The sequence below is a fragment of the Rhizobium tropici CIAT 899 genome, assembly GCF_000330885.1.
GTDB lineage: Bacteria > Pseudomonadota > Alphaproteobacteria > Rhizobiales > Rhizobiaceae > Rhizobium > Rhizobium tropici.
On sequence record NC_020059.1, the window covers coordinates 175001 to 287041 of the forward strand.

The window sequence follows — 112041 nt, forward strand, 5'->3', positions numbered from 1 at the left end:
CATGAGCAGGTTGAAGGTTGGGTAACACCAACTGGAGGACCGAACCCGCATCTGTTGCAATAGATTGGGATGACTTGTGGCTAGGGGTGAAAGGCCAATCAAACTCGGAAATAGCTGGTTCTCCGCGAAATCTATTTAGGTAGAGCGTCTGACGAATACCCCCGGGGGTAGAGCACTGGATGGGCTATGGGGACTCACCGTCTTACTGATCCTAACCAAACTCCGAATACCGGGGAGTACTATCAGGCAGACACACGGCGGGTGCTAACGTCCGTCGTGAAAAGGGCAACAACCCTAACCTCCAGCTAAGGTCCCCAAGTCATGGCTAAGTGGGAAAGGATGTGAGGATCCCAAAACAACCAGGATGTTGGCTTAGAAGCAGCCATCATTTAAAGAAAGCGTAACAGCTCACTGGTCTAGTCAAGGGTCTTTGCGCCGAAAATGTAACGGGGCTGAAGCCATGCACCGAAGCTGAGGATTCCTCTTTGAGGAGTGGTAGCGGAGCGTTCCGTAAGCTGATGAAGGGGTACCCGTGAGGGGCCCTGGAGGTATCGGAAGTGCGAATGTTGACATGAGTAACGATAAAGAGGGTGAGAGACCCTCTCGCCGAAAGACCAAGGGTTCCTGCTTAAAGTTAATCTGAGCAGGGTTAGCCGGCCCCTAAGACGAGGCGGACACGCGTAGTCGATGGGAACCACGTTAATATTCGTGGGCCTGGTGGTAGTGACGGATTGCTTAACTTGTTCACACTTATTGGATTGTGTGGGCGGGGACGCGGTTCCAGGAAATAGCTCCACCGTATAGACCGTACCCGAAACCGACACAGGTGGTCAGGTAGAGTATACCAAGGCGCTTGAGAGAACTATGTTGAAGGAACTCGGCAAATTGCACGCGTAACTTCGGAAGAAGCGTGACCCTTATATGCGCAAGCATGTGAGGGTGGCACAGACCAGGGGGTAGCGACTGTTTACCAAAAACACAGGGCTCTGCGAAGTCGCAAGACGACGTATAGGGTCTGACGCCTGCCCGGTGCTGGAAGGTTAAGAGGAGGGGTGCAAGCTCTGAATCGAAGCCCCAGTAAACGGCGGCCGTAACTATAACGGTCCTAAGGTAGCGAAATTCCTTGTCGGGTAAGTTCCGACCTGCACGAATGGCGTAACGACTTCCCCGCTGTCTCCAACATAGACTCAGTGAAATTGAATTCCCCGTGAAGATGCGGGGTTCCTGCGGTCAGACGGAAAGACCCCGTGCACCTTTACTATAGCTTTACACTGGCATTCGTGTCGGCATGTGTAGGATAGGTGGTAGGCTTTGAAGCAGGGACGCCAGTTCTTGTGGAGCCATCCTTGAAATACCACCCTTATCGTCATGGATGTCTAACCGCGGTCCGTTATCCGGATCCGGGACAGTGTATGGTGGGTAGTTTGACTGGGGCGGTCGCCTCCGAAAGAGTAACGGAGGCGCGCGATGGTGGGCTCAGACCGGTCGGAAATCGGTCGTCGAGTGCAATGGCATAAGCCCGCCTGACTGCGAGACTGACAAGTCGAGCAGAGACGAAAGTCGGTCATAGTGATCCGGTGGTCCCGTGTGGAAGGGCCATCGCTCAACGGATAAAAGGTACGCCGGGGATAACAGGCTGATGACCCCCAAGAGTCCATATCGACGGGGTTGTTTGGCACCTCGATGTCGGCTCATCGCATCCTGGGGCTGGAGCAGGTCCCAAGGGTTTGGCTGTTCGCCAATTAAAGCGGTACGTGAGCTGGGTTCAGAACGTCGTGAGACAGTTCGGTCCCTATCTGCCGTGGGTGTAGGAATATTGACAGGATCTGTCCCTAGTACGAGAGGACCGGGATGGACATATCTCTGGTGGACCTGTTGTCCTGCCAAGGGCATAGCAGGGTAGCTATATATGGAATGGATAACCGCTGAAGGCATCTAAGCGGGAAACCAACCTGGAAACGAGTGTTCCCTATCAGAGCCGTGGAAGACGACCACGTTGATAGGCCGGGTGTGGAAGTGCGGCAACGCATGAAGCTTACCGGTACTAATAGCTCGATTGGCTTGATCGTTCCCATTGCCAGTGCTCATCAAACAAGTTTGATGAGGCAATAGGATGTAGGCAGTAGGCAATAGTCGCCTCTGCGTAGCATCCAAGACGTGTTCAAATAAAAAAATCCAGCTTCTCAAAATGTCCATGCATAAGCATGAACAACAGGCCTCCGTATGGGCGGCTGATGTCCCCTTCGAGCGACGAGCGAGAAGGAAAGGCATATCAGCCCAGAAAGAGCAACTTGTTAGTCCATGCGTTCCGCATGGACTAACAAGTTGCGCTTTGCCGACCTGGTGGTTATGGCGGGGTGGCTGCACCCGTTCCCTTTCCGAACACGGCCGTGAAACGCCCCTGCGCCCATGGTACTTCGTCTTAAGACGCGGGAGAGTAGGTCGCTGCCAGGTCTGCCAAACGCAACTCAGGCTAAATCGATGAAATCGATTTATGCCTCCGGGCTAAATTGCCAAGCAATTTATGCCTCCACGCTAAACCGCTTCAGCGGTTTATGCGTCACAAAATCTTCTCGTCACACTCTGAAATACGGCCAAGCCGTGTTACAATAGGCCGCTAACGCGGCCTTTGTCGCTTCTGAAAACAGATGTTCAAGGTGGGTTAACCCCGAAAAGGTACCCGCCTAACACGAGACAAATCCTGCGGATTTGCTCGGATGACGCAAGTTGGTAAACCAACTTGCTGTGGTGAGACAAACTCTGCGAGTTTGCTCACGCGCGATAAACCGCTCTGCGGTTTACGCTGGTGACGCGGGGTGGAGCAGCCCGGTAGCTCGTCAGGCTCATAACCTGAAGGCCGCAGGTTCAAATCCTGCCCCCGCAACCAAACTTTCCAATCACAAAGATCAGATATCCAGCGCGCGAAGCCTCAGCTTCAATCGCGATGCTAGACCAGCGGGTGCCTCTTATCCTTCGGGCTCCAGAATACAGCATTGCTCCGGCACCGGCGCGAGCACCGCGCTGCTTCCAGCAGCCATCGGCTCCGACAAGGCGCCATTGGCGACGATAGTGCCGGCCGCCGTCTCACATTGATATTGATAGGCGCGGCCGAGATAAGTGCGTGTTCCCAGAACCGCAGGCAAGCCGTTGCCTTCGCGCCGAACCGAAAGCCCATCCGCGCGGCAGCCGAGAACAAAACTGTCCGGAATCGGCCCGAAATCATCCTGCGATAGAATGATCCTTGCGCCGCCTGTGACCTCGGCTGTGATGGAGGCGTCTTGGCGCTCGACGACCTTCAACGGCAGCAGGTTTTCGAAGCCGACAAAACGGGCGACGAAGCTGTTGGCGGGCTTGCGGTAGAGGGTCTCGGGCGTGTCGAGCTGCATGATGCGGCCGGCATTCATGATGGCGACGCGATCGGAGATCGAGAAGGCTTCCTCCTGATCGTGCGTCACGTAGAGCGAGGTCGTGCCGTTGGCGCGCTGCAGCTGGCGGATCCCGACGCGCATGTCGATCCGGAGCTTCGCATCGAGATTGGAAAGCGGCTCGTCGAACATCAGGAGCGGCGGCTCGATGACGAGGGCGCGCGCCAGCGCGACACGCTGCTTCTGGCCGCCGGAAAGTGCTAGAGGCAAGCGGTCGCCGAGGCCGGAAAGACCGACACGCTCCAGCATGGCGGTGGCCTTTTGCCTGCGCTCTTGCGTCGGCATGCGGCGCTGCTTGAGGCCGAAGGCGACATTCTCGAGCACCGTCAGATGCGGAAAGAGCGCATAGTTCTGGAATACCAGGCCGATATCTCTGGCGTGCGCCGGCAGCGTCGTTAGATCGCGATCGCCGAGCTTGATCGTGCCGCTCGTCGGCTGCAGGAAGCCGGCAACGAGCCGCAGCGTCGTCGTCTTGCCGCAGCCGCTCGAGCCGAGCAGCGAGACGAGCTCGCCGGCCGCGACGGAAAGCGAAAGATCCTGCAGGACGGCGGTCTTGCCGTAATGAGCACTGATGGAGTTGATGGAGAGCGATACGGTCACGAGCGGCTACTTTGTCAGGAAGGTGAGGCCCAGGGTGACTTCGACGATCGCCATCACGGCGACGGTCACGAGCATCAAGAGCACGGAAACCGAGGCGATGGTCGGGTCGAAGAACTGCTCCATATGGGCAAGAATCTGGATCGGAAGGGTGGAGATGCCTGGGCCTGTCAGGAAGACAGAGACCGAGACATCGTTGATCGAGGTGATGAAAGCAAGAATGAAGGCGGCAATGACACCGGCTCGGATATTCGGCAGCACCACGGTCAGAAACGTCTTCAGGGGCGGGCAGCCGAGGCTGATCGCGGCTTCCTCGATCGAGAAATCGAAACTTGCGAGGCTGGCGCTGACGACGCGCACCGAATAGGGCAGCACCAGCAGTGCATGGCCGATCAGGAGGCTCGGGAAGATCGGCAGCCCGAGCCCGATGGTGATCGATTTCATCAGCGAGAAGCCGAAGACGATTTCCGGAACGAGGATCGGCAGCACGAAGAGCGTCGAAAGCCAGCGCGGCAGCTCGACCCTGTAGCGGCTGATGGCGTAGGCCGCTGGAATGCCGATCAGCAGCGAAAGTGCCGTTCCGAGGAAAGCGAGCTCCAGGCTGGTGATTGCCGTCGTGCGGAAGGCTTGGACCTGAAAGATGTTTGAGAACCAGTGTAGCGTCAGGCCCTGCGGCGGGAAGGTGAGATAGGTCGTGTCGCTGAAGGCGGCGCCGATGATGATGACGAGCGGCGCCAGTAGGAACAGGAAGACAAGGGCCGTGAAAGCGATGAGCGCGGGATGGACCGTTCTTGCCATGGTCATACCGCCATCGGGTTCAGCCGTCGTGCGAGACGACTCATGATTGCGACAATACCGATCGTGACCACCACCATGATGGCCGCGATCGTCGAGGCGCCGACCCAGTCGAAGGTGACCATGGCGCGCTGATAGAGAAACGTGCCCATCATCATCTGCTTTTCGCCGCCGAGCAGCTGCGGCGTGGCATAGGAGGTGAAGCTGCCGGTGAAAACCAGCACCGCGCCGACGATGAGGCCGGGTGTTGCGAGCGGCAGGATGACCTGGCGAAAGGTCGCGGCCGGCGTCGCGCCGAGCGAAGTGGCCGCCTGAATAAGATCCTGCGGTATGCCCTCGAGCACGCCGACGAGCGTCAGGATCATCAAAGGCACGAAGAGATAGACCATCGCGACGATGACCGAGCCTTCGGTATAGAGCATCGAGAGCGGCTCGCTGATGATACCAATCGACAGGAGAATAGTGTTGAGAATGCCGTTCTTGCCAAGAATGATCAGCCAGGCAAAGGAGCGCACGACAACGCCGGTCAACAGCGGAAAGACGGCGGCGATGATCATCACGCTCTTGGCGCGGCCCGGCATCTGCGCGATCACATAGGCGGCGATGAAGCCGATAAGCAGCGAGATTGCCGTCGTAACGAGAGCAACCTCAATTGTCCTGAAGAGTACAGTTCGGCGAAAACCGCTGGAGAAGAAAGCGACATAGGGGGAAAACACCCCCTTGGGTTCGCCGAAGGTCGCCGCGATTGTAATGACAACGGGAACGAGCAGGAAGAGCGTTACGGCGAGGATCGCCGGCGTCGCCAAACCCCATTTCATCAAATGCTTCATCAACTAAATTCCGTGAGAACGCCGCGGGAGTGTGCGGCATGCCCTGTTACATGCTGAAGATTTCGTTCCAGCGATCGACCCAGTCCGATTGCGCTTCGATCAGCTTCTGATAGTCGATCCGGCTGAGCTTGGCGATCATCTCGGCGCCGTAGGTCCAGAGCTTGGCCTTTTCCGGTGGCAGCGCCACCTTGGTCGAGACCGGGGCATCGACGCCCTGTTCGGCTTCCGCCTGCTGAACATCCTTCGACAGGACGAAGTTGATGAACTGGTGCGCAAGCTCGACATTTTCCGAGCCCTTCGGAATATTGACCGTGTTGAGGACGGCGATATCGCCCTCTTTCAGGTTAGCCCAGGCCATCGTCGGGACGGCCGCGCGCAGGGATGACAGAACGAAGTCCTGCGTTATCGCCACCTTGGCCTCGCCTGTCGAGATCAGGTTCACCAGCTCGGAGCCGGTATTGTAATTCTTGACGACATTCGGCTTCAGCGCCTCGATGGCCTCAAACGCCTTGCCGGCATCGGCATAGGGATCGGCGCCTGCATGCTTGCCGGCTTGGAGCACCGTCAGCGGCCCACCCGTCGTGGTGATGCCGGGAAGCGAAACTGCACCCTTCAGGTCGTCGCGCCACAGATCGTTCCAGGAGGTGATCGGCGGGTTCACCTTCGCCGTATCGTAGACGATGCCAATGCGGCCGATCGTGTAGGCGGGGCCGTAATTGCCTTGCGGCGCCTTGGCGATATCGTAGAGATCGGCAAGGTTCGGGATCTTGCTGCGGTCGACTTCCTGGAAGAGACCCTGCTGGATGCCGAGCTGCGAATAGCTGTCCGTGAGATAGATGACGTCGACGCCCTTGCCGCCGCGCAGCTTCAGCTTGTTCAAGCGATCGGCATTGTTGCCGGTTTCGAAAACCACATCGCAGTCGCAGATCTTCTTGAAAGGCTCGATGATGTTGGCCTGCATCTTCTCGCCATTATAACCCCACCAGGAAACGGTCAGCGTTTTTGCCTGGGCGAAGGCCGGCATGGCTGTTGCCGCGGCAAGGAAAGCAAATCCCGCGACGCGGGCAAGGGAGAGGCCTTTCATTCTCGAAATCCTTTTGGTGAGTGAAATCGGGCATATGTTTCAAGCTTCTAGGATACTATTTTTCGAGCACTGGCTTTACAAGCCCAACAAATGGGCAGGGTAGTGGTTTTTGCCTTTCATAAGATGAATATCCTTTGTCGTCGTGCACAATGCTGGCTTATTGAAGTGCCTGAGATCATTAGGCTCCCCTGACTCGATTCGATCGGCTTTACAGGCTCGTGCGTCGTCTTTACCCTCGGCTGACCGATTTCACTGGCAGGCATGCGTCTCATGACATCCCCGAAAACAAAGCTTCCCGACGATCTGCTGATCAATGCGGCGGACGACGTGTTGATCCGTCAGGATCTGACGTTGACCGCGCTCGGCCGCCGGCCGGCAGATCGCCTGCTGCGCGTCGGCAGGCTTTTGGATGTGCATAGCCGCAGCTGGCTGGAGGATCAGGAAATCGTCATCAAGGGCCGGCGGATCGCCTATGTCGGTCCGGCCGGCAGTTATCAGGGCGAGGTGAGCGTGCGCATGCACGAGCCGCATCTCGCAGCGGTTCCCGGTTTCGGCGAGGCGCACAAGCATATCGAGAGCTCGCATCTGACGCCGGAATGGGAAGCGGCCTTGGTCATGCCGCATGGCGTCACCTGGACTTGTGAAGCGAGCCACGAATTCTCCAACGTCAATGGCGCCCGCAATCTGGAATTCTGGCTCGAGGCCCGCCGCCGCGGCTCGCCGATGAAGATATTCCCCCTGCCGGGATCGGCCGTTCCGCCGACCGCTTACGAATGGGGCGGCGGTCATTTCGGCTATGACGAGCAGAAGTCGTTTCTGAGTGAAAGCCTGATGGTCGCGGGTCTCGACGAGGTCATGGACTGGCCTTCGGTCAGCAATCCGGAGAATCCGGCTTACGATCGTCTCTGGGGCATGATCAGGGCCACCTTCGAGCAGCGCGGAGTGGTCGAAGGTCATGGCGCCGGCCTGCGTGATCTGCCGTCGATCAATGCCTTTGCCGGCGCCGGCCTCGCTTCCGATCACGAAGGCTGGTTCCTCGACGAGATCTGGGAAAAGCTGACGCATGGCCTGTTCATCGAGCTCCGGCCGCATTCCCTACCCGAGGTCATCAAGGGCCTGATCGAGAAAAGCCTGTCCGACTGGTCGCAGATCGCCTTCGTCACCGACGATCGCAGCGCCAGCGATACGCTGAAGATGGGTGCGACGGATTATAATGTCCGCCTGGCAATCGAGAACGGGCTGGCGCCGGAAATCGCCATTCAATGCGTGACGATCAATCCCGCTCGCCACATGCGCCTGACTCCTTGGGTCGGCTCGATAGCGCCCGGCCGCTTTGCCGATATCGTGTTGCTGGACGATGTGAAGACACTGTCGATCGCCAAGGTCTGGGCGGATGGCAGGCCGGCATCCGAAGGCAAAGCCTTCGTCGGTGTTCGCCCCGAGATCGACTGGCCGGATTGGGCAACGCGGACGGTCCGCATTGATCGGACCGTCACGGCAGAGGATTTTCGCATTGCCGCCCCGTCGGATGCGGCGACGGCCAAGGCTGCGCTGCTGCGGCCGTTCCACTGGGCCGATGATTTCATCACCATGGATCTGCCGGTCCGCGAGGGCGCCGTTGAGCGCGATCATGAACGCAACGTCACGAAATTCGCCATCGTCGATCGTTTTTCCGGCGAGGCCAAGGTCGCGCGCATGTTCTGGCTGGGCACGGGGCCGCGCACGCCGGATACCGCGCTCGGCGCCACGCTCGGTCACGATAAGCACAATATCTGGGTGGTCGGCTCCTCCGATGAAGCCATGGCGCTGGTCGCCAATGCCCTTAACGAGCAGCAGGGCGGCTGGGTGCTGGTCTCGGGCGGCAGGATTCTCGCCCGTGTCCGCTACGAAGTCGGCGGCCTGATGACCGCACGCTCGGCCGAGGAGCTGGATGCGGAGATGCAGGCGCTCTATAAGGCCGGCGCCGGGATCGACTGGATGTATGAGCCGACCTTTTCGCCGCGCTGGTGGCCGGGCTTTCCCGAACGGCTTTCCTTTGCAACGCTCACCTGCGCGCCCTGGCGCTGGGTGCTGGTCGCTCCCTCCGAAAGGGCGCCGGAAGGTTTCGTCAATGTCGCGACCGGCGAAACTCACCCGATCGTCTGGTAGGGATATCCGTGCAGCTTACATCGAATATCCGCCCTTGCTCCATGGTAGGTCGATGAGACCGCCTCGCAAGATAGAGCTGCAATCTGCGCTTGACGGCGGAAGTCAGCTTCTTAATTATCCATCCGGTTACTTATGTCGCGCGGTAAGCTGTGAAGGCTGGACGTGCTCATTGGCACGTTGAGCGCGGTAGCTGGCAAACAGGGCGGAGGAGGTTCTGGTGATAGCACTTGATAGCGAGAGGCCGCGAATAATATCGGCATTTTCTACTCTGGGGTGTGCGGAATTGGAGCTGGTCGACGCCCTCGAACTGGCGGGAAACCACGGCATCGATGCGATAGAAATCCGAGCCCTTGGGAGCACCATCGATCTCGTCGCCTATTTCACGGAGAGATACGGCTCTCCCGCAAGCCTGGCCAAAGTGCTCGAAGGCTCTGCCGTAGGCGTCTGCGCCTTCAATACTTCGCTGCGGCTGGTCGATGCGACAGCCCACGCAAAGGAAGAGTTCCTGCGCTACCTTCCTTGGGCGGAGGCCGCCGGCGTTCGTTCGCTCAGGGTCTTCGACGGCGGGGAAACTGCCGATGAGGGCGAACTGACCGAGGCGCTCGCCACGTTGCAATGGTGGCGTGAGGTCGCGGTGCGCGAAGGCTTTCGTGCCGATATGGTCATCGAAACCCATGACTTCCTTGCATTGCCGGACGCCATCCCGCGCTTCCTTGAAATAGCCCCAGATTGCGCGCTCATATGGGATACACATCACACTTGGCGCAAGGGCGGGCAGGATCCCGTCGAAACCTGGAAACAGGTTCGTCGCAATACGCACCATCTCCATGTCAAGGACAGCGTTTCCCGGCCGGGGCCCAAGCTACCCTATAGTTATGTACAGCCCGGCACCGGCGAGTTCCCGATGGCGGCGCTGCGTTCGGCGCTCGAAGCCGATGGCTATGACGGCATCATGAGCCTGGAATGGGAAAGATTGTGGCACAAGGATTTGCCACCTTTAGGTTTGGCTTTGCAGTCTGCGCTGCGAAGTGGCTGGTGGTCCCGCCCCAAATCTGGTGGTCCCGCCCCAAATGGTGAATAATTGTTGAAGAGCATTCATATTTTAATTTAGTTGAAAGGAAGAGTGCTGCGCGGAGATTGACTTTTGCAGTGATCGATAATTAGTCTATTAGCAATTATTAAATAACTATCTCGTACGCATATCCTCGCCGGTTGACTACGGTCTTCGGCGCAATATTTCCAGCTCGATGAAGGGAAGCCTCAATGATTGAGGTCGAGGGTGTCTGGAAGATGGAAGAGGCAGATTATAGCTATCTGAAGTCCCATGTTTGGGCGCGATATGCGCCGCGCTCGGCTGCTGCTTCCGGCTTCCCGATGCTTTGCCGCTTCGCCCCCGAAAGGCAGATCCGATGAACGGTAATGCAAGCCGCGAGGAAGAGGGGCATGGAGCCCGGATCTTGAAGGCGATCGCCGCGGGAGGGCTGGGGTTTGCCGCACAGTGGATTCACGATGCTGCACATACCGGCAAGACGTTCTATGCCGAAAGCCTGGCGCGCGTAACGGACTCGGACGGAACCGTGCATACGGCCGGCACCTTCGTTTCGCTCCTTGAACGCCAGGATCGCTGGTTCGACCTAGATCTGCGTATTCTGGATATGGTGCTGTCCGACCTGGCTGCGGATGAGACGCTGGTTCTCGGTTTCAATCTCTCCGCCACCAGCCTCTCGCGTTCGGATCGGTTTGCCGATGTGTTCGGCCGGATCAGCCACCGCCCGGAGCTTGCCTCGCGGCTCATCATTGAGGTCACCGAGAGCTATCCCGTCGTCGGCGCATCCATCGAACGCATGAAGATGATCCGTGCTCTCGGTTGTCGCATCGCGATCGATGATTTCGGGTCTGGGTTTGCCACGCCGGCATCGTTGCTGCAGGTGCCGGCAGATATCGTCAAGATCGATGCAGCCTTTGTCTGGGATAACAGGCCCGGGCGCGACGGAAGCGATAGTCTCTCCCACATCGTCGGTTTTGCATCCTGTTTCGCTCCTTTTGTCGTCGTCGAGGGGATTGAAACCGGCTCTCAACTCAATGTCGCGCAGGAGGCGGGTGCAACGCATGTCCAGGGTTTCCTGCTTTCGAGGCCGGTTTCCCTGGCGCGGCTTCGACGTCATAAGCGCAAAGCTGTCTTGCGGGGGGTGGCATGAACAGTTGCGCACCGGAGCCTGTCGTTCTCGCTCTGCAGGTGATGCCATGATGCAGCGACTGGCTTTCACATCGGCCTATCACATATCGGCAGCGCGCGCGGCGAGCGAGCTCAGGACGAAGACATTGCTGCGCGCCCTGGTCAGCCGGCTTCGCATCGTCTTCTCCGGAAGCGGCGGTGAGCTGTCCGCCACTTTCGTCGGCGGAGCGGGCCCGCATGTCCTCATTTGCGATCAGGCCGCCGAGGCGGTGGGCCGCGTGACCATCGATGCCGAGACGGGTCTCCATGTCTTGTGTGAACTTAGCGGTCGTGCCGATGATGTCATCATCGTGACCGCAAGTGAAAATCGATTGCTCGAGGAGATTGCTCTCCATCTTGACGATGGCCAATCATTGCACGAGCCCGTGGATGCCGCCGTCAAAACACTGGTCGGCCAGACGATGGAGGATGTCGAGCGCAAGCTCATTCTCCAGACTCTGCAGCATTGCGGCGGAGATCCCACTCACACGGCGTTCATGCTTGGCATGCCGCTCGTCACCCTTTGTAACAAGCTGGCGGTCTACTTCGCGGACCCTGCCGACGAACTGCCGCAGTCTGCTGCGGATACGAGATAGGAGGCGAAAGCCACCGGCTGAAATTGCGTACGCATTTGATGCGGACGCATTGAGCCCCGGTTATCGAACCGGGACAGCGCCCCGAAACAGGGCGCAAATCGAAACGGTGCGATGTCCGTCCGCGGGTATGGCACATGATGCAATTCGAGCGGGGCGGCGCACGAGGAACCAATGAGATCCGGGAAAAGATCATGGATTCTTTCGAGACAAAAACCCCCGCTCCGCCGAAGCCTTCCTTGTTCGATGGCTGCGTGAAGATCGTTTCGGCCTATGTCAGTCACAATGCCGTCCCCATCCACAGCCTTCCGAGACTGATCAAGGACATCCATGAGGTGTTGCAAACATTGGACGGGTCGGCTGCCATCGTCGATCGCGCCAATCTGGTCCCGGCTGTGGATTTGAAGAAATCGGTGACGAACGATTACATCGTCTGCCTCGAAGACGGCAAACGCTTCAAGACGCTGAAGCGTCATTTGCGCGTGCATTATGGCATGACGCCCGAGGAGTACAGGCAGAAGTGGGGGCTTGCCCCCAACTACCCGATGGTGGCGCAGAATTATGCCAATCGTCGTTCGGAGCTTGCCAAGATTTCCGGCCTCGGTGCGAACGGCAACAAGAGGGAAACCGTCGACTGAGCAATTTCGGAACAGGCGTTTCGCACGCGCTTGACTGGCGCCGCTTGTGCGCATTGTGAGAATTCGTCCGCGCAATGCTGCAAACAAAATGGCGCCCTCGTCAGGGCGCCATCGTCTTTGGGAATAGTCTCCGCCATCGGTCAGAAGACCTGGCGCAGCACGATGAACAGCACGAAGGCCAGTGTGATCGAAGCTGGCAGCGTCAGGATCCAGGCCATCAGCATGTTGCGCACCGTCGACCACTGCAGGCCGGAACCGTTTGCCGCCATGGTGCCGGCGACGCCGGAGGACAGGACGTGCGTAGTCGACACCGGCAGGCCGAGATGGTCGGCAGCACCGATGGTCAGCATGGCGACGACTTCGGCGGCAGCACCCTGGCCGTAGGTCAGGTGCGTCTTGCCGATCTTTTCGCCGACGGTGACGACGATGCGTTTCCAGCCGACCATGGTGCCAAGGCCGAGCGCCAGCGCCACGGCAACCTTCACCCAGAGCGGGATGAACTTGGTCGCGTGATCGACGGCGGCGTGATAGTTGGTCACGGCCTTCAGGTCCTCGGCGCTCATCGGTAGCAGCTTCTGCTTGTCGATCAATTTCAGCGATTCACCGATCAGATAGATATCGTTACGGACGTTGCCGACGAGCCCGTTCGGCAGCTTCTCGACGCTTGGATAGGCCGCGATCTCGGCGCTCGTGGCATGAATATATGCTTGGAGAGCCGGCGTCGTCGCGTCCGTCCAGGTCTTGGTCTTGACGGCGCTGCTGACGGTGGCCTTCGGATCGGCCGGTGCGGCAACGCCCGGCTTCACATATTTGCCGAGTACCGTCTCGACTTGCGTCGAGGCGGCTTTATAGGCTTCGAGATAGTTCACGTCGGGCGTCTTATTCAGCGCGAAGGCAGTCGGTACGAGGCCGATGAGGATGAGCATGATCAGACCCATGCCCTTCTGGCCGTCATTCGAGCCATGGGCGAAGCTGACGCCGGTGCAGGTGAAGATCAGCAGGCCGCGGATCCAGAGCGGAGGCGGCGTGTTGCCCTTCGGCGCCTCATAAAGCTCCTTATTGCGGATCAGCACCTTGGCGACCAGCAGCAATATTGCAGCTGCGGCAAAGCCGATGATCGGCGAGAGCAACAGTGACATGCCGACGCTGCTTGCCTGCGACCAGTCGACACCGCTGGTGGCGGAACCGGCGGGTGCCAGGAACTGGTTGGCGAGGCCGACGCCGATGATCGAGCCGACAAGTGTATGTGAGCTCGAGGCCGGCAGGCCGAGATACCAGGTGCCGAGATTCCAGATGATGGCGGCGGTCAACAGGGCGAAGACCATCGCGAGACCGGAGCCGGAGCCGACCTGCAGGATGAGCTCGACCGGAAGCAGCGCCAGGATGCCGAAGGCGACGGCGCCGGAAGACGTCAAAACACCGAGGAAGTTGAAGAAGCCCGACCAGATGACGGCGAACTCCGCTGGCAGCGAGCGCGTGTAGATGACGGTGGCAACGGCGTTGGCCGTGTCATGGAAGCCGTTGACGAATTCGAAGCCGAGCGCGATCAGCAGCGCCAGCCCGAGCAATATCCACGGAACTGCGGCGGCCTCTGCAAGATCGCTGCCGAGAGCGTAGGCGACGTAGACGAGGCCGGCCAGGACGACGATGCCGAAGAGTGGCAGAAACCATTTTGCCGAGCTGCCTGCGCCATGAATCGGATGGTCGGCATTGCCGCCTTCCGCATTGTTTGAAACGAGGTCGACCATCCCGAACTCCCTTATTGCAATGGATATTGCCGGTGTAAGCCTCGTTCATGAAACTCTCGTGACGCGGGAACAGGCTGCGGCGAACTGCAAATGCGGCAGTGCCTGGCCCGTTCGACTGCCGGCAGGTTCTCGGGCTGATCTTGATTTTGCCGCCAAAAGGCCATTTTCGGTTCAGCCGGCGTTCATACCTTCGGGGGTTAAATCCCCCATGTAAGGGACTTGGATAGAGGGCCATTAATATGAGATCGTCCGTGATTGCCATTGCTGCCTTGTTCGGCAGCCTGGTTGTATCTTCGGCAGAGGCAATGCCTATCCCGGCCGTTGGGTCAACGGCCTCAGTGCCGATTGTGAAAGTTGACTATGCCTGCGGCCGTGGCTGGCACCTGACGCGCTGGGGCGAATGCCGCCCCAATCGCTGGGGTCCGCCGCCCCGGCGCTGGGGTTACTACAGGCCGCCACCGCCGCCGCCATGGGGCTGGCACGGCCATCGCCATCATCGCGATGGCTGGGGCGACGGCCGCTGGCGCGATCGTCCGCACTACTGGTAAGATCAGAAGCACCGCCGCATCTTGCGGCGGTGTCTTGTTGAGGGCAGTTCCGATAAATGCGCAGCGGTTCTGCGTCCGGAATCGCGAAAAAACAAAAAGATAGAACGGTTCTTAAGGCTGAGCTTGCGGCCGAAACGCGCGCGCTCCGAACCAGAGTCCCGCAAGAACGAGTAGGCCGGCCGACAAGATCACAGCAAGGCTTTTCCTATGAATCACGATATCGGCAAGCCTTGGCCGGATGAGATCGGCCGTATTGAAGCTCTCGCCGCTGAATTTGCACAGGATGAGCGAGAGGCTGTTGCGCACAAGTTCCGTGTCGATGTCGGAGACGAGATCGTCGACCGATGCCTTCTCCACTTTCATGACGCGCATCTGCAGCAGCACCGCCTTCGCTGCGGCGAGGTAGGCGTGGGAGCATTCGTTGAACGGGCTTTCCTCGTCGCTGACGCTGCCCGGCATCAGGCCCCATAGGCAATAAGCGCGCTGGATCTGCGCGAAGTTCAAGAGACGGCGGAAGGTTTCGTCGGTATCCGATACGCTCTCGGCAATCGAGATGATCCGCCCGTAATAGGGAGCGATCACTGCCATCTCGCCATGGGTAAGACTGGGAATCGGGATGCCAGCCTGGCTGCCGGAGGAACCGCCATGCGCCGCAACCGAAACCGGCCAGCCCGACAGCATGAGAAAGATTGCAAGCAGGATGGCACCTGGATGTTGGCGTGCCCCGCGCATGTTGCCATGCGCGGGATGCGATCTACTTATCACGCTAGGCCCGGCGCAGGCCGGCATTGCGGTAGCTTGTCTGGGGGAGCTGGCGTTCTGCCCAGGCTCCAAAGGCAAGGCCGAGCGTCGTCCAGAGAATGGCATGCATGCCGAGCGAAGTGATGCGGAAGCGCCAGAGGACGACGGCCGAGAATTGCTCGGGCACTTCATTGATTGAGGGAAGCAGATATTGGATCAGCGCGATGAAGACGATGTAGCCGATGCCGGCAATGATCGCACCGTTCCAGGAACCATAACGCACCGCCAGCCTGCGTGCGAAGCCCACCGCGACAATCATGCCGACGATGGAGGCAACGATCATGATGAAGAACAGTTCTGTTCTCGCTCCGATCGTCTCAGGATTGCCGACGGCCGGCGGGTTCGCCGGATATTTGATGTCGGGCACGAGAGAAATCGTCACGAAAGCGGCGAGCGCGAGCAACGCCGCCGTGCCGCGCGCACCCAAGGGGCTGATGCGGCCGTAGACGAACGAGAAGACCAGCGCGAACAATCCGCCTATTGCGGTCGAAAAGATCACGCTGCCCGTGAAAAGGCCGATGCCAGCCTGCGTGGCGCGGCTGACGATTTCCGGTTCCGGCGCTTCGCCGGCTGCCTGCGCGGCCTTTTCCTCAAAGCCGATGGCCCAGTCGACCAGCGGTTCGCCGAAGATGTGGGCGAAGGCAAAAACGAAAATACCGGCAAAGGCCCCGACGATCATGCCGCGGAGCAAAAGACGTCCAACCATGTGCTTGACCCCTTAGTGGCAGGGGAAGCCGAGCAGGTGACGGGCGTCATGCACGAACTCGTGCACATACATGCCCGAGATGAGCGAGGTCGCGCCTTCTTCTGCGCCGATGAAATAGATCGCGAGCAGCATCAGAAGGCCGGCGAAAATGGCCCAGGGCAGGATTTGGCCGAGCGGGATCGGCTGCGGAACTGCGGATGGGGCAAAAGTGGTGTCGGACATTGTATTTCCCTCGTTAAGAAAAGCGCGTTCCATTTGCGGAAGGGTTCTTGCGGGAAGGGTCTGGCTCTCGAGGGCGAAGTTTCCGTCATCGATTACAGTGGCGCGACCGCGCCGGGATTCCACCGGCTTCCACACCCGCAAGTGCAAGTTTATAGCTATCTGCAAATATGATTGTCAATCAAGCGCCACAGCGATGTGAAATCGCGACAAGAGCGCGCCAGGGGATGGAAATAGAGGAGTTTCATGAAAACGCGTTTGAGCTGGATTTGTCATGGGGCGACGCGAGCCCATCGGAACGGCTGCTTTCCGGATGACGAACCCTTGGAGGCGAAGGCGGCTCAGCAGGCTCAATCCTTGTCCTTCGGGCTCGGGGCAATCGACCGGGTCTGGGCCAGCCCGGCTTTGCGCGCCCGCCAGACCGCCGCCGTCCTCGGTCTCGATGCTATCCCGGACGTTGCCTTGCGCGAATGCGATTATGGCGACTGGCGCGGGCAATCCCTTGCCGAACTGCATGAAAGGGACGCGGATTCCCTAACGCTCTGGATGACGGATACCTCGGTCGCCCCGCATGGCGGCGAAGCCCTGTCCTCGGTCATGAAGCGTGTCGGCGAATGGATGGGCAATCACATCGACGATACCGGCCATATCGTTGTCATCACCCATGCGAGCGTCATTCGTGCTGCCGTTCTGCAAGCCTTGCAGTCGCCGCCCGCAGCATTCTGGGCTGTTGATGTCGAGCCGTTCGGGATTGTCGAGATGACGAGCGACGGTCGGCGCTGGCAGCTTCGTTTCCCGAAGATGACAATATAGAGCGGCGCCGGGAAGTGTATGGAGGAGTATGGTGTCCGGAACTGCGCGAAAACGCAGGGCAGAGCGCTCACTCTTCTGCAGCGGAAATGCTCCGGTGCTCAGCGGGTGGCTTTTGCCCGCTGCCGCTCGAAATAGACGAGATAGACGGCCAGGCTCAATGTCATGGCAGCCAGTCCATACCAGGTGATGGCATAGACGAGATGGCTGTTGTGGAAGGTAATTTGCGTCAGCCCGCCCACGGGCAATCCACCTGGATTTTTCGCATCGTCAGCATCGATGAAATAGGGCGCCACGTTCTGCAACCCGCGGGCTTCCGCAATGGCTGCCACGTCGCGTGAATACCAGCGCTCCTCCGCCGGCACGTTCGAACGGAGCAGCGTGCCTTTAGGCTCGCTGATCCGCAGCAGGCCGGTCACCGTCGTCTCTCCGGAAAGCTCGCCTTCGGCGCGCGTCGCCGGATTGCGCTTCTCTGTGGGAACGAAGCCGCGGTTGACGATGATGATCGTGCCGTCTGCAAGCTTCAGCGGTGTCAGCACCCAATAGCCCGCGCCGAGTGCCGTCGAGGCATAGACCTGCGCTTGCCTGTCGTTGAGGAAGGTGCCGCTTGCCTGGACATGCTTGTATTCGGAGTTTTCGGCCGTGATATCGGCCGATTGCACCGAGCCGGGTGCCTGAACCGCCGGCGCATGCACGCGCGCATCGACCCTGGCGATCAGATCCAGCTTCCAGTGCAGCCGCTTCACCTGCCAGGTGCCGAGCCCGATGAGGAGGGCGGTCAAAAGCAGAAGCAGCGTTACCCATATGACGAGAGTAACTGTCGAGCGCGGCTTGCCCTGAGATGTGTTCGAGGTGAGGTCGGTCATGGCGCTGGTCTCCGGAGACGAGGGAATCGCATATGAAGCAGGGCGCTGCCGCACACCCCTTCTCCCCAGCGGGGAGAAGGTGCCGTCAGGCGGATGAGGGGATGCCTGCCGCGAGTACGAAAATCATGAATTCAAGCCGGAAAGCCCCCTCATCCGACCCTGCGGGCCACCTTCTCTCCGCTGGGGAGAAGGAGTTTCCGGTGCCGATCCGCACCATATGCAATAGCCTTGGCCTCTTGGGAGCGCACCGCGCGGCGTCCGGCGGAATTTTCGCGCCGGGAAGAGGGCGGGCCTTCGCCTGAAGGCCCGCCGCTCGATCTTATGGCATGTTGCGCATCATCTCGGGCGACATGGGCATCATGTTCGCATTGAGGTGATGCATGACCCAGAGCGAGCCGGACAGCGCGATGATGACGATCACGATCGTAAAGATCAGCGCCATCATGTTCCAGCCGCCTTCCGAGCGGGTGTTCATGTGCAGGAAGTAGATCATGTGCACGACGATCTGGATAGCACCGAGGATCATGACGATCGCTCCGGTGATGGCCGGATCGGAGATGACCTTGCCCATGACCAGCCAGAAGGGGATCGCGGTCAGGATGACGGAGAGGATGAACCCCGTCATATAGCTCTTGAAGGTGCCGTGCGCCGCCTCATGGCTGCCATGGTGATCGTGGCCGTGGGCGTCGCCGGAATGATGCGAATGGTTTGCGTTCGAGCTCATCCGAGAACTCCCATGAGGTAGACGAGGGAAAACACGCCGATCCAGACGACGTCGAGGAAGTGCCAGAACATCGAAAGGCACATCAGGCGGCGCTTGTTTTCCGGGATCAGGCCGTAGCGGCCGACCTGCACCATCAGCGTGATCAGCCAGACGATACCGGTGGTGACGTGCAGACCGTGCGTGCCGACCAGCGTGAAGAAGGCCGACAGGAAGGCGCTGCGCTGCGGGCCGGCGCCGTCGAGGATCAGGTGATAGAACTCATAGAGTTCGAAGAAGATGAAGAGGGCGCCGAAGATGCCGGTGATCGTCAGCCACATCAGGGTGCCCGACTTGTTGTCCTTCTCCATCGCCAGCATGGCGAAGCCATAGGTGATGGAGGAGAAGAGCAGCATCGCCGTATTGAGGGCGACGAGCGGCAGCTCGAAGAGGTCGGCCGGAGAGGGGCCGGCCGCATAGTTGTGGCCGAGTACGGCGAAGGTGGCGAAGAGGACTGCGAAGATCAGGCAGTCGCTCATGATGTAGATCCAGAAGCCCAGCATGGTGCTGCCTTCCGGATGATGCTCCTCCTTCAGATAGAAGGCGGGTGTTTCGCCGTCCATGGGAGCTTGTGCAGAGTGGGTCGTCATAGTCTTACACCTGTCCTGCGAGCTGCTTCGTACGCTCGTTCTCGGTCTTGACGACCTCGTCGGCGGGAATGTGGTAGTCGCGCTTGTAGTTGAAGGTATGGCCGATCGTAATGACGATCATCGCGACGAAGGTGATGGCGGCGAGCCACCACATGTACCAGATCATCCCGAATGCAAAGCCGATGGAGAGAACGCCGAGGATGATGCCGGTGCCGGTGTTCTTCGGCATGTGGATCGGAATGAAGCCTTCGGTCGGCCTGACGTAGCCACGGTTCTTCATGTCCCACCACGCGTCGTGATCGTAGACGATCGGCGTGAACGCGAAGTTGTAGGCCGGTGGCGGCGACGAGGTGGACCATTCCAGCGTGCGGCCGCCCCAGGGGTCGCCCGTATGATCGCGAAGCTCTTCGCGCTTCATGAAGCTGACGGCGAGCTGGATGAGGAAGCAGGCGATGCCGATGGCGATGAGGCCGGCGCCGAAGGCCGCAATGATGAACCAGATCTGCAGCGATGGATCGTCGAACTGGCTGACACGGCGGGTGACGCCCATCAGGCCGAGGATATAGAGCGGCATGAAGGCGAACCAGAAGCCAATCTGCCAGAACCAGAAGCTCATCTTGCCCCAGAAGGGGTCGAGCTTGAAGCCGAAGGCCTTCGGGAACCAGTAGTTGACGCCCGCGAACATGCCGAACAGAACGCCGCCGATGATCACGTTATGGAAATGGGCGATCAGGAACAGCGAGTTGTGCAGCACGAAGTCGGCCGGCGGAACCGCGAGCATGACGCCGGTCATGCCGCCGATGGTGAAGGTCACCATGAAACCGACGGTCCATAGCATCGGCGGCTCGTAGCGGATGCGGCCGTGGTACATCGTGAACAGCCAGTTGAACAGCTTCGCACCCGTCGGGATCGAAATGATCATCGTCGTGATGCCGAAGAAGGAGTTGACGCTGGCGCCCGAGCCCATGGTGAAGAAGTGGTGCAGCCAGACGAGGTAGGAGAGGATCATGATCACGCAGGTGGCGTAAACCATCGAGGCGTAGCCGAAGAGGCGCTTGCCGCAGAAGGTGGCGACGACTTCCGAGAAGACGCCGAAGGCCGGCAGGATCAGGATGTAGACTTCCGGGTGGCCCCAGATCCAGATGAGGTTGACATACATCATCGGATTGCCGCCGAGGTCGTTCGTGAAGAAGTTCGTGCCGGCATAGCGGTCGAGGGTCAGCAAAACGAGCGTGGCGGTCAGAATCGGGAAGGACGCAACGATCAGGATGTTGGTGCAGAGCGACGTCCAAGTGAAGACGGGCATCTTCATGAAGGTCATGCCCGGCGCGCGCATCTTGACGATGGTGGCGATCAGGTTGATGCCCGAAAGCGTCGTTCCGATACCCGCGACCTGCAGGCCCCAGATGTAATAGTCGACCCCGACGTCGGGACTATAGGCGATGCCGGAAAGCGGCGGATAGGCCAGCCAGCCGGTCTTGGCGAATTCGCCAATGAAGAGCGAGATCATGATCACGATCGCGCCTGCCGTCGTCATCCAGAACGAAAAATTGTTCAGGAACGGGAAGGAAACGTCGCGGGCGCCGATCTGCAGCGGCACGACGAGGTTCATCAGGCCGGTGACGAAGGGCATCGCCACGAAGAAGATCATGATGACGCCATGCGCCGTGAAGATCTGGTCGTAGTGATGCGGCGGCAGGTAGCCTTCGGATCCGTTGAAGGCGATCGCCTGCTGTAGGCGCATCAGCAGCGCGTCGGAAAAACCGCGCAGCAGCATGATCAGCGCCAGCACGACATACATGATGCCGATCTTCTTGTGATCGATGCTGGTGAACCATTCCTTCCAGAGATAGCCCCAGAGCCGGAAATAGGTGAGCAGGCCGAGGAGCGCGATACCACCGATGGCGACGCCGAGGAAGGTCACGACGAGGATCGGCTCGTGATACGGGATCGAATCGAGCGTCAGCCGACCGAAGATGAATTTGTAGAGGTCCGGGTTGGAAAACATGGATTGCCTCTGTCCCTTATGAATGTCTTGTTATTGAGCGCACCGGATCAATGACCCTGATGCTGCGCCGAACCGGTCGACGAATCGGAAGAAGAGCCGTTGCCCATATCCATGCCCGGCATGGAGTTGTCGCCATGCTGCATGGTGTGGCCGGCGCCGCCGTCTGCCTTGACCGGCGTGACCTCGGCCGAGGCGCCATCGCGGTTGTCATAGATCAGGCGCTCGCGGTTTTCGTGGCTTTCCTTGCCGCCGCCGCCCTTGGCGTCGATATGCATCATCTCGCTCATGCACATCTTGCTCGGATCGGCGCACATGTTGAGGATGGCATTGTAGAGCCCGTCGTCGACGGCATTGAAGTAGCGCACCGGCTCGCGTTCGCTGGGCTTGGCAAGCGCCAGATATTCCGGGCGGCCGAGCGCCGTGCCCTGGCTCTTGGCCCTCTGGACCCATTGATCGAAACCGGCCTGATCCAAACCGTGGAACTTGAAGCGCATGTTCGAGAAGCCGGCGCCGCTGTAGTTGGCCGACAGGCCCTGGAATTCGCCGGGATGGTTGATGACGGCGTGAAGCTTCGTCTCCATGCCTGGCATCGCATAGATCTGGCCAGCCAGCGCCGGAATGAAGAAGGAGTTCATGACGGCCGAGGCCGTGATCTTGAAATTGATCGGACGGTCGACCGGAGCTGCCATCTCGTTGACGGTGGCGATGCCGTATTCCGGATAGAAGAAGAGCCATTTCCAGTCGAGCGCCACCACTTCGACCGTCAGCGGCTTCACGTCGGCGCTGAGCGGCTTGTCGGCGGCGATGCGGTCGAGAGGCCGATAGGGGTCGAGCTGATGGGTGCTGATCCAGGTCACCGCGCCGAGCGCGATGATGATCGCAAGCGGAGCGGACCAGATGACCAGCTCCAGACGCGTCGAATGATGCCAATCCGGCTCGTAGGTCGCTTGCGTGTTCGACTGGCGGTATCTCCAGGCGAAGAACAGCGTCAGGAAGATCACCGGAATGATGATGATCAGCATCAGCACGACCGAAATAATGATGAGGTCTCGCTGCTGCATGGCGATATCGCCGGAAGGATCCATCACCACCAGATTGCAGCCCGACAGCAGCAAAAACAGTGGGATGACAGACAAACGGCTGAAAATCTTCGATAGTCTTAGCACGTCTTAAAGCTCTTTTTGTTTCGACCCTACCGCGACTAAAGGACGGCGGTCATGAACGATATGAGGTGTTTCGTCGCACCGCAGCAAGATAGAGTGCATTGCGGTATGGAATGCTGTCCCACGTATCGGGAAAACCCTCAGAAATCCAGAAGGTTTTCTATTAAGCAATTCGCTTTTGCCGGCGCTAATATACCCGGATCGGAACAAATGGCTATCACCGGCGGTTGTTCTTCGTCCGGAACGCGGCGCCAAAGGCAGATAATGGCTCGACTGATTGCTAATTTGCGAATTATTTCATGCTGGATACTTGATATGTTCGCACGTTTGATCGACATTTTCATTACGCGCGAGTTCGTGGAGGAATTCGTGCTCGGAGAGGGAGGCTCCCGCGCATGGTCAGCGTAACGCATGAATCACTGAACCCCACATCTTCAACTCTGGAGAGCGATGCCCGCAGCATGCATGCGGGCGGCTCGGTCGCCCCCGGCAACATCGCCATCGGCGTGATCATTGGTCGCACGTCGGAATTCTTCGATTTCTTCGTCTATGCCATTGCATCGGTACTGGTCTTCCCGAAGCTGATCTTCCCCTTCGCCGACCCGCTGCATGGCACGATGCTTTCCTTCCTGGTCTTCGCGCTTGCTTTCATCGCCCGTCCGATCGGTTCGTTCATCTTCATGGCGATCGATCGCACCTATGGCCGTGGCGTCAAGCTGACGATCGCCCTGTTTCTGCTCGGCGGATCCACGGCATCCATGAGCTTCCTGCCCGGCTATAACGAAGTCGGCGTCTACGCGATCATCCTGCTTGCCATCTTCCGCATCGGGCAGGGGCTTGCGCTGGGCGGTGCCTGGGATGGTCTTGCTTCGCTCCTCGCGCTCAATGCCCCGACGAACCATCGTGGCTGGTATGCGATGATCCCGCAGCTCGGCGCCCCGATTGGCTTTATGCTGGCAAGCGCTCTGTTTGCCTATTTCGTCACGAGCCTCACGACGGCAGATTTCCTCGAGTGGGGCTGGCGCTATCCCTTCTTCTGCGCCTTCGCCGTCAACGTCGTTGCGCTGTTCGCCCGCCTGCGTCTGGTGGCGACAGAGGAATTCGGCACGCTCTTGGAGCGCCATGAGCTCGAGCCCGTGAAGATGACGGAGCTGCTGCGCGTGCATGGCCGCGACGTCCTGATCGGCGCCTTCGTGCCGCTGGCAAGCTTTGCGACCTTTCATCTGGTCACGGTTTTCCCGCTGGGCTGGGTTACGCTCTACAGCGAGCAGAGTTCGGGTTCGTTCTTGCTGGTGGAATTCCTCGGCGCGATCTGCGGCATTCTCGGCATCATCTGTTCCGGTATGCTCGCCGATCGGATCGGCCGTCGCAATCAGCTCGCCATCGGCGCGGTGTTGATCGCCTGCTTCGCTTTCGTGGCACCCTGGCTGCTCGATGGCGGCGCGACCGGCCGCCACATCTACGTGATTCTCGGCTTCACGCTGCTCGGCCTCTCCTTCGGTCAGGCCGCCGGCGCTAGTGCTTCGCGCTTCAGCCAGAACTACCGCTACAGCGGCTCGGCCCTTGTGTCGGATCTGTCCTGGCTGATCGGCGCCGGCTTCGCGCCATTCGTGGCGCTTGCCCTCTCCAGCCAGTTCGGCCTTGTCTATACCAGCCTCTATCTGCTGTCGGGCGTCGTCTGCACGCTGGTCGCAATCTTCTTCAGCAAGACGCTGGAGACGCGAGACAACTGAGACGATCTTCGAATTCAGCGAAAGGCCGCGGCATGCAGATGTCGCGGCCTTTTTCGTTCAGGCCGGCGCCATGCGATCGGCGGTGCAGTGCCTATTGCCCCACAAAGGCTGCGCCGGCCGGAAGCCGTCGCAAGCTATCCGTCAAAACTTGACTCTCTTCTCAAACTTTTGTGATAACGAGACCCAAGTGTAAACTTGAAAAAAACGGTCAGGAAAAATATAGGCTACCGCATCGCTGCCCGATGATGGTGGCTTCCAAGCGAGAGGACTTAATGACTTTTTCCTTTTCTCATCTCACCAGCGCGCTGGCGCTTGCCGCAGGTCTTGCCGTCGCTCCGATGATGGCGCATGCCGCCGAATCCGATGGCATCGTCGTCTACAATGCCCAGCATGAGACGCTGACGCAGGCATGGGCGGATGGCTTCACCAAGGAAACCGGCATCAAGGTCACGATCCGCAACGGCAGCGACATGCAGTTCGCCAACCAGATCGTCCAGGAAGGCGCTGCCTCTCCCGCCGACGTTTATCTGACGGAAAATTCGCCGGGCATGGCACTGGTCGATGCCAACAAGCTCTTCGCTCCGGTCGATGCCGCGACACTCGCCCAGGTGCCGGAAACCTTCAAGGCAGCCGATGGCAACTGGGTCGGCGTCGCCGCCCGGTCCACCGTTTTCGCCTATGACAAGACCAAGCTGAAGGAAGCCGATCTGCCGAAATCGCTCCTCGATCTCGCCGATCCCAAGTGGAAGGGCCGTTGGGGCGCTTCGCCGGCCGGCGCCGATTTCCAGGCGATCGTCAGCGCGCTGCTTGAGCTGAAGGGCGAGGACGCAACCCGCGCCTGGCTGAAGGCGATGAAGGAAAATGCGAGCTTCTACAAGGGCAACAGCGTCGCGATGAAGGCCGTCAATGCCGGCGAGACCGAAGGCGCTGTCATCTATCACTATTACTGGTTCGGCGATCAGGCCAAGACCGGCGAAAACAGCAAGAATGTCTCGCTGCACTATTTCAAGAACCAGGATCCGGGTGCCTTCGTCAGCATTTCCGGCGGCGGCGTTCTGGCGTCCAGCCAGCACCAGAAGGAAGCACAGGCTTTCCTGAAGTGGATCACCGGCAAGGGCGGCCAGGCCGTTCTGCGTGATGGCAACTCGTTTGAATATGCCGTCGGCAATGGCGAGGCTTCCAATCCGAAGCTCGTGCCGCTCTCCGACCTCCAGGCTCCGAAAGTCGAGCCATCGAAGCTGAACAGCAAGAAGGTCACCGACCTGATGACGGAGGCAGGTCTTATCTAACGCAAAAGCCCGCGCGCGAGCACGTTTCGCGGGCTTTCGCGTGGGCTCGGCTCTTGCATCCCGTCCGCATGCCCTGCTAGGGCATACGAATGGCCGCAGGGTCGATCGATCGGGCAACCGCCGTCAGCGGCGGTTGCCTTCCTATTTCAGGGCGTGAAAGGCAGCTCGGATTTGCTGCAGAAGAACACATATGCCGGCGAGGCCGCCGCCATGCGAATGCCCCCGTTGACGGCTGCTCCCCGTAGCCGCGTTCGGCACGCATCCGTCGTCGCCCTTGCTTCGATCGTCGCGCTTCTGAGCCTTGTGCCGCTCGGCTTCATCGTCTGGATCACGATCGACACTGGCTGGACGGAAGTCGCCGCCCTGGTTTTCCGCAGCCGCGTCGGCGATCTGCTCGTCAATACCGTCCTGCTCGAAGTCTGCACCATTCCGCTTTCCATCCTGCTGGCAGTGACGCTCGCCTGGCTGACCGAACGCACCGATATCCCCGGCGCGCGTCTCTGGTCCTGGCTGGCGGCCGCACCGCTTGCCGTGCCCGCCTTCGTGCACAGCTACGCCTGGGTCAGCCTCGTGCCGAGCATGCGCGGGCTCTGGAGCGGCGTGCTGGTATCGGTGCTTGCCTATTTTCCGTTCCTCTATCTGCCGGTCGCGGCAGCGCTGCGCCGGCTCGATCCGGCGATCGAGGATGCCGCCGCCTCGCTCGGCCTCGGCCCCTGGCGCGTCTTCTTCCGGGCGATCCTGCCGCAGCTTCGCCTCGCCATCTGCGGCGGCTCGCTGCTGATCGGCCTGCATCTCCTGGCGGAATACGGTCTCTACGTGATGATCCGTTTTGATACCTTCTCGACCGCAATCGTCGACCAGTTCCAGTCGGCCTATAACAGCCCGGCAGCCAATATGCTTGGCGGCGTCCTCGTCTTCTGCTGCCTGCTGATGCTCGGCATCGAGGTGCTGGCGCGCGGCAACGAACGCTATGCCCGCATCGGCTCGGGTGCCGCCCGCCCGGCCGATCGGCGCCGTCTCGGCTGGTTTGTCGTTCCTGCGGTCGCGCTGCCCATCGTCACCGCCGCCTTGACGCTCGGTGTTCCCTTCGTCACCCTGGCGCGCTGGCTTTATCTCGGCGGTGCCGACGTCTGGCGGATCGATACGGTCGGCTCGGCCTTGCTGCAGACCATTCTTCTCGCGATCGCCGGTGGCCTCCTCGCCACCATTGCAGCGACCCCGATGGCATGGCTGTCGGTACGCGCCCCCGGCCGGCTGCAGCGCATTCTCGAAGCCTGCCACTATTATGTCGGCTCGCTGCCGGGCGTCGTCGTCGCTCTGGCGCTGGTGTCGATCACCGTCCGGCTGATCCTGCCGCTCTATCAGACTTTTGCGACGCTACTGCTCGCCTATGTGCTGCTGTTCCTGCCGCGCGCCATGGTTGGTCTGCGTGCCAGCATCGCCCAGGCACCCGTGGAGCTTGAGCGCGCCGCCATGGCGCTTGGCCGTACGCCGGCGCAGGCCGTGCGGCAGATCACCATGAGGCTTGCCGCTCCCGGCTTTGCCGCCAGCGTCGCGCTCGTCGCGCTCGGCATCACCAACGAGCTGACGGCGACGCTGATGCTTTCTCCCAACGGTACGGAAACGCTGGCGACGAAATTCTGGTCGCTGACCAGCGAGATCGATTATGTTTCCGCAGCGCCCTACGCCTTCATGATGGTCGTCCTGTCGCTGCCGCTCACCCTTCTTCTCTACGTGCAATCAAAGCGAACGGCCGGACAATGACCTTTCTGGCGATCAAGAATATCAGCAAGCGCTATGGTCCCGTGCAGGCGCTCGACAATATCGACCTCACGATAGCCGCCGGCAGCCGCACGGCCATCGTCGGCCCGTCCGGCTCCGGCAAGACGACGCTGCTGCGGATCATCGCCGGCTTCGAAACTCCCGATGCCGGTCAGGTGGTGCTTCAGGGCGAAACACTGGCGGATGGAGAGGCCATCGTACCCGCGCATCGGCGCGGCATCGGCATTGTCTCTCAGGATGGCGCCCTGTTTCCGCATCTGAGCGTATCGGAGAATATCGGTTTCGGCATGGAGCGCGGTGCGCGCGATCGCGATAAGCGTATCAACGCCCTCATCGATATGGTCGAGCTCGACCGCGGCATGCTCGACCGCCGGCCGCATCAGCTCTCCGGCGGCCAGCAGCAGCGCGTGGCGCTTGCCCGCGCGCTCGGCCGCAAGCCGCGGCTGATGCTGCTCGACGAGCCTTTCTCCGCTCTCGATACCGGCTTGCGCGAAAACATGCGCAAGGCCGTCGCCCGCGTGCTGCAGATCGCCGGCATCACGGCGGTCCTGGTGACGCATGATCAGGCGGAGGCCCTGTCCTTCGCCAATCAGGTTGCTGTCCTGCGCGAGGGCAGGCTCATACAGGCCGGCACGCCGCAGGCGCTCTATCTCAACCCGAGGGATCGCGAGACGGCACTCTTCCTCGGCGATGCCATCATATTGGCGGCCGATCTCGATCAAGGTCTGGCCAAATGTGTCCTGGGGCAGATCCTGGTCGATGCCGGCAACCGGCAGGGTCGCGCCGATATCATGTTGCGGCCGGAGCAATTGCGCCTCCGGGCGATCGATGAAGCCGGCGCGGGTGCTGCCTGCATCGGCAAGGTGACCGAAATCGAGTTTGGCGGCGCCGTCTGTGCTGTTACGGTCGTGCTCTCCAACGGCTCTGAGACGCTGAATATCAAGAGTTCCGGTGTCGGCCTGCCCGAGGTCGGCAGCATGGTCTCTGTGAGCGTCATCGGAAAGGCACATGTGTTCGACAGGCTCGATAGCTGAGCGTTAATTCGAGTTGAAGCAGGCGATGCTTTGGGCAAGATAAAGCATGTCGCGCAAAAGTGTGCGGCGGTTTTGCGACAACGACATGCGTCAAATCAAGGTCCTAAAGCGCAAGAAGCGAATCTGAAGGATCGCGGTGCGCTTTAGGCACGCCATCATCGTGCCCCTATGCCGAAGGAATCTCTCCATGTCTTTTCCTTATGAGATCGAGCCGGATCTTCCCTTCCTCACCTCGCTTCGCCGCAATCTTCATGCGCATCCGGAACTCGGCTTCGAGGAGGAGCGCACCAGCGGCATTGTCGCCACCTTGCTGGAGGAAGCGGGGCTGACCGTGCATCGCGGCCTCGGCAAAACCGGTATCGTCGGCACGCTGCAGGTCGGCAACGGCACGCGCCGTATCGGCCTTCGCGCCGACATGGATGCGCTCGCCATGCCTGAAAAGGCCAATCGGCCCTACAAATCCACCATCCCCGGCAAGATGCATGCCTGCGGACATGATGGCCATACGACGATGCTGCTCGGTGCCGCCCGTCATCTGGCGGCCACGCGCGGCTTTTCCGGCACGGTGCATTTCATCTTCCAGCCGGCGGAAGAAGGTCGTGGTGGCGCCAGGCGCATGGTGGAAGATGGCCTTTTCGATCTGTTTCCCTGCGATGCCGTCTACGGGCTTCACAACATGCCCGGCCTTGCGGTCGACGAGATGGCGGTTGTCGAAGGGCCGCAGCTTGCTTCATCGGATAGCTGGCGCATCACCTTCCGAGGCACAGGCACCCACGGCGCCAAGCCGCATCTCGGCAAGGACCCGATCACGGCAGCGGCGACCTTCCTTTCTGCGCTTCAGACCATTGTCGGCCGCGTCGTCGATCCGCTGCAGCCGGCCGTCGTCAGTGCCTGCTCGCTGCAGGCGGGCGATCCCAAGGCGCTGAACGTGATACCGGATACGGTCGAGATCGGCGGCACGGCGCGCGCCTACACGCCGGAGGTCCGCGATCAGCTGGAAGAGGAGATCGGGCGCCTGGCGCATGGGACTGCAGCCATGTTCAACATTGCCGTCGATCATCAGTTCGAGCGCCGCATCCCGCCCGTCGTCAACGATGCCGATGCCACGGCGCGGGCGCTGAAGGCTGCGACGACTGTTTTTGGCGAGAATATAAGGACCCGCTTCCCGCCATCGACCGCCGGCGACGACTTCGCCTTCTTCGGTCAGAACGCTCCCGGCTGCTATGTCTGGCTCGGCAATGGCCCGGCCGTTGACGGCGCCCTGCATCACAATACGGCCTATGATTTCAACGATGAGGCAATCGCCTCGGGTGTGGCTTTCTGGACGACATTGGTCGAGCAGGAGTTGGGAGAGGGTTGAGACAGGGCTGAACGTGCCTTACCGCGGTACACCGCCTCTTTTCAGCGTTCAGCCTCTCGCAGCAACGCGTCGAATATGATCCGTCGCGTCCTTTCGACATCGATCTCCACGGCGAAATGGGCATTGAATTGCCCATGCGAGGCGCGCGTTTCGACGACGGTGCGCCCACGCGTGTGCTGTCCATGCAATTCCGCATCGATCCGGGCATGCCGAAAGGTTGCGATGTCAGGTTCGACGAAAACGGCGGCAGCCGTCGGGTCGTAGATCGCCATGGCCGGTCTGCCGCGGCTGATGGCGATGTTGACATAGCCCTCGAGCAGGTCTGCAAGCAGCTGCGCCTTTTCTCCGGCTATCTTCCGGATATGGGCGACATCTTCCGGCCAGGCCAGCACCTTGCGGCAGATATCGAGATCGACCATGCGCAACGGCAGGGCATGCGCCAACGCAATGGCGAGCGCCTCGGGATCGGCAAAGGCGTTGAACTCAGCCGATGCCGTGTGATTGCCCGCAGTGACCCCGCCGCCCATCCAGATCAGCTCGTCGATGCGGGCGGCGAGATCCGGCCGTGCCAATGCCAAAGCGGCAATATTCGTGAGCGGCCCGAGCGCCAGGATGCGCTTCGGTCCGTCGCTGTCGGAAAGCCAGTCGCATAGCGCGGTAAATGCGTCGCTTAATGAAAGTGGATCGGCCGGCGGCAGGCTTCTGCCTGTGGTCGGAATGCCGGTCTGGCCGAGAATGTTCTGCGCCGTTTCCAGCTTGCAGAGAACGGGCAGCTCGCGGCCGGTATGGATCGGAAAGGTCCAGTTGAAGACGGCGGCAGCGCTCGCCGCATTGGCCTTAACGTGAGACAGGGGTGCATTGCCGCTGACGAGCGAAACGCCATCGATGACGAGATCCGAATGCGCCACCACCAGGATGGCGGCGATATCATCGAACCCCATATCGGTATCGATCCAGATTCCCATACTCTATCTCATCGGTCGCAGCGAAATGGCACGGCGGCGTTTCCCGCCGCCCTGGCGGGATGGTCGCGGGACGCGCGCAAGCGGTGTTCGTCCCGCAGATCGCTTAGCTGGCGAGCGCGTCGAGGATGCGGATCCAGGAGCGGATGCCCTTGTGATAGGAGCGCAGCTCGTATTTCTCGTTGGGCGAATGGATGCGGTCGTCGGAGAGGCCGAAACCGACGAGTAGCGATTCCATGCCCAGCATCTTCTGGAAGTCGCCGACGATCGGGATCGAGCCGCCCATGCCGATGATGAGGGCTGGTTTCGGCCACTCGTTGGAAAGCGCCGTCTTCGCCTTGGTCAGTACCGGCGAATCGTAGGAAAGCTGGATGGCCGGCGAGCCGCCATGCTCATGGAATTCCACCGAGCAATCCCCAGGGATCTTGGAGCGCACATAGGCGCGGAAGCTCTCGCGGATCGCCGAGGGATTCTGCTGGCCGACGAGGCGGAAGGAGACCTTCGCTGATGCCTTGGCGGCAATCACCGTCTTGAAGCCGGCGCCGGTATAGCCACCCCAAATGCCGTTTACTTCCGCCGTCGGCCGCGCCCAGGTGAGCTCCATCACAGACCGGCCCTTCTCGCCCGAGGGAATCGACAGGCCGACTTCGCCGAGGAATTTTTCGGCCGTCATGCCGAGCTTCTCCCAGGAGGCCTTGATATTAGCAGGCGTTTCCTCGACGCCTTCATAGAAGCCGGGAAGCGTAATGCGCCCCGTCTGGTCATGCAGGCCGGCAAGGATGTCGGTCAGAATGTGGATCGGATTGGCGGCAGCGCCGCCGAAAAGGCCCGAATGCAGGTCGCGGTCAGCAGCGGTGATGACGATTTCCTCGCCCACCAGGCCGCGCAGGCCTGCCGAAATCGCCGGCGTATCGCCGTCCCACATGCCGGTATCGCAGACAAGGGCAAAGTCCGCCTTCAGCTCGGCAGCATTGGCTTCAAGGAAGGGCTTGAGCGAGGGCGAGCCGGATTCCTCTTCGCCTTCGAAGAGGATGGTGATGCGCACCGGCAGTGCGCCCCTCGTTTCCTTGTAGGCGCGCACCGCCTCGACGAAGGTCATCAGCTGCCCCTTGTCGTCGGACGTGCCGCGGCCGGTCAGGACCTTGCGGCCATTGCCCAGGTCCTTGATCGCGGGAGCGAAGGGATCGCTTTCCCAAAGCTCGAGCGGATCGACGGGCTGCACGTCGTAGTGGCCGTAGAACAGCACATGCGGCGCATCGGCAGTGCCGGCATCGTGATGAGCGACCACCATCGGATGACCGGGCGTATCGCGTACGGAGGCCTTGAAGCCAAGCGAGTTCAGATAGGTGACCAGCCATTCCGCCGCCTTGCGGCATTCCGCCTTATAGTCCGGGTCCGTCGAGATGGATTTGATACGCAGCAGCTCGAAGAGGTTGTCGAGGCTGGAGGGAAGATTCTGATCGGCGCGGTCGAGAACGGGCGATAGATCGGTCATATCCGACTCCTTACATGAAATTTGGAGCGACGATAGACCAAAGGGCAGTCGGTTTCGAGGCGTTAAAACCGAAAATTTACCGTAGCTTGCCTCTTTCGATGGAGGCCTGCTCTTATGTGATTAGTTGCGCATGTAGTTTACAAGTTTTTTAGATTATTAGAAATAACGTCAATCCAGAAAAGTATTCTGGAGACGCGTAATGTTTTCAGTGATTGCATGTATTCGCGACGCTCATGACTTCAGGCTTATTCTCGTGGCGGCTGCCATCTGCCTCGTCGGCAGCCTTGCCACCATGCTTCTTTTTTCGCGTGCGCAGGAATGCGGGTCGCATCAGCGGCGCTACTGGATTGCGGCCGCGGCTTTTGCCAGCGGTGTCGGTATCTGGGCGACGCATTTCATCGCCATGCTCGCCTATGAGAGCAACCTTCCCATCTCCTACGGCGTTTCGCTGACCGCGCTTTCGGTGGTCTTTGCCATCGTCGGTTCATGGCTCGCGATTGCCGTTGCCTTCGAATGGGATAATCGCGCTTCCTTTACAGTCGGCGGCATGCTGATGGCGTTTGGAATAGCCGCCATGCACTTCACGGGCATGCAGGCCATCGAGGCCTCGGCAAGGCTCTCCTTCGATATACCGCGCGTCGTCGCTTCAATCGCCATCGGTGGCGTCTTCTCTTCACTGGCTTTCCTGGTGTTTCGCAGCCTTCGTGGCTTCAGTCGCATCATGGTCGGCGCTCTTCTGCTGTTGCTTGCGATTTGCTCCCTGCATTTCACCGCGATGAGCGGCGTGACGCTGACGCCCGAAATTGGGATGCCGGGGGCCGCCCTCGCCATGGATCGAAGCATCCTCGCAGGCATCGTCATGGCTGCCGCGATGGGTCTGATTCTCATCGCTCTCGGCGCCATCTTCATCGACCGTCATCTGACCGACCTTCGCGGCTTCGCCAATGCTTCGCTCGAAGGCCTGCTCATCATCCGTGAGGGCCGGGTCATCGATGCCAACGAGCGATTTTTCGCCATTTCCGGATGGTCGCAGCAGCAGGTGGTCGGTGCCCCGCCAGAAACCTTCCTGGCGATCGACATAGATGCCCAAAGTGATGCCGCCATTCCACTGGAGACAACGCTGTCCGGCTATGATGGCAACGCGATCCCAGTCGAAACCGTGCGTCGCTCCATCACCTATCGCGGCCACGAATGCAGCGTATTGGTCGTGCGCGACCTGACCGAGCGGCGTCAGGCGCAGCAGATGATCGAGCATCTGGCGCACCATGACATATTGACGGATCTGCCCAATCGCTCGCTCTTCGACCAGCGCATGCGCCAAGCGCTGCAGGTGGCCAACCGCAGGGGCGGGGAAGTCGCCATCTTCTGTCTGGATCTCGACCGCTTCAAGGCCATCAACGACGTCTTCGGCCATGCGGAAGGCGATCGCATCCTCTGCAAGGTTGCCGGCATCCTGCAGCGTGCGATCGAGGAGGGCGATACGGTGGCAAGGCTCGGCGGCGACGAGTTCGCCATTATCCAGCCCAGGCGTCAGCAGCCTGAGGGGGCCACGCGCCTTGCCGAACGCGTTCTTTCGGAATTTGGCATGGAGATGGATACCGCCCGGGATCCGACGGCCGTCGGCGTCAGCATCGGTATCGCCATCTATCCGCGTGATGGCACGAGCGCCGAGCAGCTTTACGCCAATGCGGATATGGCGCTTTATCGTGCCAAGCATGCGGGCCGAGGTCATGCCTGCTTCTTCGATGCCGAAATGGATAAGGCCGTGCGCACTCGTCGCCAGCTTGAGAACGATCTGCGTCAAGCCATTCTGCGCCGTCAGCTCTTCCTGGAATATCAGCCGATCTACGATGTGGGGAGCGACGGTGTCAGCGGTTATGAGGCGCTGTTACGCTGGGCGCATCCGGATCGAGGCGTGATTGATCCAGAGACGTTTATTCCCATTGCCGAGGAAAGCGGATCGATCGTTGCGATCGGTGAATGGGTGCTGCAGCAGGCATGCCAGGAGGCGACGCGCTGGAGCGAGCCCGCGAATGTCGCGGTCAACCTCTCGCCGCTGCAATTCATGATCCCGACCCTCTACGACCAGATCGAACGTATCCTGCGCAAAACCGGCCTCGATCCGCAGCGCCTCGAACTGGAAATAACGGAGGCGGCGCTGATGCGCGAACGAACGACTGTGATAGCGACATTGCAGCGGCTGCATCGCCTCGGCGTTCGCGTGGTCATGGATGATTTCGGCACCGGCTTTTCCTCGCTCAGCAATCTGCGCGCCTTCCCATTCGACAAGATCAAGGTCGACCGCAGCTTCACCGGCGCCCTCGAACACGATCCCGCAGCTCGCTCGATCGTCCGCGCCATCATCGGCCTCGGTCACAGCTTGAATATGCCTGTGGTCACGGAAGGGGTCGAAACGGAAACCCAGCGCCGCATCGTCATCGAGGAAGGCTGCGCCCAGCTTCAGGGGATATTCTTCGGCAAGCCCGATGTCGGGCCGAGCCAGTTCCAGTCGGCTTTGAATAAGGTGGTCGGCCAGGGCTGAGGCGCGTTGCGCAAAAGCATGAAGCGGCTTTGCGGAAAACCGCCGCGCCCTTTTCTTGGGGTTGCTCTAAAGCTGTCTGGCATTCTCCAGCACGCGCCGGATATATTCCAGTAGCAGCTCGCGTTCGAATTGCCGGAAATCCTTGAGAAGATCCGTATCGGCGGCCATGGCGGCCTCGATCGCTTCCACCTGCATGGCTGCGGCCTTGTTCGTCAGGAAGACCAGTTGCGCCCGCTTGTCCGAAGGATGCGGGCGGCGTTCCACCAGGCCGTCCCGTTCCATGCGCGACAGCGTATTGGCCATCGTCGCCTGTTCGATGTCGATTCTCTCGAGCAGCTGCTTCTGCGTCAGCCCGTCCTCAGACCACAATTCCAGCAGGATCGGAAACTGACCGGGGGAAAAGCCGAGCGTCGCCGCGCGTTGTTGTAGCGAGCGAGCGAATCCCTTCGCCATCTGACTGGCAAGGTAGGCGGCGGAGTCCATCCGATTAAATCCCATGATTGCAAATATGCCCATAATTCAGGAGCAAGACAATCAGCAATTCTTTGGCTAGATCTCCTCTGAAATAAGCAACTCAGGTGAATTTTTAACCTTCATAGGTTGCATTTTTTATATGAAAAAGCCGCCATGGCCTGGAGGGGACGCCATGGCGGCTCATGAAAGAGGGACAAAGGCCCGGAGAGGGGATAGGCCTTTGTCCTAGTCTGACATGGCGGGGGACAGGCCGGTTGTCAGACCCGCGGCGTATCAATCGCCGGTGAATAGGATTTGAGGTTTCGAATGTGGTTTTTCAAGGGAATGCGCAGATTAGATTGATTAAAAGTTAGTAACGTTTCGGTGAGAGATCTGGCCCTGTTACAACACTGCAAAACTGAAGTTTATATGGACGTTGGAAGTGCGCCACGCTATCCATGCTTCCATGAAAAAAGGTGATCATCTCTTCCTCGTCGACGGTTCCGGTTTCATTTTCCGGGCCTTTCATGCTTTGCCGCCGCTGACGCGCAAGTCCGACGGATTGCCGGTCGGCGCCGTCTCCGGTTTCTGCAACATGCTGTGGAAGCTGCTGACTTCGGCGCGCGATACCTCGGTGGGTGTGACGCCGACGCATTTTGCCGTGATCTTCGACTATTCCTCGAAGACCTTCCGCAAGGACATCTTCCCGGAATACAAGGCTAATCGCTCGGCGCCGCCGGAAGAGCTGATCCCGCAGTTCGGCCTCATCCGCGAGGCGACCCGCGCCTTCAACCTGCCCTGTATCGAGACTGACGGCTTCGAGGCCGACGACATCATTGCGACCTATGCCCGTCAGGCGGAGGCGGCTGGCGCCGATGTGACGATCATCTCGTCCGACAAGGATCTGATGCAGCTCGTCACCCCCATGGTCCACATGTATGACAGCATGAAGGACAAGCAGATCGGCATTCCCGACGTGCTCGAGAAGTGGGGTGTACCGCCGGACAAGATGATCGATCTGCAGGCCATGACCGGCGACTCGGTCGATAACGTCCCCGGCATTCCCGGCATCGGCCCGAAGACGGCGGCGCAGCTTCTGGAGGAGTTCGGCGATCTTGACACGCTGCTCGCCCGCGCCGACGAGATCAAGCAGCAGAAGCGCCGCGAAAACATCATCGCCAATGCCGAACTTGCTCGCATTTCGCGGCAGCTCGTGACGCTGAGGACGGATGTACCGCTGGAACTTGCGCTTGACGCGCTGGTGCTGGAGCCGCAGGACGGCCCGAAGCTGATCGGCTTCCTGAAGACCATGGAATTCACGACCCTGACGCGGCGCGTGGCGGAGGCCTGCGACTGCGACGCGGCGGCAATCGAGCCTTCCGTCGTCAAGATCGAATGGGGCGAAACCGCCCACGGTCCCGATCTCGATATCGGCGAGAATGTCGATCTTGTTGCCGGCAGCGTTGTCGAGGCCGGAGGGGCATCGGTTCCGGCGCCGTCGGCCAAGGCGCGTCTGGCTTTGGATGGCACCACCGAGCCCGAGGATCTCGCCAAGGCGCGCGCCGCAAGTTTTGCGAGCGCGCCGATCGACCATTCGAAATATGTGACCATCCGCGATATCGCCACGCTCGACCGTTGGATCGCGGATGCGCGCGAAACCGGCATCGTCGCTTTCGATACGGAAACGACCTCGCTCGATGTCATGCAGGCTGAGATCGTCGGCTTCTCCCTGGCGATCGCCGACAACCGCAACGATCCCTCCGGTTCTTCCATCCGTGCCGCCTATGTGCCGCTCGCTCACAAGACCGGTATCGGCGATCTGCTGGGCGGTGGCCTCGCCGACAATCAGATCCCGCTGCGTGATGCGCTGGCTAGATTGAAGGATCTGCTGGAGGATGCCTCCATCCTCAAGATCGCGCAGAACCTCAAATACGATTACCTGCTGATGAAGCGCTACGGCATCGAGACGCGGTCCTTCGACGACACGATGCTGCTCTCCTATGTGCTCGATGGCGGCGCCAATGCCACGCATGGCATGGACAGCCTCTCCGAGCGCTGGCTCGGGCATAAGCCGATCGCCTACAAGGACGTCGCCGGCAGCGGAAAGTCCAACGTCACGTTCGATCTCGTCGATATCGACCGCGCCACCGCCTATGCCGCCGAGGATGCCGACGTGACGCTGCGCCTCTGGCTGGTGCTGAAACCACGACTTGCGGCAGAAAAACTTTCAGTCGTCTACGAACGGTTGGAAAGGCCGCTCGTGCCGGTGCTTGCCCATATGGAAGAGCGCGGCATCACCATCGACCGGCAGATCCTTTCCCGCCTTTCCGGCGAGCTTGCGCAGGGTGCCGCTGCTCTCGAGGACGAGATCTACCATCTGGCTGGCGAGCGCTTCAATATCGGCTCGCCGAAGCAGCTCGGCGATATCCTGTTCGGCAAGATGGGGTTGGCCGGTGGCAGCAAGACCAAAACCGGGCAATGGTCCACCTCGGCGCAGGTGCTGGAGGATCTGGCGGCGGCCGGCTTCGAACTGCCGCGCAAGATCGTCGACTGGCGCCAGCTCACCAAGCTGAAATCCACCTATACGGATGCGCTGCCGAGCTACGTTCATCCCGAGACGAAGCGCGTCCACACCTCCTATTCGCTGGCCTCGACCACGACAGGGCGCCTCTCCTCCTCCGAGCCGAACCTGCAGAATATTCCGGTGCGCACGGCGGAGGGCCGCAAGATCCGCACGGCCTTCATTTCGACGCCGGGCCACAAGCTCGTCTCCGCCGACTACAGCCAGATCGAACTGCGCGTGCTGGCGCATGTCGCCGATATCCCGCAGCTCAAGCAGGCCTTCGAAGACGGCATCGACATTCACGCGATGACAGCATCCGAAATGTTCGGCGTGCCGGTGGATGGAATGCCGAGCGAGGTGCGCCGCCGCGCCAAGGCGATCAACTTCGGCATCATCTACGGCATCTCCGCCTTCGGCCTCGCCAACCAGCTCTCGATCGAGCGTTCGGAAGCCGGCGACTATATCAAGAAGTATTTCGAGCGCTTCCCCGGCATCCGCGATTACATGGAAGGCGCCAAGCAGGCCGCGCGCGACAAGGGCTACGTCGAGACGATCTTCGGTCGCCGCATCCACTTCCCGGAGATCCGCTCCTCCAACCCTTCCGTCCGCGCCTTCAACGAGCGTGCCTCGATCAATGCGCCGATCCAGGGTTCTGCCGCCGACGTCATCCGCCGCGCCATGATCAAGATGGAGCCGGCGCTGACCGCAGCCGGCCTTGGCGATCGCGTGCGCATGCTTCTGCAGGTGCATGACGAACTGATCTTCGAAGTCGAGGATGCCGATGTCGAGCGCACGACGCCGATCATCGTCTCGGTCATGGAAAACGCCGCCATGCCGGCGGTCGATATGGCCGTGCCGCTGAGGGTCGATGCGCGCGCTGCTCATAACTGGGATGAGGCGCACTGAGGGGTGGGTCGGTCTATCCCGCCCCTGGCGGGCGGGAAAGCAAAATCAGGACTTAGCCGCCAGGCTAAGTGCTAGATTTTGCAAGGGCGGGGGTAGGCAGGGACGCATCGGCTTGCCAGACGTAGGATGAGCGAGAAAGAACCCCCCTCTCTTGCAATTTCAATGGCTTAGAAATTGCGCTTGGCTTTCAACTCGTGGAAGGTTTCGTACCGCAATTCCTAAACCAGTGAAATTGCTTTCTCGCCCGCCAGGGGCGAGATGGAGCGGCGTCCAGCCTCCTTCATTTCCCGACCAGCGTTTCCAGCACCGAAACGATCGCGCGTTCGGCTTCTTCGAGCGTCCCGCTATTGTCGATATCGACGACGTCGTAGCCGCCCGCGACGGTGAGCGAGCTTCTTTCCAGCCGCTTCAGTACGTCCTCACGGCTCTCGCGTCCACGCGCCATCAGGCGCTCGGCAAGCACTTCGCGCGTAGCCGTGATGTTGATGACCTTCAGCCGGGGAAATGCGGCCTGGAAGCGGTGCAGCGCCGAGCGCGAGCCGTTGGCGATGACCAGATTGCCGCGAGCGAGTTCATCGGTGACGTCGGCCGGAATGCCGTATTTCAGGCCATGCGCTTCCCAGGAGACGGCAAAGGCGCCGGCCTGTTCCATCGCATCGAAATCCGCTTCCGAAACGCTTTTGTGGTCCTCGTTGCCGGCATCGCCGTCGCGTGTGATGACGCGGCGAACGAAGTGGACATCCGGCCGGCCGGCAAAATGCTGGGCGGCCAGATTCATCAGCGTATCCTTGCCGGCACCGCTCGGGCCGACGACGACGGCGAGCGTGCCCGCTGTCGCATCCGTCAGGCCGAGATTAGCCGGCTCGAGATTGGCGCTTGCGCTCATGCCACCCGGCGTCCTTCCCGCCAGACGGAGCGCGTAACCGGAACGCCATGATCGCGGCGGACGCGCACGAGATCGGCGCGCAGGCCCTCTGCAATGCGGCCGCGGTCGTTGAGGCTGACCGTCCGTGCCGGGGTCGCCGTCACCATGGCGATCGCCTGCGGCAGCGAAATGCCCTCGACCTCGTCCGCGAGGATGAAGGGCGCATGCAGCAGGCTGAGCGGCACGTAGTCGGAGGAAAGCACGTCGAGCACACCAAGCTCGGCCAGATCGCGGGCGGCGATATTGCCCGAATGCGACTTGCCGCGCACGATGTTCGGCGCGCCCATCAGCACGCTCATGCCGGCGCCGTGCGAAGCCTTGGCGGCATCGATGCTGGTCGGGAATTCCGCGAGGCGAACGCCGTAATTGATGGCTTCATCGACATGGGCGAGCGTCGCATCATCATGACTGGCAACCGTGATGCCGCGTTCGGCGCAGACCTTGGAGATCGCGTCACGATGCGGCGTGGCATATTTGGCCGATTCTTCCTGGCGCTTGGCAACGAACTTGGCAAAGGCTTCGTCGCTGAGCCCGCGCTTCTTCTGATAGTAGAAGATGTACTGATCCATGGTCTGGAACTGGCGCTGGCCCGGCGCATGGTCCATCAGCGAAACCAGACGCACGTAAGGGTCCTTCTCGAAGTCCTGGAAGTGGTCGAGCACGTTGTCGGAGGAAACTTCGCAGCGCAGGTGGATCAGGTGATCGGCGCGCAGGCGGTCTTCGCGCTGGGCCGCCTGGATCGCGTCGGCCATGTCGCGCATCTCGCCCTTTTCGAAACCGCCATCCTCGTCCGAGCCCATGCGCAGGCAGTCGAACACGGTCGTGATGCCCGAGGTGACGATCTGGGCATCATGGGCCTGGATCGCGGCCGTCTTGTTCCAACGAACGCCCGGACGCGGGGAATAATGCGCTTCCAGATGGTCGGTATGCAGCTCGACCAGACCGGGGATCAGATAATCGCCCTCGAAATCCTCGCCGATATCGGACTTACCCTCGGAAATCGCGGCAATGCGACCGTCGCGGATCAGCACCGAACCCTCGACGATCCTGTCTTCAAGGACGATGCGGGCGTTGGAAAGGACGGTTTCTTTGCTCATGTCGGATCTTTCATGTTAGGCGTCGGCAAGCGGCAGCCAGGAACGGACGGTAAAAGGAGCGCCGCGCTCTTCTTCGACGAAGATGGCGAGGCCGGAAATATCGAGCGGCTTGCCGGTATGTTCGGCGAAACGTTCGCGCAGGACCTCATGCATCTCGGCCTGTCGTTCGGCCGGAACGCGCCCTGTCAGCGTCATATGAAAACGGAACTCGTCATTGACGTAAGGATAGCCCCAGCGCAGCAGATTCGCGCGCTCTGGTTCTGTGAGACCCTCCGGCTTGCGCCGGGCGATATCATGATCCGAAAGCGGTGCGCGGAACGGCTCGAAGGTTTTCACCACGCGTGAGGCGAAATCCTGCAGCGGCTGGTAAAGCGAGCCCGGCACGAGCGCGAAGAAATGGCCGAGCTGGCCGAGCACGAGTTCGGGAATGGTGAAAGCCTTGGTCCGCGAGGCGAATTCGGCGGCGACCTCGAGGAGATCGCGCTCGGTCACCGAAGCGGCCAGCTCGAACGGCGCCTTCAGCGTGGCATGAAAGCCATAGCGGCGCGGATCGGCCGTCAGCTCGGCATGGCCTTCCGGCAGCGGACCCATGGCCTTGTCGGAAAAAATCTCACCGGAAAACGCATCGCGGCCAAGCCAGCGAGCGGCAAGCGATGTCAATGGATCGTCTTTGGGCGGCGTGAAATAGAGAGCATAGCGCAAGGCTGCATTCCTTGGAAAAATCGGCTGCGCGGGACACTGTTGGGTGATTTGCTTCAAACCGCAAGAGCAGCAAGGCAGCAACGGTTCGAATCCGGCTAAAGCCGGCCTGACCGCTACGGTCCTGCCGGCCTGCGCTACCGGATTCCCGTGACAGAATGATGATGGAAAATGATTTTTTCCCGATCTTTTTATTTCGCTCGCGTGCCCATCAGCCGCGAGCGCAAGGCGTTGGATGCAGCGTCGAAAAGGAAGACGACAATTAGGATCAGCAGCACCATGTAGGCGACGTTTTCCCAGTTGGAATTGGTGCGCATCGCTTCCCAAAGCTTGAGGCCGATGCCGCCCGCACCGACGGCGCCGATGATGGTCGCGCCGCGCACGTTGGATTCCCATTGGTAGAGCGTCTGGCTGACGATGACCGGAACGATCTGCGGCACGATGCCGTAGCGATGTACGAGAATGGTCGGCGAACCGGTGGACTTGACGCCTTCGCGCGGCTTGTTGTCGATATTCTCGAGGCCTTCGGAATAAAGCTTGCCGAGCGTACCCGTCTCCGTGAGGAAGATCGCGCCGCTGCCGGCAAGCGGGCCGGGACCGAAGGCGCGGGTCAGGAACAGTGCCCAGATCAGCATGTCGACCGAACGCAGGAAGTCGAAGAGGCGTTTGAGGATCTGGTTGAGCAACCGGTTCGGCGTGATGTTTCGGGCGGCCAGAAAGGCGAGCGGAAAGGCCGCGAGCGAACCGAGCAGTGTGCCGAGGAAGGCCATGACGATGGTCTGGAACAGCTTGGTCCAGACATCGCCATGCTGCCACGCGCCATTGTTCCAGACATTGTCGAATGCCAGTGAGAGATTGGATTGCGTGGGGTCCAGCCGCGGCCCGGAAACGATCAGGCCGATGACTTCACTCGCCGGCTTGTCGAAGAAGGGCGAATGCGTATCGAAGACGAAGTTGGCCCAGCCGAGAAAGCGCTTGCGGATCTTCACGCGGTCGGTGGAAATGCTGGCATCGCCCGCGAAGCCGAGATTGACGAGAATATTGTCGTCATAGACGGTCATCCAGCTGGGAACGGGCGCGGAGCCGACGATTTTCGGCACATCGCCGGCAATATCGATTGGAATCGTAATGCCGTGCGCGGTCACGATGGCCTGCGTCTTGGTGACGGTTACCGTGCGGCTCGTGCCGCTGACGGAAACGGTCATGCTGCCATCAGGATTGGTCTTCACCCAGTCGGGATGCGGATTGTCGCCCAAAGGCGAAAAACGCGGATATTTGATGGTGATCTTGTCACCGGAGATGCGGAACTCCGGCTGCACGTCATAGCTCACCCATTCGCTGAGATAGATGCCGACGCGTTCCCAGCGTGCTTCGGAAATGACTTTCGGCAGATCGAAGAACCAGACTGCATAGATGCCGTAGAGGACAATGCCGATGAACATCGTCAGCGCACCGAAGCGCTGGCGGAAGGACCGGTGAAGAACCTCCGGGTAACGTGCTTCGATTTCCTGCATGCGGCTGGCGTCGATGATGGACATGGTCAACCTCAATGCTGCAAAAGGAAGGCATGTTCGCCGACCAGACGGCGGCGGAGCCATGCGGAAAACTGATCGACGGCGATGATCGTCAGGAAGAGAAGCAGCACCAGCGCCAATGTCTTGGCGCCAAAGCCGCGCGAGATGGCAAGCTTCAGCTCCTCGCCGATACCGCCGCCGCCGACGGCACCGATGATGGTGGAGGCGCGAACGTTGATCTCGAGGCGCAGCAGCGCGTAGGACATGAAGTTCGGCAGCACCTGCGGCAGGGCGGCAAAGCGGACGCGCTCGCTCCAACTCGCGCCAACGGCGCGCATGCCCTCGTCGGGTTTCATGTCGATATTCTCGACGACTTCGTAGAAGAGCTTGCCGAGCGCGCCGATCGTATGCAGGCCGACGGCGATGATGGCGGCAATCGGGCCGATCGACAGGATCGCCGAAAACAGCCCGGCGATGACAATCTCGGGGAAAGCCCGCAAGAATTCCATGATGCGCTTGGTCACCAGGCGGATCGGATTGGATGGCGACATGTTGCGGGCGGCAAAGAAGCTCAAAGGCACGGCAAAGACCACGCCGATGATGGTCGATACCAGCGCCACGTTGATCGTGATGATCATCAGCTCGAAATATTCGGGGATGTAGAAATCGCCCCAGACATAGACGCGGCCGAGCGGGAAATTGAATTCCTCGCCGCCGGCGCCATTGGCGCCGTTCGGGCTCGGCAGGTCAAAGAGCGCGCGATAGACGTCGTTCCAATCCTTGGGAATGAGCCAGCTCAGGAAATCGAAGAGATGCGGCAGGCGGTCGAAGAAATGCCCGGCGTTGTTTTCGTCGGCGAAACGCACGGAGCCGACGAAGGCGACGAGCAGGATCACGAGGCCGATACCGGTGTAGAGGCGGCGCTTGGCCACCATCTTGCTCCAGGCGTCGCCGATCTCCTTGGCGCTCTGCGGCGCGCTTTGCATGTTCGGGTGCGTATCGGCGATCGTCATGAAATCCTGCCCTTGTGAATCGCAAAGGGGTGTGAATAGCAAAAGGGCGGCCGTTGCCGGCCGCCCCATTATCGGGATGTGGATCAGCCGCCGATGGCAGCCTTACGAACTTCGATAACGGCGTTGTAGAAATCCGGGGTAACCTTGACGTAGCCCTTGAAGTCGCCGCCTTCGATGGCGTTGAAGCACTTGGCGTCGGTGGTCGGCAGCTTCAGGAAGAAGTCGGCCAGCTTGGTCTGCCATTCGGTGCCGAGAGCGTTGCGAACGACGAGCGGGCCGTTCGGGATCAGCGGCGAACGCCAGACTTCGACGAGCTTGTTCGGGTCGACGGTGCCCTTGTCGACAGCCTTACGGAAGGTGCCGGAGGTGAAGCCGTCCTTGAAATTGCCGATGCCCGAGGAATCGTCGACAGCAACGTCGACCTTGCCGTCGTAGGCGGCGAGCAGGTTGTTCTCATGGCCGCCGTTGAACTGGGTCGAGGCGAAGAACTTGTCGTTCGGGGCGCCGGTGGTCTTCGGAATCTGCGTCAGCGGAACGAGGTAGCCCGACGTGGAGTCCGGATCGGCATAGCCGAGCTTCTTGCCCTTGGCGTCGGCGATCGTCTTGATGCCGGAGGACTTGAGAGCGAGGCCGATCGAATAGTAGCCGGTCGCACCGTCGGTCTGCTGTGTGGTCAGAATCGGGGTAACGGCCTTCGGGTCCTTGATGGCGACGGCTGCGTAGCCGGAAGCGCCGAGTTCTGCGAAATCGAGCGTGCCGCCGAGCAGGCCCTGGATAACGCCGTTATAGTCGGCAGCCGGGAACAGCGAAACCTTTTCGAAGCCGAATTCCTTCTTCAGGTGGTCGGAAAGGCAGGCGTAGTTGCGCAGGCGGTCGGCTTCGTTTTCGCCGCCGAGAATGCCGACGCGGAATTCCTTGAGATCTGCGGCGTTGGCGGCAGCGCCGACTGCGAGCGCAACAAGCGCCGTAGCGGCAAAGAGTGCTTTCTTCAACATGGGTTCGTCTCCTGATTAACCGGTGTCCCCGGATGTCTTCGGTCTGATAGAAGAAATGCGCCCTTGACGCGGGCCTTCGATCCCGGCTGTCCCTCTCAGAGACCGGCCAGTGCCAGCGGTTGCGGGCCGGCAGATTCAGTCGCCAAGGCTTGGGCGGCCGGATCGGCGATGTTGATGGATGTCGACGTCATGGTCTCGTCGATCCCGGCGCCGTCCTTGTCGGTGCCGTAGATTTCCTTGACGGCGGCTGCCGTCAGATCGGTCGGCTTGCCGTCGAAGACGACCTTGCCGGCTGCCATGCCGACGATGCGTTCGCAATAATTGCGCGCCGTATCCAGCGTATGCAGGTTGGTGATGACGGTGATGCCTTCGCGCTCGTTGATATCCCGCAGCGCATCCATGACGATCTTGGCATTCAGGGGGTCGAGCGAGGCGATCGGCTCGTCGGCCAGCATCATCTTCGGCTGCTGCATCAGGGCGCGGCAAATGGCGACGCGCTGCTGCTGGCCACCGGAAAGCGTGCCGGCCATCTGCAGGGCCGTCTGCTCGATACCGAGGCGCTCGAGTGCCGCGATGGCTTCGATGCGCTCCTCGCGGGAAAAGACGGACAGGAGGCTCAGCACGGTCGAGCGCTGGTTCAAGCGGCCGAGCATGACGTTGGTGAGCACGTCGAGGCGAGGAACCAGGTTGAACTGCTGGAAGATCATGGCGCAATCGCGCTGCCAGCTGCGCAGCGCACGGCCGCTGAGCTTGGAGACTTCGACGCCGGAGAAATGGATGGAGCCGGAACTCGGATCGGCGAGACGATTGATCATGCGCAGCAAAGTCGACTTGCCGGCACCGGATCGGCCGATGACGCCGACCATCTGTCCCTGCGGTATGTCCAAAGTCACGGAATCGACAGCGAGCTTGTTTCCAAACCGTCGCGAGACATTCCTGAGTTCGAACATAGTGCTTCCCTTTCGCGGCTGCCGGGCTGCAGAAATTTCAGCGGTACCGGTGCTAAGAATGGGCGCATGCCCCTGCCTCGAAGGGAGTTTCGACGGGGTCGGCGCCAATCACAAGGCAACCGATTAGTCCCGCTTCATGAAGCTCCGATGTCAGTTTTATGTAACTGCTGTTACAATTCCCGTCGTTTTCGCAAGATTAGCCGGCTGAGAGCTTTCCGTTATGTTTAGCCGTCAAACATGCCGGTCGGCAGGCCGTCCATGCTGAAGCTATTCTTCTCGCGCCGATATTCTTCAATGCCTTCAGGACCCTTGGCTTTTGCCCATTGGTCGAGGCTCGGCCTCTCGCCTTCATAGGAGAAGAGCGGCACGCCGAAACCGCAGGACGTCTGTACGAGATCGAAGTCCAGCCATACGATCTGCCGTGCGCCGAGAGGCTCTTCGCCCGCATAGTGTTCGTGCAGCAATTCCCGATATTCGGGTGCCGAGCGATGGATGATCCGGCCGCGGCCATAGAGGCGCAGGATCATCGGCGGCCCTTCGACGGCGCAGAACATAATCGTCAGCCGCCCGTCGGCCTTCATGTGGGCCGATGTTTCGTTACCGCTGCCGGTCCGGTCGAGATAGATGGCCGTGTTTGGAGAGATGATGCGCAGGCACAGCGTTTCGCGCGGCGAAACATTGACCCGGGACTCCGATGTCGCCGATGCCGTGAAGAAGATGTGCTGCCGCGCGATGAAATCGCGCAGCCTGTCGTCGATGCTGGAAAATTGCTTTGCCATGGAAACTCCTCTAGATCCCGTCCTCGCACGGATCATCTGAAAGCTGAATCACTCGTCAACGCCTTGCAAGCTTGGTTTGGGTGGGAACAGTTCTCAGGCGTCGTAGCGATCCAAAAACTCTTCCGCAGACAGGGCGCGGAAATCGGCAAGTGCCGTGCGCAGGCGGTCGTGATCCCAATCCCACCAGGCAAGCCTATCCATGCGCGCACCGACTTTGGCGGTGAAGCGTTCGCGGATCAGCTTGGCCGGCACGCCGCCGACGATCGTGTAGGGCGCGACATCTTTGGAAACGACCGCGCCTGCCCCGATGACGGCACCATTGCCGACCGCCACACCCGGCAGGATGGTGGCGCCATGGCCGATCCAGACGTCATGGCCGATGACGACGCGATGGTCGCGCCGCCAGGTGAAGAAGTCGCTCTCCATATCGGCGTCAGGCCAGTAGTCGGCGGCGCGGTAGGTGAAATGGTGCAGCGTGGCGCGCCATGTCGGATGATTGGTGGCGTTGATGCGCACGGCGGCGGCGATGTTGACGAACTTGCCGATCGTCGCGCACCAGACCGCACCATCCTGCATGATGTAGGAATAATCGCCGATCTCGACCTCGTCGATGCGGCAGCGGTCGGAGACCTCGGTGTAGCGGCCGAGCGTCGAATTGTTGACGCTCGCGGATGGGCTGATGTAGGGCGTCTCGCCCAATTTTCGGCTCATGCGGCGGCCTTCCGCGGCGAGAATTGCGAGACGTCGAGAATGCGGCTGCCGACGGCCTCGCGCACCTCTTCGTCATGGAAGATGCCGAGAAGAGCGACGCCGGCTTCCTTCTTCTGTTCGATCATGTCGACGACGACGGCCCGGTTGCGGGCATCGAGCGACGCCGTTGGTTCGTCGAGCAGCAGGATGGCGTGGTCGGTGATGAAGCCGCGGGCGATGTTGACACGCTGCTGCTCGCCGCCGGAGAAGGTGGCAGGCGGCAGCTCCCAGAGTTCCTTCGGCAAGTTCAGTTGTGCGAGCAGTTCTGCGGCCCTGTCGCGGGCCTCGCTCACGGTCACGCCACGGCTGAGCAGCGGCTCGGCAACCACATCGATGGCGGCAACGCGCGGCACGGTGCGCAGGAACTGGCTGACATAGCCCATGGTCTGGCGGCGGACGTCGAGCACGGTGCGCGGATCGGCGGTGGCGAGATCGACGATCCTGTCCCGGTGAGTGACAAGGATCTGGCCGCTGTCGACGGCATAATTGCCATAGATCATCTTCAGCAGCGAACTCTTGCCGATGCCGGACGGACCGCCAAGCACGACGCATTCGCCAGCGGCGACGGAGAAGGAGACATCGGTGACGACAGGCAGGCGAATGCCGTCGCGCAGATGCATGGTGAAGCTTTTGAAGACTTCGGAAACGACGAGTGGGGTTGCCATGTTTGTTCCTCAGACCTGCAGGATCGAAGAGACCAGCAGTTGGGTATAGGGTTCGCGCGGGTCGTCGAGCACGCGGTCGGTCAAACCGTGTTCGATCACCTGTCCGTCCTTCATCACCATCATGCGATGCGACAGGAGGCGGGCGACCGCGAGATCGTGCGTGACGATGATGGCCGACAGGCCGAGATCGTTGACGAGGCCACGCACGAGGTCGAGCAGACGGGCCTGCACGGACACGTCGAGGCCGCCGGTCGGTTCGTCCATGAAGACGAGGCGGGGACCGGTTACAAGGTTGCGGGCGATCTGCAGGCGCTGGCGCATGCCGCCGGAAAACGCGCGCGGCTGGTCGTCGATGCGGTCGGCATCGATCTCGACCCGCTCTAGCCAGTCGATAGCCGTGTTGCGGATGTTGCCGTAATGGCGGTTGCCGATCGCCATCAGCCGCTCGCCGACATTGGCGCCGGCCGAAACCGTCATGCGCAGGCCATCGGCCGGGTTCTGATGCACGAAGCCCCAGTCGGTACGCATCAGGAAGCGGCGCTCGGCCTCGTTCATGCGGAACAGGTCGCGATAGGTCTCGTCGCGCATATGGTATTCGACGCTGCCCGTCGTCGGCAGCAACCGCGTTGAGATGCAGTTGAGCAGCGTCGTCTTGCCGGAACCGGATTCGCCGACGATGGCGAGAACCTCGCCGGGCCAGAGCTCGAAGGACACATCGCGGCAACCGATGCGGCTGCCGTAGAATTTCGAGACGTCCTTGACCTTCAGAAGGGGTGAGTCACTCATTCGGCAGCCTCCTGGTTGGGTGCCAGCATCGAGCCGATATGGCCGTGGGCGCGACGGTCTTCGCAGAAATCGGTATCGGAGCAGACGAACATGCGTCCGCCCTTGTCGTCGAGGATCACCTCGTCGAGATAGACCTGCTCGGCCCCGCAAAGCGCGCAGGGCTTGTCGAAACGCTGCACTTCGAAGGGATGATCTTCGAAATCCAGGCTGACGACTTCAGTGTAGGGCGGCACGGCATAGATACGCTTCTCACGGCCGGCGCCGAACAGCTGCAGCGCGTCGGACAGATGCATTTTCGGATTGTCGAACTTCGGCGTCGGTGAGGGATCCATGACGTAGCGGCCGGCGACCTTGACCGGATAGGCATAGGTCGTGGCGATGCGGCCGTTGCGGGCAATGTCCTCATAGAGCTTCACATGCATGAGGCCGTATTCCTCTAGCGCATGCATCTTGCGTGTCTCGGTCTCGCGCGGCTCCAGGAAACGTAAGGGTTCCGGGATCGGTACCTGGTAGACGAGCACCTGGTTCGGGCCAAGCTTCGCCTCGGGGATGCGGTGTCGCGTCTGGATGATGGTCGCTTCGTCGGTGCGGGTGGTCACGGCGACATTCGCCACCTTCTGAAAGAAGGCGCGGATGGAGACTGCGTTCGTCGTGTCGTCGGCGCCCTGGTCGATGACCTTCAGTACGTCCTGCGGGCCGATGATCGCTGCGGTCAGCTGAACGCCGCCGGTGCCCCAGCCGTACGGCATCGGCATTTCGCGGGAGGCGAAGGGAACCTGATAGCCGGGAATGGCGATCGCCTTCAGGATGGCGCGGCGAATCATCCGCTTGGTCTGCTCGTCGAGATAGGCGAAGTTGTAGGTGGCGAGTTCGGTCATTCGGCTGCCTCCGTCATGGGTTCCATGCCGCGATCGCGCGCGGCCTCGAAGTCGCGGCGCATGCGCCGCACCAGGTCGAGTTCGGCCTGGAAGTCGACATAGTGCGGCAGCTTCAGATGTTCGACGAAGCCAGTCGCCTGCACGTTATCGGAGTGGGAAATGACGAATTCCTCGTCCTGAGCCGGCGCAACGATGTCTTCGCCGAGTTCCTCGGCGCGTAGCGCGCGGTCGACCAGCGACATGGCCATCGCCTTGCGCTCGCTCTGGCCGAAGACCAGGCCATAGCCGCGGGTAAACTGCGGCGGTGCCTTGGCCGAACCCTTGAACTGGTTGACCATCTGGCATTCGGTCACCTGGATGCGGCCGAGCGAGACGGCAAAACCGAGTTCCGGTATGTCGAATTCCACTTCCACTTCGCCGATGCGGATTTCGCCGGTGAAGGGGTGGGTGCGGCCGTAGCCGCGCTGCGTCGAATAGCCGAGCGCCAGCAGAAAGCCTTCATCGCCGCGGGCAAGCGCCTGCAGGCGAAGGTCGCGGGTCATTGGGAATTCCAATGGCTCGCGCGTGAGGTCGCCGATCTCATGATCGACCGGCATGGTGCCGTCGCCTTCGATCAGCCCTTCCTGATCGAGGATTTCGGAAACGCGCATGACGCGACCGTCTTCGGCCGGCCGCTGCATCGGCTCGTCGACAGGCTCGTCGGTCAGGAGGCTCGGGTCGAGTAGCCGGTGCGTATAGTCGAAGGTCGGGCCGAGAAGCTGGCCGCCGGGCAAGTCCTTGTAGGTCGCGGAGATGCGGCGCTCGATCTTCATGGCTGATGTGTCAAGCGGCTGGGAGTAGCCAAAGCGCGGCAGCGTCGTGCGGTAGGCTCTGAGCAGGAAGATCGCTTCGATCATGTCGCCGCGGGCCTGGCGAACGGCGAGTGCGGCCAGCGTACGGTCATAGAGCGAGGCTTCGGCCATGACGCGGTCAACGGCGAGTGCTAGCTGCGCCACGATCTGGTCGATGCCGACGGCCGGCAGCGAACGGTCGCCGCGGCGGCGGTCGGCCAGCAGCCGGTGCGCATTGGCAATGGCGGCTTCACCGCCCTTTACAGCAACATACATACGTCAAATCTCCGTCGCGATGATCTTGGCGGTGCGCGGCAGGCAAAGGAATTGCCGGCCCGCCGTCAGGATGAGATCGACGCCGCGCGGGAAAAGGGCGCGATTGTCGTTCCAGATGCGCAAAAGCGCATCCGGCAGGCCGACCGGGGCGATCATGTTGATGTCCTTGATACCCGGGCCGGCAAGCGCCAGGTCCTTGCCGCCCTCCAGGCTTTCGATTTCGAGCACAATGGTCGTGGAACGGTCCGGATATTCCTGGGTGCCGATACCGAACTGGCTGAAGGACGAAAGCGCCATGCCGGCTTCGACAAAGGCAAAATGTGCCTCCAGCCGCTCGGATATGATCGGTGCGCCGGTGTGGAATGCCAGCCATTCCGGCAGGCTCGATCTTGCCAGGCTGTTGGAAAGCCAGACTGGGGTGTCGTGATCGCAAAGGGTGAGCCCGATGGCGCCGGCAGCGATGCCGAGCGGCGCCGGCGGTGTGATGTCGGCGGTAATGGTCTGCAGGGTGCCTGGGCGCGCCATGGCGTCCATCGCCATCTTGAAGACACTCTGGGCGTCGAAAACCGGATCGGTGAAGCCGCCGGTCAGGGCCTCATTGCCGAAGGTTGGGGTACTGGATAGGCTCATCAATCTTCTCCGCGAACCATGGTGAAGAAATCGACGCGGGTCGCCGCCGTCTCTTCCGCGCGCTTGCGATCATAGTTTTCGATACGTTCGGTCACGGGCTGCAGGATCGCCTTTTCGACGAATTCCTTTGTGGCCGATTGCTGCCAGAGCGCATCGAAGATGGCCGAAAGCCGGACCTTTTCCCGATCCGTGCCAAGAGCATGTGCGTGCCCAATGGTGTTGGATGCCAGCCGGATGGTGGCGCGTGTTACCGTGACTTCGCCGAGGTTGAAGGGGGAGCCGCCACCACCGATGCGGCCGCGCACCATGACGAGCCCGGTCTCGGGGCCGCGCACCGGCTGCACCGCCGGCTTGCTCGGCAATGCTTCCCAGGCCGCCTCTAGCTCGTCGCGTTCTGCCTGCGCCAAGAGATCGGCGACGCGCTTGCGTTCCCGACGCTCCTGTGCGGCCGCTTCCTGCCTTTGTGCTGAATTCATCGAGCCTTCCTCTAAATGTCTATTGATATAGACAACCATACAAGATATGTTTATATCTATTAGTGAGTCGTGACAAGCGTGTGACAGGGCGAGATGGCTGGGCAGAAGATACAGAGGCAGACGGGCGTGGCGCTCTGGCGGCAGATTGCCGACCGCATTCGCACGTCAATTAATCACGGCGATTTCGACGAGACCGGCATGGTGCCGCCGGAAACCGTGCTGGCGCTGCAGTTCGGCGTCAACAGGCACACGATCAGAAGTGCGTTGGCGGCGCTCGCCCAGGAAGGCATCGTCAGGGCCGTGCAGGGACGCGGGACGCTGATCGAGCGCAAGGAGCGGCTGAGTTTTCCGATTTCAAGGCGCACGCGATTTTCGCAGGGGATCGGCGATCAGGTGCGCGAGACCCGCAGCGTACTGCTTGCATCAGGTGAAGAGGCCGCCAGCGCCGAATTGGCCAGGCAGCTGAAAATCAGGTCCGGAACGCCGCTGATAAGGCTCGAAACGCTGGGTCAGGCGGATCATCGGCCTGTATCGCGCGCCACCAGTTGGTTTCCGGCGGATCGTTTTGGCGATATTGCGGAGGTCTATCGGACAACCGGTTCGATCACCAAGGCATTCAAGGAGCTTGGCGTTCCTGACTACGTCCGCGTCGTCACCGAGATCACCGCGACGCATGCTGACGAAGGCGATCTCACCGATCTGCAGCTATCCCCGGGCGCCATTGTTCTCGTCGCCCAGGCGCTGAACGCGGATCTCGATAATGTCCCCGTGCAATACTCGATTTCCCGCTTCGCCGCGGACAGGGTGCGTTTCACCGTCGAGAATTGAGGCTGGTACAGCCCCTCATCCGGCCTGTCGGCCACCTTCTCCCCGCAGGCGGGTAGAAGGGGAAAGACGCATCGCCTGTTGCCTCTCAATCTCGCATGTATCGAGAGTTTACCACAGAAGAGGTCGTTCCCTCTCTCCGTCAAACGGGGAGAGGGCTAGGGTGAGGGGCTTTTCAGAGGCAGCTAGTTAGATGGCACTCAGTGAGCGCCGGACATGTCGCCGAGGACTTCCTTCGAGGCGACGGTGGAGTCGGCCTTGAGCTTGTAGACCATCGGTACGCCGGTCGCGAGGTTGAGCTCCAGGATCTGCGCCTTGCTCAGGCGATCGAGAACCATGACGAGCGAGCGCAGCGAATTGCCATGGGCGGCAACAAGCACATTCTGACCGGCGAGAACGCGCGGCAGGATTTCCGTCAGGTAATAGGGCCAGACGCGGGCGCCGGTGTCGCGCAAGCTTTCGCCGCCCGGCGGCGGAACGTCATAGGAGCGGCGCCAGATGTGAACCTGCTCTTCGCCCCACTTGGCGCGGGCGTCATCCTTGTTGAGGCCGGAGAGGTCGCCATAGTCACGCTCATTCAGCGCCTGATCCCTAATGGTTTCAAGGCCCTGCTGGCCGATTTCGTCGAGAATGATTTTCAACGTGTGCTGGGCGCGCGTCAGCGCCGAGGTGAAGGCGATATCGTACTTGATGCCGTAATCGGCCAGTGCCTTGCCGCCGGTCTTGGCCTCTTGGATGCCAAGCTCGGTCAGATCGGGGTCTTTCCAGCCGGTAAAGAGATTCTTCAAATTCCAGTCGCTCTGCCCGTGGCGAACGAGAACGAGAGTGCCGCTCATAATATTTCTCCCTGATAGGGCAATTCCAGGAAAAGTGCGTAGCGGTTTTCCGTCCGGAATTGCGAGACAATAAAAGGCTGGAGCGGATCGGCAGTTCGGTGCAGACCCGCTCCGGGATCGGATCAACGTGTGGAGAGCCCGAGAACATCGAGCATGGAATAGAAGCCGGGTTTCTTGTCGCGCGCCCAGAGCGCCGCCTGCAGCGCGCCGCGCGCAAACAGCGACCGGTCGCCGGCATTGTGCGACAGCGTCAGCCGTTCGCTCTCGCTGGCGAAGATCACCGAGTGATCGCCGACCACGCCGCCGCCGCGCAGGGTCGCAAAGCCGATCGTGCCCACCGGGCGCGGGCCGGTATGGCCATCGCGCACGCGCACGGAATTGTCGTTGAGGTCGATGCCACGGCCTTTCGCCGCAGCCTGGCCGAGCAGGAGTGCCGTGCCCGAGGGCGCATCCACCTTGTGGCGATGATGCATTTCCAGCACCTCGATGTCCCAGTCGTTCGAGGGGAGCGCCCGTGCCGCCTGCTCCACGAGCACGCTCAAAAGGTTGATGCCAAGGCCCATATTGCCCGATTTGACGATGCGGGCATGGCGCGCAGCTGCCTTGAACTTCGCTTCGTCCTCGTCCGAGCAGCCGGTCGTGCCGATGATATGGACGATGCGTGCCTGTGCGGCGAGGCCGGCAAAGGTGACGCTGGTTGCCGGCGTCGTGAAATCGATGACGCCTTCGGCATGCAGGAAAGCGGAAAGCGGATCGTCGGTGACGGGAATGCCGATCGGCCCAAGCCCGGCGATCTCGCCGGCGTCCTTGCCGATGAAAGCGGAGCCGGGACGGGCGACGGCGGCGTGCAGGGTTACACCCTCGGTCGCGTGAACGAGGCGGATGAGAGCCTGTCCCATGCGGCCCGCCGCGCCAACCACCACCAGCTTCATCGCATCGTCGCTCATGTTGTCTCTGTCGTCTATTTGCGGGAGTTGCTTGATATGGCCGGTAGCTGCAGGTTGTTGAGCCGAGCGTAGAGGCCATTGTCTGATGTCGCAAGTGTCTCGTGGTTGCCCTCTTCGACAACCCGGCCGTTCTGCATGACGACGATCTTCTCGGCGCGGACAACCGTCGACAGGCGGTGGGCGATGACGACGACGGTGCGGCCGCTCATCGCCTCTTCCAGAGCCTTCTGCACGGCTGCTTCGGATTCCGTGTCGAGCGCCGAGGTCGCCTCGTCGAGAAGCAGGATCGGCGCATTGCGCACCAGCGCGCGGGCGATCGACAGCCGCTGCCGCTGGCCGCCGGAAAGCGTCACGCCGTTTTCGCCGACCGGGGTATCGTACCCCATCGGCTGCGCCTCGATGAAATCATGGGCATAGGCGAGGCGGGCTGCCTCCTTGATCTCGGCATCGGTCGCTTCCGGGCGCCCGTAGCGGATGTTGTCGCGGATCGTACCTTCGAAGAGATAAGGTTGCTGCGAAACATAGGCGAGTTGCTCTCGCAACGATTGTTTCGTCACATGCGCGATATCCTGTCCATCGATGAAGATGCTGCCGGCTTTCGGATCGTAGAAGCGTGGAATCAGATTGATGACGGTGGACTTGCCGGCGCCGGAAGGGCCAACAAGCGCCGTCGTCTGCCCGCCCTCGGCGGTGAAATTGACGCCGGAGAGCACGGCGTCGTCGCCATAGGCGAAATGAACGTCGCGGAATTCGATGCGGGCCTCGGTTACGACCAGCGGCTTGGCATCGGGCAGGTCGCGCTGGCGCGGCTCCATGTCGAGCAGCTCGTAGATCATCCGTGCGTTAACGACCGCCCGCTCCAGCTGCACCTGCAGCTTGGCGAGGCGGCGGGCTGGGTCATAGGCGAGCAGTAGCGAAGTGGCGAAGGAGAAGAACACGCCCGGCGAGACATTATCGTAGATCGACCGGTAGGCGGCGTAGGCGAAAAGGCTGGCAATCGCGAAGCCGGCGACGGTCTCGATCAGCGGTCCGTTGCGCTCCGAAAGACGGGCGATGCGGTTCTGCCGGTGCTCGGCTGCGGTGATCAGCTTATTGATCTTGCGTTCGAGTTCCTCTTCCATCGTGAAGGCCTTGACGATGGAGACGCCTTGGATGGTTTCCTGCATCGCGCCGAGTACATGGCTGTTCAGGACGATCGCATCGCGCGTGGCGGCGCGCAGGCGCTTGGAAATATAGCGCAGCGCGAAGAAGAGCGGCGGCGCGATGACGACGAATGCGATGCTGAGCACCGGATCCTGGAACACCATGACGCAAAGCAGGGCGATGAAGGTCAGAAGGTCGCGTGCCGTCGACGTGATCGTCAGGTTCATGACATCGCGGATGCCCGAGACGTTCTGGCTGACGCGGGCGGCGAGCTGCGCGGAGCGCGCTTCGCTGAAGAAGCCGACCGATAGCGTCATCAGGTGCGAATAGAGCCGGCGCTGGTAGCGGGCGATGATGTTGTTGCCGATCTTTGACAGGATGACCGACTGGAAATATCCGGCAAAGCCGCGCACCACGAAGACGAGGAAGATGCTGAAGCAGATTTTCCATGCATCGACGATATCGCGCGCGATGAAGGCGCTGTCGATGACCGACTTGACGATGTAGCCGATGTAAGCGGTCGAAAGCGCAACGAAGATCAGGCAGGTAATCGCGATGGAGTAGCCGCGGATATGATCGCGGCCGTTCTCGGCGATAATACGCTTCAGCATGCCTGTAATGGCTTCGCTGTCGACGTTTTTGCTTTTCGGGTCAGGCAATTTCAATAATCGGCTTCCTGTCTTGAACCAAGCGAGCCGCATCTGGCACGTGCTTTCGCGGCTCTATTAAAGAGTTAGCACGGCTTTGGCTAGACATGGCTTGCCGCGCTGGTTAAGGCCGATCACGGAGCCGGGCCCATTATAGAGGAAGGCGGCCTCTTCAAAAAGGTAGGCGCGCCGGCTGTTTTGGCGCGCCATGGGCTGTTTGGCAAGCGTTAACGCCGCCAGCGACGGCCTTCTGTCGCAAGGCCGAAGTTTGTGGGCTTGCGGGCATAGGTCGCAAGGCCGGAAAGCGCTGCCAGCGGATTGACGACCACATGCGTCGGGATCGTTTTCATCAATTCCGTGTGCGGTGCCTTGTCTTCGAAGGCGGCACGGAATTCGGGCTTCTGCAACGCGGGCAGGATCTTCTGCGGGATACCGCCCGAGAGATAGACGCCACCGCGCGCCATGAAGACCATGGCGAAATCGCCGGCGACGCGGCCGAGATAGGTGACGAACAGTGTCAGCGTCTCCTCGGCCTGCTTATTGGTGCCGGCGAGTGCATGATTGGTGATATCGGCCGGCTCCTTCAGGCTCGGTTCGATGCCATCAGCCGCGCAGATCGCATGATAAAGGTTCTGCAGACCGCGGCCGCAGATCACCTGCTCGGCCGAGATGCGGCCTTCGATAGGTTCCAGATGCGGCCAGATCTGCAGGTCGCGTTCCGTACGCGGCCCAAGATCGATATGGCCGCCTTCGCCCGGCACGGGCACCCATTGATGCTGGGTATGAACCAGGGCGCCGACGCCAAGCCCGGTGCCCGGCCCGAGCACGACGCGCGATGCGGTCATGTTCCCGGATGCGTGGCCGATGGTTTGGCGGTGCTCGTCGGAAATCTCGGCGATCGCGAGCGCCTGCGCCTCGAAGTCGTTGATGACGAGCACGTCTTCGATGCCGAGATTGGCGATCATCGTCTTCGGACGGATCACCCAGGGGCAATTGGTCAGAGGAATCTCATCACCCTGTACCGGCCCGGCCATGGCGAGAATTGCCGAGCGCGGCTGAACCTTGCTGTTTTCGAGGGCGAGTTTGATCGCATCGTCGATCGTGGCGAAATTCGCCGTCTGCACGACCGGGAAGTGCTCCTGCTCGGAGTCCGCATCGGCAAGGATCGAGAAGCGTGCATTGGTGCCGCCGATATCGCCGATCAGGATTGGGAAAGGCAAGGGGGCATCACTGTGATTGAGCTCGGGCATGGCCAGGTCCGTGGTCTGCCGCCGGCAAGGCGGATTAATGGTTCAGTGTTTTGATCAGCCGCTCGGCGGTGGATTCGTTGAGCGCCATCGGAATGTCGTAGAGAACGGCAAGCCGCGTCAATGCCTTCACGTCGACGTCGTGCGGGTGCGGAGTGAGAGGATCGATGAAGAAGACGAGCATGTCGATCTCGCCGGTGGCGATGAGCGCACCGATCTGCTGATCGCCGCCGAGCGGCCCGCTTTTCAGGCGGGTGACCTTGAGGTCGGGGCAGGCATCCAGCACGCGGCCGCCCGTCGTACCCGTGGCGACGATGTTCCAATTGGCAAGGGCGGCCTCGTTGCGCCGTGCAAACTCTGCCATCGCATCTTTTTTCTGATCATGCGCGATCAGTGCGATGCATTTGCTGCCGGCCATGAAATCCTTGCTCCGCCTGATGCTTTCAATCGATTTACCCGCCTTCTATACCAAGGGGGCGCGTTTTGAAAGACGCCTCCGGCAAGGACGATCCAGGATCTATTGCTGCGGAATCTGACCCGGCGGGGTATCGCCCGAAACCGGCAGCGCATCCGTCTCCGCCGAAACGCCGGCTGTTTTGGCGCCGGAGGCGATAGGACGCGTGGAGGCTATCGAAGGTGCTGCCAATACAGCCTGGCAGGCTTTGGGCAGATCCGCAACCATGACCTCGCGCGGCTTTTGGGGCGGCTTGTCGCTGGGCTTCGGCTTGGCCCAGGGCTGCGGTCCGAACCACCAGGCAAGCGACTTGTCGCAGCCATCACCGGCGGCGACCGGCGCCTGCCCCGTGCAGCCGGCGGAACCAGCTGGGCAGCGAAGGCGGATATGGAAATGCGAGTCGTGCCCGTATTCCGGCCGCAGCTTGCCGAGATTGCTGCGATCGCCCGTCCAGCTCTCGCACATCTTCTTCTTGATCGCCGGGTTGACGAAGATGCGCTCGACCTCGGGGTAACTCGCCGCGCGCATCAGCAGGCGCGCATGCGCCGGTGTCCAGACCTTGTCATTGATCGTCAGGAACTTGTCCTTGGCGAGCATCGTGGTGAAGGGCAGGGCTTCGCGCTCCTCCGCCGTCATCTTGCGCCGTGGCATAGGCGTCAGCCAGACGTCCGCATCGAGGCCGATCTGATGCGAGGCGTGACCGTTGATCATCGGGCCGCCGCGCGGCTGCGAGATATCGCCGACAAGCAGGCCCGGCCAGCCGTCATTCTTGGCTGCATCGCGCGACAGCCGCTCAAGCAGGCCGATCAACTCCGGCCGGCCCCAGCGGCGATTGCGCGACAGGCGCATCGCCTGCCACGTCGGGCCGTCGGCCGGCAGAGCGACTGCGCCCGCAAGGCAACCCTTTGCATAGAAGCCGATTGATTGCGGCGCCCCCTGCGTCGGCAGCGTCACGGCGCCGAAGACCGCTTTTGCGCTGCCGGGCGAAGGTGTGGCCTGCTGCGCCAGCGCATCGCCGGCGATAAGGCCCATCCCGATCGAGGTTGCGAGAGAGAATTTGCCGATCGTTCGAAAGGCGCGAGCCAGAAGTGAAGCCATGCATATCCTTGAAGGCGGTCGGCATCAGCCGAAGTGATTTGCCGCGAGACTATCCTGAAAAAGGATGGAAGTGAATCCGCGGTAATCGCCGGTGGCTACCGGCCGACCGCCTTTGCCGGCATGGCCGTCGTTACGACAGATCAGTTTGCCAGGATTTCCGCCGTCTTGCGGATACGCGATAGCCGCGGCAGCACTTTCGTGCAGGCGAAATCCTGCATCTCCTGCGAGAGCGTCGTCACGGCATCTTCGGCAACAATGACGGCGTAATTTGCCGCGTGGGCATCGCGCACGGTGCCTTCCACACCGAAATTGGTGGCGACGCCCGTCACGATCAGCGTTTTGATGCCGCGGCGGCGCAGCTGCAGATCGAGCTCCGTGCCATAGAAGGCGCTCCACTGGCGCTTGGCGATGGCGATATCGGGCGTCAGCGCTGCCATCTCGGCCGGAGCTTCGAGCGCGGCCGGCGGCAAACCTCCTGGGGGAAGCGGGAAGCTTTCGTCGGTCGGCTGATTGACAGTGTCGGCATAGTCTGCGGAAAATCCGACCGTCACGAAAACGGTCGTTCCGCCATCGGCCTTCAACTTGTTAGCGATGGCGACCGTATTGGTGACGATCTGTTGGGCGGAGTAGGGCGCAAGCGGCCGGCTGAGGACGAGGCCTTGCAGGTCGATGGAAACGAGAGCGGTGGTTTTGGGATCGTAAAGTGGCATCTAGGGGCTCCGGAAAAACATGAGGGTATCCTCACAATGGAAAATATGAGGATGACCTCACAAAAATCAAGTGAAGAATTGAAGACGCGTGCGCCGAAACGGCAGCGGGGGCACGATCGCGTTGCCGTTCTGCTCGAAGCGGCGGCGAAAGTCTTTGCGCGCAGGGGTTACGATGCGGCCACGATGACGGAGATCGCGGCGGAGGCGCATTCATCGATCGGCTCGCTCTATCAGTTCTTTCCGACAAAGCCGCTGCTCGCCGAGGCGCTGCATATTGATCGCCTGGAGCGCCTTAAGGCGGGGCTTCGTGACATGGCGGAACGGAGCATAGGGCTTTCCGCCGCCGGTAGCGGCGAGGCAATCTTCGATGCGCTTGCCGCTTTCATCGAGCAATATCCCGAGTTTCCCGTACTAGCCGGGCGTCGCGATATTCCCAAGGACCGCAAGGCTCGCTCGCGCGCGGAGTTGAGGGAGCTGATTGCCGCCTTTCTGCGGCAGGCCCATCCGCCGATCACGGACGATATCGTGCTGATGGCGGGCATCGTGCTCGAATTGCTGCGCATTGCCGTCGTCGTTTCCAGCGACCCGGATGCCGCCGAAGACCGGCGCGTCTTTGCGGAACTGCGGCTGATGCTGCGCAAACGTCTTGAGGATGCTACGGCAAAAGATTGAGCCTCGGACACGGTTTTCAGCCTTTGCAACGTGATGAATTGTTGCGTCCTGCTTTTTGCCCTCATTTGCCTTATGCTGATTCTTCAGAAATCATCGGGAGATCATGAATGGCATTGTCGCGGTTGAAAGCAGGCTTGGTCGTTTCTCTTTTTTGCCTGCTGGCAATGCCTTTATCCACGAAAGCCGAAGAGCCACAATTCCGCATCGGCACCGCCATTCTCGGCGACCTCAAATACCAGCCCGGCTTCAAGCATTTCGATTATGTCAATCCGGATGCGCCGAAGGGCGGCGAGCTTAAGCTTTCGGCCGAAGGGACGTTCGACACGCTCAATCCCGTGCTGTTTAAGGGCAACCCCGCCAGCGGATTGTCAATGGTTTTCGATACGCTGATGAAATCGTCCAATGACGAGATTGCCACTTCCTACGGCTTGCTTGCCGAGGGCGTCTCCTATCCCGATGACATAGCGAGCGCCACCTTCCGCTTACGCGCCGAGGCGAAATGGGCCGATGGCACACCGGTGACCCCGGATGATGTGGTTTTCAGCTTCGATCGAACCAAGGAGCTCAACCCTCTCGCGACCAGTATCTATTCCCACGTGACGCGAGCCGAAAAGACCGGCGACAGGGATGTCACCTTCTATTTCAATGAAAAGAACAATCGCGAACTTCCTTTTATTGCCGGCCAGTTGCTGATCGTGCCGAAAGATTGGTGGGAGAGCGCCGGCGCGGACGGAAAGCCGCGCGATATCTCCCGGACGACACTCGAGCCGATCATGGGATCCGGACCGTATAAGATCGTCTCCGTGCAGCCTGGATCATCGATCCGATACGAACTACGCGACGACTATTGGGGCAAGAACCTGCCGGTCAATATCGGCCAGAATAACTTCGGGGCGATTTCCTATACCTACTACGCCGACAAGGATGTGCAATTCGAAGCCTTTCGCAGCGGAAACACCGATTTCTGGCAGGACCAGTCAGCAAGTCATTGGGTGACCGCATATGACTTTCCAGCCGTCAAGGACGGCCGCATCAAGCGCGACGAGCTGCCCAACTCGCTGCGCTCTGTCGGCATCATGCAGGCGGTGGTGCTCAATCTCCGGCGCGATCAGTTCAAGGATCAGCGTGTGCGCGAGGCGTTGAACTACGCCTATGATTTCGAGGAGATGAACCGGGCGCTTGCCTTTGGCCAGCTGACCCGCGTCAACTCCTTCTTTTTCGGCACCGAGCTTGCCTCTTCGGGGCTGCCCACGGGCGAGGAATTGAATATCCTCAACAGCATCAAGGATAAGGTGCCGCCCGAAGTCTTCAGCACGCCCTATACCAATCCGGTTGGCGGCGACCAACAAAAGGCCCGCGAAAATCTGCGCAAGGCGATCGAGCTTTTCAAGGAAGCCGGTTATGTGTTGAAGGGCAATCGCATGGTCAACGAAAAGACCGGCCAGCCCTTCACGATGGAAATCCTGCTCGGCAGTCCTTCGATGGAAAGATCAAATCTACCCTACGTACAGAACCTGCGCCGCATTGGCATCGATGCGACCCTCAGAACGGTCGATTCATCGCAATACATCAACCGTATTCGCAGCTTCGACTATGATGCGACCTGGAACGTCTGGGGCACGTCTCTGCCGCCCGGCAGTGAACAGATCGATTACTGGGGCTCGGCTTCCGCAAACCGCCAAGGCTCTCGCAACTACGCCGGCATATCCGATCCGGGTGTCGATATATTGATCGGCAAGCTTGTCTCTGCCGCGACCCTCGAAGAGAAGACTGCTGCCGCCAAGGCGCTTGACCGTGTACTGCTCGCCCACCACTACGTTGTCCCGCTTTTTTATGGGACGACGAACAAGATCGCTTATTGGGACAAGTTCGAGCATCTGCCCGAACTGCCCTATTACTCCATCGGCTTCCCCGATGTCTGGTGGTCGAAAAGCGCCGGAAAGTGAGCCTCTCTTGCAATGAGGGGCCTGCTGGCTCCAAATGCAGAGGGCTGATTCGGATAGTTTCAAGCTGATATGACTGCGCCGGTCTCGATCCGGCGGAAGGGAATGTGATTTGATCGACGGACGGATTGAGGCGAGGCGGAACATACTCCTCTCTGAGGGAGCGGCGGGCTGATGGGCGCCTATATCCTGCGACGTCTCCTGCTGATGATCCCGACCATTGTCGGCATCATGGCGATTTCCTTCACCATCGTGCAGTTCGCGCCGGGCGGCCCGGTCGAGCAGGTCATCGCGCAGCTGACCGGGCAGGGAGATAATGCCAATGGCCGCCTGTCGGGTGGTGGTACGGACCTGGCTGCCCAGCAATCCCTGGACGATAGCAGCTCGAAATATCGCGGCGCACAGGGTCTCGATCCGGAACTGATCGCCAAGCTCGACAAGCAGTTCGGCTTCGACAAGCCGCCGCTCGAGCGTTTCGGCCAGATGATGTGGAACTATATCCGCTTCGATTTCGGCGAGAGCTTTTTCCGCAATACCACCGTCATCGACCTCATCGCCCAGAAGCTGCCGGTGTCGATTTCGCTCGGCATCTGGATCCTGATCTTCTCCTACGCCATTTCCATTCCGCTCGGCATCCGCAAAGCGGTGCAGGACGGCTCGACTTTCGATGTCTGGACCTCGGGCATCATCATCATCGGCTATGCTGTCCCGAGCTTCCTGTTCGGCATCATGCTGATCGTGCTGTTTGCCGGCGGCTCCTTCTTCGACTGGTTCCCGCTGCGCGGCCTCGTCTCCGACAACTTCGCCGACCTCACCTGGTGGCAGAAGATCCTCGATTATCTCTGGCATCTGGTGCTGCCGCTGATTTCGCTGTCGCTCGCCGCCTTCGCCACCACGACGCTGCTCACGAAGAATTCCTTCATCGAAGAGATCAAGAAGCAATATGTCATCACCGCCCGCGCCAAGGGCTTGAGCGAACGGCGCGTGCTCTATGGCCATGTCTTCCGCAACGCCATGCTGATCGTCATTGCCGGCTTTCCCGGCGCCTTCATTTCCGCCTTCTTCACCGGTTCGCTGCTGATCGAAAACATCTTCTCGCTCGATGGCCTGGGGCGCTTGAGTTATCTCTCCGTTGTCCAGCGCGATTATCCGGTGGTGTTTGCCACGCTCTTCATCTTCTCGCTGCTCGGCCTCGTCGTCAGCCTCGTCTCCGATCTCATCTACACCTGGATCGATCCGCGCATCGACTTCGAGCGGAGGGAGGTGTGATGGACGCAGCCAATCAGCAGACGCTCCCGACAACGATGAAGCCGCCGCGCAAGGGGCTGTTCTCGCCGACCAATGTGCGCCGCTGGGAGAACTTCAAGGCAAACCGCCGCGGCTACTGGTCGCTCTGGATCTTCCTGGTGCTGTTCGTCCTCAGCCTCGGCGCCGAGTTCATCGTCAACGACCGACCGATCCTCGTCTCCTACAAGGGCGAGATCCTGACGCCGGTCTTCGTCGATTATCCTGAAGAGAAGTTCGGCGGCTTCCTGGCGCAGACGGATTATCGCGCCCCGGATATTCAGGATGAGATCAACGCCAATGGCTGGATGATCTGGCCGCTGATCCATTATTCCTATCAGACCGCCAACTCCAACCTGCCCAAGGGCATGTCGGCGCCGACGCCGCCCTTCTGGGCGATGAGCAAGGAGACGCGCTGCTCGGGCTATCCCGGCGGCGTTGCCGATCCGAATTGCAACTGGAGCAATTTCAACTGGCTCGGCACCGACGATCAGGCGCGAGACGTGCTCGCCCGCCTGGTCTACGGCTTCCGCATCTCGGTGCTGTTCGGCTTGGCGCTCACCATCTGCTCGGCCGTCGTCGGCGTATGCGCCGGCGCGATACAGGGCTATTTCGGCGGCTGGACCGATCTTCTGATGCAGCGTTTCATCGAGATCTGGTCGTCCATGCCGGTGCTCTATATCCTGCTGATCATCGCCTCGGTGCTGCCGCCGGGTTTCTTCATCCTGCTCGGGATTTTGCTCTTGTTTTCCTGGGTCGGCCTCGTCGGGGTCGTGCGCGCCGAATTCCTGCGGGCGCGCAATTTCGAATATGTGCGCGCCGCCCGCGCCCTTGGTGTCAACAACCGTACCATCATGTATCGCCACCTGCTGCCGAACGCGATGGTCGCGACGCTGACTTTCGTGCCCTTCATCCTGTCGGGCTCGATCACCACCCTGACCTCACTGGATTTCTTAGGCTTCGGCATGCCGCCCGGCTCGCCGTCGCTGGGTGAAATGATCGCCCAGGGCAAATCCAATCTGCAGGCTCCCTGGCTAGGGCTTTCGGCCTTCTTCACCATGTCGATCATGCTGTCGCTGCTGATTTTCATCGGCGAGGCCGTGCGCGACGCCTTCGATCCGAGGAAGACGTTCCGATGAGCGAAAATTCCACTCCGCTGCTGTCAGTCCGCAACCTCTCCGTCGCCTTTCATCAGGGCGGGCAGACCTCGATCGCCGTCGATGGCGTCTCCTTCGATATTCGCAAGGGTGAGGTGCTGGCGCTGGTCGGAGAATCCGGCTCCGGCAAATCGGTTTCGGCCAATTCGATCCTGAAGCTCTTGCCCTATCCGTCCGCGAGCCATCCTTCCGGCGAAATCCTGTTCAAGGGCAAGGACCTCTTGAAGGCATCGGACAATGAGCTGCGCGCGGTGCGTGGCAACGACATTACGATGATCTTCCAGGAGCCGATGACCTCGCTCAATCCGCTTCATTCGATCGAAAAGCAGATCAGCGAGATCCTGGCGCTGCATCAGGGCATCGTGGGCGAGGCCGCGCGCAGCCGCACGCTGGAACTCCTGAATCAGGTCGGCATCCGCGAGCCGGAAAAGCGCCTCAAGGCCTATCCGCATGAGTTGTCCGGCGGCCAGCGCCAGCGCGTGATGATCGCCATGGCGCTCGCCAATCGCCCGGAATTGCTCATCGCCGACGAGCCGACGACCGCGCTCGACGTCACGGTGCAGGCGCAGATCCTTGAATTGCTGCGCGACCTTAAGGGCACACATGGCATGTCCATGCTGTTCATCACCCACGATCTCGGCATCGTCCGCAAGTTTGCCGACCGGGTCTGCGTCATGACCAAGGGCAAGATCGTCGAGACCGGCACAGTGGAAGACGTCTTCACCCGGCCGCAGCATGACTATACCCGCCATTTGCTGGCCGCCGAGCCGCGCGGTGAGCCGCCGGCAAGCGATGCGAACAAGCCGGTGGTCATGGAAGGCAACGATGTTCGCGTCTGGTTCCCGATCAAGGCCGGCTTCATGCGCAAGGTCGTCGATCACGTGAAGGCGGTCGACGGCATCGATCTGAAGCTCAGGGCCGGCCAGACGCTCGGCGTCGTCGGCGAATCCGGCTCAGGCAAGACCACGCTTGGTCTCGCACTCGCCCGGCTTATTTCCTCCAAGGGCCGTATCGCCTTTGTCGGCAAGGATATAGCCGGCTATTCGTTCCGCGAAATGCGGCCGCTCCGCAACCAGCTGCAGGTGGTCTTTCAGGACCCCTACGGGTCACTTAGCCCACGCATGTCGGTCGGCGAGATCATCGCCGAGGGGCTCAAGGTGCATGAACGCTCGCTTTCGGCCGATGAGCGCGACAAGCGCGTCTGCTGGGCGCTCGAGGAAGTCGGCCTCGATCCATCCACCCGCTGGCGCTTCCCGCATGAGTTTTCGGGCGGCCAGCGCCAGCGCATCGCCATTGCTCGCGCCATGGTCTTGAAGCCGCGTTTCGTCATGCTCGACGAGCCCACTTCGGCGCTCGACATGAGCGTGCAGGCTCAGGTGGTCGACCTGTTGCGCGACCTGCAGCAGAAGCATGATCTTGCCTATCTCTTCATCAGCCACGATCTGAAAGTGGTGAAGGCGCTCGCCAACGAGTTGATCGTCATGCGCTTCGGCAAGGTCGTCGAGCAGGGCGCATCCGCCGATATTTTCCGGGCGCCGAGAGAGGACTACACCAGGGCGCTGCTTGCCGCCGCCTTCAACATCGAAGCGGTTCCGACCGCCGCCATTCAGCAATAGAGACCACCATCATGCCGGCCAAAAGCCCCGTTCTCGTCGACCTCAAATTCGATCCTGTGTCCGTTGCCAAAGCGGTTGAGACGGCCTTTGCCGATCGCGGCAGCATCAATCTGGCCGATCCTGCCAATAAAGGCGCTGATCTCTCCCATGTCGACTACGCGCTTTTGTGGAAGCCGGATGCCGATCTTTTCGAGCGCGCACCCAATCTCAAGGTCATCTTCTCGGGCGGCGCCGGTGTCGATTCGATGATGTCGATTGTCGGCCTGCCTGACATTCCCGTCGTCCGCTTCGTCGATCGCAGCCTGACGGTGCGCATGAGCGAATGGGTCGTGATGCAGTGCCTCATGCATCTGCGCGATGTGCAGGGGCATTTCAGGAATCAGCGCCAGCACGTCTGGGCGCAGCAGAATGGCCCCGAAGCTGCCGAAGTTACCGTCGGCGTGATGGGGCTCGGTGTTCTCGGCTGCGATGCCGCCGCCAAGTTGAAGGTCATGGGCTTCAATGTCATCGGCTGGTCCCGCAGCAAGAAAGAGATCGACGGCATGGAAACCTTCGATGCCGCCGGGCTCGATGCATTCCTGGCGCGCACGGACATCCTTGTCGGCCTACTGCCGCTGACGTCGGAGACGACGGGTATCTACAACGCCTCGCTTTTTTCCAAGCTGCATCGCAACGGCCCGCTCGGCAAGCCGGTCTTTATCAATGCCGGCCGCGGTAAGAGCCAGGTCGCGGCCGATATCGCTTCGGCTGTTCGCACCGGCATTCTCGGCGGCGCTTCGCTCGATGTCTTCGCCGTCGAGCCTCTGGCTGCGGACGATCCGCTCTGGGACCTGGAAAATGTCATCATCACGCCGCATGACTCCGCCATGTCTGACGAAAGGGCGCTGATGCGCCATGTCGAGGAGCAGATCGCCCGCTTCGAACGCGGCGAACCGCTGCAGCATCTGGTAGATCGCGGTCGGGGATACTAAGTCTACCTTCGGATGGTGGTGGTCTGGGCACTATGCCTCAGCTGGCGCCGGCAAAATGCGACCCATTTGCCTTGGTATCAATTTTCTTTCAGCGACTGGACTTTCGCTCAACATTTTTTGATAACAGGGCGCTACAACCGCATGCCGGCAGGATGGTCGGCGGCGAGCATGACGTCCGTAGGGCAGGAGACGGGGCAGGAACGACATGACCAAGACGGATATCGCCACCCGCGTCTATAATCATACCTGGAAGCTTGATCCGATCATCCGCAGCTTGATCGATACGGATTTCTACAAGCTTCTGATGCTGCAGATGATCTGGAAGCTCTATCCGGATGTCGATGCCACCTTCTCGCTGATCAATCGCACCAAGAGCGTTCGCCTTGCCGAAGTGATCGACGAGAAGGAATTGCGTGAACAGCTCGACCATGCCCGAACGCTCCGCCTCTCCAAGAAGGAGATGATCTGGCTGGCGGGTAACAGCTTCTACGGCCGCGCGCAGATCTTCGAACCGGAATTCCTCGCCTGGCTGTCGAATTTCCAGCTGCCGGAATATGAGCTCTCGAAGCGTGACGGCCAGTATATTCTCGACTTCCACGGTTCGTGGAAGGAAACGACGATGTGGGAAATCCCCGCACTCGCTATCATCAACGAGCTTCGCTCCCGCTCCGCGCTGAGGGCGCTCGGTCCCTTCACCCTCGATGTGCTCTATGCCCGCGCGAAGGCCAAGATGTGGGGAAAGGTGGAGCGGCTGCGGGAACTGCCGGGCCTGCGCATTTCCGATTTCGGCACCCGCCGACGCCACAGCTTCCTCTGGCAGCGCTGGTGCGTCGAGGCGCTGAAGGAAGGCGTGCCGCATGCCTTCACCGGCACGAGCAACGTGCTGCTCGCCATGGATTCCGATCTCGAAGCGGTCGGCACCAATGCCCATGAGCTGCCGATGGTCGCCGCAGCGCTTGCAAAAAACGATGAAGAGCTTGGCAAGGCACCCTACAAGGTGCTGCGCGACTGGAACCGCCTCTATGGCGGCAACCTGCTCGTCGTGCTGCCCGATGCTTTCGGCACGGCTTCCTTCCTGCGCAACGCTCCGGAATGGGTGGCCGACTGGACCGGCTTCCGCCCCGACAGCGCCCCGCCCATCGAGGGCGGCGAGAAGATCATCGAATGGTGGAAGAAGATGGGCCGCGATCCGCGTCAGAAGCTGCTGATCTTCTCTGACGGCCTCGATGTCGATGCCATCATCGACACCTACAAGCATTTCGACGGCCGCGTTCGCATGAGTTTTGGTTGGGGCACCAACCTCACCAACGATTTCGCCGGCTGCGCCCCGACCGAACTCAAGGGGCTCAACCCTATTTCGATCGTCTGCAAGGTCATCGAGGCAAACGGCCGGCCGGCTGTGAAGCTCTCGGACAATCCTCAGAAGGCGACGGGTGAGCCTGCGGAAGTCGAGCGCTATCTGAAGTTCTTCGGCGCAGAGGATCGCGTCGATCAGGAAGTGCTGGTTTAAGGCGTTTTCCAGGAAAAATGCCTAGCGCAGTTCCAGCAAAAGTGCGAAGCGGTTTTGCGTCTGGAACTTCGTAAAAACAAGAAGATAGAGCGTTTTCGCGATTCGAAGAAAAGCGAAAATACTCTAACGGTTTTCCGTCCGGAATGCGTAAAACTTCTAGTGGCGGATCGCTGCTTCCATCCGGGCGACGCGGCGAAATAGCGTCCAGCGGCCATTTTCCCAGCGATATTGATCCGGCGAAATAACGTAGGGCACGTCGCTGAGATCGGCGCTGATCAGTTCCAGAAGCTGTAGGCCTTCAATGTCGTTCTCATGCGTGAAGAACACCTTGTCGCGCGACAGGAAGGCGGCGATCGGCGCGGCGCCGCCGGATTGCTCCTGCACCTGCGCCCAGAAATTCGGCAGAAAGGCGATGCTGGATTCGAACTGACCGTCCACCTCGACATATTGAAACCGGCTGCGTTTGGCGATCTGGACGCCGGTCTTGGCAAGGAACTTCTGCAGGTTGGCCTGTGCCATTTCGGCCAGTTCCCTGGCATCGATGCCCCAATCGTCGAGTGCTTCGGCCATCACGTAGTTGACCGCCGTTTCACCGTTGACGACGAAGAGCTTGATCAGGTTTTCGGCTTCCTCCAGATAGACGAATTGCGGCGGATTGGGCTCGTCCTTAACGGCCTGCATCATCTGCTGTTGCGCAACCTCGACGAAATCGCGCGCTTTCAGCACCGGTAGGACCTTGGCGAGATCGCCGCTGTCGACCATGGCCTCCGTCATGTTGAGATAGTTGAGGAGCGCCTGCGCGCGCGCCGGCTCGCGCTTTTCCCGCAGCGCCAGCAGCGCATTGCTCAGGAATTTCGTCATCGTATCGCCGTTGCGGCTGTGCAGCGTCAGGCTGCCGACGGCAGGATCGTAATCGGCACGGATCAGGTCGCCGAAGAACGGCAGGCGCTCCTGCAGATAGGCGGCGAAAACCGCTTCGTCTTGCAAGGCCTCATCGGGAATGTTGAGATCGAGGGTCTTGGCGGCGGCCGTGTTCTCTGGCTCCTGCACTGAGAGGGTTTGGCTGGAGCGCACCTCTGCGTGCTCGCCTCTGCCGAAGAGCCTTTTCAGGAAATTGAACACGCGCATCCCCGAGTACTGAACGGTATTACAGCAGAACCTAGCGCGACAGCCGTTGCGGGGCAATGGCGGCATGATCAGGATTGGGAGCCGTAAGTGCCTGCTTGCCCGTGTCAAAAACGCGTATAGTCTGCAGGAGCGGGCCGGATGGTCCGATGGCAAGAAGGGCAGCGCAGATGAAGAATGTCAGGGGCGGCAGGTGGACGATCGGAGGCCTGCTTTTTTGTCTTTTCGTACTGGCTGTGCCCATGGCGGTCTTCGCGCAGAATGCGGCCGCAACGCAGTCGGCAACTCCGCCGCCCGACAAGGTTCGTGAGCTGATCCAGCTGCTGAATGAGCCCGATGTCAGGCAGTGGCTTACCACGCAGCTCAACAGTCAGCCTGCGTCCGCCAGCGATAAACCTGCCCCCGCCACCGATCCGGCGCCGGCCGACGGCAATCAGATGTCGGTTCTATCAGGCATGCTCGGCCACACGCGGCATCACCTCGAGCTGGTCTCCGGCGCTGCGATGACTTTGCCCTACGAGGTCATGACCGCATCGGAAAAGCTGGAGGGGGAGGGCAAGTCGGTCGGCCTCGTGCGCATCATCGTTCAGATTGTCCTCCTGTTCTTCCTCGGATTGGTGGCCGAACTCGCCGTTGCCCGTTTCATCAACACCAGGCATATGCAGCGGACCGAGAGGGCTGCCGGTACCGAGACGGAACTGCAGGCAGCGCGCTTCCAGTTTCTGGGCGGCGTTGTGCCCGCCATCATCCATGGCCTGGTGACGCTCGTTCCGCTTCTTGCCTTCGATTGGCCGCCTGCCATTGAAAATTTCGCCATCGCCTGTGTCATTGCGATGGTATCGATCAGGCTGGCGATCTCCATCGGCAAGCTTGTCATGGAATTGATCGCGATGCGTCGCGCCAATGACGTTCTGGACGAGGACGGCGGCACCGCCCGCATCGCCGAACGGCGGCGCGTGGCCTCCTACTGGTATCGGCGCTGCACGCTGTTTGCCATCTATTTTGCCTGCGGCTGGGCGATCATACAGGCCGTCACGTCGCTGGACTTTTCTGCCGGTGCGCGCGACCTCATCGGCTACACGCTCGGCATCGGTTTGTTCCTGATCGCCACGGCTGCCGTGTGGTCCAGGCCGCTTCCGCCGGAAAAGCGTGGAGCAAAGACCGTTTCCTGGTTGCTGACGATTTTCTTCGTGGCGCTCTGGTGTCTCTGGGTAGCCGGCTTCGATGGCCTCTTGTGGATCGGCATCTATGCGATGTTGCTGCCACGCGTCCTCTCGGTATCCACGCGGGCGATCGAGGCTCTGCATGACGCGGCCGACGGCATTTTCGGCGCCGGCAAGATCGCGGCCGTATTGCTCGACCGCGGCTTGCGGGCGCTGATCATTACCTTTGCGGCTTTGTGGCTCGGCCACATGCTGGGGGTCGAGGCGCATGCGATGATGAGCGGCAGCGAATCGAATGTCGGTCGCATCGCTCGCGGCATTCTCGGCGGCATAATCATCCTCCTGGTCGCCGATCTCGTCTGGCAGCTGGCGAAAACCTATATCGACGGCAAGGTGATGCAAGCTCTGCCGGCGGCCGGTGATTCCGACGAGATGAGGGCGAGCCGCGCCCGGCTGCAGACGCTGCTGCCGATCTTCCGCAACATCCTTGCCGTCGTCATTGGCATTATCGCCGTCATGATGGTGCTGTCTGGCCTCGGCGTTCAGATCGGGCCGCTGATCGCCGGCGCCGGTGTCGTCGGTGTCGCCGTCGGCTTCGGTGCACAGACGATCGTCAAGGATGTCATCAGCGGCGTCTTCTACCTCTGGGACGATGCCTTCCGCATCGGCGAATACATCGAAAGCGGCCATTACAAGGGCGTAGTCGAATCCTTCAGCCTGCGCTCGGTCAAGCTGCGCCACCAGCGCGGCCCATTGGCGACGATCCCCTTCGGTTCGCTCGGTGCGGTCAACAACATGAACCGCGACTGGGCGATCGATAAGATCATCGTCAAGGTCACCTACGATACCGATCTCGTGAAGTTGAAGCGCATCGTCAAGGATATCGGCCAGCGGCTGCTCGAAGACGAGGACCTGAAACCGAACATCATCCAGACGCTGAAGATGAAGGGCGTCGAGCAGTTCGGCGATTTCGCGATCGAGATCAGGCTGGCGATCACCGCCAAGCCCAACGAGCTCTCCGTCATCCGCCGCAGCGCGCTGGCCTTGATCAAGCAGTCCTTCGACGAAAACGGCATCCAGTTCGCCTTCCCCACCGTGCAGGTGGCAAGCGACAAGGACGCTGCTGCCGCCGCTGCCCGGCAGCTTATCGAGATGCGGGCGGCAAATGTGGATGGCGCGCAGCAGGCGGGCTAGATCCGGTCGGGTCTCGGCGCCGCCGTGCTGCCGCGCACGATCAGCGTGACGCCGATCATCTCGCGCTCAGCCGGTACGGCATCGTGAAGAACGGCTTGCACCGCACGTTCCGCGATCTCGGCAAAGGGCTGGGCCATCGTCGTCAGGCCCGGCTCCACCATGCCGCCTTCCGGCACGCCGTCGAAGCCGATGACGGAGACGTCTTGCGGCACTGACAGGCCTCGTGCCCGCAGCCAGTTGATCGTCAGAAGCGCGATATTGTCCGACATGGCGAGGATCGCCGTCGGCGGCTCCGGTGCGGAAAACAGATAGTCAAGCCCGGCTTCGACGCTTGGCTTGTCGTTGAGGGTCTCGAAGATCGGCACGTCCTCACGCTCAATTCCGAACGCTTCGAGTGCCTGCCAATAGCCGAGCGCTCGATCGCGCGAGGTGGAATACATCGCCCGGCCGATCCCGGCGACGCTGACCGGTCCGACATGGTCGTCCGAGAGTTCGGTGGCGAGCACGCCGAAACGCCTGTGGCCCAATTCCGCCAGATGCCGCGCCGCAACGGCCGCGCCTCCGACGTTGTCGACGCTGATCGAGGGGATCGACCCATCCTCGTCATTCAAGGCGAGCGCGATGAAGGGCAATTGCCGTTCGCGGGTCAACTGCACCAGCTTTTCGCCGCCTTCCACGCAGAGCAGGATGAAGCCGTCGACCAGCGCGCTCTTGATATTCCAGTCGAGCTTGTGCCGATCCTTGGCCGAGACCAGAGCGAGACCCGTGCCGCTGGCATCGCAGATCTCGGATACGGCCGCCAGCAGCGCTCTCGCCCATGGATCATCGAAGAAATAGGCCAGCGGCTCGACGGCGGCGACGCCGATGGCATTGACCTTTCCGGCTCGCAGCAGCCGGCCCGTCAGGCTCGGCCCGGCATAGCCAAGCCGCTTTGCAGTCTCAAGCACATGCTCACGCACTTCCTCGCGCACCACTTCGGGCCGGTTGAAAACATTGGAGGCGGTGCCCTGCGATACGCCTGCCGCCTTGGCGACATCTGCGAGCTTGATGGTGCCCTTGGCCAATGAAATGCTCCTTATGTTTCCGGCGGATACTAGCAACGAAGTTGTATCGGTTCAATTCTTCTTGACAGTGGGGTTTTGAAGCGTACGATTGAACCGATTCAACAAGCGCCACGAGTCGATATTGAATCGATTCAAAAAATGAAAGGCGAACCAATGCAAACCAACTATCTCTTCAAGGATTTCTATGACGATCGATGGGGTGATCCCCGCAATCCGAATGCGGTCGAGCCGTCCTCAGCCGATGACAAGGGCGGAGCCGACCGGCAAGGTTTGCTGGGTCGACTGGCAAACATTTTCTGCCGCCGCCGGAAACATCCCTCGGCATGGTCCTTCACGATTCCAAGCGAAGTGCCTGACGCCGAATGTGAAGTCGACCAGAGGCATCGTAATGGGCTTGAAGACCCGAAGTTTCTCGCAATCGCCAAGGCTTTGTCGCGGAATTGCTAGAACTACGCCATGGAGCGCACGAAATTTCGAGCCTCAGAAATTTTCCTTGTAGGGGCGCAGATCGAGCTCCTGCGTCCAGGCCGAAGGATGCTGGCGATGGATATGCCAGTAGCTCTCGGCGATAGCGTCGATATTCAACAGCCCATCGGCATCCATATCCGGCCGCCGCGCGCGCAGCCGTTCCCCGTCGATGCCGCCATCTATGATGGTGTGGGCGACATGAAGGCCGAGAGGTCCGAATTCGCGCGCCATGCTTTGGCTGATCATTCGAAGGCCGGCCTTGGCGGCGGCGAATTGCGCAAAGCCGGCCTTGCCGCGCAGGCTCGCGGAAGCGCCGGTGAAGATCACGGTGCCGCGGCCAAGCGGCGCCAGATGCCGCGCCGCCTCGCGTCCGACGAGGAAACCGCCGAAGCAGCAGATGCGCCAGAATTCTTCGAATTGGGCGGCCGTCAGATCGCGGAAGCCGATCTGGCGATTGATGCCGGCGTTGAAGACGACCAGATCGGGCGGAGCGATGTCGTCCCGAGCGGTAAAGGCGTGCTCGAATAGCCGGATGACCGCAGCTTCATCCGTCGCATCCGTTTCGATCGCCTCGGCGCTGCCGCCGGATGCCTGGATGGCAGCTGCCACTTGATCGATCTTCGCTGCGGTCCGGCCGGCAATGACGACATGATAGCCCTTATCCGCGAGAAGCCGGCAGAGTGCCGCACCCAGACCCTGCTCGGCACCTACGCCGACGATGATGGCGCTTGGCGTGCTCATTCGGCTGCCTCTCTAGCGTTCAGCGTCGGATAGTCGGTGTAACCCTCGGCACCGCCGCCATAGAAGGTTGGGCGATGATAGGGATTAAGGGGAGCACCGCGACGAATGCGCTCCGGCAGATCGGGATTGGCGATGAACAGACGGCCGAAGGCGATGGCATCGGCATGGCCCGCGGCAAGTGCCGCTTCAGCTGTATCAGGCCGGAAATTGCCGGCGGCGATCAGCGTGCCGGACCAGGCAGGCCGGAAGAGTTCCGCAGCCGAGGGCACGTTCTTGTGGTCGACCTCGGCCTGGCCGGCACCGCTGGCGCGCGGCTCGATCAGATGCAGATAGGCGAGGTTGAGGCGGTCCAGTTCGCGAATGACATGGCCATAGAGGCGTAAGGGATCGTCCTCGCCGCTGTCATTGGCGATGCCGAAGGGCGAGAGACGGACACCGACGCGATCCGATCCCCAGACTTCGGAAACCGCCTCGACCACTTCCAGCAGCAGCCGCGTGCGGTTCTCGATCGAGCCGCCATATTGGTCGGTGCGTTGGTTGGTGCGGGCCTGCAGGAACTGCTCGATCAGATAGCCATTGGCGCCATGGATCTCGACGCCGTCGAAGCCGGCTTGCTTGGCATTGGCGGCGGCTTGAGCATAGACGTCGATCAAAAGCGGCATCAGGTCGATATCGATCGCCTGCGGCGTCTCGAAGGGCACGCGCTCGAAGGAGGCCGTGAAGGCCTGTCCTTGGGCGGCAATGGCCGAAGGAGCAATCGGCAGAGCGCCATCAGGCTGGTGCGAGGAATGGGAGATGCGACCGACATGCCAGAGCTGCAGGAAGATCTTGCCGCCCTTGCAATGAACCGCATCCGTCACTGTCTTCCAGCCGGCGATCTGTTCGGCCGTATGGATGCCCGGCGTGGCCGGCATGCCCTGTCCGGCGCGTGAAATCTGCGAGCCCTCGGAAATGATCAGTCCGCCCTCGCTGGCACGCTGGGCATAATATTCTGCATTCAAAGCCGAGGGCACATTGCCAGGCTGGCTCGCCCGCATGCGGGTCAGCGGCGCCATAACGACGCGATGCGCAAGCTCATAGGGGCCGATGGAAAGAGGCGAAAACAAAGTGGCTGTCATAAAATTCTCCTGCCTGGAGCCAAATTGCTCCCCGGGGCGGAAGGGCCTGTCAGCGGCGATTCGGTCTCGGGAGTTCGAATAAGATGATGGTCATCATTTATTCCAACGATCGGACATGCGCAACTGAATCTGATCTCAGGCGGCAATCCGAGCGAGGAAGGCGAGCAAGGCGGTGTTGAACTGCGCCGGCCGCTGCAGCGGTGCGAAATGGCTGACGCCGGGCAGAAAGATCAATTCCGCCCCGGGGATATGCCGGACAAGATAATCGGCGTGTTCGCGCTTGATGAACTCATCGTGCTCGCTATGCACGATGGCAACAGGCGCATTGATCTCTGCTAGATCGGCGATGGTGTAGTTCGGCTCGGTCCGTTGCATCAGGCCGACAGCCTCGACGAAGGCATCGAACCTGTCCGGCGTGGCGGAAAGGGCTGCGTAATCCTTCGTATGGCGGGAGAAGCAGCGCTCGATGACCGGCGTCGCCACGAATTCCTTCGTGCCGCTCGGATCCATGTTGCAGGCAAAGAAAAAGACGCCGGAAACACGCTCCGGATGGATTTTTCCAAGCACCATGCCGATGCAGGCGCCGTCGCTCCAGCCGGCCATGGCAGCCTTTTCGATCTTCAGCCTGTCCATGACGGCGAGAACGTCGGAGGCCATGAGCTCATACGTGTATGGTCGCTCGTCCCGTGTGCTGCGGCCATGGCCGCGGCTGTCTATGACGATAACCTGATGGCCTGCGTCGATCAGCGCCGGCACCTGATAGCCCCAATTGCCGCTGTTTCCGAGCCCGCCATGCAGAAGGATCACCGGTGCACCGCTGCCATGGGAAGCGTACCAGATACGCGCGCCATCATGATCGACATGGCTTTCCACCTCGGTTTGCGGCAAGGGCGCGGCCCCTTCGGCTTCGAAGCGGTGAAGCTCATCGTCGCGAAATTCCATACCCACCTCCCATTGCGCTGTCTCCTCCCGACAGCCATGCGGCGAGACTAGTCGATCCCAATGCGTTTTTTCAACAGGCAGTGATCACGTCGCGGCGAGATGCTCGAAAAGATCGCGGGCTGGCGTCGGCAGTTCTTCGTGCGAGCGGGCACAGACCGAAAGCCGGCGCGTCGCCCATGGGTCGGTCAGGCGAAGGACCGCAATTTTTGCGGATCGGCTGCAGCGCCGTGCTGCCGTTTCCGGCACGATGCCGAGGCCGATACCCTGGCCTGCCATCTCGCAGATGCTCTCAAATGTCCGCATCCGCACGCGCATTTTCAGTCGGACGCCGAGCCGCGCGGCCTGTGCATCGATGTGATCCTGCAGCGCCCCGCCTGCCAGGCCGACAAAATGCTCATGCAGGATTTCCGTGAAGCTGGTCTGCTTTGCCGCCGCAAGCGCACGATCGCGAGGCATCACCACCACCAGCCGGTCGATCGCGAAGGGCCGCAATATCAGGCCGGAGGTATCGGCCGCGTCCGATAGGATGCCGATCTCGGCCAGCTCGGCCGAAACGGCCCGCGCGATCTCGACGCTCTGGCGCTCCTTTAGATCGATGTCCGTTCGCGGGTTTCTGGCCATCCATTCGCCAAGGCGAGGCGGCAGATATTCGGCGATCGCCGCGGTGTTGGCGAGAAGCCGAATGGTTGCGCGCAGGCCGCTTGCATGTTCCCCAAGCTCGCCGCGCATCTGGGCGAGCTGCCGCTGGATCAGCCGGGCATGATGCGCCAGCGCCTCGCCAGCGGATGTCGGGCTCACGCCGCGTCGCCCGCGCTCCAGCAGCTTTACGCCGCCGTTTGCCTCCATGTCGCGCAGCCGCTCACTGGCAGCCGGCAGCGAAAGCCCGACATCGGCGGCTCCATGCGTGATGCTGCCGGCATCGACGACGGCAAGGAAAAGGCGAAGGTCGGTCAGGTCAAAGCGCATGGACTGAAGAGTACCGCATCTCCAGCCTTCGGAAAAGCCGAAGGCTGACTTCGCTTCTTCCGCATTGTGCCGGTCTTTGTCTCTGCTACTGAAAAGGCATGATGGATCATTCGATATGGCTCGTCGCGGCAATCTTCGCGACCTTCTTCATCGCCGGCATGGTCAAGGGCATCACCGGCATGGGGCTGCCGACTGTGGCGATGGGAGTTCTGGGCACGCTGATCTCGCCGCTCGTCGCGGCCAGCCTGCTGATCGTCCCGTCTTTCGTTACCAATGTCTGGCAGCTGCTGGCCGGCCCTAGTTTTGGCGCGTTTGCCCGTCGTTTCCTCCTCTTGGTTCTTGCAGTAATCATCGGAACCTTCGCCGGCTCATATTTCCTTGCCGCCGACGATACGCGTCTGACGACCCCTGCGCTGGGTGCGGCACTCATCGTCTATGCCGGCCACGCTTTGCTCGCCCGTCAACTGCATGTGCCTGCAAGGTTCGAGCCGCTGCTGTCGCCGCTCGTCGGCGGGATCACCGGCCTGTTCACAGGAGCGACCGGCGTCTTCGTCGTGCCGGCAGTGCCCTATCTGCAGTCGCTCGGACTGGAGAAGGAGGAGCTGGTCCAGGCGCTCGGCCTTTCGTTCACCGTTTCGACGGTAGCACTCGCCGCCGCACTCGCCTGGCACGGCGTCTTCCGCATCGACAATCTCGCGCTCTCTACCCTCGCGATCGTCCCGGCACTTGCCGGCATGTGGGCCGGCCAGATCATTCGCAATCGCGTCAGTCCTGCCACTTTCCGCCGCTGGTTTCTGATTTGTCTGCTGGTACTTGGCGCAGAGATGGTGATGAAGGCTTCTTTCTGAGGCAGTCTTGCCGGGCTGCCCGGTGCGCACCCATATGGAGTTTGTTTCATGGCAGGATCCGAAGGATTGATGGAAGAAGAGCAGCGAGAGATTTCCGATAACAATCCATTGGCCGATGCCCTGCTGGTCGTCGATGTCCAGAATGCCTTCGTACAAGGCCCAGGCGCGGTCCCCGATCATGCCGTGTTGAGGTCGGCGGTGGAGGTCCTGCTGGACAAGGCGCGGTCAGCATGGGCTCCTGTGATTTTCCTGCAGAATGATGGTCCGGCAGGCGCGCCGGATGAGCCGTTTCAGCCGGGATGGAAACTCCATTATCCGCCCCTTTCCGGCGAGTTGGTCATCAGGAAAACGGAGGATGACGGCTTCGACGGCACCGACCTTGACACTATTCTCACAGCCTTCGGCGTGAAGGATCTGGTGATATGCGGCGTGCTCTCGGAAATGTGCGTTGCCGCGACGGCGCGAGCGGCGCTTGAGCGCGGCTATGGTGTACTGCTGCCGCATGATGCCCACGCCACCTATGATGTTCCCGCCGGTCCAGGCTCGCAGGGCGTGCCCGCAGCCATGGCGGCAAGGGCGGCGGAATGGTCTCTTGGCGACGAGATCAGGATTTGTGCTTCGGCACGCGAAGTTCGTTTCAAAGAGCGAGCTTAACCGCAGCCCTGCATCATCTATTCCCCTTCCGGCACCTTCACGATAACCGTCTCGTCCGGGCCGATGGCACGCCCGTCCTGCGCCCGGATATCGAGCTGCACCGGCTGTCCCGTGGCGCGATCCACCAGTAGCGAATGCTCTTCCGCCGGCGCAAAGAGATGGCGTTCGCCGAATTGGCGCAGCGCCACCATCACCGGAAAGAGATCTTTTCCCATCGCCGTCAGCCGATATTCCATGCGCGCACCGCCTTCGCTTGTCGGTACGAGCTCCAGAATGCCGCTTGCGACAAGCGTCCGCAGTCGCTCGGTCAAAATATTCTTGGCAATGCCGAGGCTCTTTTGAAATTCGCCGAAGCGCGTCAGCCCGTCGAAGGCGTCGCGTACGATCAGGAGCGACCACCAGTCGCCGATCACGTCGAGCGAACGCGCGCTCGGACAATAATCACCCTTTAGGCTCTTTCGCGCGACCATGCGCTTAAGCCTTCTCGGTCATTTGTCTGCAAGAATAGTTGCATGATTAAACCAATAATGTTACTCGGTAGATGGTTTCATTATTAAACCGAAGAATCGGGAGTTTTGCAATGGCGATCGATCAGGACGCGCCGCCGGCCGGCAGCGCGAAGGATATTCTGCGCCCTAACTCCTCGCGAGAGGGTTCGTCTAAGAGCACCGAATACTCCGGAGCGGCCAATTCGCCGCTGACGCGCGCAACGATTTTCCTCTTTGCCGTCGCGAGTGGCCTTGCTGTGGCCAATGCCTATTTCGCCCATCCGCTTCTCGATGTCATGGCCGATGATCTCAAGCTGTCGCGCACGGTTGCCGGCCTGATCGTCGGTGCGACGCAGCTCGGTTATGGGTTCGGCCTGATCCTGCTGGTTCCGCTTGGCGATCTCGTAGACCGGCGCAAGCTCATCATCGTGCAGTCGCTGCTGAGCGTGGCGGCCCTCATCAGTGTCGGCTCCTCGTCCAGTGCGGCGATGCTGCTCGCCTCCATGACCGCCGTTGGCTTCCTGGCCGTCGTGACACAGGCGCTGGTTGCCTACGCGGCGAGCCTTGCGCACCCCGCCGAGCGCGGTCATATCGTCGGCGTGGTCACCAGCGGCATCGTCCTCGGCATCCTGCTGGCGCGCAGCGTCGCGGGAACGCTGACCGATCTCTCTGGCTGGCGGACTGTCTATATCGTCTCAGCCGTGCTGACGCTGGTAATCGCGCTTCTCCTTTGGCGCGCGCTGCCGCGGCAGGAGAAGCCGAGGAGCGGACTCTCCTATTTCGGTCTTATCCGCTCGCTCGGCACCTTACTCGTAGAAGAACCTGTCCTGCGCATCCGCGGGATCATCGCCATGCTGATCTTCGCCAATATCACCACCTTGCTCGCGCCGCTCGTCATGCCCCTGACGGCGCCACCCTATTCCCTGTCCCATACCGAAGTCGGCCTGTTCGGCCTTGCCGGCGCGGCAGGCGCACTCGGCGCCATCAGGGCTGGGCGCTGGGCCGACCGCGGCCATGGTCAGCGCACGACAGGCATTGCACTCGCGCTAATGCTCCTTGCCTGGCTACCGATCTCGATGCTCGATCATTCGATCCTCTGGCTCATTCTCGGTGTCCTCGTCATCGATTTCGGCCTGCAGGCGGTGCACGTCACCAATCAGGGCATGATCTATCGCGTGAGACCTGATGCGCAAAACCGGCTGACCGCTGCTTACATGGTCTTCTATTCCATCGGCAGCGCCGTGGGATCATCGACGTCGACGATCATCTATGCTCATGCGGGCTGGAGCGGCGTCTGCATCTCCGGTACCGCCATAAGTCTTGTAACGCTGCTCTTCTGGGCGCTGACCTTGCGGGCAACGCCTGAGGTGGCGACGCAAAGCGTCGGGCGCGGAAAGATTTAGCTTTCCCGTCGGGAAGCAGGACTTAAAACTTAAATATGGACCATAGAGTGTCTCGATAGCGTGAGGAGGGAAACGGTGCCAGCGTTCGAAACCATTGTTGAGGCCGTCGAGCGCGATCTGGGCGCCATCTCGCAATGGAGTAAGGTATGTCGCGAACATCTTCTTCTGGCGTCCCTGGCTTGCCTGTATGGAAGCGCAGGCCAGCTATTTCGAAGAGCACGAACCGCAAGCGATGGGCGATTCGCTGGTATTATCTTGCTACCAGCTCCGCATCGGTCTCCAGCAGATCCATGAAGCTGCCCAAAGCGGTGACGAAATGGACCTACGCTGGGCGATGGCAAGATGCGAAACCATCGCTGCCAATCTCTCGACTTAGGGAAAGACGGTAGGCAGCCGCCCTTCCGGTAGTGAGAGGAGCGCTCGAATCCGGGGCAGAGGTCGGCTTTGATCACGAGACGCAGGCCTCGGTTCAGACAAGCCTCGGCCATCTCTGCCCTATAGTTTGGGCAGCAGCGATCTGATCCGCTCGGCATCGTCGGGCGTTGCCGGATTGTAGACGATCATGCTGAGATCCGTGCGGCCATCGACCGAAAAGGCCGAATATTCGAATGCCAGCGGGCCGAGGATGGGGTGGCGTATATGCTTGACGGCTTCGGTATGGGTGCCGGGAACGTCGTTTTCGCGCCACATGGCCCTGAATTCCGGGCTGATGCGGCAAAGTTCCGCCACGAAAGGCTCGATCTCACTCGCTGCGCCTGCGCGCGCCGCATCGACCCGGAAGGCGCCCAGGGCGAAACGGGCGACGCTTTCCCAGTCATACTGCATGGCGCGCGCACGCGGATCGAGAAAGATATAGCGCAGGATATTGCGCTCCTCCGGCGCTAGCGATGCGTAGTCGATCAGCATCAAAGGTGCCGTCCGGTTCCAGGCGATGACGTCCCAGGTGGCGGTCCGGATGAGGGCGGGGCTCGGCTCCAGCGCATCGAGCACACGCTGCAGCCGCGGCGTCACGCCATCATTCTTGCGATAGCGCGCTTCCGGCGGGCGGCCGAGGCCGAGCAGGAACAGATGCTCGCGCTCCACTTCGGTGAGCATCAGCGCGCGGGCGATCCGGTCAAGCACGTCGGCGGAGGGCGCACCGCCGCGTCCCTGTTCCAGCCATGTGTACCAGGTCGGGCTTATATTGGCACGCTGCGCCACCTCCTCGCGCCGAAGCCCGGGCGTGCGCCGCCGCTCGCCGGCAAATCCCAGGGCGGATGGGTCGAGTTTCGCGCGGCGGTCCCTCAGATAGGTCCCGAGCACGTTTTCGGTTTCGATGAGATCGGTCATCCTGTTAGTGTCTTTACTATGATAAGGTCACTACTTTACCAGAATAAACGATAGGCAGAGATTTGTCTCCGACGAAATAAGGAGACAGTGCATATGCGTATATTCGTTACCGGTGCGACCGGAAATGTCGGCTCGCATGTCGTCAGGGAATTGATCGGCGCTGGCCATCAGGTGCTCGGCCTTTCGCGCTCGAGGGAAAAGGCGGTCGCGCTTGCCGCTGCCGGTGCCGAGGTCCTTCACGGCACGATCGAGGATGCGGAAATCCTGAAAAGCGGCGCCTCGCAATCCGACGGCGTCATCCACCTTGCCTTCAACCACGACTTCTCGAGATTCGTCCAGAATTGCGAGGATGACCGCCGGGTCATCGCAACGCTGGCCTCGGCGCTTGCCGGTTCTGCCCGTCCGCTGGTCATTACGTCGGGCACGCCGATCGCCAACACGGTGCCGGGCGAGCCCGCGAAGGAAGACAATCCGATCGTCCGCTCCGACAGGCATCCGCGTGCCGCCACGGAGGAAGCGGGGATATTGGCGAGCGAAATCGGCGTCAATGTCTCGGTCGTGCGCCTCCCGCAGGTGCATGATCCGGTCAGCCAGGGGCTTATTACGCCCTTGATCCAGATATTCCGGGAAAAGGGTGTTTGCGCCTATGTCGGAGAGGGGATCAGCCGCTGGCCGGCGGCGCATTTTACCGATGTCGGCCGTCTTTACCGCCTCGTCGTCGAGCGCGCCGAACCGAATGCCAAATATCACGCCGTTGCCGAAGAAGGCGTCCCCTTGCGCGATATCGTCGAGACGATCGGGCGGCGCCTGAACCTGCCCGTCAAATCCATCACCAAGGAAGAGGCGCAGGATTATTTCGGCTGGCTCGCTCTGTTTGCCGGCCACGACATGCCGGCCTCCAGCGCCAAGACCCGACAGAAGCTCGGTTGGGAACCCAACGGCCCGACGCTGCTTCAGGATCTTGCAGAGCTGCAGGTTTCCGCGGCGTGATATCGGTGCCATCGGCCACGATCCGCGGATGGTCGATGGTCTGACTGAGCATGGATTCGAAAAACCCGGCCGACCCTTCGGCCGGGTTTCATCTTTCAGGCTGCGATCCAGAAAGCTCCAGAGTCAGACATACGGTGTCCCGGCAAGAGCGGCGTCGACACCGGCAAAACCTCGGTCCAGGACGCTCGCCAGCGCCGCCTCGGGCTTTCGATTCTCGCGAAAGGCGCGAAGCGCCTCGCCATAGGCGGTCACCAGCGTCGCCATCAGCATTGCGCCCGCGAGATGTGCGTCGGCATCAGAGCGCGGCTGACACGCCGCGTCGGACAACATTCTCGAAAGATCGTCGGCAAGCGTCACCTGCAGCCCACGCGCATACGCCGTCAGCGTCGGGCTCTCCGCCACCATGCGCCAGAAGTGGATGGGCCGGTCCGTGATCCTGAACAGGGGATGCTGCGTTTCCACCAGTTCCCGCATCAGCGCCTGGAAGGCGCGGACCGGCGGCTCACGGCCGCGGTCGGCAATCGCTTTGCGCACCAGCTCCCGCACCTCGTCCTCCCGATCGAAAACCAGGTCCTCCTTGCGGCGAAAATAGTTGAACACCGTCTTTCTAGCGACCTCCGCTTCGTCAGCGATGTCGGCGACGGAAACCTTGTCGAAGCCATGTTCGACGAAGAGGCGTGTTGCGACATTGGAGATCGCCTGACGCGTCATCTCCTTCTTGCGGTCCCGGAGTTTGATTGGGTTTGACATGGCGATATTTATACCATAAGTAAATTTATACCGAGTATAAAATCGTATCACGATCACGAAATCGGTGAAATTGGCACAGGTTTTATGGCTGTTCCTGTAGCCGGATCGTCGCCCGCTCGAATGGAGATGGGCATTTTCCAACGACTCGCGCCGGCTGAGAGTAATCAAAGCCGGAATGTCTGGCGCCCTTTGCGGCGCCGCTCGCTTGAGGAGTTCTGTCTTGATTTATGATGTCCTGATTGCCGGCGGCGGACCCGTCGGCCTGTTTCTCGCCTGTGAGCTGCGTCTCGCCGGTCTCGCCGTATTGGTGCTGGAGCAGGCCGAGGACCCGAGCTCGCCTCTGAAGCGCCTTCCCTTCGGCATGCGCGGCCTCTCGGCGCCAACCATCGAAGCCTTCTATCGTCGCGGCCTGCTGAAGGACATCGCGGCGGCGCAGCCCGCCAAGAATGGATCGGGCGACAGCGGCGCTTCGTCTGCGCACTGGATGCATCAGCCGCGCCGCCCCGGCGGCCATTTTGCCGGCATCCAGTTTTTCCATGACAATATCGATGCCTCGAAATGGCCCTATCGCCTGTCGAGCCCGGCCGGCACCAGCATGATGATCGAGATGGAAAGCCTCGAAACGATCCTGGCCGCTCGCGCCGCGGCGATGGGCGTCGAGATCAGGCGTGGCTGTGCTGTCGAAAGCCTCGATCAGTCGGATGACGACGTCACCGTCAGGACCAGGGCTGAGACTTTTCGCGGGCGCTGGCTCGTCGGCTGCGACGGCGGACGCAGCATCGTTCGTAAGGCTGGCGGCTTCGAATTTGTCGGCACCGATCCCGAATTTACCGGCTATTCTGCTGACGTCGAGATCGCAGACCCGGACAAGCTTCAAACAGGCCGCCATTACACCGCGACGGGCATGTACACTTTTTCGCCGCCTGGAATCGTCACAATGGTCGATTTCGACGGAGGCGCGTTTCACCGTACCCAGCCGATCACGCTCGAGCATGTGCAAGCCGTGCTGCGCCGCATTTCCTGCACCGACGTCACAGTAACGGCACTCAACCTTGCCACTACATGGACGGATCGCGCCCACCAGGCAACCAGTTATCGCAGGGGACGCATATCGCTCGCCGGCGATGCCGCGCACATCCATTCCCCCTTGGGCGGCCAGGGCCTCAACCTTGGTCTGGGCGACGCGATGAACCTTGGATGGAAGCTTGCCGCCACGATCCGTGGCGATGCGCCGGCCGGCCTGCTCGATACCTATTCCAGCGAGCGGCATCCCATTGGGGCGAAGGTGCTTGATTGGTCACGCGCCCAGGTCGCGCTCATGCGGCCAAGCCCGAGCTCGCGCGCGCTTGAAGCCATCATCCGCGATTTGATCGACACGCGTGATGGCGCGACCTATTTCGCCGAGCGCGTCTGGGGCGTTTCTCTCCGCTATGATCTTGGCGGGAGCCATCCGCTCGTCGGCCGCAGCGCTCCTGACTCCGAACTGACCGATGGGACGAGGCTCGGCGATCTCCTCGGAGCGGGCGAGGGCCTGCTGCTGGATTTCGACGCCCGTGCCCCCCTTGAAGCCCTCGCAAACCGCTGGAGCGACCGGATCACCTATATCGCCGGCGACGCCAAGGATCGACTGGGCCTCCGTGCCTTGCTCGTGCGGCCTGACGGCGTCGTTGCCTGGGTCGGCGAGGGGGAGCCGGATCTTGAAGCCGCTGCCGAAGCGGCGTCGCGATGGTTCGGCGAACCCGCCGGGATTAGCGGCTCTCAGCCAGCGCCCTTATCACCTGTCCTTGACAGCGCCAGCAATCCATAATTATACATCGTATAATTATGGAGATGCGAGATGATCACCGGTCATGTTTTTATTGCAACCAGCCTGGATGGGTTCATCGCTCGCGATGACGGCGGTATCGAATGGTTGCTTAAGTACGACGCCTCCGGCGAGGATCATGGCTACAACGATTTCATCAGGGACATCGACGCCATCATCATGGGCCGCGGCACCTTCGAGACGGTCCGCGACATGAAACCATGGTTCTATACGCGCCCGGTGCTCGTTCTTTCCACCACCCTGGCGGAGCAGCCGGTCCCGTCCGAGCTTGCCGGCAAGGTCCGTTTCACGCGGAAGTCGCCGCAGCAAGCCATGGCCATGCTCGAAGCGGAAGGCTGCCGCCGTGTCTATGTCGATGGCGGGCGCGTCATTCAATCCTTCCTTGAGGAAGGCTTGATCAGCGATCTGGTGATCACGCGTGTTCCGATACTGCTCGGCAGCGGCCGCCCCCTGTTCGGTCCGGTTTCGCGCGACATCAACCTCAGGCATGTGGGCACCCGCCCGTTTCCGTCCGGGTTGGTGCAATCGACCTATGCAATTGCGTTATGACCAAGCGAAGCCGTGGCAGGCCGCGCGCCGATGAGAACAGCGTGTCACCGGCGGGAATCCTTTCGGAGGCATTAGCTCTGCTTGATGGTGAGGGGTTTGAAAATCTGACGATGCGCGCGGTCGCGATGCGGGCGAATGTCAACCCGATGACGATCTATCACCACTTCCGGGATCGGGACGGATTGATCAAGGCATTGGCGGAGAGCATCTATGCCGATGTTGCCGCTCCTCCGGAAGGAACGGTTCGGTCTCGGATAGAGGGCTTGCTGAAGGCGTATCGGGCAAAGGTGATACGCTATCCAGGCCTGACTCTTGCCATCTTCAACCGGCCGGACGCGTTCCCTGACCATGCAAGAAGGATCACGGACAGCCTGACAGACCTGCTGAAAGAACTTGGCCCTTCGCCGTCGCGTGCTCTGCTATGGGTGCATATTCTTGTCGATTATACGCATGGTGCAGCGCTTGCCGTGGCGACAGACGAAAATGGCGATGGCCCGCAGCCGGTAGCAACGGACCCGGAGTATGCGAATTATGAACGCGCGATCTCTGAACTGCTGGACAGCCTGGAGACGTAGAGTAAACGGCAGAAAATGGCGGACAAGGTGGGATTCGAACCCACGGTACGCTTTCACGCACACACGCGTTCCAGGCGTGCGCCTTAAACCACTCGGCCACCTGTCCATCTGCACTTTCGCATCCGATAAAGGAGCTATTGTGGGAACGGCGCGATATATACCGATGAATTTTCTAGGATCAACCCGAATCTGACAGTTTTTTGACTTCTGGACAAAAAACTCTGCATCTCATCCCCATTGCGCTTATTTCGCGTTCCACTTATCTAAAGAAATGGATGAGGCGGCATAAGACCGGTCGGCCCACAAAGGCTGGACGTAGTGAGTATCCGGAGGAGTTCATGCGTTTCCTGTTGCGTTTTTCCAGCCTTGTCGCGCTGGTGGTGGCCGTGATCGCCGGCACCATCGATTCCATTCAATCCGTTGCGGCCTCCGCCGTGGTCATGACCCCTATGGGGGATGCGTGGAACGATGTCAGCCCTTCGTCGCTGGCAAGCCTTCGCGCGACCATCGCCTATTATGTTCATCCCCGTTTCTATGACTTGGCGATGCAATGGCTGCTGTTTCAGCCGGCCTTTGCGGTCTTTCTGGTGATCTCGCTGCTTCTGTGGATGGTCGCCTATAAGCGCCAGCCCGTTGCCGGACGCTTCAGCGCCTGAAAGGGGCTGCGTTTCGCTCTGTGCCATTTGGGGATTTTGGTGACGTCGGAGAATGTCTGGCGACGGGCTTGCAGCTATGCCGTGATCAGCAAAACTGGCGATTGCGGAGAGCTGACCGGCAGCTATTCTGACCAATAAAATTGCAGTTTTGGCCCGAAATTGTTTAAAAAAAGGGTGGTTTGGATGGGTTTTCACCAATTCCCACAAATCTTTACCAACTGAAAAATTTCTCGTGAATTTTTCATGCAGCCATGCAAGGATGCGCGCCAGCTTGGCCTCGGGGAGGTCGGCGGTTCCGCAGACTTGCCCGGTCAACGGGCTTGCGGGAGGACCCAACAAGATAGAAACAATAGGGCTGCACCACATGAAAAAATCCCTTTTGACCCTTTTCGCTCTGGCTGCCATGTCGGCAACGGCGCTTGCGGCCGATATCAAGCCGGCAATCGTTTACGGAACCGGCGGCAAGTTCGACAAATCCTTCAACGAAGCTGCCTATAACGGCGCCGAAAAATTCAAGAAGGAAACCGGCATCGCTTACCGCGACTTCGAGCCGACGGGCGACACTCAGGGCGAACAGGCGCTGCGCAACTTCGCCAGCAAGGGCTTCAATCCGGTTATCGCCGTTTCCTTTGCCTGGACCTCCGCGCTCCAGAAGGTTGCTGCCGAATATCCGAAGACCGAATTCGTCCTGATCGACGACAGCCTTGATCTGCCGAACGTCCGCTCGGTCAAGTTCAAGGAAAATGAAGGCTCCTATCTCGCCGGCGTCATGGCTGCCATCGCATCGAAGTCCGGCAAGATCGGCTTCGTCGGCGGCATGGACATTCCGCTGATCCGCAAGTTCGAATGCGGCTACGAGCTCGGTGCGCGTGCCACCAATGCGAAGATCGAAGTTTTCCAGAACATGACCGGCACGACCGGTGCGGCCTGGAATGACCCGGTTCGCGGCGGCGAACTCACCAAGAACCAGATCGACCAGGGCGCAGACGTTGTTTACGCAGCTGCCGGCGCGACCGGCCTCGGCGTGCTGCAGACCGCCGCCGACAACAAGAAGCTGTCGATCGGCGTCGATTCGAACCAGAACTACCTGCATCCGGGTTCCGTTCTGACCTCCGTCGTCAAGCGCGTCGACCTCGCCGTTTACAATGCCTTCAGCGACGCCAAGAACGGCAAGTTCACGCCTGGTACGCAGGAACTCGGCCTGAAGGAAGACGGCGTTGCCGTCGCTATGGACGACAACAACAAGTCGCTCGTCACTCCGGAAATGCAGGCTGCTGTCGACAAGGCCCGGACCGATATCGTTGCTGGCACCATCAAGGTCCACGACTATCTGACCGACAACGCCTGCCCGAAGAACTGATATGAAATAAGGGCGTATGACGGAGCAAAAACGTCATGCGCCCTTTTCTTATCCGGAAACCGGTTTCTGGAGCCCCTATAGTGAGCCAAATCTCTGCCATCGAGCTCGTGGGCATCGACAAAAAGTTCGGTGCTGTCCACGCCAATAAAGATATCAACCTGACCGTCGCCAAGGGCTCGATCCACGGGATCATCGGCGAAAACGGTGCCGGGAAATCGACCCTCATGTCGATCCTCTACGGATTCTATCAGGCCGACAGCGGCGAAATCCGCATCAACGGCAACCCGATCGCCATCCGCGACAGCCAGACGGCAATTGCATCCGGTATCGGGATGGTGCACCAGCATTTCATGCTGGTCGACAATTTTACCGTCCTTGAAAACGTCATGCTGGGCGCCGAAGGCGGCGCGCTTCTCGCCAAGGGGGTAGCGGCCGCACGCGCCGAGCTCAACCGGCTGGAGAAGGATTATGGTCTGGAAGTCGATCCGGATGCGATGATTGAAGAGCTTCCCGTCGGTCAGCAGCAACGCGTCGAGATCCTGAAGGCGATGTATCGCGGCGCGGAGATCCTCATTCTCGACGAACCCACCGGCGTCTTGACGCCGGCCGAAGCGGACAATCTCTTCCGCATCCTTCGCGTCCTTCGCGATCAGGGCAAGACGATCATACTCATCACCCACAAGCTGCGCGAGATCATGGCGATCACCGATACGGTGTCGGTCATGCGCCGTGGCGAGATGGTTGCCACGCGCAAGACGGCGGAAACCACTGTCGAAGAGCTGGCAGAATTGATGGTCGGCCGCCGCGTGCTGCTGCGCGTCGAAAAGGGCGCCCCCAATCCGGGCGATATCCTGCTGTCGGTGCGCAATCTCACCGTTAAGGACGGCCGTGGCGTCACCATGGTCGACAACGTCTCCTTCGATGTCCGCGCCGGCGAGATCGTCGGCATTGCCGGCGTTGCCGGCAACGGCCAGTCGGAATTGCTGGAGGCCATCGCCGGTATCCGTAAGCCAGCCTCGGGCGAGATCCTGCTGCATGGCAAGCCGATCGGCAATGCCGATCCCGCAGCACTTCGCGACCTTGGCCTTGCCCATATTCCGGAAGATCGCCATCACATGGGCCTCGTCCTCAAGTTCGAGGAGTATGAGAATTCCATGCTCGGCTATCACCGCGACCGCAAATACGGGCGCGGCGGCATGCTCGATCTCGATGCCATGCGCAAGGATGCCATCGAGAAGATCGAGAAATACGATATCCGCCCGCCGAACGCGCGGCTGAAAACAGCCAATTTTTCCGGCGGCAACCAGCAGAAGATAGTCGTCGCCCGTGAGATCGAGCGCGATCCGAAGGCTCTGCTGATCGGCCAGCCGACGCGCGGCGTCGACATCGGCGCCATCGAATTCATCCATCGTCGCATCATCGAGATGCGCGACGCCGGCAAGGCCATCCTACTGGTTTCGGTGGAGCTGGATGAGATCCGTGCGCTTTCGGACCGTATCCTCGTCATGTTCGCCGGCCATATCGTCGGTGAAAAGTCGGCTGAGGCCGGTGAACAAACACTCGGCCTGATGATGGCCGGCATTGCCGCGTGAGGCGTATATGAGCACGGCTTCCGTTCCGCTCCCCAATTGGATCACCTACGGTCTGATCCCCCTTCTCAATCTCATTGTTGCCTTCCTGATCTCCGGCCTCGTCGTCTGGTTCATCGGCGAGAGCCCGCTCGATGCGCTTGTCCTGCTGCTGCAGGGCGCGCTTGGCAGCGGCGAAGGCATCGGCTTCACGCTGTATTATGCGACAAGCTTCATCTTCACCGGCCTTTCGGTCGCCGTCGCCATCCATGCCGGCCTTTTCAATATCGGTTCGGAAGGCCAGGCCTATGTCGGCGGTCTTGGCTGCGCCCTGGTGGCGCTGACCCTCGACCATTATGTTCCCTGGTATGTGACGATGCCCTTTGCCGTCATCGGCGCGGCGATCTTCGGGGCGCTCTGGGCCTTCATTCCTGCCTGGCTGCAAGCCAAGCGGGGCAGCCACGTCGTCATCACCACGATCATGTTCAATTTCATCGCATCGGCGATGATGAACTTCCTGCTGGTGCATATACTGATCGTTCCGGGCAAGATGGCCCCCGAAACCCGCACCTTTCTGGAGGGCGGTCAGCTGCCGAAGCTCGGCTGGTTGATGGATATGTTCGGCTCGACCATCGGTGCGGCGCCGCTCAACGTCTCCTTCCTGATCGCGCTGGTCATGTGCTTCCTGGTGTGGGTACTCGTCTGGCGCACCAAGCTCGGCTATGAAATGCGCACGCTGGGCCTCAGCCCCACCGCTGCGGTCTATGCCGGCATTCCCTACGCCCGCACGGTCATCATCGCCATGCTTCTTTCCGGCGGTCTTGCCGGCATGATGGCGCTCAATCCCGTCATGGGCGCATCCGCACGTCTGCAGGTGGAATTCGTGCTCGGTGCGGGCTTTGTCGGCATCGCCGTGTCGCTGATGGGCCGCAATCATCCGCTTGGCATCATCGTGGCGGCGATCCTGTTCGGCATTCTCTATCAGGGCGGCGACGCGCTGTCCTTCGACATGCCGAACATCACGCGCGACATGATCGTGGTGATCCAGGGTCTCGTCATCCTGTTTGCCGGTGCCCTCGAATACATGTTCCGACCTGCGCTCGTGCGCATCTACCAGACATTCGCCAGGACGTGAGGATCGGACGATGGACTATTATGATCTTCTCATCAGCATACTTGGTTCGACGATCCGCCTGTCGATTCCGCTGATCTTCACGGCGCTGGCGGGCCTGTTTTCCGAGCGCGCCGGCATCTTCGATATCGGCCTTGAAGGCAAGATGCTGGCCTCGGCTTTTGCTGCCGCCTGCGTCGCCTCGATCAGCGGCTCACCCTGGGCCGGCCTTGGCGCGGGCATTGTCGTCTCGGTCGTCGTCGGCCTGCTGCACGGTTTCGCATCGATCACCAATCGCGGCAATCAGATCGTTTCCGGCGTCGCGATCAACTTCCTGATGGCCGGCCTGACCATCGTTCTCGGTCAAGCCTGGTTCGGTCAGGGTGGCCGCACGCCCACTTTGGCTGCCACCGCACGTTTTTCCGGCATCACGCTGCCCGGCGCCGATGCCATTCGCGACGTTCCGTTCATCGGGCCGCTCTATGCGAATGTCATCTCCGGCAACAATATCCTGACTTATCTGGCCTTCCTGACGGTGCCGATTTCCTGGTGGATTCTCTATCGCACCCGTTTCGGTCTGCGCCTGCGTGCCGTTGGCGAAAATCCCGGCGCCGTCGATACCGCCGGCATCTCGGTCGAATGGCTGCGCTATCGATCGCTGATAGCAGCCGGCATTCTCTGCGGCTTCTCCGGCACCTATCTCGCCATCGCCCAGTCGGCCGCCTTCATCAACAACATGTCCGCGGGCAAGGGCTATATCGCGCTTGCCGCACTGATCTTCGCCAAATGGAAGCCTGTGCCGGTCATGTTCACCTGCCTTCTGTTCGGCTTCCTTGATGCCTTCGCCAATTTCATGCAGGGCAAGGCGGTTCCGGGCATCGGCGAGGTGCCGGTACAGATTTTCCAGGCGCTGCCCTATATCCTCACCTGCATCCTGCTTGCAGGCTTTATCGGTGTCGCCAAGCCTCCGAAGGCCGGTGGCGTGCCCTATACCAAGGAGCGCTAGTCTATGTCGCATGATCTGTTCGAGGCCGCGCGCGGCGCGATGGCGTTCGCGCATGCTCCCTATTCGAAGTTTCCCGTTGGCGCGGCAATCCGCGCTGAGGACGGCAAGATCTATACCGGCGCCAATATCGAGAACCTGTCCTTCCCGCAGGGCTGGTGCGCCGAACCCACAGCGATCGGCCAGATGATCATGGGCGGCGCCAAGAAGATCGTCGAGATCGCCGTCATCGCCGAGAAGCTGCCGCTCTGCCCGCCTTGCGGCGGCTGCCGGCAGAAGATCGCCGAATTTGCCAGCAAGGAGACGCGCATCTATCTTTGCGACGAAACCGGCGTGAAGAAGACCATGACCATGGACGAAATGTTGCCCTTCAGCTTCGAAACGGAGGTGCTCGGATGAGTGCGGCCGCCGATATCCTCACCGAGAAGCTCGGCGAGCTGAAGCCGCGCTATGGCATCATCCTGGGTTCCGGCCTCGGCTCTCTCGTGGATGAGGTCAAAGACGCGCTGCGCATCCCCTATGCCGATCTGCCCGGCTTCCCGGTCAGCGCAGTATCAGGCCATGCCGGCACACTGGTCGCAGGCAAGCTCGGCGATGTCCCCGTCATCATGCTCTCCGGCCGGGTGCATTATTACGAAAAGGGCGACGCCAATGCCATGCGCATGCCGATCGAGACCCTGAAGGCACTCGGCGTGGACACGCTGATCCTGACGAATTCGGCCGGATCGCTGCGCGAGGAGATGCCGCCGGGCTCGGTGATGCAGATCACCGATCACATCAACTATTCCGGCATGAACCCGCTGATCGGCGAGGAGAGCGACAGGCGCTTCGTCGGCATGACCAGCGCCTACGACCTCGACCTCATCATGCGCATGCGCAAGGCGGCGGAAAAGGCCGAGATCAAGCTGTCACATGGCGTCTATATGTGGTTTTCCGGCCCAAGCTTCGAAACGCCGGCCGAGATCCGCATGGCGCGCATCCTCGGTGCCGATGCCGTCGGCATGTCGACGGTGCCGGAAGTCATCCTGGCGCGTCTTTTCGGTTTGAGGGTTGCCGCTGCCTCCGTCATCACTAACTATGGTGCTGGTATGACCGGCGGCGAGCTCTCGCATGAGGAGACGAAGGACATGGCTCCGGTCGGCGGCGCGCGGCTTGCCGCTATCCTGAAAGAAATGATCGCGGACGAAGGAGATCCACAATGACCGGCCATTCGCTGAGAGAAACGGCAGCCGTTGCGCTTTCCCTTCTCGATCTCACCAATCTCAAGGATGACTGCACCCCGGCTCAGATCGAGGCGCTGTGCGCCCGTGCGCAATCGCCCTATGGCAATACGGCCGCCATCTGCATCTGGCCGCGTTTCGTCGCACAGGCGCGTGGCATTCTCGGTGTCGATCATGCCATAAAGATCGCGACCGTGGTGAATTTCCCGGCCGGCGACATGGAAGTGGCCGATGTTGCCGCCGAGGCGCGCGAAGCCATTGCCGATGGCGCCGACGAGATCGATCTGGTCATTCCCTATCGCGCCTTTCTGGCGGGCAATGAGCAGGCCATCACCGATATGGTTGCCGCGGTAAAGGCCGAATGCAAAGGTCCGGTCCTTCTGAAGACCATCCTTGAAACCGGCGAAATCAAGGATACCGCTCTCATCCGGCGCGCGTCAGAACTTGCGATCGATGCCGGCTCCGATTTCATCAAGACGTCCACCGGCAAGGTTGCCGTCAACGCGACGCTCGAAGCCGCTGACATCATGCTGCGCGCCATCCGCGACAGCGGTCGCAAGGTCGGCTTCAAGCCGGCCGGCGGCATCGGCTCTGTCTCCGATGCGGCTCTGTATCTCAGCCTCGCCGAGACCATCATGGCGCCCGACTGGGCCATGCCGTCGACCTTCCGCTTCGGTGCGTCGAGCCTTCTCGACGATATCTCGAACGTGCTGGCCGGCGGCGAGTCCAAGACGGCGTCTTCAGGCTACTGATCCATGATCCCGCAGGAGATCATCCGTCAGAAGCGTAACGGCGCCACCCTTTCGGCTGCCGATATCGATGCGTTTATCGGTGCTTTGGGGCGGGGCGAACTGGCGGAAAGCCAGATCGGCGCTTTTGCCATGGCCGTCTGGTTTCGCGGCATGACGCGGGAGGAAACGGTGGCGCTGACGCTCGCCATGGCTCGCTCCGGCGATATCCTTTCCTGGCGAGGCATCGGCAGGCCGATTGCCGACAAGCATTCGACTGGCGGTGTCGGCGACAACGTCTCTCTGATGCTCGCTCCCATCGCCGCCGCCTGCGGCCTCGCCGTGCCGATGATCTCTGGTCGCGGTCTCGGCCATACCGGCGGCACGCTGGACAAGCTGGAATCCATTCCCGGTTACGGGATCACGCCGGATGCCGCCCGTTTCCGCAAGGTGGTCGATGAGGTCGGCTGCGCCATCATCGGTCAGACCGGCGCGCTGGCGCCCGCCGACGGCAAGCTCTATGCGGTGCGCGATGTCACGGCGACCGTCGATTCCGTGCCGTTGATTACCGCCTCCATCCTGTCGAAGAAACTGGCCGCGGGACTGGAAACGCTGGTGCTCGACGTCAAGATCGGCAGCGGCGCCTTCATGACCTCGCAGGAAGAAGCTGAGACCCTGGCGCGCTCGCTGGTGGAGGTGGCCAATGGCGGCGGGGTCAGGACTTCGGCCCTGATTACCGACATGAACCAGCCCTTGGCCGACGCGGCTGGCAACGTGGTCGAACTTCGTAACTGCCTGGATTTCCTGAAGGGCAACAAGGCAGGCACGCGCCTCGAAACAGTCGTCCTGGCCTTCGCATCCGAAATGCTCGTTCAGGCCGGCATTGCCGCCAACGCTGCCGATGCGGAGAGCAGGGCGCGCGAGGCTCTGGCATCCGGCAAGGCGGCAGAGATCTTCGGCCGCATGGTGCACGCCCTTGGCGGCCCCGCGGATCTGCTGGAACACCCGGATCGCTATTTGGCGAGTGCGCCGGTGCAGAAGCCCGTTCTCGCGGCGGCCGATGGCTGGCTGGGCGCCTGCGATGCGCGGGAGATCGGTATGAGCGTCATCGATCTCGGCGGCGGCCGCCGCCGCCCGCAAGACAAGATCGATCATCGCGTCGGCTTCAGCGACATTCTGCCGCTCGGCACCAAGGTGAGCAGGGGTGACCGCATCGCTACCGTGCATGCGGCAGACGAGGCAAGCGCGCAAAAGGCCGCGGGCGCTTTGTCGGCTAACTATCGCACCGTGGATACGGCGCCCGCTTTGTCGCCTGTCATTGTCAGACGGATTTGATTTGAAGGCGCCGGTCGGCCGCTTCGCAGTCTGGGAAATGCCTTTTATCCTATTGCTTCAGAAGCAGAGTGCCATTCTGCACTCCATAGGAGTTCAGCTTTTTCATGAAGCTCATTCCGATCAGCGTCGTGCTCAATGCGCTATCCTTTGCCACCACGGCATCGATATCGCGAACCCGGATCGTACCGATCTCCAGGCGGTCGAGTTTGATGTGGGCGACCTTTGACGTGCCATTCGCGGTCTGGACCGTGTAGCGATAGTCGAGATCGACGCCGCTGAAGCCGAGGCTGCGCGCGGTGCTTTCGTTCATTGCCACATAGGTCGCGCCGGTATCGATCATCCCATGCACAGACCGGCCATTGATGGTGAAATCGCCTTCATAGTGGCCGCCCGCATTGGCGCGCAGCTGAACGCTGCCATAGGAAACGGGAGCTTCCGCCTTCGGAAGGGCAAGCGAAACCGCTTCGACCGGCGCCGGTTTCGCGGCATGTTCGCTATAGGTACTCACCAGCATCGGCACCTGGGTCGCTGCAACGGCGATGACACCGGCAAAGGCAAGAACGCGAACGAGCATCGGCAGGGCCCCTCCTGCGGGCCATGCCATTTATAAGCCGAGAGTGCTGAAAGGATGCTAAAGCGATCAATAAAAAGCCCGGCAGTCGAATAACTGCCGGGCTTCCTGAAAAGTATTAGAGCGGATTTACTTGGTGCCGTACATGCGGTCGCCGGCATCGCCGAGGCCGGGGACGATATAGCCCTTCTCGTTCAGGTGGCTGTCGATGGCGGCCGTGAACACCGGAACGTCCGGATGCGCCTTGCGGAAATTGGCGATGCCTTCGGGAGCCGCCAGCAAGCACAGGAAGCGGATATTGTGTGCGCCTCGCTCCTTCAGCTTTTCGATCGCGGCAATCGAGGAATTGCCTGTTGCCAGCATCGGATCGACGACGATGATCAGGCGCTCGGAAATATCCTCGGGCGCCTTGAAGTAATATTCGACCGGCTGCAGCGTTTCATGATCGCGGTAGACGCCGATATGCGAGACGCGGGCCGAGGGCACGAGATCGAGCATGCCTTCGAGCAGACCGTTGCCGGCGCGCAGGATCGAGGCGAAGACCAGCTTCTTGCCCTCGAGGATCGGCGCATCCATCGGCTGGAGCGGCGTTTCGATGGTCTCGATGGTCAGTTCGAGGTCGCGCGTCACTTCGTAACAGAGCAGCGTCGAAATCTCGCGCAGCAGCCGGCGGAAGCTTCCCGTCGAGGTGTCCTTCTTGCGCATGATTGTGAGCTTGTGCTGCACAAGCGGGTGATCGATGACAGTGACGCCGTCCATGGTTTCAGCCTTCCAGTAATTCCGCGATATAAGATGGTTCTTCCACGGAAATTGCCTCTGGTGCAAGAAAATAGGCCGCTTTGCGAGATTTCATCCCCAATCTGCGGCCAAAACCCTCATTTTACAACTTTGCGAGCAGCGACGCCCGTGTCGCCTCGTCCACGAACGCCGCCTCGATCGCCGTGCGCGTCATCGCATTGATCTCGTCGTCGCTGAAGCCGAAGGCTGACGACGCAAGCTCGTATTCTCGCTCGAGCGAGGTGTGGAAGAAGGGCGGATCGTCGGCGTTGATTGTGACCCTCACGCCGGCGTCGCGCAGCCTGCGCAGCGGATGCGACTCGAAATCCGGAAAAACCTTCAGCGCGATGTTGGAACCGGGGCAGACTTCCAGCACGGTGCCGAGATCGGCAAGGCGTCTGACGAGATCCATATCCTCAATGGCGCGCACGCCATGGCCGATACGCTGCGGGCGCACCAGATCCACCGCGTCGGCGACGCTAAATGCGCCGCAAACCTCGCCGGCATGGATTGTCATACCGAGGCCGGCTTCGCGGGCGATGTCGAAGGCACGGGCGTAATCGGCGACGCGGCCCATGCGCTCCTCGCCTGCCATGTTGAATCCTTTTATCAGCGGATTGTCGCTCTTGGCGGCATACTCCGCCGCCTTCACCACGCGCTCCGGGCCGAAGTGCCGTTCGCCTGTCACGATCAGCCGAGCCTCGATGCCCGTTTTTGCCTTGGCTGCATGGATGCCGGTGGAAACACCCGCCATATAGGCGTCGGCGCCAAGGCCGATGCGGTCGCCATGGTCGGGCGAAACGATGAGCTCGCTATAGATCGTGCCGATGCCGGCAAGCTCTTCCAGATAGGTTTCCGTCAGCAGCGCATAGTCTTCCTCGGTGCGGTAGACCTCGGACACCTTGTCGTAGCAGACGAGGAATTCGGCAAAATCCTTCCAGAGGTAAATACCGTCCCTAAGGAAGGCGCTGGTGTCGACTCCATATTTCTCCGCTTGTGCGAGCGTCAATGCCGGTGGAGCCGCGCCCTCCAGATGGCAGTGCAGCTCCACCTTCTTCAAATGCGATGTCAAAGGAAGCTCCTCCCGTGCGGTCCTGCCGCAATTCCCAAATGTTTCGCAACCGTCTCGCCGATATCCGCATAGGTCTGACGGACGCCGATGGAACGGGAACGAATGCCCGGCCCGTAAGCCATGACAGGCACGCGCTCGCGCGTATGATCGGTGCCGCGCCAAGTCGGGTCGCAGCCGTGATCGGCGGTCAGGATGACGAGATCGCCTGCCTTCAGCTTCTTATGCACTTCGGGCAGGCGCGCGTCGAAGGCTTCGAGCGCCGCGGCATAACCCGGCACGTCGCGGCGATGGCCATAGACCATGTCGAAATCGACGAAATTGGTGAAGACGAGATCGCCATCCTCGGCTTCGCCCATGGCCTTCAGCGTCGCATCCATCAGCGCCATATTGCCATTGGCCTTGATGACCCTGGAGACGCCCTGATGGGCAAAGATATCGCCGATCTTGCCGACGGCATGCACCGTGCGTTCGGCCTTGACCAGACGGTCGAGCAGCGTCGGCTCGGGCGGCAGAACAGAAAAGTCGCGCCGGTTGCCGGTCCGCTCGAATGTCGCCACCGTCTCGCCGACAAAGGGGCGGGCTATGACGCGGCCGATATTGTAGGGATCGAGCAGCGTGCGTACGATCTTGCAGAGGCCGATCAGCCGGTCGAGGCCGAAATGCTGTTCGTGCGCTGCAATCTGGAAGACGGAGTCGGACGAGGTATAGCAGATCGGCTTGCCGCTGCGGATGTGCTCTTCGCCGAGCTTTGCGATGATATCCGTGCCGGAGGCGTGGCAATTGCCGAGAATCCCTGGCAGATCGGCCGCCTCGCAGATGGCCTTCGCCAGCTCCGGCGGGAAGGCATCGCCCTCGGTCGGAAAGTACCCCCAGTCGAACATGACGGGCGTACCGGCGATCTCCCAATGGCCCGAAGGTGTGTCCTTGCCGCGGGAGACCTCATTGGCGCAGCCATAGAGGCCATACAGTTTTTCCGGCAGCGGCATGCCGGCGGGATAATTGCCCGTCGCCGCCTTGGCGATCTCCAGCAGGCCGAGGCCCGACAGGATCGGCAATGTCAACGGGCCTTGGCGAAGGCCCGCCCGATCGGCCGCGCCGGCAGCGCAGAATTCCGCAATATGGCCAAGCGTGTCGGCGCCTTCATCTCCGTAGCTTGCCGCATCGGGGCCGCCACCCACGCCGAAAGAATCCAGAACGAAGAGAAAGGCGCGCGCCATAGATCACCCGATAGAATACCGTCATCCCGGGGAGGTCTTCCGGGTCATTGGACGTCACCCATATAACGGAGGCATCGACTTGGCAATTTTCCGTTTGGAAGCCCCGCCAGGCGCCTCTCTGCGGCGCGTTCTCAGCAATCGCTGCAGCTGATCGAAGTTCCGACACGCTGGCGATAGTAATATTGCCGGCTGATGGTGATCTGGTTTGTGCCGCTCGGCAGGAAATTGGCACCAAAGCTGAGGAGCTGATAGGGGTGGGTAAGTTCGCTGCGGACGAGGAATGTGCTTGCCTGGTTCATGTTGGCCGGCAAAGTGACCGTCGAGCCAACCGTATATGCCCTGCTTCCGTCCTGCGCCCAGGACCACGCGACAGTCGCCTTGCCTGAAGCGTCGATGGCGATGCCGGTGATCTTCAGCGTCAGGCCGGTGGTGCCATAGGGTGCGAAGATGGCGCCGGCGACCGAGGGCATTGTCGCAAGCACGGACTTTGTGATCGACGATTGCTGCGAGACGATATCGGCTATCGAACCGGCCGAACGGCTGGCTCGTTTCGAGGCGCTGAGGCCGACGGTAAGCTCGAAGGCACCGAGATAGAGCATCAGCAACACGGGAAAAAGAATGGCGAATTCGATCGCGCCGACGCCGCGCTCGTCGCGGGCGAATCGCCGCAATATGCCTGAGGGCACATTTTCTTTCGCGGTCATGCTCGCGTGGCTGCTCACGGATAATTCTCGTTCTGAAAGGCCGCCGTGGCGACGATGAGATAGACCGAGGCCGAACCGTCGGTCGGGTGCACGTTGGTCAGATAGGGGCGCAGCAGGTCCGTTATGATCCCCCAGCGATAGTAGGCGCGCACCATGTTCAGCGACTTGGCCCCGCCTGGTGTGAAGGCGAAACCTGTAGTGCTGAGATCGGAATAGGGATCGGTCGAGGATTTGCGCGGGATTGTTGTCGGCATGGATGCGAAGCTCGAATAGCTTTGCACATCGAGGTAGAGGTTTGTCGGCGTCTGTAGTTCGGAAGATGAGCAGGTAATGAGCACGGAAATCTGATTGCAGAATGCCTGTCGGAATTGCTGCGAGCTGGTGTTAGCAGCTGTAATCTGTCCGGTTCTGATCTGCCGTGACAGAGTATCGACGGCGTTCGAAACGACTTGTTCCGCAGTAAAGGCGACAAAGGTTTCGATAATGGCGAAGATGATCAGAAAATAGGGAATGGCAAGCAGAGCGAATTCGATCGCCGCCGTCCCATCGCGAGAGCGCACGAATTCGCGGAATCTGCCTCGCGCACGTTGCCGTGCAGGGCTCGTATTGGCGAGAGGCGCGTTGTTTGGCGTCATAGGTCATCCGCGATGTTTAAACGCGGAGGACACTAGAGTTGCTTTCTTGATAATCCGTTTCTCTTCTCTATTCATATTTAGAGGAAACTAGGATTATCGATCGCAATATAATTCTTTGAAAGTACTTTAGAATATTTGCGTTATCGAATGTTATTATGGCCCTGCGGCCGCGGTCGGCGTCGCCGTATTGTTTTGTTGAGCGTGCTGTTCGCAATTCGGCGTGCATGACAGCACGGCTCGATCCGTCTGGCGGAAAACGCGGACCGTATTGCCTTCGTCGATCGATACCAGGATCTGCTCGTCCACGATCGCGTTGCCGTCGGTGTCGAGCAGGATGATGTTCGTCGTGCCGAAGCTGCGGCCGGTCAGGACGATGGTTTTCGGATCGGCGACGGTTGCATCGGCGACCTGCGAATTGCCGACGATAACCTTGCTGACAGGGCGGTCCAGCTTCAATACGCGCGCGTGATCCATATAGACGCGCAGCATGCTCTCTCCCGCGGCGTGGGAAAGCTGCGGCATCATGCCGGCCGCGGCAACAATGCATGCAAGGAATGCTGTTCTGCCGCCGATTGGCATGGCTTGGCCTCTTGGAAAGCGATAGTGAAAAGAATTTCCGGATAGAATGGGAAAGAATGGTGAATGAACGATTAAGCTGACCCGGCGTCGTTCGATTATGGCTCGAATGTCTCATTCGACCGCCATGTCATCCCATCATTGCGAAAATCGTGTATTGTTTCAAGACAAATCGTATTTCTCGCTAATATTCATGCGTCTAATAATTTCAATTTGGCTGAAGAACTTCTTTAAAACGGAAAGAAGAACATAAAACGTGCATTAACTATTCTATTTTCGCTTTTGTATTTACTGTGTATTAACCTAATTCTTTAAAGCGATGGAAACGGCGCGCGGCTACTGTGCAGTTCATCCGATCAACGGCAACAGTTGGCGGACGTGCTGTCAACAAAGTGGAGTTAAATTTATGTCCAAGCTTTTTTCGCGTTTCCTGAAGGATGAATCCGGCGCGACCGCAATTGAATATGGCCTGATCGCCGCCCTGATCTCGGTCGCCATCATCACCGGCGCGACGACCCTGGGTGGTACATTGAATAATACCTTCCGAAATATTGCGACGAAGATGACTGCCGCTGATACTCAATCCAAGGGGTACTAAGGCGCAATAATAGCGCCTTGAAACCAACCCTGTTTCTGCAAGGTTTGGTGCTGCTAACGAAAACCGTTCTCTCTGCGAGCGGTTTTCGATTTTTTTATCTTGGTCGCAAAAGGCGGTTTATCTTCAATGCTTGAAACGGCAACATTGCTGATTTTCCCGCTCTGCATGTCAATCGCGGCGATCTCGGATCTGATGACCATGAGGATCCCGAATCGCGTGTCGTTGGCGCTTGCGGCCTCGTTCCTTGTGCTGGCACCGATCTCGGGCCTTTCGGCTGCAGAAATCGGTATGCATCTTGCCGGAGCGGGTGCTGTGTTCTTTGCCTGCTTCACGTTGTTTGCACTGAACATCATGGGCGGCGGCGATGCGAAGCTCCTGGCTGCTGCTGCACTTTGGTTTGGGTTCGATTCTTCTCTCATCGAGTTCTTGGTTTATGTCGCGTTCATCGGTGGCGCAGTTACTGTTTTGGTCATCATGCTGAGATCGCAGGCCGCTACCATCGTGGCTTTGGGCTTGCCATTGCCGCACTCATTGACGGTTGCTAAAAAAATCCCTTACGGCATTGCCATCGCGATTGGCGGGATGCTCGCCTTCCCCTCCTCGGCGGTTCTTCTGGCTGCAGCGGCCTAAAAGTACTCCGAACCTTAACGCAGGAGTATAGGAGGTCTTTTTGAAAGGGAGCTCTAATATATGTCAAGTAATCATGGTTAAGTAACAATAAATGTAACCACCCATTAACCATAATTACACCAATTGCCGGTCATTCTGCAGGGCGAAGAATCCTGTTCCTCAAGGAATGACCATGAAACCCGCTCGCATAATGATCCTCGCAGTGGCAGCCGTCGCGGCCGGTATGGCCGGTCTGCTCGCGATGCGCCTGGCGGGTTCGCGCGATATCGTTCCCCAGCAGATCGCGGCGGTCGTGGAGAAGGAGGCGACGGTCAACGTCCTCGTTGCCGGTGCCAATCTGCCTGTCGGCACACGCCTGAACGAACAGTCGATCCATTGGATGCCTTGGCCCGAAAGCGGTCTCGTCAAAGGCCTCGTCACCGAACGCGAACGGCCCGACGCTCTGAAAGATCTGACCGGCGCTGTTGTTCGTCTGCCGATCTTCGAGGGCGAGCCCATCCGCGAGGAGAAGATTGCCGATTCCAACAGCCGTATCCTTTCGTCCTTGCTGCCGGCGGGCAAGCGGGCCGTCGCCACGGAGATTTCCGTCGCCACCGGCGCGGGCGGCTTCATTCTTCCGAATGATCGTGTCGACGTCATCATGGTGCGTAAGGGCTCCCAACAGCAGCTCGTCACGGAAACCGTGCTCAGCAACGTGCGCGTTCTGGCAGTCGATCAGCAGATCGAGGAAAAGCAGGATGGAAGCAAGGCCGTCGTCGGTGCAACCGCGACGCTGGAGCTGACGCCGGATCAAACCAAGGTCCTAGCGGTCGCCCACCAGATGGCCGATCGTCTGACGCTGGCATTGCGCTCCGTTGCGGACGCGCAGCAGTCCGATACGACGGCCGCCGATTATCTTCTGGCCGGCGACAATGGCGGCAGCATGATCCAGGTCATCAAATCCGGAGCAATCGTGACCGACGGCCCGACCGGGCCGAAGCCGCAGTGAGAAGGGGCGAGACCATGTTCAAGACAAGCAAGAAAGCCAGCCTGCCTCTCGCCTTCGGCCTCTCCTTCTCCGTTGCTTTTGCCGGGCTGCCTTTGGGTCCGGCCTTTCTGCGCATGCCTGCGGTCTTCGCAGGCGGCTCGGACAGCATCGTGACGATAGCCGGCCTCGGCACGAAGCGCACATTGAAGCTGGGCCTCAACAAGGCGCTTGTCGTCGATCTGCCGGCCGATGCCCACGATATCCTTGTCTCCGATCCCAAGATGGCCGATGCGGTGACGCGAACATCGCGTCGCATCTATCTTTTCGGCAAGACGGTCGGCCAGACCAACATCTTCATCTTCGGTGCCGACGGCAAGGAGATCGTCAGCCTCGATCTGCAGATCGAGCGCGACATTGCCGGACTTCAGGCCAACCTCAAGCGCTTCATTCCCGACTCCGACATCAACGTCGAGATCGTTTCCGACAACATCGTCATGACCGGTACGGTGCGCACGCCCCAGGATGCGACACGTGCCGAACAGCTTGCGCAGGCCTTCCTCAAAGGCGGCGAGGCGACGACCCGAAACCAGACTGCCTCGGGCAGCGGCGACAACAATGCGGTCGCCATTTTTGCGGAAACACGGCAGACCTCGCAGATCGTCAACATGCTGCAGATCGAAGGCGAGGATCAGGTGACGCTCAAGGTGACCGTCGCCGAAATCAAGCGCAGCGTGCTGAAGCAGATCGGCTTCGACAATCTCGTCAGGAATTCTTCCGGCTTGACGGTTGCCCAGCTCGGCAGTCCTAGCGCGGATGGAACTGCGGCGGCCGGCGGCGGCGGCCTGGCCAGCTTGTTCAAGACCGCCATCGGCAAATACGATATCAGCACCTATCTCAATGCTCTCGAGCAGGCTGGGGCCGTCCGTACGCTGGCCGAGCCGACATTGACGGCGATCTCCGGCCAGGCGGCGACCTTCAATTCGGGCGGTCAGACCCTGTACGCCGTCACGAACAAGGACGGGACCGTCACGGTCACGCCCTTCACCTACGGTATCAGTTTGGCCTTCACGCCTGTCGTGCTGTCTGCCGGACGAATCGCGCTGCATGTGCAGACCCAGGTCTCCAATCCGGTTGGCACAGCCAACGCAGGCACGGCAACCTACAACCAGCGCGCCGCCGATACTTCGGTAGAGTTGCCGTCGGGCGGCTCGATCGCTTTGGCCGGTCTCCTGAGCGATACCATTCAGCAGACCACCAACGGCACGCCGGGCGCCTCGAAGATTCCGATTCTCGGCGCTCTGTTCCGTCAAAAGAGCTTTCAGCGCGATGAAACCGAGCTGGTCATCATCGCGACGCCTTATCTGGTGCGGCCGGTCGCCCGTAGCCAGCTTGCCCGCCCCGACGATAACTTCTCGCCGAGCAACGATATCAGCGGCGTCTTCATGAATCGTGTCAACAAGATCTACGGCCGCAAGGACGGGCCGCCGGTCGCCGATGCCGATTTCCACGGCACTGTCGGCTTCATCTACAAGTGAGGAGAGACCGATCATGACGCGCGCCTTTTCAACCGGATCAACGAAAGATCCCAAAATGGCCAGCCTGGAGCACAAAGCGCCTCGCACCGGCCGGTCCCGTTCCCTCGGGCTGGCTCTGATGGTGCCGGCCCTGATCGTGACGGCTGCAACTATCAGCAGCTGCGCCGATTCACGTGATCGCATGACCACCAGCGCGATCAATGACGATTATCGGCAACGTCATCCGATCGTGTTGACGGAGAAAGAACACAATCTCGATATCCCGGTTGCCGCCAGCGACCGTCGCCTGACGACGGGAATGCGCGATACCATCCGCGGGTTTATCCAGGATTACCGCACTCGTGCGAGCGGTACGGTCGAAATCCTTGCCCCCAGGGGATCGATGAATTCTTTGGCGGCATCTGCGTTGCGTCAGCAGATCCGCAGGGAGCTGGTTGCGAACGGCATTCCGTCGGCCCGCATCGTCGATAGCTACTATGGCGCTGGCGACCCTGGCGATGCGGCTCCGATTCGTCTGCGCTTCACAGCGACGACGGCGCTCACCAACACATGCGGTCAATGGCCGGACGATCTTTCGGACAACGCTTTCGACAACCAGAACTACTACAATTTCGGCTGCGCGACACAGCATAATCTGGCGGCGCAAGTCGCCAATCCGACGGATCTGATCTCGCCGCGCGCCGTGTCGCCGATCGATACCGATCAGCGCAGCAAGGTGATCGACAATTATCGCAATGGCTCGGTCCCGACGAGTACCGCCACGGTTGGCGGCTTCAGTGGTTCCGGCGGCTCGGGCCAATGAACATGAGAGTTACGCGCCGGCGGAACAGGATGAAATCATGAACGCCATCGAATATGATATCGGCTCGACTGCCCCGGAAGCGGAGGAGGTTTCGCGTTCGGCCAATCTCGACAATCTAAGGCCGCTGCCGCGTATTTCCATACATGCCTTTTGCGAAAGCGAGCAGTTGCAGCAGGTGATGGACCAGTGCGCCAACGATCGGCGCATGTCCAAGGTCAGCCTGCGGATCACCAGCGGCGGTGTGGCGGCTGCGGCGAACATGTTCGCCTCGGCGCCGACCCCTAATCTGATCATCCTGGAGACGCGCGCCGGTCCGCGCGGCCTGTTGGCGGAACTCGAACCGCTCGCCGCCGTCTGCGATCCGAGCACCAAAGTCATCGTCGTCGGCTATCACAACGATATCGGCCTCTATCGCGAACTCATCCGCAACGGCATCTCCGAATATATCGTCCAGCCGACCGACATGGTCGATCTGTTGACCGCGATGGCGGCGATCTTTATCGATCCCGATGCCGAGCCGCTCGGGCGCAGTATCGCCTTCATCGGCGCCAAGGGCGGGGTAGGCGCATCGACCATCGCCCATAATTGCGCCTTCGGAATTTCCAGCCTTTTCTCCACCGAAACCATCCTTGCCGATCTCGATCTGCCCTACGGCACCGCCAATATCGATTTCGACCAGGATCCCGCGCAGGGTATCGCGGAAGCCGTCTATGCTCCTGAGCGGCTTGACGAGGTCTTCCTCGACCGGTTGCTGACCAAATGTTCCCAGCATCTCTCGCTGCTGGCGGCTCCCTCGATGCTGGATCGCGCCTATGATTTCGAAGGGCAGGCTTTCCTGCCGGTGCTCGATGTCCTCCAGCGCAGTGCGCCGGTCGCGGTTCTCGATGTGCCGCATGTCTGGACGGAATGGACACGCTCGGTGCTTGGCGCGGTAGACGAGGTCGTCATTTGCGCCGCGCCCGATCTCGCCAATCTGCGCAACGCCAAGAATCTGATCGACGCTCTGAGCAAGCTGCGGCCCAACGACAAGGCGCCGCACCTCATTCTCAATCAGGTCGGCATGCCGAAGCGTCCCGAGATCAACCCCTCGGAGTTCTGCGCACCGCTTGAGACGGATCCGATCGCCATCATCCCGTTCGACATCAACCTGTTCGGCAATGCCGCCAACAGCGGGCAGATGATCGCCGAAACCGATCCGAAGTCGCCGACCGCCGAAACTTTCTCGCAGATATCGCACATCGTTACCGGACGTGTCGCTTTGAAGAAGGCCAGAAAGGGCGGTTTGCTGGGCCTTCTGAAGCGAAAGTGATCGTTTGATTTCGCACGGGCTTCAAAGACCGATCTTTTTGAAGGCCGTGCAGCAGCATTAGAATTGGATCAGAAAGATGTTTGGCAAGCGCGGAAATGAAGGTCCTGCAAAGAGCGGTGCAATGTCTCCGCCGCCGCCGGCGCGCGTGCCAGCCGCTGGCAATGGTCCGGCGGCACCGGCCGTGCTGATTGAGCCGTCCCATGATTCAACGCAGCCCCGTCAGCAGGTCGTGCCTCCCTCGATGCAGACGCCCAGCCGCCGTCGCGTGGCGCGCACCGAAGAATATTACGATACGAAATCGCAGGTCTTCTCCGCGCTGATCGACACGATCGACCTTTCGCAGCTTTCCAAGCTTGGCAACGAGGCCGCGCGCGAGGAAATCCGCGATATCGTCAACGATATCATCACCATCAAGAATTTCGCGATGTCGATCTCCGAGCAGGAGGAACTGCTCGAGGATATCTGCAACGATGTGCTTGGCTACGGTCCGCTGGAGCCGCTGCTCGCCCGCGACGACATCGCCGATATCATGGTCAACGGTGCCGGCCAGACCTTCATCGAAGTCGGCGGCAAGACCGTCGAATCCGAAATCCGCTTCCGCGACAATTCGCAGCTTCTTTCCATCTGCCAGCGCATCGTCAGCCAGGTCGGCCGCCGCGTCGATGAATCGAGCCCCATCTGCGATGCGCGCCTGCCCGACGGTTCGCGCGTCAACGTCATCGCACCGCCGCTCGCGATCGACGGTCCCGCACTGACCATTCGTAAATTCAAGAAGGACAAGCTCACCCTCGATCAGCTCGTCCGTTTTGGCGCCATCACGCCGGAAGGCGCGACACTTTTGCAGATCATCGGCCGTGTGCGCTGCAATGTCGTCATCTCAGGCGGTACCGGTTCGGGCAAGACAACGCTTCTGAACTGCCTGACCAACTATATCGACCGCGATGAACGCGTCATCACCTGCGAAGATACCGCCGAACTGCAGCTGCAGCAGCCGCATGTGGTGCGCCTCGAAACCCGCCCGCCGAACATCGAAGGCGAGGGCGAGATCACCATGCGCGATCTCGTCAAGAACTGCCTGCGTATGCGCCCCGAACGCATCATCGTCGGCGAAGTGCGCGGACCCGAGGTCTTCGACCTGCTGCAGGCGATGAACACGGGCCACGATGGTTCCATGGGGACCATCCACGCCAATACGCCGCGCGAGTGCTTGAGCCGTATGGAATCGATGATCGCGATGGGTGGTTTCAGCCTGCCGGCCAAGACCGTACGCGAGATCATTTCCAGCTCCGTCGACGTCGTCATCCAGGCCGCCCGCCTGCGTGACGGTTCGCGTCGCATCACCCAGGTCACCGAGGTGATCGGCATGGAAGGCGATGTGATCATTACACAGGATTTGATGCGCTACGAGATCGAGGGCGAGGATGCGAACGGCCGGATCATCGGTCGGCACGTTTCCACCGGTATCGGCAAGCCGCATTTCTGGGATCGTGCCCGCTACTACAACGAGGAGCGGCGCCTGGCGGCCGCCTTGGATGAGATGGAACAGAAGGCGCAATAGGATTTACGATGTTCGGTATCGATCCAATAGTGCTGTTGATTGTGCTGCTGGCGGCGGTTTCCGCGGCGGCAGTCTGCTATGGCGTTCTCTATTCCCGGATCGAGACCCAGAAGAAGGCGGAAGGCCGTGTCAATCGCGTCAAGCAGGCCGAAACCGATCGCGTCAAGGTCAAGGCAGCGCGTGACCGCGTCCAGGAAATGTCGAAGCGGCGCAAATCCGTGCAGGATTCTCTAAAGGATCTGGAACGGCGCCAGTCCGAAAACACGAAAAAGAGGCAGTCGCTGAAAGCGCGCCTCGCGCAGGCCGGTCTGTCGTTGACGCCGGCGCGCTTCTACATCTTCAGCGTGCTGTTCGGCCTTTTTGTCACATTGGTTCTTTTCATTGTCGGCGCCCCGCCGCTGGCCATTCTGGGCATATTCTTTGCGGCTGCTTTCGGCCTGCCGCGCTGGGTCGTCCGCTTCCTCATCAAGCGCCGGCAAAGCAAATTTCTGGAAGAGTTTCCGAACGCACTCGATGTCATCACGCGCTCGCTTCGCTCAGGTCTGCCGCTCAATGATGCGGTTCGGCTGGTGGCCGGCGAGGCACGGGAGCCCGTCAAGACGGAGTTCCGCCGGGTCGTCGAAGCGCAGCAAGTCGGCTTCAGCATGGCGGATGCCTGCGCGCGCATCTCGAACCACATGCCCCTGCAGGAGGTAAATTTCTTCTCGATCGTTATCGCGATCCAGGCCCAGGCGGGCGGTAACCTCTCGGAAGCTCTCGGCAATCTCTCGAAGGTGCTGCGCGAGCGCAAGAAAATGAAGGCGAAAGTCAAGGCATTGTCGATGGAAGCCAAGGCATCCGCCGTCATCATTGGCGCTCTACCCTTCATCGTGATGCTGCTGGTCTATCTGACGTCGCCGCAATACATGATGATCCTGTTCGCCGATCCGCGCGGCCATCTGATCTTGCTCGGAGCCGGCATCTGGATGTCGATCGGCATCTTCATCATGCGCAACATGGTCAATTTCGAGATCTGAGCGGGAAGGAGCCGCGTAGCCCATGACCGATCTCGCTGCCCGCTTAACCGATCCCGGCACTCTTCTTGCCGTCGTGGTCGCCATTGCCGTCTTCGCGACTTTCTACACGATTGCGATACCGCTTTTGGAACGCGGCGATCTCAGCAAGCGCATGAAGGCCGTGTCGACGGAGCGTGAACAGATCCGTGCGCGCGAGCGGGCACGGCTTAATGCGGACGGCGGCAAGGCGTCGCTGCGCAGCCACAACAATCGAAACGTCAGACAGATCGTCGAGCGGTTCAACCTGCGCAACGCGCTGGTCGACGCCAATACCGTCAATCGCTTGCGGGCCGCGGGCCTGCGGTCGGAAAATGCGCTCAACATGTTCCTGGTGGCGCGGTTCCTGCTGCCGTTCCTGTTTCTCGCAGTTGCGATCGTCGTCGTCTTCGTTCTCGGCTGGTTCGCCGCAAAGCCCCTGCCGATCCGCCTGCTCGGGGTCATCGCTTTCGCCTATCTGGGCTTCTATACGCCGAACATCTATATCTCCAATCTGGTGAGCAAGCGCCAGAAATCGATCAAGCGCGCCTGGCCCGATGCTCTCGACCTGATGCTGATCTGCGTGGAGTCGGGCATTTCAATCGAGGCGGGTATGCATCGCGTGTCCGAGGAAATGGCAGAGCAATCTCCCGCACTTGCGGAGGAAATGGTGCTGACCACGGCCGAGCTTTCCTTCCTGCAGGATCGCCGTACCGCCTTTGACAACCTCGCCGCCCGTACGCAGATCGAGCTCGTCAAATCGGTGACGCAGGCGCTCATCCAGGCCGAACGTTATGGCACGCCGCTTTCGCAGGCGCTGCGCGTCATGGCGCAGGAGGGCCGCGACGAACGCATGAACGAGGCAGAGAAGAAGGCTGCCGCGCTGCCGCCGAAGCTCACCGTGCCGATGATCATCTTCTTCCTGCCGGTCTTGATGGCGGTAATTCTCGGCCCCGCAATCATTCAGGCTATGGATAAGTTCTGAATTGCCTGCTTGCCCGCCACGCGGAGACATGGTTAGTTGTATGGAATGTCGTCGAGTACGTCTGGCGTGTGTTGCAGCAAGCGCAAGTCGTTCGTACCGAGCGTCCTTGGAGGTCTCGCATGTCATCCCTTGCTATATTTTTCAGCGTCATCGCGGCTGTCTTCATCGGAGCCGTCAGTCCCGGCCCGAGCTTCGTGCTCGTTTCACGCATCGCCATTTCGCGCTCTCGCAAGGCGGGGCTTGCCGCGGCTTTCGGCATGGGAACCGGTAGCGTCATTTTCGCGACCTTGGCCCTGTTCGGCTTGAGCGCGTTGCTGATGAAGGTCGAATGGCTGTATCTCGCGCTGAAAATCGGCGGCGGCCTTTATCTGATCTATGTCGGCATCCGCATCTGGCGCAGCGCGGCGGATGACCTTCCCATCGACGCGCCGGCAACGCCGGCGGAGGGTGGCGTGGTGCGTAATTTCCTCTTTGCGCTCGGCACGCAGCTCAGCAATCCGAAGACGGCCATTTTCTACGGCAGTATCTTCGCCGCACTCCTTCCGGCGGCTCCGGCTCCCTGGCTGCTCTTTGCGGTTCCGCCCGCAGTCCTCCTGGTCGAGGTTGGCTGGTACACCGTGGTGACACTGGCCTTCTCCTCCAACCGCCCACGTGCACTTTATGTCGGATCAAAGCTCTGGATCGACAGGGTGGCGGGTGCCGTCATCGGTGCCCTTGGAGCGCGGCTTGTCGCCGAGGGGCTGCCGCGCCACATCTGGCGTTAAGTGCCTCGAGCTGCCGGGTATCCGCCTGAATTGGCGTGCGGCCGGCTTATCTGTGCGAGAGGTGCGCAGGCGAGCCGTTATGGCCGCTCCCGCTGGCCCTATTGTTGGGCGACTTTCCTGCTGTTGCCGCTGGCGGCAAGCTTCTGCCAGG

At 60.7% G+C, this 112041-nt stretch carries 107 protein-coding genes, 2 tRNA genes and 2 rRNA genes (2 of these 111 only partly in view); 55 read left to right on the forward strand and 56 right to left on the reverse strand.

Annotated features, from left to right (window positions below):
- The 3 genes from RTCIAT899_RS00835 to RTCIAT899_RS00845 form a co-directional block, all read left to right on the forward strand.
- Positions 1-2069: ribosomal RNA gene (locus RTCIAT899_RS00835) — 23S ribosomal RNA — on the forward strand (it extends 825 nt beyond the left edge of the window).
- 270 nt (positions 2070-2339) lie between these two features.
- A 5S ribosomal RNA gene (gene rrf / locus RTCIAT899_RS00840) occupies positions 2340-2454 on the forward strand.
- Between the two features lie 356 nt (positions 2455-2810).
- Positions 2811-2887 (forward strand) — tRNA-Met (locus tag RTCIAT899_RS00845).
- Positions 2888-2966: 79 nt separating this feature from the next.
- Here the strand turns inward: RTCIAT899_RS00845 and RTCIAT899_RS00850 are convergent.
- The 4 genes from RTCIAT899_RS00850 to RTCIAT899_RS00865 are packed head-to-tail and all read right to left on the reverse strand — an operon-like array spanning position 2967 to position 6731.
- The gene (locus tag RTCIAT899_RS00850; RefSeq protein ID WP_015338321.1) at positions 2967-4025 is read right to left on the reverse strand and encodes an ABC transporter ATP-binding protein; all 1059 of its coding nucleotides are present in this window, start codon (positions 4023-4025) and stop codon (positions 2967-2969) included.
- A 6-nt stretch (positions 4026-4031) separates the two neighbouring features.
- The gene (locus RTCIAT899_RS00855) at positions 4032-4820 is read right to left on the reverse strand and encodes an ABC transporter permease (protein WP_015338322.1); all 789 of its coding nucleotides are present in this window, start codon (positions 4818-4820) and stop codon (positions 4032-4034) included.
- A 2-nt stretch (positions 4821-4822) separates the two neighbouring features.
- On the reverse strand, positions 4823-5647 hold the full coding sequence (locus RTCIAT899_RS00860; protein ID WP_015338323.1) for an ABC transporter permease: 825 nt from the start codon (positions 5645-5647) through the stop codon (positions 4823-4825).
- Positions 5648-5693: 46 nt separating this feature from the next.
- Positions 5694-6731 (reverse strand): ABC transporter substrate-binding protein, encoded by a 1038-nt coding sequence (locus RTCIAT899_RS00865; RefSeq protein WP_015338324.1) that lies wholly within the window; start codon positions 6729-6731, stop codon positions 5694-5696.
- Positions 6732-7001: 270 nt separating this feature from the next.
- On the opposite strand from RTCIAT899_RS00865, the gene RTCIAT899_RS00870 reads away from it, so the two are divergent.
- The 6 genes from RTCIAT899_RS00870 to RTCIAT899_RS00890 all read left to right on the forward strand — a co-directional run bounded on the left by RTCIAT899_RS00870 (position 7002) and on the right by RTCIAT899_RS00890 (position 12325).
- A complete protein-coding gene (locus RTCIAT899_RS00870) occupies positions 7002-8879 on the forward strand; it encodes an adenine deaminase (protein WP_015338325.1) in 1878 nt (625 codons plus the stop codon).
- 283 nt (positions 8880-9162) lie between these two features.
- Positions 9163-9960: a sugar phosphate isomerase/epimerase family protein gene (locus RTCIAT899_RS00875; RefSeq protein ID WP_244441430.1), complete on the forward strand. Its 798-nt coding sequence runs from the start codon at positions 9163-9165 to the stop codon at positions 9958-9960.
- Positions 9961-10142: 182 nt separating this feature from the next.
- The gene (locus tag RTCIAT899_RS33455; protein WP_154660790.1) at positions 10143-10292 is read left to right on the forward strand and encodes a hypothetical protein; all 150 of its coding nucleotides are present in this window, start codon (positions 10143-10145) and stop codon (positions 10290-10292) included.
- On the forward strand, positions 10289-11077 hold the full coding sequence (locus RTCIAT899_RS00880) for an EAL domain-containing protein (RefSeq protein WP_015338327.1): 789 nt from the start codon (positions 10289-10291) through the stop codon (positions 11075-11077). Before RTCIAT899_RS33455 ends, RTCIAT899_RS00880 begins: the two co-directional genes overlap by 4 nt.
- Before the next feature lie 46 nt (positions 11078-11123).
- Positions 11124-11690, forward strand: a complete 567-nt coding sequence (locus RTCIAT899_RS00885) for a helix-turn-helix domain-containing protein (protein WP_015338328.1) — start codon at positions 11124-11126, stop codon at positions 11688-11690.
- A gap of 191 nt (positions 11691-11881) precedes the next feature.
- Positions 11882-12325 (forward strand): Ros/MucR family transcriptional regulator, encoded by a 444-nt coding sequence (locus tag RTCIAT899_RS00890; protein WP_051043247.1) that lies wholly within the window; start codon positions 11882-11884, stop codon positions 12323-12325.
- 140 nt (positions 12326-12465) lie between these two features.
- Here RTCIAT899_RS00890 and RTCIAT899_RS00895 read toward each other — a convergent pair whose 3' ends face one another.
- Positions 12466-14073 carry an inorganic phosphate transporter gene (locus RTCIAT899_RS00895; protein ID WP_015338330.1) on the reverse strand — a complete coding sequence of 536 codons (1608 nt, stop codon included), beginning with the start codon at positions 14071-14073 and terminating at the stop codon, positions 12466-12468.
- A 239-nt stretch (positions 14074-14312) separates the two neighbouring features.
- On the opposite strand from RTCIAT899_RS00895, the gene RTCIAT899_RS00900 reads away from it, so the two are divergent.
- Positions 14313-14621 carry a GCG_CRPN prefix-to-repeats domain-containing protein gene (locus tag RTCIAT899_RS00900; protein ID WP_015338331.1) on the forward strand — a complete coding sequence of 103 codons (309 nt, stop codon included), beginning with the start codon at positions 14313-14315 and terminating at the stop codon, positions 14619-14621.
- A gap of 111 nt (positions 14622-14732) precedes the next feature.
- Here RTCIAT899_RS00900 and RTCIAT899_RS00905 read toward each other — a convergent pair whose 3' ends face one another.
- The 3 genes from RTCIAT899_RS00905 to RTCIAT899_RS00915 are packed head-to-tail and all read right to left on the reverse strand — an operon-like array spanning position 14733 to position 16350.
- A complete protein-coding gene (locus RTCIAT899_RS00905) occupies positions 14733-15353 on the reverse strand; it encodes a hypothetical protein (protein WP_015338332.1) in 621 nt (206 codons plus the stop codon).
- 34 nt (positions 15354-15387) lie between these two features.
- Positions 15388-16128: a CbtA family protein gene (locus tag RTCIAT899_RS00910; RefSeq protein ID WP_015338333.1), complete on the reverse strand. Its 741-nt coding sequence runs from the start codon at positions 16126-16128 to the stop codon at positions 15388-15390.
- A 12-nt stretch (positions 16129-16140) separates the two neighbouring features.
- The gene (locus RTCIAT899_RS00915) at positions 16141-16350 is read right to left on the reverse strand and encodes a CbtB domain-containing protein (RefSeq protein ID WP_015338334.1); all 210 of its coding nucleotides are present in this window, start codon (positions 16348-16350) and stop codon (positions 16141-16143) included.
- Positions 16351-16593: 243 nt separating this feature from the next.
- On the opposite strand from RTCIAT899_RS00915, the gene RTCIAT899_RS00920 reads away from it, so the two are divergent.
- Entirely contained in the window at positions 16594-17160 is a 567-nt protein-coding gene (locus RTCIAT899_RS00920; protein ID WP_015338335.1) for a histidine phosphatase family protein, read from the forward strand.
- Positions 17161-17258: 98 nt separating this feature from the next.
- On the opposite strand, the gene RTCIAT899_RS00925 is transcribed toward RTCIAT899_RS00920, so the two are convergent.
- The 5 genes from RTCIAT899_RS00925 to cyoA form a co-directional block, all read right to left on the reverse strand.
- On the reverse strand, positions 17259-18023 hold the full coding sequence (locus RTCIAT899_RS00925) for an SURF1 family protein (RefSeq protein WP_015338336.1): 765 nt from the start codon (positions 18021-18023) through the stop codon (positions 17259-17261).
- A 319-nt stretch (positions 18024-18342) separates the two neighbouring features.
- On the reverse strand, positions 18343-18747 hold the full coding sequence (gene cyoD, locus RTCIAT899_RS00935; protein WP_015338337.1) for a cytochrome o ubiquinol oxidase subunit IV: 405 nt from the start codon (positions 18745-18747) through the stop codon (positions 18343-18345).
- A complete protein-coding gene (cyoC, locus tag RTCIAT899_RS00940) occupies positions 18744-19373 on the reverse strand; it encodes a cytochrome o ubiquinol oxidase subunit III (protein ID WP_051043176.1) in 630 nt (209 codons plus the stop codon). The genes cyoD and cyoC overlap by 4 nt, the downstream gene beginning before the upstream one ends.
- A 4-nt stretch (positions 19374-19377) precedes the next feature.
- The gene (gene cyoB / locus RTCIAT899_RS00945) at positions 19378-21381 is read right to left on the reverse strand and encodes a cytochrome o ubiquinol oxidase subunit I (protein ID WP_015338339.1); all 2004 of its coding nucleotides are present in this window, start codon (positions 21379-21381) and stop codon (positions 19378-19380) included.
- A gap of 47 nt (positions 21382-21428) precedes the next feature.
- A complete protein-coding gene (cyoA, locus tag RTCIAT899_RS00950; RefSeq protein ID WP_015338340.1) occupies positions 21429-22547 on the reverse strand; it encodes a ubiquinol oxidase subunit II in 1119 nt (372 codons plus the stop codon).
- Between the two features lie 392 nt (positions 22548-22939).
- Between cyoA and RTCIAT899_RS00955 the strand changes: the two genes are divergently transcribed.
- The 5 genes from RTCIAT899_RS00955 (at position 22940) to RTCIAT899_RS00975 (ending at position 29742) form a co-directional block, all read left to right on the forward strand.
- Positions 22940-24277, forward strand: coding sequence for an MFS transporter (locus tag RTCIAT899_RS00955; protein WP_015338341.1), 1338 nt, complete (start codon positions 22940-22942; stop codon positions 24275-24277).
- Positions 24278-24549: 272 nt separating this feature from the next.
- Positions 24550-25566, forward strand: coding sequence for an iron ABC transporter substrate-binding protein (locus RTCIAT899_RS00960; RefSeq protein ID WP_015338342.1), 1017 nt, complete (start codon positions 24550-24552; stop codon positions 25564-25566).
- A gap of 210 nt (positions 25567-25776) precedes the next feature.
- Positions 25777-27330, forward strand: coding sequence for an ABC transporter permease (locus tag RTCIAT899_RS00965; RefSeq protein WP_015338343.1), 1554 nt, complete (start codon positions 25777-25779; stop codon positions 27328-27330).
- Positions 27327-28382, forward strand: a complete 1056-nt coding sequence (locus tag RTCIAT899_RS00970; RefSeq protein ID WP_015338344.1) for an ABC transporter ATP-binding protein — start codon at positions 27327-27329, stop codon at positions 28380-28382. Before RTCIAT899_RS00965 ends, RTCIAT899_RS00970 begins: the two co-directional genes overlap by 4 nt.
- A gap of 187 nt (positions 28383-28569) precedes the next feature.
- Entirely contained in the window at positions 28570-29742 is a 1173-nt protein-coding gene (locus RTCIAT899_RS00975) for a M20 aminoacylase family protein (RefSeq protein ID WP_015338345.1), read from the forward strand.
- Between the two features lie 41 nt (positions 29743-29783).
- On the opposite strand, the gene RTCIAT899_RS00980 is transcribed toward RTCIAT899_RS00975, so the two are convergent.
- The gene (locus RTCIAT899_RS00980) at positions 29784-30707 is read right to left on the reverse strand and encodes a nucleoside hydrolase (RefSeq protein WP_015338346.1); all 924 of its coding nucleotides are present in this window, start codon (positions 30705-30707) and stop codon (positions 29784-29786) included.
- Positions 30708-30810: 103 nt separating this feature from the next.
- A complete protein-coding gene (locus tag RTCIAT899_RS00985) occupies positions 30811-32199 on the reverse strand; it encodes a M20/M25/M40 family metallo-hydrolase (protein WP_015338347.1) in 1389 nt (462 codons plus the stop codon).
- A gap of 199 nt (positions 32200-32398) precedes the next feature.
- Here RTCIAT899_RS00985 and RTCIAT899_RS00990 point away from each other — a divergent pair, with 199 nt between their 5' ends.
- On the forward strand, positions 32399-34741 hold the full coding sequence (locus RTCIAT899_RS00990; protein ID WP_015338348.1) for a bifunctional diguanylate cyclase/phosphodiesterase: 2343 nt from the start codon (positions 32399-32401) through the stop codon (positions 34739-34741).
- A gap of 66 nt (positions 34742-34807) precedes the next feature.
- Here RTCIAT899_RS00990 and RTCIAT899_RS00995 read toward each other — a convergent pair whose 3' ends face one another.
- Positions 34808-35224 (reverse strand): MarR family winged helix-turn-helix transcriptional regulator, encoded by a 417-nt coding sequence (locus RTCIAT899_RS00995; RefSeq protein ID WP_015338349.1) that lies wholly within the window; start codon positions 35222-35224, stop codon positions 34808-34810.
- Between the two features lie 436 nt (positions 35225-35660).
- Here RTCIAT899_RS00995 and polA point away from each other — a divergent pair, with 436 nt between their 5' ends.
- Entirely contained in the window at positions 35661-38663 is a 3003-nt protein-coding gene (gene polA, locus RTCIAT899_RS01000) for a DNA polymerase I (RefSeq protein ID WP_041677155.1), read from the forward strand.
- A 280-nt stretch (positions 38664-38943) separates the two neighbouring features.
- Here the strand turns inward: polA and phnN are convergent, their stop codons facing one another.
- The 15 genes from phnN to phnG form a co-directional block, all read right to left on the reverse strand.
- Positions 38944-39549, reverse strand: coding sequence for a phosphonate metabolism protein/1,5-bisphosphokinase (PRPP-forming) PhnN (gene phnN, locus RTCIAT899_RS01005; RefSeq protein WP_015338351.1), 606 nt, complete (start codon positions 39547-39549; stop codon positions 38944-38946).
- Positions 39546-40685, reverse strand: a complete 1140-nt coding sequence (locus RTCIAT899_RS01010; RefSeq protein ID WP_015338352.1) for an alpha-D-ribose 1-methylphosphonate 5-triphosphate diphosphatase — start codon at positions 40683-40685, stop codon at positions 39546-39548. Before RTCIAT899_RS01010 ends, phnN begins: the two co-directional genes overlap by 4 nt.
- A gap of 15 nt (positions 40686-40700) precedes the next feature.
- Positions 40701-41387 carry a DUF1045 domain-containing protein gene (locus tag RTCIAT899_RS01015; protein ID WP_015338353.1) on the reverse strand — a complete coding sequence of 229 codons (687 nt, stop codon included), beginning with the start codon at positions 41385-41387 and terminating at the stop codon, positions 40701-40703.
- 188 nt (positions 41388-41575) lie between these two features.
- Positions 41576-42922, reverse strand: a complete 1347-nt coding sequence (gene phnE, locus RTCIAT899_RS01020) for a phosphonate ABC transporter, permease protein PhnE (protein ID WP_015338354.1) — start codon at positions 42920-42922, stop codon at positions 41576-41578.
- Positions 42923-42930: 8 nt separating this feature from the next.
- A complete protein-coding gene (gene phnE / locus RTCIAT899_RS01025) occupies positions 42931-43911 on the reverse strand; it encodes a phosphonate ABC transporter, permease protein PhnE (protein WP_015338355.1) in 981 nt (326 codons plus the stop codon).
- Between the two features lie 83 nt (positions 43912-43994).
- Positions 43995-44906, reverse strand: a complete 912-nt coding sequence (gene phnD / locus RTCIAT899_RS01030; RefSeq protein WP_015338356.1) for a phosphonate ABC transporter substrate-binding protein — start codon at positions 44904-44906, stop codon at positions 43995-43997.
- Positions 44907-45001: 95 nt separating this feature from the next.
- Positions 45002-45856 carry a phosphonate ABC transporter ATP-binding protein gene (gene phnC / locus RTCIAT899_RS01035; protein WP_015338357.1) on the reverse strand — a complete coding sequence of 285 codons (855 nt, stop codon included), beginning with the start codon at positions 45854-45856 and terminating at the stop codon, positions 45002-45004.
- A gap of 224 nt (positions 45857-46080) precedes the next feature.
- Positions 46081-46635: a pyridoxamine 5'-phosphate oxidase family protein gene (locus tag RTCIAT899_RS01040; protein ID WP_015338358.1), complete on the reverse strand. Its 555-nt coding sequence runs from the start codon at positions 46633-46635 to the stop codon at positions 46081-46083.
- Between the two features lie 93 nt (positions 46636-46728).
- On the reverse strand, positions 46729-47346 hold the full coding sequence (locus RTCIAT899_RS01045; protein WP_015338359.1) for a DapH/DapD/GlmU-related protein: 618 nt from the start codon (positions 47344-47346) through the stop codon (positions 46729-46731).
- On the reverse strand, positions 47343-48050 hold the full coding sequence (gene phnL / locus RTCIAT899_RS01050) for a phosphonate C-P lyase system protein PhnL (RefSeq protein ID WP_015338360.1): 708 nt from the start codon (positions 48048-48050) through the stop codon (positions 47343-47345). The genes RTCIAT899_RS01045 and phnL overlap by 4 nt, the downstream gene beginning before the upstream one ends.
- Before the next feature lie 9 nt (positions 48051-48059).
- On the reverse strand, positions 48060-48836 hold the full coding sequence (phnK, locus tag RTCIAT899_RS01055) for a phosphonate C-P lyase system protein PhnK (protein ID WP_015338361.1): 777 nt from the start codon (positions 48834-48836) through the stop codon (positions 48060-48062).
- Positions 48833-49714: an alpha-D-ribose 1-methylphosphonate 5-phosphate C-P-lyase PhnJ gene (locus RTCIAT899_RS01060; RefSeq protein WP_015338362.1), complete on the reverse strand. Its 882-nt coding sequence runs from the start codon at positions 49712-49714 to the stop codon at positions 48833-48835. The genes phnK and RTCIAT899_RS01060 overlap by 4 nt, the downstream gene beginning before the upstream one ends.
- On the reverse strand, positions 49711-50820 hold the full coding sequence (locus tag RTCIAT899_RS01065) for a carbon-phosphorus lyase complex subunit (protein WP_015338363.1): 1110 nt from the start codon (positions 50818-50820) through the stop codon (positions 49711-49713). The genes RTCIAT899_RS01060 and RTCIAT899_RS01065 overlap by 4 nt, the downstream gene beginning before the upstream one ends.
- A gap of 3 nt (positions 50821-50823) precedes the next feature.
- Positions 50824-51450, reverse strand: a complete 627-nt coding sequence (gene phnH / locus RTCIAT899_RS01070) for a phosphonate C-P lyase system protein PhnH (RefSeq protein WP_015338364.1) — start codon at positions 51448-51450, stop codon at positions 50824-50826.
- The gene (gene phnG, locus RTCIAT899_RS01075; protein WP_015338365.1) at positions 51450-51926 is read right to left on the reverse strand and encodes a phosphonate C-P lyase system protein PhnG; all 477 of its coding nucleotides are present in this window, start codon (positions 51924-51926) and stop codon (positions 51450-51452) included. Before phnG ends, phnH begins: the two co-directional genes overlap by 1 nt.
- 93 nt (positions 51927-52019) lie before the next feature.
- On the opposite strand from phnG, the gene phnF reads away from it, so the two are divergent.
- On the forward strand, positions 52020-52754 hold the full coding sequence (gene phnF / locus RTCIAT899_RS01080) for a phosphonate metabolism transcriptional regulator PhnF (protein WP_015338366.1): 735 nt from the start codon (positions 52020-52022) through the stop codon (positions 52752-52754).
- A gap of 197 nt (positions 52755-52951) precedes the next feature.
- Here the strand turns inward: phnF and RTCIAT899_RS01085 are convergent, their stop codons facing one another.
- The 7 genes from RTCIAT899_RS01085 to RTCIAT899_RS01115 all read right to left on the reverse strand — a co-directional run bounded on the left by RTCIAT899_RS01085 (position 52952) and on the right by RTCIAT899_RS01115 (position 59833).
- Positions 52952-53587 (reverse strand): 2,3-bisphosphoglycerate-dependent phosphoglycerate mutase, encoded by a 636-nt coding sequence (locus RTCIAT899_RS01085; RefSeq protein ID WP_015338367.1) that lies wholly within the window; start codon positions 53585-53587, stop codon positions 52952-52954.
- Between the two features lie 122 nt (positions 53588-53709).
- Positions 53710-54534, reverse strand: coding sequence for a 4-hydroxy-tetrahydrodipicolinate reductase (dapB, locus tag RTCIAT899_RS01090; protein ID WP_015338368.1), 825 nt, complete (start codon positions 54532-54534; stop codon positions 53710-53712).
- 14 nt (positions 54535-54548) lie between these two features.
- A complete protein-coding gene (locus tag RTCIAT899_RS01095; protein WP_376766894.1) occupies positions 54549-56288 on the reverse strand; it encodes an ABC transporter ATP-binding protein in 1740 nt (579 codons plus the stop codon).
- A 263-nt stretch (positions 56289-56551) separates the two neighbouring features.
- Positions 56552-57574 (reverse strand): glucokinase, encoded by a 1023-nt coding sequence (locus RTCIAT899_RS01100; RefSeq protein ID WP_041677156.1) that lies wholly within the window; start codon positions 57572-57574, stop codon positions 56552-56554.
- 34 nt (positions 57575-57608) lie between these two features.
- Positions 57609-57989 carry a methylglyoxal synthase gene (locus RTCIAT899_RS01105; RefSeq protein ID WP_015338371.1) on the reverse strand — a complete coding sequence of 127 codons (381 nt, stop codon included), beginning with the start codon at positions 57987-57989 and terminating at the stop codon, positions 57609-57611.
- 99 nt (positions 57990-58088) lie between these two features.
- The gene (gene mepA / locus RTCIAT899_RS01110; RefSeq protein WP_015338372.1) at positions 58089-59123 is read right to left on the reverse strand and encodes a penicillin-insensitive murein endopeptidase; all 1035 of its coding nucleotides are present in this window, start codon (positions 59121-59123) and stop codon (positions 58089-58091) included.
- Positions 59124-59263: 140 nt separating this feature from the next.
- Positions 59264-59833, reverse strand: a complete 570-nt coding sequence (locus RTCIAT899_RS01115) for an isochorismatase family protein (protein WP_015338373.1) — start codon at positions 59831-59833, stop codon at positions 59264-59266.
- 36 nt (positions 59834-59869) lie between these two features.
- Here RTCIAT899_RS01115 and RTCIAT899_RS01120 point away from each other — a divergent pair, with 36 nt between their 5' ends.
- The 7 genes from RTCIAT899_RS01120 (at position 59870) to pncB (ending at position 68986) form a co-directional block, all read left to right on the forward strand.
- Complete coding sequence (locus RTCIAT899_RS01120; protein ID WP_015338374.1) at positions 59870-60505, forward strand: TetR/AcrR family transcriptional regulator; 636 nt, start codon at positions 59870-59872, stop codon at positions 60503-60505.
- Between the two features lie 107 nt (positions 60506-60612).
- Entirely contained in the window at positions 60613-62451 is a 1839-nt protein-coding gene (locus RTCIAT899_RS01125; RefSeq protein ID WP_015338375.1) for an extracellular solute-binding protein, read from the forward strand.
- Positions 62452-62622: 171 nt separating this feature from the next.
- On the forward strand, positions 62623-63717 hold the full coding sequence (locus tag RTCIAT899_RS01130) for a microcin C ABC transporter permease YejB (protein ID WP_015338376.1): 1095 nt from the start codon (positions 62623-62625) through the stop codon (positions 63715-63717).
- The gene (locus tag RTCIAT899_RS01135) at positions 63717-64871 is read left to right on the forward strand and encodes an ABC transporter permease (protein WP_015338377.1); all 1155 of its coding nucleotides are present in this window, start codon (positions 63717-63719) and stop codon (positions 64869-64871) included. The genes RTCIAT899_RS01130 and RTCIAT899_RS01135 overlap by 1 nt, the downstream gene beginning before the upstream one ends.
- Positions 64868-66505, forward strand: coding sequence for an ABC transporter ATP-binding protein (locus RTCIAT899_RS01140; RefSeq protein ID WP_015338378.1), 1638 nt, complete (start codon positions 64868-64870; stop codon positions 66503-66505). Before RTCIAT899_RS01135 ends, RTCIAT899_RS01140 begins: the two co-directional genes overlap by 4 nt.
- 11 nt (positions 66506-66516) lie before the next feature.
- Positions 66517-67476, forward strand: coding sequence for a 2-hydroxyacid dehydrogenase (locus tag RTCIAT899_RS01145; protein ID WP_015338379.1), 960 nt, complete (start codon positions 66517-66519; stop codon positions 67474-67476).
- Between the two features lie 205 nt (positions 67477-67681).
- Positions 67682-68986, forward strand: coding sequence for a nicotinate phosphoribosyltransferase (gene pncB / locus RTCIAT899_RS01150; RefSeq protein ID WP_015338380.1), 1305 nt, complete (start codon positions 67682-67684; stop codon positions 68984-68986).
- 156 nt (positions 68987-69142) lie between these two features.
- On the opposite strand, the gene RTCIAT899_RS01155 is transcribed toward pncB, so the two are convergent.
- Positions 69143-70108: a DUF1444 domain-containing protein gene (locus RTCIAT899_RS01155; protein ID WP_015338381.1), complete on the reverse strand. Its 966-nt coding sequence runs from the start codon at positions 70106-70108 to the stop codon at positions 69143-69145.
- 152 nt (positions 70109-70260) lie between these two features.
- Here RTCIAT899_RS01155 and RTCIAT899_RS01160 point away from each other — a divergent pair, with 152 nt between their 5' ends.
- Entirely contained in the window at positions 70261-72468 is a 2208-nt protein-coding gene (locus tag RTCIAT899_RS01160) for a mechanosensitive ion channel family protein (RefSeq protein WP_244441431.1), read from the forward strand.
- Here the strand turns inward: RTCIAT899_RS01160 and RTCIAT899_RS01165 are convergent.
- On the reverse strand, positions 72465-73532 hold the full coding sequence (locus RTCIAT899_RS01165; protein WP_015338383.1) for a LacI family DNA-binding transcriptional regulator: 1068 nt from the start codon (positions 73530-73532) through the stop codon (positions 72465-72467). The two genes, RTCIAT899_RS01160 and RTCIAT899_RS01165, sit on opposite strands and share 4 nt — an antisense overlap.
- 75 nt (positions 73533-73607) lie before the next feature.
- On the opposite strand from RTCIAT899_RS01165, the gene RTCIAT899_RS01170 reads away from it, so the two are divergent.
- Positions 73608-73979, forward strand: coding sequence for a hypothetical protein (locus RTCIAT899_RS01170; RefSeq protein ID WP_244441432.1), 372 nt, complete (start codon positions 73608-73610; stop codon positions 73977-73979).
- 33 nt (positions 73980-74012) lie between these two features.
- Here the strand turns inward: RTCIAT899_RS01170 and RTCIAT899_RS01175 are convergent, their stop codons facing one another.
- From RTCIAT899_RS01175 to RTCIAT899_RS01190, 4 genes are all read right to left on the reverse strand, one after another.
- Positions 74013-74741: an SDR family NAD(P)-dependent oxidoreductase gene (locus RTCIAT899_RS01175; protein WP_015338385.1), complete on the reverse strand. Its 729-nt coding sequence runs from the start codon at positions 74739-74741 to the stop codon at positions 74013-74015.
- On the reverse strand, positions 74738-75859 hold the full coding sequence (locus tag RTCIAT899_RS01180; RefSeq protein ID WP_015338386.1) for an alkene reductase: 1122 nt from the start codon (positions 75857-75859) through the stop codon (positions 74738-74740). The genes RTCIAT899_RS01175 and RTCIAT899_RS01180 overlap by 4 nt, the downstream gene beginning before the upstream one ends.
- Positions 75860-75994: 135 nt before the next feature.
- Entirely contained in the window at positions 75995-76801 is an 807-nt protein-coding gene (locus tag RTCIAT899_RS01185; protein ID WP_015338387.1) for an alpha/beta fold hydrolase, read from the reverse strand.
- Between the two features lie 84 nt (positions 76802-76885).
- Positions 76886-77767: a LysR family transcriptional regulator gene (locus RTCIAT899_RS01190; protein ID WP_015338388.1), complete on the reverse strand. Its 882-nt coding sequence runs from the start codon at positions 77765-77767 to the stop codon at positions 76886-76888.
- Between the two features lie 98 nt (positions 77768-77865).
- On the opposite strand from RTCIAT899_RS01190, the gene RTCIAT899_RS01195 reads away from it, so the two are divergent.
- Together RTCIAT899_RS01195 and RTCIAT899_RS01200 are read left to right on the forward strand one after the other, a co-directional pair.
- Positions 77866-78615 (forward strand): sulfite exporter TauE/SafE family protein, encoded by a 750-nt coding sequence (locus tag RTCIAT899_RS01195; RefSeq protein ID WP_015338389.1) that lies wholly within the window; start codon positions 77866-77868, stop codon positions 78613-78615.
- A gap of 48 nt (positions 78616-78663) precedes the next feature.
- The gene (locus RTCIAT899_RS01200) at positions 78664-79269 is read left to right on the forward strand and encodes an isochorismatase family protein (protein WP_015338390.1); all 606 of its coding nucleotides are present in this window, start codon (positions 78664-78666) and stop codon (positions 79267-79269) included.
- Between the two features lie 17 nt (positions 79270-79286).
- Here RTCIAT899_RS01200 and RTCIAT899_RS01205 read toward each other — a convergent pair whose 3' ends face one another.
- On the reverse strand, positions 79287-79739 hold the full coding sequence (locus RTCIAT899_RS01205; RefSeq protein WP_015338391.1) for a winged helix-turn-helix transcriptional regulator: 453 nt from the start codon (positions 79737-79739) through the stop codon (positions 79287-79289).
- Between the two features lie 110 nt (positions 79740-79849).
- On the opposite strand from RTCIAT899_RS01205, the gene RTCIAT899_RS01210 reads away from it, so the two are divergent.
- Positions 79850-81160, forward strand: coding sequence for an MFS transporter (locus RTCIAT899_RS01210; protein ID WP_015338392.1), 1311 nt, complete (start codon positions 79850-79852; stop codon positions 81158-81160).
- Between the two features lie 187 nt (positions 81161-81347).
- Positions 81348-81536 carry a hypothetical protein gene (locus RTCIAT899_RS31620; RefSeq protein ID WP_015338393.1) on the forward strand — a complete coding sequence of 63 codons (189 nt, stop codon included), beginning with the start codon at positions 81348-81350 and terminating at the stop codon, positions 81534-81536.
- A gap of 119 nt (positions 81537-81655) precedes the next feature.
- Here RTCIAT899_RS31620 and RTCIAT899_RS01220 read toward each other — a convergent pair whose 3' ends face one another.
- Positions 81656-82489 carry a helix-turn-helix transcriptional regulator gene (locus tag RTCIAT899_RS01220; protein ID WP_015338394.1) on the reverse strand — a complete coding sequence of 278 codons (834 nt, stop codon included), beginning with the start codon at positions 82487-82489 and terminating at the stop codon, positions 81656-81658.
- A 93-nt stretch (positions 82490-82582) separates the two neighbouring features.
- Here RTCIAT899_RS01220 and RTCIAT899_RS01225 point away from each other — a divergent pair, with 93 nt between their 5' ends.
- A complete protein-coding gene (locus RTCIAT899_RS01225) occupies positions 82583-83479 on the forward strand; it encodes an SDR family oxidoreductase (protein WP_015338395.1) in 897 nt (298 codons plus the stop codon).
- Between the two features lie 123 nt (positions 83480-83602).
- On the opposite strand, the gene RTCIAT899_RS01230 is transcribed toward RTCIAT899_RS01225, so the two are convergent.
- Positions 83603-84229, reverse strand: coding sequence for a TetR/AcrR family transcriptional regulator (locus RTCIAT899_RS01230; RefSeq protein ID WP_041677157.1), 627 nt, complete (start codon positions 84227-84229; stop codon positions 83603-83605).
- A 175-nt stretch (positions 84230-84404) separates the two neighbouring features.
- Between RTCIAT899_RS01230 and RTCIAT899_RS01235 the strand changes: the two genes are divergently transcribed.
- From RTCIAT899_RS01235 to RTCIAT899_RS01245, 3 genes are read left to right on the forward strand one after another with little or no spacing between them, the layout of a single operon-like run.
- A complete protein-coding gene (locus RTCIAT899_RS01235) occupies positions 84405-86036 on the forward strand; it encodes an FAD-dependent monooxygenase (RefSeq protein ID WP_051043182.1) in 1632 nt (543 codons plus the stop codon).
- Between the two features lie 30 nt (positions 86037-86066).
- Positions 86067-86603, forward strand: a complete 537-nt coding sequence (locus tag RTCIAT899_RS01240; RefSeq protein WP_015338398.1) for a dihydrofolate reductase family protein — start codon at positions 86067-86069, stop codon at positions 86601-86603.
- Entirely contained in the window at positions 86600-87178 is a 579-nt protein-coding gene (locus tag RTCIAT899_RS01245; RefSeq protein WP_015338399.1) for a TetR/AcrR family transcriptional regulator, read from the forward strand. The genes RTCIAT899_RS01240 and RTCIAT899_RS01245 overlap by 4 nt, the downstream gene beginning before the upstream one ends.
- 16 nt (positions 87179-87194) lie before the next feature.
- Here RTCIAT899_RS01245 and RTCIAT899_RS01250 read toward each other — a convergent pair.
- A tRNA-Ser gene (locus RTCIAT899_RS01250) sits at positions 87195-87284 on the reverse strand.
- Between the two features lie 232 nt (positions 87285-87516).
- On the opposite strand from RTCIAT899_RS01250, the gene RTCIAT899_RS01255 reads away from it, so the two are divergent.
- The 9 genes from RTCIAT899_RS01255 (at position 87517) to deoA (ending at position 96159) form a co-directional block, all read left to right on the forward strand.
- A complete protein-coding gene (locus RTCIAT899_RS01255; protein WP_015338400.1) occupies positions 87517-87834 on the forward strand; it encodes a hypothetical protein in 318 nt (105 codons plus the stop codon).
- 364 nt (positions 87835-88198) lie between these two features.
- Positions 88199-89194: a BMP family lipoprotein gene (locus RTCIAT899_RS01260; RefSeq protein WP_041677159.1), complete on the forward strand. Its 996-nt coding sequence runs from the start codon at positions 88199-88201 to the stop codon at positions 89192-89194.
- A gap of 35 nt (positions 89195-89229) precedes the next feature.
- Positions 89230-90786, forward strand: a complete 1557-nt coding sequence (locus RTCIAT899_RS01265; protein WP_085999166.1) for an ABC transporter ATP-binding protein — start codon at positions 89230-89232, stop codon at positions 90784-90786.
- 7 nt (positions 90787-90793) lie between these two features.
- Complete coding sequence (locus tag RTCIAT899_RS01270) at positions 90794-91897, forward strand: ABC transporter permease (RefSeq protein ID WP_015338403.1); 1104 nt, start codon at positions 90794-90796, stop codon at positions 91895-91897.
- A gap of 10 nt (positions 91898-91907) precedes the next feature.
- Complete coding sequence (locus RTCIAT899_RS01275; RefSeq protein WP_015338404.1) at positions 91908-92879, forward strand: ABC transporter permease; 972 nt, start codon at positions 91908-91910, stop codon at positions 92877-92879.
- 3 nt (positions 92880-92882) lie between these two features.
- Entirely contained in the window at positions 92883-93275 is a 393-nt protein-coding gene (locus tag RTCIAT899_RS01280; RefSeq protein ID WP_015338405.1) for a cytidine deaminase, read from the forward strand.
- Positions 93272-94078 carry a purine-nucleoside phosphorylase gene (locus tag RTCIAT899_RS01285; RefSeq protein ID WP_015338406.1) on the forward strand — a complete coding sequence of 269 codons (807 nt, stop codon included), beginning with the start codon at positions 93272-93274 and terminating at the stop codon, positions 94076-94078. The genes RTCIAT899_RS01280 and RTCIAT899_RS01285 overlap by 4 nt, the downstream gene beginning before the upstream one ends.
- Positions 94075-94848 carry a deoxyribose-phosphate aldolase gene (gene deoC / locus RTCIAT899_RS01290; RefSeq protein ID WP_015338407.1) on the forward strand — a complete coding sequence of 258 codons (774 nt, stop codon included), beginning with the start codon at positions 94075-94077 and terminating at the stop codon, positions 94846-94848. Before RTCIAT899_RS01285 ends, deoC begins: the two co-directional genes overlap by 4 nt.
- 3 nt (positions 94849-94851) lie before the next feature.
- Positions 94852-96159, forward strand: a complete 1308-nt coding sequence (gene deoA / locus RTCIAT899_RS01295; RefSeq protein ID WP_015338408.1) for a thymidine phosphorylase — start codon at positions 94852-94854, stop codon at positions 96157-96159.
- A gap of 49 nt (positions 96160-96208) precedes the next feature.
- Here the strand turns inward: deoA and RTCIAT899_RS01300 are convergent, their stop codons facing one another.
- From RTCIAT899_RS01300 to RTCIAT899_RS01330, 7 genes are all read right to left on the reverse strand, one after another.
- Entirely contained in the window at positions 96209-96733 is a 525-nt protein-coding gene (locus tag RTCIAT899_RS01300) for a TIGR02281 family clan AA aspartic protease (protein WP_015338409.1), read from the reverse strand.
- 126 nt (positions 96734-96859) lie between these two features.
- A complete protein-coding gene (gene upp, locus RTCIAT899_RS01305; protein WP_015338410.1) occupies positions 96860-97489 on the reverse strand; it encodes a uracil phosphoribosyltransferase in 630 nt (209 codons plus the stop codon).
- Positions 97490-97610: 121 nt separating this feature from the next.
- The gene (locus tag RTCIAT899_RS01310; protein ID WP_015338411.1) at positions 97611-98579 is read right to left on the reverse strand and encodes an adenosine deaminase; all 969 of its coding nucleotides are present in this window, start codon (positions 98577-98579) and stop codon (positions 97611-97613) included.
- Positions 98576-99796, reverse strand: a complete 1221-nt coding sequence (locus tag RTCIAT899_RS01315) for a phosphopentomutase (RefSeq protein ID WP_015338412.1) — start codon at positions 99794-99796, stop codon at positions 98576-98578. The genes RTCIAT899_RS01310 and RTCIAT899_RS01315 overlap by 4 nt, the downstream gene beginning before the upstream one ends.
- Before the next feature lie 131 nt (positions 99797-99927).
- Positions 99928-100500, reverse strand: a complete 573-nt coding sequence (locus tag RTCIAT899_RS01320; protein ID WP_041677161.1) for a TadE/TadG family type IV pilus assembly protein — start codon at positions 100498-100500, stop codon at positions 99928-99930.
- A gap of 14 nt (positions 100501-100514) precedes the next feature.
- Entirely contained in the window at positions 100515-101135 is a 621-nt protein-coding gene (locus RTCIAT899_RS01325) for a TadE/TadG family type IV pilus assembly protein (RefSeq protein WP_015338414.1), read from the reverse strand.
- Positions 101136-101288: 153 nt separating this feature from the next.
- Complete coding sequence (locus tag RTCIAT899_RS01330) at positions 101289-101714, reverse strand: pilus assembly protein N-terminal domain-containing protein (protein ID WP_015338415.1); 426 nt, start codon at positions 101712-101714, stop codon at positions 101289-101291.
- A 403-nt stretch (positions 101715-102117) separates the two neighbouring features.
- Between RTCIAT899_RS01330 and RTCIAT899_RS01335 the strand changes: the two genes are divergently transcribed.
- The 10 genes from RTCIAT899_RS01335 (at position 102118) to RTCIAT899_RS01380 (ending at position 111890) form a co-directional block, all read left to right on the forward strand.
- Complete coding sequence (locus RTCIAT899_RS01335) at positions 102118-102309, forward strand: Flp family type IVb pilin (RefSeq protein WP_015338416.1); 192 nt, start codon at positions 102118-102120, stop codon at positions 102307-102309.
- 126 nt (positions 102310-102435) lie between these two features.
- On the forward strand, positions 102436-102939 hold the full coding sequence (locus RTCIAT899_RS01340) for an A24 family peptidase (RefSeq protein WP_015338417.1): 504 nt from the start codon (positions 102436-102438) through the stop codon (positions 102937-102939).
- A 172-nt stretch (positions 102940-103111) separates the two neighbouring features.
- Entirely contained in the window at positions 103112-103927 is an 816-nt protein-coding gene (cpaB, locus tag RTCIAT899_RS01345; RefSeq protein WP_041677767.1) for a Flp pilus assembly protein CpaB, read from the forward strand.
- 14 nt (positions 103928-103941) lie between these two features.
- Positions 103942-105441 (forward strand): type II and III secretion system protein family protein, encoded by a 1500-nt coding sequence (locus tag RTCIAT899_RS01350; RefSeq protein ID WP_015338419.1) that lies wholly within the window; start codon positions 103942-103944, stop codon positions 105439-105441.
- A gap of 13 nt (positions 105442-105454) precedes the next feature.
- Positions 105455-106243 (forward strand): CpaD family pilus assembly protein, encoded by a 789-nt coding sequence (locus RTCIAT899_RS01355; RefSeq protein ID WP_015338420.1) that lies wholly within the window; start codon positions 105455-105457, stop codon positions 106241-106243.
- A gap of 37 nt (positions 106244-106280) precedes the next feature.
- The gene (locus RTCIAT899_RS01360; protein ID WP_015338421.1) at positions 106281-107552 is read left to right on the forward strand and encodes a CpaE/TadZ family protein; all 1272 of its coding nucleotides are present in this window, start codon (positions 106281-106283) and stop codon (positions 107550-107552) included.
- Positions 107553-107628: 76 nt separating this feature from the next.
- Positions 107629-109110, forward strand: coding sequence for a TadA family conjugal transfer-associated ATPase (locus RTCIAT899_RS01365; RefSeq protein WP_015338422.1), 1482 nt, complete (start codon positions 107629-107631; stop codon positions 109108-109110).
- A gap of 8 nt (positions 109111-109118) precedes the next feature.
- Positions 109119-110126: a type II secretion system F family protein gene (locus tag RTCIAT899_RS01370; RefSeq protein WP_015338423.1), complete on the forward strand. Its 1008-nt coding sequence runs from the start codon at positions 109119-109121 to the stop codon at positions 110124-110126.
- A 22-nt stretch (positions 110127-110148) separates the two neighbouring features.
- Complete coding sequence (locus RTCIAT899_RS01375; protein ID WP_015338424.1) at positions 110149-111126, forward strand: type II secretion system F family protein; 978 nt, start codon at positions 110149-110151, stop codon at positions 111124-111126.
- Between the two features lie 119 nt (positions 111127-111245).
- Positions 111246-111890, forward strand: a complete 645-nt coding sequence (locus RTCIAT899_RS01380; protein WP_015338425.1) for a LysE family translocator — start codon at positions 111246-111248, stop codon at positions 111888-111890.
- A gap of 98 nt (positions 111891-111988) precedes the next feature.
- On the opposite strand, the gene RTCIAT899_RS01385 is transcribed toward RTCIAT899_RS01380, so the two are convergent.
- A protein-coding gene (locus RTCIAT899_RS01385; protein ID WP_015338426.1) for a tetratricopeptide repeat protein crosses the window boundary here: on the reverse strand, positions 111989-112041 show its end. Its footprint extends 778 nt past the window's final position; only the last 53 of its 831 coding nucleotides appear in the window; its start codon lies off the right edge, out of view; its stop codon occupies positions 111989-111991.

Excerpts from the sequence above, each read along its gene's own strand:
- RTCIAT899_RS00855 (WP_015338322.1), bottom strand. The coding sequence starts at position 4,820 with ATGGCAAGAACGGTCCATCCCGCGCTCATCGCTTTCACGGCCCTTGTC.
- RTCIAT899_RS00860 (WP_015338323.1), bottom strand. The coding sequence starts at position 5,647 with ATGAAGCATTTGATGAAATGGGGTTTGGCGACGCCGGCGATCCTCGCC.
- RTCIAT899_RS00865 (WP_015338324.1), bottom strand. The coding sequence starts at position 6,731 with ATGAAAGGCCTCTCCCTTGCCCGCGTCGCGGGATTTGCTTTCCTTGCC.
- RTCIAT899_RS00870 (WP_015338325.1), top strand. The coding sequence starts at position 7,002 with ATGACATCCCCGAAAACAAAGCTTCCCGACGATCTGCTGATCAATGCG.
- RTCIAT899_RS33455 (WP_154660790.1), top strand. The coding sequence starts at position 10,143 with ATGATTGAGGTCGAGGGTGTCTGGAAGATGGAAGAGGCAGATTATAGC.
- RTCIAT899_RS00880 (WP_015338327.1), top strand. The coding sequence starts at position 10,289 with ATGAACGGTAATGCAAGCCGCGAGGAAGAGGGGCATGGAGCCCGGATC.
- RTCIAT899_RS00885 (WP_015338328.1), top strand. The coding sequence starts at position 11,124 with ATGATGCAGCGACTGGCTTTCACATCGGCCTATCACATATCGGCAGCG.
- RTCIAT899_RS00890 (WP_051043247.1), top strand. The coding sequence starts at position 11,882 with ATGGATTCTTTCGAGACAAAAACCCCCGCTCCGCCGAAGCCTTCCTTG.
- RTCIAT899_RS00895 (WP_015338330.1), bottom strand. The coding sequence starts at position 14,073 with ATGGTCGACCTCGTTTCAAACAATGCGGAAGGCGGCAATGCCGACCAT.
- RTCIAT899_RS00900 (WP_015338331.1), top strand. The coding sequence starts at position 14,313 with ATGAGATCGTCCGTGATTGCCATTGCTGCCTTGTTCGGCAGCCTGGTT.
- RTCIAT899_RS00905 (WP_015338332.1), bottom strand. The coding sequence starts at position 15,353 with ATGCGCGGGGCACGCCAACATCCAGGTGCCATCCTGCTTGCAATCTTT.
- RTCIAT899_RS00910 (WP_015338333.1), bottom strand. The coding sequence starts at position 16,128 with ATGGTTGGACGTCTTTTGCTCCGCGGCATGATCGTCGGGGCCTTTGCC.
- RTCIAT899_RS00915 (WP_015338334.1), bottom strand. The coding sequence starts at position 16,350 with ATGTCCGACACCACTTTTGCCCCATCCGCAGTTCCGCAGCCGATCCCG.
- RTCIAT899_RS00920 (WP_015338335.1), top strand. The coding sequence starts at position 16,594 with ATGAAAACGCGTTTGAGCTGGATTTGTCATGGGGCGACGCGAGCCCAT.
- RTCIAT899_RS00925 (WP_015338336.1), bottom strand. The coding sequence starts at position 18,023 with ATGACCGACCTCACCTCGAACACATCTCAGGGCAAGCCGCGCTCGACA.
- cyoD (WP_015338337.1), bottom strand. The coding sequence starts at position 18,747 with ATGAGCTCGAACGCAAACCATTCGCATCATTCCGGCGACGCCCACGGC.
- cyoC (WP_051043176.1), bottom strand. The coding sequence starts at position 19,373 with ATGACGACCCACTCTGCACAAGCTCCCATGGACGGCGAAACACCCGCC.
- cyoB (WP_015338339.1), bottom strand. The coding sequence starts at position 21,381 with ATGTTTTCCAACCCGGACCTCTACAAATTCATCTTCGGTCGGCTGACG.
- RTCIAT899_RS00955 (WP_015338341.1), top strand. The coding sequence starts at position 22,940 with ATGGTCAGCGTAACGCATGAATCACTGAACCCCACATCTTCAACTCTG.
- RTCIAT899_RS00960 (WP_015338342.1), top strand. The coding sequence starts at position 24,550 with ATGACTTTTTCCTTTTCTCATCTCACCAGCGCGCTGGCGCTTGCCGCA.
- RTCIAT899_RS00965 (WP_015338343.1), top strand. The coding sequence starts at position 25,777 with ATGCGAATGCCCCCGTTGACGGCTGCTCCCCGTAGCCGCGTTCGGCAC.
- RTCIAT899_RS00970 (WP_015338344.1), top strand. The coding sequence starts at position 27,327 with ATGACCTTTCTGGCGATCAAGAATATCAGCAAGCGCTATGGTCCCGTG.
- RTCIAT899_RS00975 (WP_015338345.1), top strand. The coding sequence starts at position 28,570 with ATGTCTTTTCCTTATGAGATCGAGCCGGATCTTCCCTTCCTCACCTCG.
- RTCIAT899_RS00980 (WP_015338346.1), bottom strand. The coding sequence starts at position 30,707 with ATGGGAATCTGGATCGATACCGATATGGGGTTCGATGATATCGCCGCC.
- RTCIAT899_RS00985 (WP_015338347.1), bottom strand. The coding sequence starts at position 32,199 with ATGACCGATCTATCGCCCGTTCTCGACCGCGCCGATCAGAATCTTCCC.
- RTCIAT899_RS00990 (WP_015338348.1), top strand. The coding sequence starts at position 32,399 with ATGTTTTCAGTGATTGCATGTATTCGCGACGCTCATGACTTCAGGCTT.
- RTCIAT899_RS00995 (WP_015338349.1), bottom strand. The coding sequence starts at position 35,224 with ATGGACTCCGCCGCCTACCTTGCCAGTCAGATGGCGAAGGGATTCGCT.
- polA (WP_041677155.1), top strand. The coding sequence starts at position 35,661 with ATGAAAAAAGGTGATCATCTCTTCCTCGTCGACGGTTCCGGTTTCATT.
- phnN (WP_015338351.1), bottom strand. The coding sequence starts at position 39,549 with ATGAGCGCAAGCGCCAATCTCGAGCCGGCTAATCTCGGCCTGACGGAT.
- RTCIAT899_RS01010 (WP_015338352.1), bottom strand. The coding sequence starts at position 40,685 with ATGAGCAAAGAAACCGTCCTTTCCAACGCCCGCATCGTCCTTGAAGAC.
- phnE (WP_015338354.1), bottom strand. The coding sequence starts at position 42,922 with ATGTCCATCATCGACGCCAGCCGCATGCAGGAAATCGAAGCACGTTAC.
- phnE (WP_015338355.1), bottom strand. The coding sequence starts at position 43,911 with ATGACGATCGCCGATACGCACCCGAACATGCAAAGCGCGCCGCAGAGC.
- phnD (WP_015338356.1), bottom strand. The coding sequence starts at position 44,906 with ATGTTGAAGAAAGCACTCTTTGCCGCTACGGCGCTTGTTGCGCTCGCA.
- phnC (WP_015338357.1), bottom strand. The coding sequence starts at position 45,856 with ATGTTCGAACTCAGGAATGTCTCGCGACGGTTTGGAAACAAGCTCGCT.
- RTCIAT899_RS01040 (WP_015338358.1), bottom strand. The coding sequence starts at position 46,635 with ATGGCAAAGCAATTTTCCAGCATCGACGACAGGCTGCGCGATTTCATC.
- RTCIAT899_RS01045 (WP_015338359.1), bottom strand. The coding sequence starts at position 47,346 with ATGAGCCGAAAATTGGGCGAGACGCCCTACATCAGCCCATCCGCGAGC.
- phnL (WP_015338360.1), bottom strand. The coding sequence starts at position 48,050 with ATGGCAACCCCACTCGTCGTTTCCGAAGTCTTCAAAAGCTTCACCATG.
- phnK (WP_015338361.1), bottom strand. The coding sequence starts at position 48,836 with ATGAGTGACTCACCCCTTCTGAAGGTCAAGGACGTCTCGAAATTCTAC.
- RTCIAT899_RS01060 (WP_015338362.1), bottom strand. The coding sequence starts at position 49,714 with ATGACCGAACTCGCCACCTACAACTTCGCCTATCTCGACGAGCAGACC.
- RTCIAT899_RS01065 (WP_015338363.1), bottom strand. The coding sequence starts at position 50,820 with ATGTATGTTGCTGTAAAGGGCGGTGAAGCCGCCATTGCCAATGCGCAC.
- phnH (WP_015338364.1), bottom strand. The coding sequence starts at position 51,450 with ATGAGCCTATCCAGTACCCCAACCTTCGGCAATGAGGCCCTGACCGGC.
- phnG (WP_015338365.1), bottom strand. The coding sequence starts at position 51,926 with ATGAATTCAGCACAAAGGCAGGAAGCGGCCGCACAGGAGCGTCGGGAA.
- phnF (WP_015338366.1), top strand. The coding sequence starts at position 52,020 with ATGGCTGGGCAGAAGATACAGAGGCAGACGGGCGTGGCGCTCTGGCGG.
- RTCIAT899_RS01085 (WP_015338367.1), bottom strand. The coding sequence starts at position 53,587 with ATGAGCGGCACTCTCGTTCTCGTTCGCCACGGGCAGAGCGACTGGAAT.
- dapB (WP_015338368.1), bottom strand. The coding sequence starts at position 54,534 with ATGAGCGACGATGCGATGAAGCTGGTGGTGGTTGGCGCGGCGGGCCGC.
- RTCIAT899_RS01095 (WP_376766894.1), bottom strand. The coding sequence starts at position 56,288 with ATGCTGAAGCGTATTATCGCCGAGAACGGCCGCGATCATATCCGCGGC.
- RTCIAT899_RS01100 (WP_041677156.1), bottom strand. The coding sequence starts at position 57,574 with ATGCCCGAGCTCAATCACAGTGATGCCCCCTTGCCTTTCCCAATCCTG.
- RTCIAT899_RS01105 (WP_015338371.1), bottom strand. The coding sequence starts at position 57,989 with ATGGCCGGCAGCAAATGCATCGCACTGATCGCGCATGATCAGAAAAAA.
- mepA (WP_015338372.1), bottom strand. The coding sequence starts at position 59,123 with ATGGCTTCACTTCTGGCTCGCGCCTTTCGAACGATCGGCAAATTCTCT.
- RTCIAT899_RS01115 (WP_015338373.1), bottom strand. The coding sequence starts at position 59,833 with ATGCCACTTTACGATCCCAAAACCACCGCTCTCGTTTCCATCGACCTG.
- RTCIAT899_RS01120 (WP_015338374.1), top strand. The coding sequence starts at position 59,870 with ATGGAAAATATGAGGATGACCTCACAAAAATCAAGTGAAGAATTGAAG.
- RTCIAT899_RS01125 (WP_015338375.1), top strand. The coding sequence starts at position 60,613 with ATGGCATTGTCGCGGTTGAAAGCAGGCTTGGTCGTTTCTCTTTTTTGC.
- RTCIAT899_RS01130 (WP_015338376.1), top strand. The coding sequence starts at position 62,623 with ATGGGCGCCTATATCCTGCGACGTCTCCTGCTGATGATCCCGACCATT.
- RTCIAT899_RS01135 (WP_015338377.1), top strand. The coding sequence starts at position 63,717 with ATGGACGCAGCCAATCAGCAGACGCTCCCGACAACGATGAAGCCGCCG.
- RTCIAT899_RS01140 (WP_015338378.1), top strand. The coding sequence starts at position 64,868 with ATGAGCGAAAATTCCACTCCGCTGCTGTCAGTCCGCAACCTCTCCGTC.
- RTCIAT899_RS01145 (WP_015338379.1), top strand. The coding sequence starts at position 66,517 with ATGCCGGCCAAAAGCCCCGTTCTCGTCGACCTCAAATTCGATCCTGTG.
- pncB (WP_015338380.1), top strand. The coding sequence starts at position 67,682 with ATGACCAAGACGGATATCGCCACCCGCGTCTATAATCATACCTGGAAG.
- RTCIAT899_RS01160 (WP_244441431.1), top strand. The coding sequence starts at position 70,261 with ATGGCAAGAAGGGCAGCGCAGATGAAGAATGTCAGGGGCGGCAGGTGG.
- RTCIAT899_RS01175 (WP_015338385.1), bottom strand. The coding sequence starts at position 74,741 with ATGAGCACGCCAAGCGCCATCATCGTCGGCGTAGGTGCCGAGCAGGGT.
- RTCIAT899_RS01180 (WP_015338386.1), bottom strand. The coding sequence starts at position 75,859 with ATGACAGCCACTTTGTTTTCGCCTCTTTCCATCGGCCCCTATGAGCTT.
- RTCIAT899_RS01185 (WP_015338387.1), bottom strand. The coding sequence starts at position 76,801 with ATGGAATTTCGCGACGATGAGCTTCACCGCTTCGAAGCCGAAGGGGCC.
- RTCIAT899_RS01190 (WP_015338388.1), bottom strand. The coding sequence starts at position 77,767 with ATGCGCTTTGACCTGACCGACCTTCGCCTTTTCCTTGCCGTCGTCGAT.
- RTCIAT899_RS01195 (WP_015338389.1), top strand. The coding sequence starts at position 77,866 with ATGATGGATCATTCGATATGGCTCGTCGCGGCAATCTTCGCGACCTTC.
- RTCIAT899_RS01200 (WP_015338390.1), top strand. The coding sequence starts at position 78,664 with ATGGCAGGATCCGAAGGATTGATGGAAGAAGAGCAGCGAGAGATTTCC.
- RTCIAT899_RS01205 (WP_015338391.1), bottom strand. The coding sequence starts at position 79,739 with ATGGTCGCGCGAAAGAGCCTAAAGGGTGATTATTGTCCGAGCGCGCGT.
- RTCIAT899_RS01210 (WP_015338392.1), top strand. The coding sequence starts at position 79,850 with ATGGCGATCGATCAGGACGCGCCGCCGGCCGGCAGCGCGAAGGATATT.
- RTCIAT899_RS31620 (WP_015338393.1), top strand. The coding sequence starts at position 81,348 with ATGGAAGCGCAGGCCAGCTATTTCGAAGAGCACGAACCGCAAGCGATG.
- RTCIAT899_RS01220 (WP_015338394.1), bottom strand. The coding sequence starts at position 82,489 with ATGACCGATCTCATCGAAACCGAAAACGTGCTCGGGACCTATCTGAGG.
- RTCIAT899_RS01225 (WP_015338395.1), top strand. The coding sequence starts at position 82,583 with ATGCGTATATTCGTTACCGGTGCGACCGGAAATGTCGGCTCGCATGTC.
- RTCIAT899_RS01230 (WP_041677157.1), bottom strand. The coding sequence starts at position 84,229 with ATGTCAAACCCAATCAAACTCCGGGACCGCAAGAAGGAGATGACGCGT.
- RTCIAT899_RS01235 (WP_051043182.1), top strand. The coding sequence starts at position 84,405 with ATGTCTGGCGCCCTTTGCGGCGCCGCTCGCTTGAGGAGTTCTGTCTTG.
- RTCIAT899_RS01240 (WP_015338398.1), top strand. The coding sequence starts at position 86,067 with ATGATCACCGGTCATGTTTTTATTGCAACCAGCCTGGATGGGTTCATC.
- RTCIAT899_RS01245 (WP_015338399.1), top strand. The coding sequence starts at position 86,600 with ATGACCAAGCGAAGCCGTGGCAGGCCGCGCGCCGATGAGAACAGCGTG.
- RTCIAT899_RS01255 (WP_015338400.1), top strand. The coding sequence starts at position 87,517 with ATGCGTTTCCTGTTGCGTTTTTCCAGCCTTGTCGCGCTGGTGGTGGCC.
- RTCIAT899_RS01260 (WP_041677159.1), top strand. The coding sequence starts at position 88,199 with ATGAAAAAATCCCTTTTGACCCTTTTCGCTCTGGCTGCCATGTCGGCA.
- RTCIAT899_RS01265 (WP_085999166.1), top strand. The coding sequence starts at position 89,230 with ATGCGCCCTTTTCTTATCCGGAAACCGGTTTCTGGAGCCCCTATAGTG.
- RTCIAT899_RS01270 (WP_015338403.1), top strand. The coding sequence starts at position 90,794 with ATGAGCACGGCTTCCGTTCCGCTCCCCAATTGGATCACCTACGGTCTG.
- RTCIAT899_RS01275 (WP_015338404.1), top strand. The coding sequence starts at position 91,908 with ATGGACTATTATGATCTTCTCATCAGCATACTTGGTTCGACGATCCGC.
- RTCIAT899_RS01280 (WP_015338405.1), top strand. The coding sequence starts at position 92,883 with ATGTCGCATGATCTGTTCGAGGCCGCGCGCGGCGCGATGGCGTTCGCG.
- RTCIAT899_RS01285 (WP_015338406.1), top strand. The coding sequence starts at position 93,272 with ATGAGTGCGGCCGCCGATATCCTCACCGAGAAGCTCGGCGAGCTGAAG.
- deoC (WP_015338407.1), top strand. The coding sequence starts at position 94,075 with ATGACCGGCCATTCGCTGAGAGAAACGGCAGCCGTTGCGCTTTCCCTT.
- deoA (WP_015338408.1), top strand. The coding sequence starts at position 94,852 with ATGATCCCGCAGGAGATCATCCGTCAGAAGCGTAACGGCGCCACCCTT.
- RTCIAT899_RS01300 (WP_015338409.1), bottom strand. The coding sequence starts at position 96,733 with ATGCTCGTTCGCGTTCTTGCCTTTGCCGGTGTCATCGCCGTTGCAGCG.
- upp (WP_015338410.1), bottom strand. The coding sequence starts at position 97,489 with ATGGACGGCGTCACTGTCATCGATCACCCGCTTGTGCAGCACAAGCTC.
- RTCIAT899_RS01315 (WP_015338412.1), bottom strand. The coding sequence starts at position 99,796 with ATGGCGCGCGCCTTTCTCTTCGTTCTGGATTCTTTCGGCGTGGGTGGC.
- RTCIAT899_RS01320 (WP_041677161.1), bottom strand. The coding sequence starts at position 100,500 with ATGACCGCGAAAGAAAATGTGCCCTCAGGCATATTGCGGCGATTCGCC.
- RTCIAT899_RS01325 (WP_015338414.1), bottom strand. The coding sequence starts at position 101,135 with ATGACGCCAAACAACGCGCCTCTCGCCAATACGAGCCCTGCACGGCAA.
- RTCIAT899_RS01330 (WP_015338415.1), bottom strand. The coding sequence starts at position 101,714 with ATGCCAATCGGCGGCAGAACAGCATTCCTTGCATGCATTGTTGCCGCG.
- RTCIAT899_RS01335 (WP_015338416.1), top strand. The coding sequence starts at position 102,118 with ATGTCCAAGCTTTTTTCGCGTTTCCTGAAGGATGAATCCGGCGCGACC.
- RTCIAT899_RS01340 (WP_015338417.1), top strand. The coding sequence starts at position 102,436 with ATGCTTGAAACGGCAACATTGCTGATTTTCCCGCTCTGCATGTCAATC.
- cpaB (WP_041677767.1), top strand. The coding sequence starts at position 103,112 with ATGAAACCCGCTCGCATAATGATCCTCGCAGTGGCAGCCGTCGCGGCC.
- RTCIAT899_RS01350 (WP_015338419.1), top strand. The coding sequence starts at position 103,942 with ATGTTCAAGACAAGCAAGAAAGCCAGCCTGCCTCTCGCCTTCGGCCTC.
- RTCIAT899_RS01355 (WP_015338420.1), top strand. The coding sequence starts at position 105,455 with ATGACGCGCGCCTTTTCAACCGGATCAACGAAAGATCCCAAAATGGCC.
- RTCIAT899_RS01360 (WP_015338421.1), top strand. The coding sequence starts at position 106,281 with ATGAACGCCATCGAATATGATATCGGCTCGACTGCCCCGGAAGCGGAG.
- RTCIAT899_RS01365 (WP_015338422.1), top strand. The coding sequence starts at position 107,629 with ATGTTTGGCAAGCGCGGAAATGAAGGTCCTGCAAAGAGCGGTGCAATG.
- RTCIAT899_RS01370 (WP_015338423.1), top strand. The coding sequence starts at position 109,119 with ATGTTCGGTATCGATCCAATAGTGCTGTTGATTGTGCTGCTGGCGGCG.
- RTCIAT899_RS01375 (WP_015338424.1), top strand. The coding sequence starts at position 110,149 with ATGACCGATCTCGCTGCCCGCTTAACCGATCCCGGCACTCTTCTTGCC.
- RTCIAT899_RS01380 (WP_015338425.1), top strand. The coding sequence starts at position 111,246 with ATGTCATCCCTTGCTATATTTTTCAGCGTCATCGCGGCTGTCTTCATC.